This window comes from Streptomyces sp. NPDC107765 (assembly GCF_055657085.1).
In genome coordinates this window covers 56,300-168,455 of the sequence record NZ_JBVKBL010000016.1, presented here as the reverse complement: position 1 = coordinate 168,455, position 112,156 = coordinate 56,300, and the positions used below count along the sequence as shown (strand labels likewise).

Sequence of the window (112,156 nt, the reverse complement as noted above, 5' to 3'; positions counted from 1 at the left end):
GGTGCGCTGCTCCGCGAGGAACGCGTCGAGTTCGCCCGGCGTCATCATGATCCGGCGTCCGCGCCGCTGTGTGTCGGTCATCCGTCATCGCCTCCGCTGCGACTGCCCTGACGGGACCTGCCCGCCCGGGACGAGCTGACTGGGCGTCAGAAATCATCGACGCTCTTCCTGGCGGATGCAATGCCCGGTACCCTCGCCCGCCTCGAAGAGCCCCGGCAGCGAGGGGTGCCCGCCCGGGGAGTACGCCGTCAGGAACGCACCACCGGAACCTGGAGGACCTGCCATGCCCTCGGACGCCGTACGGCTCGGCGAGCAACTCGACCCGGCCTCGACGGTGCTGCTCACCGTCGAGTGCCAGCGGGGCGTGGTCGGCCCGGAGAGCGCGCTGCCCGAACTCGCCGACGCCGCCCGCACTTCAGGGGCGCTGGCGAACATCGCCCGCCTGGTGGCGGCCGCGCACGAGGCGGGTGTCCAGGTGATGCACGCGGTGGCCGAGCGGCGCCCCGACGGGCGCGGCGCCAGCCGTAACGCGCGCCTCTTCAGAGCCGCGGAGAAGCTGCCCGTCCAGCAGCTCGCCGGGTCCACCGCGGTACGCATCGCCGAACCCGTACCGGTCGGCGAGAAGGACCTCGTGGTGCGCAGGCTGCACGGCCTGTCGCCGGTCGCCGGCACCGAGGTGGACGCGCTGCTGCGCAACCTCGGCTGCCGGACGCTCGTGGTCACCGGGGTGTCGGCGAACGTGGCGATCCCCAATACGGTGTTCGACGCGGTCAACCTCGGCTACACGGCAGTGGTGCCCGCGGACGCCATCGCCGGGGTGCCTGCCGACTACACCCCGGCGATGATCCGCAACACGCTCGCCCTGGTCGCCACCGTCACCACTACGGAGGGCGTGCTGACCAGCTGGCGGCGACCGCGCCGCGCCCGCTGACGGGCCGGACCGACGGACGGGCCGGCCGACGCACGTCACAAGCGGCGGCGCGCCCTTCGGCGGCCCGTTGACGTGCCTCAGGCGAGCGTGACCGTACCGCCCTTGACGTTCACCTTGGCCGGGGGCAGGCCCTTGGTGGCGGGGCCGTGCTTCACGCTGCCATCGGTGATGTCGAACTTGCTGCCGTGGCACGGGCAGTTGATGGTGCCGCCGGAGACCTCGTTGACGACGCACCCCGCATGCGGGCAGACCGCGGAGAACGCCTTGATCTCGCCGCTCTGCGGCTGGGTGACCACGACCTTCTCCGCCTTGAAAATCTTGCCGCCGCCCTGGGGGATCTCCGCCGCCTTGGCGAGCTCCTTGCCGGCCGGACCGGCGCCAGCGCCGGCCTCGGAACCGCCCGCCCCCGTGGCGCCGTTGCCGTCCACCGCCTTGGAGCCGTCGCCGCCCGAGTCGGCCATATCGCTGCCGCAGGCCGCGAGCGCCGCCGTCAGGCCGGCCGCGCCGACCGCCGCAACCACGGTGCGCCGGGTCGTTCCGCAGCACGGCCGTGCCGGAACCGTTTCCTCCGTCCCCGTCGCCGCTGTCTCCGTCCGCCCCGTTGCTGCCTGTCGTGCCATGGTCTGCCTCCGGTTCCTGGTGGTGCCTTCGGTGCGCGATCTGGTCCATGGACGTTGCACAAGCTCCATACGGAGACCTCGGCGGCCGCGTTCAAAGCCGGGCAGGTTCTTGTCGGCGCGTCACACTCCGACGGCCGCAAGCGCGTCGCGCAGGAAGTCCCGCTGGAAGTGCAGCAGCTGCTCGTTGACCATGTCGTCGGCCGGTATGTGGGTGGCCCCCGGCAGCGGCAGCACGCTGTGCGGCCGGCCCGCCGCGAGCAGCTCCGCCGAGAAGCGCAGGGTGTGCGCGGCCGCCACGTTGTCGTCCGCGAGCCCGTGGACGAGCAGCAGCGGACGGGCCAGCAGATGGCCGTGCCCGGCCAGGGAGGAGCGCACATAGGCGTCCGGACGCTCCTCCGGGTGGCCCAGGAACCGCTCCTTCCAGTGGGTGTCGTACAGCCGCTGGTCGGTGGGCGGAGCTCCGGCCACCGCCGCGTGGAACACATCGGGGCGGTGCAGCACCGCGGCGGCCGCCAGGAACCCGCCGAACGACCAGCCGCGGATCGCCACCCGCGACAGGTCCAGGTCCGGATACCGCGCCGCGGCCGCCCGTACCGCGTCCACCTGGTCCTCCAGCGCCGGCCCGAGCTGGTCGCCGTGCACCGCCTTCTCCCACGCCGGCCCCCGGCCCGGCGTGCCCCGCCCGTCGGCCACCAAGACGGCGAAACCCTGCTCGGCGAACCACTGCGACACACAGGTGAACCACCCCCGGCCCCGTCCCACCACCTGGAGCCCCGGCCCGCCGTACGGATCGAGCAGCACCGGCAGCCGGGCCGAGCCCTCCCGGTGCCACGACGGCAGGTGGAGGGCGGCGCGCAACTCCCGTTCTCCCAGGGTGAGAAAGACCGGCCGGGGGGTGACCGCCGGGGTCTCGGCGAGCGAGGTGATGCCCGCCGCGGGTCGGCCGTCGCAGATCACGCGCACCTCGTTGCCGTGCGGGGTCTGCCCCTCGACAACCACGGTGCCGCCCCGCCCCGTGCCCGTGAAGCGGCCCGGCCCCCGGCTCAGCAGTCGGTTGCCGCGGCCCGGCTCATGGCTCCAGACATGGGTCTCCAGCGGGTCCTCGCTCGCCGTGAACAGCACCCGTTCCCCCTCGACCGCCAATACGGCGCGGAGTTGCAGTCCCTCCGGGGTGACCCGCCGGCCCCCGACGGCCAGATAGCGGGTGTCGCCGTCGTCCTCGGGGACCACCAGCGCGCCCGAGGCGGTACGGGCCGGAGTGCCCGGTATGAGCTCCACCCAGGCCGGATCGGTCCGCTCGTGCCGCACCTCGGTGGCCCCGGTCACCGGATCGACCGCGAGCAGCCGGACCGTGCGCTGATCACGGCTCTGCACGGCCAGGAACGGGCCGTGCGCGTCCCAGCCGGCCTCGGTGAGGTACTCGTACGCCGTGCGGTCCCAGGTGACCTCCAGGCGGCTGCCGTCCAGCGCGACGAGGTGGACCGTGACGTCCGCGTTGGCGGTGCCGGCGGACGGGTACCGGATCGCCCGCGGCGGCCTGGCCGGATCCGCGGGGTCGGCGAGGTAACGCCGCGCCACCCGGCTGGTGTCGACCCGTGCCACCAGGAGGCGGCGACTGTCCGGGGCCCACCAGTACCCGCGCAGCCGGCCCATGGATTCGGCCGCCACGTATTCGGCGAGCCCGTAGGAGACGTCGGGGCCCTCCGCACGGGCCAGCTGCCGGTCCTCCCCGCCCAGGGTGACGACGTGGAGGGAGCGGCCGCTCACATAGGCGATGGACCGCCCGTCGGGTGAAGGGCGGGGGTCCACCACCGGACCCGCCGCCGGGACGGGGAACGGCGCGCCCCCGTCCGTCCGCACCGCCCACAGCGCACCGGACAGCGCGAACGCCACCAGCCGCGCGGCGACGTCGGCCGCGTAGGAGACCACCCCGGCCGACCTCTCACGGGCGCGCTCCCGGCGCAGCCGCTCCTCCTCGGGGAGCGCTTCGGCCGCGTCCCCCACGAGGAGCGCCGGGTCGGCCAGCACCCGTTCCTCACCGTCCTCGTACTGCCACAGCAGGCCCACGGGGTCGGTGCCCGAACCGGTACGGACGAAGAGCACCCGGCGGCCGTCCGGGGAGACGGTGAAATGCCGGGGCACCCCGAGGGAGAAGCGGCGGGTGCGGGCGAACTGGCCTGGAAACGCAGTGGAGTTGACGGGATGTGCGGGGTCGGTGAGGGGTGCGGGGCCGGCGGTGCTGTGTTCCGAGGTGCTGTCGTCCATGGGACGGTCGTTCACGATGCTGTCCTCCAGTGTGTGCTGCACTCTCATCCCGGGGGTGCCGAGGGGGCGTTCCACAAGGCGTGCCACAAGGCATTCCCCAAGGCGTTCCACGGGCATTCCGCCGGGGCGCTCGCGCGGAGGGCTTTCTCCGGGGCTTTCTGCCGGAATCCGGGCAGCACGAAGCACCGGTACCGGACCGGGCGGAAAACGAATAACGGGTGACGGAACGCTGCCGTAGCCTGTGGGGATGTTGACCGAAGTCATGGCGACCCGCTATGTCACGCCGTTGCGTGAGGGCGGATCGCTCCCGGGAATCGTCGAGGCCGACGATCTCGGAACTTATATCATGAAGTTCACCGGTGCCGGGCAGGGACGCAAAACCCTCGTCGCCGAGGTGATCTGCGGGCAGTTGGGCCGCCGGCTCGGGCTGCGGGTGCCGGATCTGGTCCGCATGCAGCTCGACCCCGTCATCGGCCTCAGCGAGCCCGACCAGGAGGTCCAGGAACTGCTGAAGGCCAGCGGCGGGCTCAATCTCGGCATGGACTACCTCCCCGGATCGCTGGGATTCGATCCGCTCGCGTTCGAGGTGAGCGCGCGGGAGGCGGGCCGGGTGATCTGGTTCGACGCGCTGATCAACAATGTCGACCGGTCCTGGCGCAATCCCAACCTCCTGGTCTGGCACGGCGAGCTGTGGCTGATCGACCACGGCGCCGCGATGATCTGGCACCACAACTGGCCGACCGCCGAAAAGGCCGCGAGTCGGCCGTACAACGCCTCCGACCACGTGCTCGCCACGTTCGGTCCGGACCTCACGGCGGCGGCCGAGGAATTCGCGCCGCGGATCACCGAGGAACTGCTGACCGAGATCACGGCGGACGTGCCGGACGAATGGCTCGTCGACGAGCCCGGATTCGACTCCCCGGACGTCCTGCGCCAGGCGTATGTGACGACGCTGCTGGCGCGGGCCCGTACGATCAGTGAGCGGATCACCGTCGGGGAGCCCACCAAGGACAAGCCCTCGCAGGCGCCGGCATGGCTGGCCGGAAAGTTGCCTCGGAGGGCAGTGAAGTGACCGGTCTGCACAACGGACGCGACGTTTTCGAGTACGCCCTGCTGAAGGTCGTGCCCCGGGTGGAGCGCGGCGAGATGATCAATGCCGGTGTGGTGGTGTACTGCCGGGCCCGGCGCTTCGTCGAGGCCCGCACCCATCTGGACGAGGCCCGGCTGCTGGCGCTGGACCCGACGGTCGACGTCGAGGGGGTGCGCGCCGCGCTCGGCGCCGTGGAAGGGATCTGCGCGGGCGGCGAACGGGCCGGACAGGCCGCGGCGGACGACGCGGGGCGCCGGTTCCGCTGGCTGATCGCCCCGCGCAGCACCATCGTCCAGCCCGGCCCGGTGCACACCGGGCTGACCGCCGATCCCGCCACCGAGGTGGAGCGGCTGCTGGACCTGCTGGTCCGCTGAGCCGGTTCCGCTGACCCCGGGCCCTCCCGTGCTCCGGGCCCTCCCATACGCCCGGCCCTCCAACTGGACTCCGTAGGCACCTGTAGGCACCTGGATTCCGCCGTACCCGGATGCGTCCCCAAGGGGCGCCCGGCCCGCCTCCCGGGCCGGGCGTCCCTTTCATCCGTTTTCGTGCGTCCGTCCGGTTTCCGCTCCTCCGCCGGGGCGGTGCAGGTGAGCTCGGCAACGGCGCGGTGGTGGGGCGTTGACAGCGGGTGGCCGGGCTTCTAGCGTCAGCCCTGCTCAGGCTACTAAGCGGTTGCTCACCCACCCACGGGACCGGTGCGGCGGACCGCTTGTCGAGGTTTCGAGGTGAGGAGAACCCGCATGTCCACCACCGAGCAGCGCGTCGCCATCGTGACGGGCGCGGCCCGCGGTATCGGCGCGGCCACCGCCGTACGCCTGGCCGCCGAGGGCCGCGCCGTCGCCGTCCTCGACCTCGACGAGGCGGCCTGCAAGGACACCGTCGAGAAGATCACCGCGGCCGGCGGCAAGGCCGTCGCGATCGGCTGTGACGTCTCGGACGCCGAGCAGGTCGAGGCGGCGGTGACCCGGGTCGCCTCCGAGCTCGGCGCGCCGACCGTCCTCGTCAACAACGCCGGTGTGCTGCGCGACAACCTGCTGTTCAAGATGAGCGAGACCGACTGGGACACGGTCATGAACGTGCACCTCCGGGGCGCGTTCCTGATGTCCCGCGCCTGCCAGAAGCACATGGTGGACGCCAAGTTCGGCCGGATCGTGAACCTCTCCTCCAGTTCGGCGCTGGGCAACCGCGGACAGGTCAACTACTCGGCCGCCAAGGCCGGTCTGCAGGGCTTCACCAAGACCCTCGCCATCGAGCTCGGCAAGTTCGGCGTGACCGCCAACGCCGTCGCCCCCGGCTTCATCGTCACCGACATGACCGCCGCCACCGCCGAGCGCGTGGGCATGGGCTTCGAGGACTTCCAGGCCGCGGCCGCCACCCAGATTCCGGTCCAGCGCGTCGGCCGGCCCGAGGACATCGCCAACGCGATCGCCTTCTTCACCGGCGAAGCGGCGGGGTTCGTTTCCGGCCAGGTCCTGTACGTCGCCGGCGGCCCGCTCAACTGACCGCCCACCGACCACAGGAGGACAGGACATGACCGAGCAGGCAAGCGGGCTCCCGGAGCCCTCCGGCAAGGTGGCGCTGGTGACCGGCGCCAGCCGCGGGATCGGCTACGGCATCGCGGAGGCGCTGGTCGCCCGCGGTGACCGGGTCGTCATCACCGGGCGCAACGAGGACGCCCTCAAGGAGGCCGTCGAGAAGCTGGGCGCGGAACGGGTGCTCGGCGTCGCGGGGAAGGCGCACGACGAGGCCCACCAGGCCGTCGCCGTCGAGCGTGCGATGGAGACCTTCGGCCGGGTCGACTACCTCGTCAACAACGCCGGTACGAACCCGGTGTTCGGGCCCATCGCCGACCTCGACCTCGGTGTCGCCCGCAAGGTGTTCGAGACCAACGTCATCTCGGCGCTCGGCCTCGCGCAGCGCACTTGGCACGCGTGGCAGAAGGAGAACGGCGGTGCGATCGTCAACATCGCGTCGATCGCCGGGCTCAGCGCCTCGCCGTTCATCGGCGCGTACGGCATCAGCAAGGCCGCGATGATCAACCTGACGCAGCAACTGGCCCATGAGTTCGCGCCGTTGGTGCGGGTCAACTCCATCGCGCCGGCCGTGATCAAGACCAAGTTCGCGGCCGCGCTCTACGAGGACCGCGAGGAGGAGGCGGCGGCCGCCTACCCGATGGCGCGGCTCGGCGTCCCCGAGGACATCGGCGGGGCGGCGGCCTTCCTGCTGTCCGACGCGTCGGGCTGGATCACCGGCCAGACGCTGGTCGTGGACGGCGGGTTGTTCCTCAACGCGGGGGCGTGAGCGGCCGCGCGAGCGGCGCGAGCCCGGGGCGGTAGGTCTTGGGTGAGCTCGCGTGGGTGAGCCGGGGTCGGTGAGCTGGGGTCGGTGAAGCCCGCGTGGGTGAGTCGGCGTCGGTGAGGCCCGCGTCGGTGAGTCGGCCGGTGAGCCCGCGTGGGTGAGCCTGCGTGGGGGAGCCGGCGTGGGTGAGCCTTCCGCGGGTGGGCGCCTTGGCCGGCTTGTGGTGGTGTGCGCTCCAAGAGGCAGAGTCCGTGGTGCCGGTCCCCAAGGGGCCGGCACCACTTGCGTGAGCGGACCGTCGGGAGTCGTGCCGTGCACGACCGCATCCCCCCACCCCCGAACCCACCCCCCGCCCCCTCCCCCGAAGGGGGAGAGGGGGAGGGGGCGGGGGAAGCCGCGGATTGGGGGAGAGGGGAGGGGGCGGGTGTCCCGCCGGGCCCGGCGAGCCCCGGCGGACCCCGGGGGCATGGTTGCTGGAGCCAGCGGGGCATGGTGGGGCGTGGCTGCTGGACCCGGTGGGGGAGGCCCGGGGTCCGGTGGGGGAGACCCGGGGTCCCGGTGGGAGGCTCGGACTCGGCTGGGGAGGCCCGGGGCTTGGTGGGGAAAGGTTTCGGGTTCCGGTGCGAGAGAGGCTCGGGCCCGGCCGACGGGCCCTGAGGCACGGCCAGGGAGAGGGGGCCGGGCTCGGCGCGGCGGAGAGCCCCCGGCCCCGGAGGGGCGTGGTGAAGCCTCGGGATCTGGCGGAGGGGCGCTCGGCTTCGGCGAAGCGTGGTGGACCCTGCCGGGGCCTGGTAGGGCGTGGCGGGCGTGCTGGGCCTGGCGGAGCGTGGGGCCCGAGCGGGTGTGGTGAGGGCGCAGCACGGTCACGAGTCCTGCGGAGCGCTGGGGCTCGAGCAGGGTGTGGTGAGGGCCGCGGCAATGTCACCGAGCCCGGCGGAGCGGGGGGCTCAGACGGGGCGTGGTGGGGCCTGGTAGGCGCGTGACGGGCTTTACGGCTTTACGGGTGTTGCCCGGCCCCGGCGGGGCGCGGTGGGGCACAGCGAGGCGAGGTGAGGCACGGTGAGCTCCGGCGGAGCAGGGCGAGGGCCCGAGCCTGTCGCCGTGCCGTGAGCCTGCCCCCATGCCTGGCCCGTTCCCGTGCCTGAGCCCGTTCCCGTGCCTGAGCCCGTTCCCGTGCGTGGGCCCGTCCTCGTGCCGTGGGCCCGACCCTCCGCGGCGCAGGCTCGTGTCCGGTGCCGTGCCGCAGGGGCCTGCGGCACGGGTATCCGAGCCTGGTCCGCCCTGTCTCGTCCTGCCCGCAGCCCGCCGCCCCCAGCCCCCAGCCCCTCACCCTCCCCGGGAAGGAATGGCCCGTGGGCGGTGTTGTCAGTGGTCGCCGGTAGGTTTTGTGAGTGAGAACGCAACACACACCGGAGGTTGTTGACGTGGTGACCGACATGCTGCCCGAGTCCTGGCGCGGGGTACTCGGCGAGGAGTTGGCGAAGCCCTATTTCAAGGAGCTCACCGACTTCGTCGAGCAGGAGCGGGCCCAGGGCCCGGTCTATCCGCCCCGCGAGCAGGTTTTCGCGGCGCTGGAGGCGACGCCCTACGACCAGGTGAAGGTACTCATCCTCGGCCAGGACCCGTATCACGGCGCGGGCCAGGGCCACGGCCTGTGCTTCTCCGTGCAGCCCGGGGTCAAGACGCCGCCGTCGCTGCGGAACATCTACAAGGAGATGAAAGAGGAGCTGGGCCACCCCATTCCGGACAACGGCTATCTGATGCCGTGGGCCCAGCAGGGCGTACTGCTGCTGAACGCCGTCCTGACGGTCCGCGAGGCGGAGGCCAATTCGCACAAGGGCAAGGGATGGGAGAAGGTCACCGACGCGGTGATCCGCGCGGTGGCGGCCCGGCCCGATCCGGCGGTCTTCGTGCTGTGGGGGAATTACGCCAAGAAGAAGCTGCCGCTGATCGACCAGGACCGGCATGCCGTGGTGCAGGGCGCGCACCCCTCCCCGCTGTCGGCGAAGAAGTTCTTCGGCTCCCGCCCGTTCACCCAGATCAACACCGCGATCGCCGCGCACGGCCACGCCCCGATCGACTGGCGCATCCCGGACCTGGGCTGAGCAACCGGCCCGGGCGGTGGTCCACCGGCATAGGGCGGGCTGCACACGGCCGGAGCCTCGGACCGTAGCCTGCGCCAGTCCGGCCACCACCCCGGCCGGACCGTGGCCCGCCCGTACGGCCGCCACCCGGCGCGTCGCGCACACCGAGCGAAGCTCTCCGGTGGCGGTTAGCGTCGAGGAAACGTCAGCGGTGGTGAGTGGATACGGGGAGTGCACGGTGGTGGAGCAGCAGCTGGAGGCGATGCCTGAGGACGGGGTACTGACCCGGATCGGCCAGGCGATCATGCTGCATCGGGCCGGCGATCGCGAAGAGGCGCGTAACCGCCTCTCCGCGCTGTGGCACGAGATCGGGCCGCAGGGCGACGCCTTCCACCGTTGCGCCCTCGCGCACTACATGGCCGATACCCAGGACGACCCGCAGGATGAACTGGACTGGGACCTCCGGGCCCTGGAAGAGGCCGAGGGCTTCGTCACCGAGCGGCGCGACGGCACCGGCCTCGCCGCAGGTGAGCCCGGCGTGGCCGCCGTGCCGGGGGAGGATCCCGGCCCCCGTCACCACCCCCTCGTCGCGCTGCGGGCCTTCTTCCCCTCGTTGCATCTCAACATCGCGGCCGACTATGCGGCGCTCGACCGGCCGGCAGACGCCCGGGCCCAGCTGCTGCGGGCCCGGGCGTCGGTCAACGCGCTCGCCGACGGCGAATACCGCCAGGGGCTGCGGGACGCGATCGATCGCCTGGAGCTCCAGCTCGGCGGAGCCGCCGGCCGTACGCCCTACTAGCGTCCGCTGCCCCCCCGCAGCGTCCGATCGCGTGCGCGCTAGCGTCCGCCGGACCTCGAGCGTCCTACGTCGTCCTAGCGTCCAACGTTGTCCTGGCGTCCTGCGTCGTCCTAGCGTCCTACGTGGTCCTGGCGTCCTGCGTCGTCCTCGTGGCGCAGCATGCCGGTCAGGAGTTCCGCGCAGGAGGTGCGCAGCTCGGCGTGGGTGGGGGTGGTGGTGTGGAACTGGCCTGCGGTGCAGGAGAACAGCACGCCGTCGCACCAGGCCACCATCGAGAGAGCATGCCGTTCGGGCGCGGTGGAGCCGGCCGCCGCCAGCATCGCCACCATCGGCTCGCGGAAGGCTCGCCCCGCCCGGTCGTAGATCTCCCGCAGGGCGGGCCTGCGGGTGGCCTCCAGAGCGAGTTCGTAGCGGGCGAGGAGCAGCTGCCGGTGCCGTGAGAGGTAGCGGTGCAGTGCGAGTGCGAGGGCCTCCGCGACCGCCTCCTGGCTGGTGCCCCCCGCCGGAGTGCCGGCGGCCGCCGTCTCGGGGCCGGGGGTCTGCGCGGCGCCCTCCGGCATTTCCGCCGGGGTGAGCACCGCGGCCTCCCGTTCGGCCAGCCGCCGCACCGCCGTCTCCAGCAGGGCCTCCCGGGTCCGCGCGAGGTTCGAGGTCGAGCCCAGCGGCAGACCGGCCGCCTCGTCGACGGCCCGATGGGTCAGCCCCCGCATCCCGCGTTCGGCGAGCAGGCGAATTGCCGCATCCGCGATCAGCTGGGGGCGCCCCGAGGCGGGGGAGGAGGTAGGGGAGGGGGAGGAGGCCGCAGGCGAGCGGGTTGGGGTGGGGGCGGTCGGAGTCGGGCGGTGGCGGTCACGAGCGGTCATGGGAGGGAGCCTAGCGGGGCTACTACGGATGTAGTGACCGTCTTCGACTACGGGTGTAGTCTCCTGTCCCAGGCAACTACATTTGTAGTTGGCCTTTTGGGGTGGGCCGTCTGGCCGGTTGGCGTGGTCCGGGCCTCGGACGGGCTCCGAACGGATGGGGAGACGACATGAAGCAGCAGCGCACCGCGTTGGTGATCGGTGGTGGGATCGGGGGGCTCACCGCCGCGGTGGCCCTGGAGCGCCGCGGGTGGTCGGTCACCGTCGTCGAGCGGGCCGCCGCGCTGGAGCCGGTCGGGGCGGGCATTGCACTGGCGCCGAACGCCCAGCGCGCGCTGGACACGATCGAGGTGGGCGACGCGGTGCGGGCGATGGCCGACTGGCAGGGGGCCGGCGAGTTCCGGCTGCCCGGCGGACGTCGGCTGGCTCGTACGGACAACGCGGCCGCCGTCCGTCGCTTCGGTGGGCCGGTGGCGATCGTGCACCGCGCCGAACTGGTCGCCCTGCTGGCCGCCCGGCTCCCCGCGAGCGCGGTCCGCACAGGCGCCACGGCCACCCTCGTCGACCCGGGCGACGCCCGCCCGGGCGGCCGCCCGGCCCGGGTCCGCATCTCCGTACCTGACCGGGCCGGACCGGACCAGCCCATACCCCACCAGTCCATACCCCACCAGCCCATAACCGACCAGCCCATACCCGACCGCACCGGCCCCGACGGCCCCCGCGCCACCAACGACAAGCACAAGACCCACGTCAACGCCAGCCATCACCACGACGACACCCCCACCGCCACTCCCACCGCCACCCCCTCCACCACCACCCCCACCCACCTCTCCGTAGACCTGGTAGTCGCCGCCGACGGCATCCACTCCGCCGTCCGCCGCGCCGTCTTCCCCGGTCACCCCGCTCCCCGTTACGCCGGGTTCACCGCGTGGCGGTTCGTCGTCCCGGCGCCCGAGGGGGTGTGCCCGGTGGCGAACGAGACGTGGGGGCGCGGCAGCCTGTGGGGCACCGTGCCGCTGGCCGGTGGGCGGATCTACGCGTACGCCACCGCGGCCGTGCCCGCGGGGGGCCGGGCCGTCGACGACGAGCGGGCCGAACTCCTGCGACGGTTCGGGGCCTGGCATCAGCCCGTTCCGGCGCTGCTCGACGCCGTCGGCCCGGCCGAGGTGCTGCGGAACGACGTGTACACCGCGGCGGCCCCGCCGCCCGCCTTCCACCACGGGCGGGTCGCCCTGCTCGGTGATGCCGTCCATCCGATGACGCCCAATCTGGGGCAGGGCGCGTGCCAGGCCGTCGAGGACGCCGTCGTGTTGGCGCACGAGGCCGGGCCGGACGCCGATCTGGGGGCCGCGCTGGCCGCGTACACCCGGCAGCGGCTGCCGCGCACCATGGAGGTGGTGCGCCGTGCCGAGCGGATCGGCCGGCTCAGCACCTGGCGGTCCCGGCCCGCGTGTGCACTGCGCGCCGGGCTGATGGCCGCCACCGCCCGTCTGGCCCCCGATCTCGCGCTGCGCGCCCTCGACGGCATCGCCGACTGGCGGCCGCCGGCCGGCACGTATGCTGCCGGGGCGCGGGGCACCAGGACCGCGGCACGACGCGAGGAGCAAGAGTGAAGATCGGCTGCATCGGACTCGGCGACATAGCGCAGAAGGCGTACCTGCCCGTACTGGGCACCCTGCCGGGGACCGAACTCCATCTGCACACCCGCACCGCGGCGACCCTCCAACGGGTCGGTGCCGCCCACCGGCTGACCGGTGACCAGCTCCACGCGGATCTGGACTCGCTGCTCGCCGTCGGCCTGGACGCGGCGTTCGTGCACGCGGCCACCGCCGCCCACCCGGAGCTGGTCACCCGGCTCATCGAGGCCGGTGTGCCGACCTACGTCGACAAGCCGCTCTCCTACGAACTCGACGAGTCGCGGCGGATCGTGGCGCTGGCCGAGGACCGGGGCGTGGGCCTGACCGTCGGTTTCAACCGCCGGTTCGCGCCGGCCTACGCGCAGTGCCGCGAGCACGCCCGCGACCTGATCCTGATGCACAAGAACCGGGTCGGGCTGCCCGAGGACCCGCGCACGCTGGTGCTGGACGACTTCATCCACGTCGTCGACACCCTGCGGTTCCTGCTGCCGGGCGAGCCGGACCACATCGACGTCCGGGCCAGGATCCGGGACGGCCTCATGCACCACGTGGTGCTCCAGCTGTCCGGCGACGGGTTCACCGCCATCGGCACCATGAACCGCCTCAGCGGCTCCGCCGAGGAGGTCCTCGACGTCTCCGGGCAGGACACCCGGCGGCAGGTGGTGAACCTCGCCGAGGTCATCGACCACAAGGGGCAGCCGACGGTCCGGCGGCGCGGTGACTGGGTGCCGGTCGCCCGCCAGCGCGGTATCGAGCAGATCGTCCTGGCGTTCCTGGACGACGTACGGGCCGGCCGGCAGCCGTCCGCCCGCGACGCGCTGCGCACCCATGAGCTGTGCGAGCGCGTCATCACCGACGCGGTCGGGCAGTCCGCTCGCTGAGCCGGTCCGAGGGGGCTGTCCGGCCGTCGGCCCGGCGCGATCGGGCGGTCCGTTCGCCGGGCCGACGGGGCTTGAGCCTTTGCCCGCCGCTGTACGCACCGGCGAGCACCAGTGCGCCCACCGCCCCGTACGGCACCCAGTCGCCGAACCGGGTGTACGGGCTGGTGCCGGCGGCCAGCGGCAGGTCGTAGACGGCGGCCGCGCTGCGGTCGGTGCCGAGCGTGCTGCCGATCCGCTCGCCCCGGGGGCCGTACACCGCGCTGTCGCCGGTGAGCGTGGCGTGCACCATCGGCCGCCAGGTTTCCGCGGCCCGCAGGGCGCCCAGGGAGGCGTGCTGCAGCGGGGCCCAGCTGTCCTGGAAGGTGGACGTCGAGGACTGGGCGACGATCACCTGCGCACCGCCGCGCGCCAGGGCGCGGCTCAGGTCGGGGAAGGCGGTCTCGAAGCACACCAGCGGCCCGATCCGCAGCCCGCCGGCCGTGGCGACCGGCATCACCACCTGGTGGGTGCCGCGTATCCGGTCGGTGGTGGCCGCCTTGCCCACCTTGGTCGCCCAGCCCAGTACGGACCGGAACGGTATGTACTCCCCGAACGGGACCAGCCGTCTCTTGGCGTAGCGGTCGCCGGTCGGGCCGTGCGGGCCGATGAGTACCGCGCTCTTGTAGATGCCCGGCCGCCCGGCGCGCCGCGAGTCGGCGTTGACCAGCAGGTCGGCGCCGGTCTCCCGGGACACTGCGGCGAGCGTGGCGGCGAGCGCCGGGCGGTCCGCCGGGTCCTGATACATGCTGCTCTCGCCCCAGACGACCAGCCGCACCCCACGGCCGGCCAGCGACCGGGTGAGCGCCTCGCTGCGGGCCAGCCGCTGGGTCGGGGTACCGTCCGGGCCCGGCTGGACGACCGCGATCCGCACCGTGCCGGCCGGGCGGGGGGCCGGGGCCAGGAACCACGCGGCGCCGCCCGCCAGTGCGCACACCAGCAGGCCGGCGACCGCGGGCCGCCAGGTGGCGCGGCGGGCGATCAGTTCGGCCAGGGTGGTGTTCACCGCCACGATCAGGAAGCTCAGCAGCCAGACCCCGCCGATCGACGCCAGCCGCAGTGCCGGCGCGACCTGCCACTGGCTGGCGCCCAGCAGGCCCCAGGGGCCGCCCAAGTACTCCCAGGAACGGACGAGTTCCACCATCAGCCAGCCCGACGGCACCAGCACCAGCGCGGCCGCCGCTCTTCCGGCGCCGGGCGTGCCGCCCAGCAGGGCCCGTACCAGCAGCCCCCAGGGCGCCCAGAGCGCACCGAGCAGCAGGGCGAGGACGAGGATGAAGACGTGCAGGCTCGGCAGCAGCCAGTGGTGCACCGCCAGTATGAAACCGGTCCCGCCCAGCCAGCCGTCGAGTGCCGCCCGCCGGGGCGTCGGCGCGGTCCGCACCAGCAGCAGCCACGGCACCAGCGCGACGTACGCCAGCCACCACCACGACGGAGCGGGGAAGGCGAGCGCGGGCAGCGCCCCGGCGAGCGCGGCGGTCGCTCCCCGGCCCCAGGCGGAGCCGAGCCACCGCGTCCGGGGGCCGAGCGGTCTGTCCATACGGTCTCCACGGTCTGCCGGGTGCCGGTTCGTCCGTCCGGCCGGGCTCCCGGGACCGGCCGGACGCCCAGTGTGCGCGGACGGTGCGATCAAGGAAAGGGGGCCTCGCGGGGAGGAGCCGGACCCTCGCCGGGACGGCCGAGGCGCGCCCGGCCGCGGACCGCCCGGGTCAGTCGCCCGCCTGCCGCACCTCCCGCCATTTCTCCCGTACGACCACCGCGGTCAGCCGCCAGCCGTCCGGGGTGCGGCGGGCGGTGAAGTCGTAGCGGCCGGCGCAGGTGTAGTTGGGGGCGGTGGGCCCGCCGTCGTCGTCGGTCGCCGGACCGGCCAGCCGCATCGGATTGAGGTAGTCGGCCCGGATGCGCGCGGTGTCGCCCGGTGCGCCGTCCTGCGAGGCCAGCGTGACCCGGCGGTTGACGATCAGGTGCTGGCGGATCTCGAAGAGCCGGAGCATCTCGGCCAGCCAGGCGGCGACGTCCTCGGCGCTGCCCTCGATGCCGCCCGCCGAGCGGTAGTCGACCCGCGCGTCCGGGGCGAAGAGGGCCAGGTAGCCGGGCCAGTCGCCGTCGTCCACGGCGACCGCGTAGCCGGTGACCAGATCGTCCAGGGCGATCCGGTCCATGACGGTGGAGTGTTCCGCGCGCTGCGTCATCTCCTCAGTTTTCGGTACGCGGAAGGCCCCCGCCAAGAGGTGGGGGCCTTCGGTATGCCGCGTTCAGTTCACCAGGGCCGGGTCCACCAGCAGGTCGTCGCCGGAACCGGCCGGTGCGGCCCCGGCGTCCGGGCCCGACGGCGACGCTGCGGGCGAGGTGGCCGCCGCCTCGGTGAACTGCGTCCGGTACAGCTCCGCGTACCGCCCGTCGGCCGCCAGCAGCGTCTCGTGGGTTCCGCGTTCGACGATCCGGCCGCCCTCGACGACCAGGATCAGGTCGGCGGCGCGTACGGTCGACAGCCGGTGGGCGATGACCAGCGCGGTACGTCCCTCCAGGGCCTCGCCGAGGGCCTCCTGGACCGCCGCCTCGGAGGTGTTGTCCAGGTGGGCGGTGGCCTCGTCGAGGATCACCACCCGGGGGTGGGCGAGCAGCAGCCGGGCGATGGTCAGCCGCTGCCGTTCGCCGCCCGAGAGGCGGTAGCCGCGCTCGCCGACGACGGTGTCCAGACCGTCGGGGAGGCCGGCGATCAGCTCCTCCAGACGGGCCCGGCGCAGGGCGTCCCACAGCTCGTCCTCGGTCGCCTCCGGCTTGGCGAGCAGCAGGTTCTCGCGGATCGAGTCGTGGAAGAGGTGGCCGTCCTGGGTGACCATGCCGAGGGCCCCGCGCAGCGAGGCGGCGGTCAGATCGCGGACGTCCACCCCGGACAGCCGGACCGCGCCGGAGTCCGCGTCGTACAGCCGCGGCAGCAGCTGGGCGACGGTCGACTTGCCGGCGCCGGAGGAGCCGACCAGGGCGACCATCTGGCCGGGTTCGGCGCGGAAGGAGATGCCGTGCAGCACCTCTTCGCCGCCGCGGGTGTCGAGGGTGGCGACCTCCTCCAGCGAGGCCAGCGAGACCTTGTCGGCGGACGGGTAGCCGAAGCGTACGGAGTCGAACTCCACCGACACCGGCCCGTCGGGGACCTCGCGGGCGTCCGGCTTCTCGGTGATCAGCGGCTTCAGGTCGAGCACCTCGAAGACCCGCTCGAAGCTGACCAGGGCGCTCATCACCTCGATGTGGGCGCCGGACAGCGCGGTCAGCGGGGCGTAGAGGCGGGTGAGCAGCAGGGCGAGCGAGACGATCGCACCGGCCTCCAGCTGCCCGCGCAGCGCCAGGAAGCCGCCCAGGCCGTAGACGACGGCCAGCGCCAGGGCCGAGACCAGGGTCAGCGCGGTGACGAAGTACGTCTGGACCATGGCCGAGCGGACGCCGATGTCCCGGACCCGGCGGGCACGGACGGCGAACTCGGCGGACTCGCGGGCCGGGCGGCCCATCAGCTTGACGAGGGTGGCGCCCGGTGCGGAGAACCGTTCCGTCATCTGCGTGCCCATCGCCGCGTTGTGGTCGGCGCCCTCCCGGCGCAGTGCCGCCAGCCGGCGGCCGACCCGGCGGGCGGGCAGCACGAACACCGGCAGCAGCACCAGGGCGATCAGGGTGATCTGCCAGGAGAGGCTGAGCATCACGCCGAGGGTGAGCAGCAGCGTGACGATGTTGCTGACCACTCCGGAGAGGGTGTCGCTGAACGCCCGCTGGGCGCCGATCACGTCGTTGTTGAGCCGGCTGACCAGGGCGCCGGTCCGGGTCCGGGTGAAGAACGCGATCGGCATCCGCTGGACGTGGTCGTAGACGGTGGTCCGCAGGTCCAGGATCAGCCCCTCGCCGATGCTCGCCGACAGCCAGCGGGTCAGCAGTCCGAGGCCCGCCTCGGCGAGGGCGATCAGGGCGATCAGCCCGGACAGGCCGACCACCAGGGCGGACGAGTCACCGCCGACGATCGCGTCCACCACCCGGCCGGCGAGCAGCGGGGTGGCCACCGCGAGCATCGCGGTCACCGTGCTCAGCACCAGGAACCAGACCAGATGCCGCCGGTGCGGCCGGGCGAACGCCGCGATGCGGCGCAGTGTGCCGCGGGAGAAGCGGTGCCGGCCCTGCTGCGCGGTCATCGTGCTGTGCAGCGAGTGCCAGGCGGTGACTTCCATGTCCATGGTGGCCTCCTGTGTGCCGGGTCGTCACGGATCGCCGTGAGTGACCGGCGACATGAAAGGAACCTAGGACCTCAACCAATATTGAGGTCAACTGATTCCCGAAGGATCACCCGCCGGGCCCCGCGGGGAGCCGGTGGGCGGAAAAGAACGGGCGGCCCGGCCCGGGCCGTGGCTAAGGTGCCCCCGTGACGACGACTCAGCCGCGCCCCGACACCGGCCCGCCGGGCACCGACGCCGACGAGAAGGCCACCCTGCTCGCCTTCCTCGACTACGTCCGCGAGGCCGTGGCCGCCAAGGTGGAGGGTCTCGCGGGACCGGCGGCGCGCGCTCCCGGGGTGCCGTCCGGGACCAGTCTGCTCGGCCTGGTCAAGCATCTGACCGCCGCGGAGCACTACTGGTTCGTCTGGGCCTTCGAGGGCGCCGGGGACGCGCCGCCGGACCTCGGGATGACGGTCGGTGCCGAGGAGCGCGCGGAGGACGTTCTGGCCGGCTACCGCGCGGCCGTCCGACGGTCCAACGAGATCGCCAGGCGCTGCGACGACCTGGGCCGCGCCGGCGTCCGCCCGGCGGGGAAGGCCGGGGTGGTCCGGTCGCTGCGCTGGGTGCTGGTGCACATGATCGAGGAGACCGCGCGGCATGCCGGGCACGCCGACATCCTGCGGGAGCAGGCCGATGGGGCCGTCGGCAGGTGATGGCGTGCGGGGTGTGGATACCGTCCGCTGTGCGCCGAGGGGCGACTTTGAGACAACCTCGTGAGGCGGCGTACGCCGGGGAGTTGAGGCGGCGGGACGGCGGGTAAGCCGTAGACAACTCAAGCGCAACGACGCCCCGGAAACGGGCCGACCCCGCCCGGATCGCGCCGGGCGCCCCCCACCTCTCTTGTACGTCTCCGCCGTGGCGCCTGGCCGTTTCCGGTGCCGCGGCACGAAAGTGGGCCGGGCCGATGGACGAACGTCAGTACTACCCGAGAATTGCGGGACCCGGTCGCGCCGCCGACGGCGCGACCGTCTTCGAGCTCCACGGTGAGCTCGACATCCTCGCCGTGTCGGTGCTCTCCGGCCGGCTCGACGACGTCACCGGCGCACAGGGCGCCGATCTCGTGCTCGACCTGCGCGCGGTGACCTTCATCGACTGCGCCGGACTCTCGCTGCTCAGCCGCGCCCGCTACCGGACCGGGCAGCGGGGCGGCCGGCTGCGGCTGGCCGGTGTCACCGACGGCAGCAGCGTCGGGCGGCTGCTGCGGATGACCGGACTGACCGGCCACTTCGAGCTCGTGCCGGACGACGCCCCCGGCCCCGCCGGCGATGGCGCAGGGGCCGAGGGCGCGGACATCGCCGTGGCGTGACGCCCGGCCGGGCTCAGGCCGGCAGGGCCGCCTCGATCGCGGCGACCAGCTCGGGAGCCTCCGGCTCGGTACGCGGCCGGAAGCGGCCCGCGACCCGGCCCTCGGGGTCGATGAGGAACTTCTCGAAGTTCCACTGCACGTCGCCGGCGGTCCCCTCGGCGTCCGCGACGGCCGTGAGCTCGGCGTACAGCGGCTGCCGGGCGTCGCCGTTGACGTCGCCCTTCTCGAAGAGCGGGAAGCTGACGCCGTACGTCGTCGAGCAGAACGTGGCGATCTCCTCGGCGGTGCCGGGCTCCTGGCCCGCGAACTGGTTGCTGGGGAAGCCCAGCACGGAGAAGCCCCGGTCCGCATAGCGCTGCTGCAGCCGCTCCAGACCCTCGTACTGCGGGGTCAGCCCGCACTTGGACGCCACATTGACCACCAGCAGGGCCTTGCCCCGGTGGTCGGCGAGCGAGGCGGGCTCACCGGTCAGGGTGCGCAGCGGGATGTCGTACAGGCTCACGGTCATGCTCCTCTTCACGGGTACGCGGACGGGGACGGCCCTCGTCACTCCCAACGGCGCCGCCCGCCCTGATCTTCCCCGGATCGTCGGTCGGCCAGGAAACCGTAGGGCGCAGGGTGCCGGCCCGCCACTCCTTGAGCAGCTGGTCGAAGATGGGGGTGTCCTCCTCGGGCGGCCGGCGCGCCTGAGGGGCGGGCGGCGGCGGCAGCGACGGGGGCCGGTGCGGCAGCGAGATCCGCTGAAAAGGGTGCGAGGCGGGCTTCTTGACATCCATGCCCGGACTCAACCGGAAATCGGCGCCCGGGTTGCGGGACGCGGCCGGGGCGGCCCGCAGATGCCCCTGCGGTGGTGACGGGCAGAAGATACGTTCCCGGCGCGAAGGGGCCGGCGGACGTCCCGCCGGCCCCTTCGCTCACCTTGACACCACCGGCCGCAACACCAGGGGCGTATCCGGCGGATCTGCCCGGTTCAGGTCCGGCACAGCAGCGCCTCCAGGACCTCCGCGAGCGCCGCCTCGGGATCGGCCACCCGGCCCTCCGCCCGCCACGCCACATAACCGTCCGGCCGCACCAGCACCGCGCCCTCGGGCGTCGTGCCGTGCTTCTCGGCCCAGTCGGCGCCCTCCTCCGGGGCCAGGTCGTCGTCCGGTTCGGTGCCGATCAGGTAGCAGTTCAGCCGCACCCCGAAGCGCTGGACGGCGCCCTTGGCCGCGGTGCGCCACATGTCGCCGTCGGAGCCGGACAGCAGGGTGAACGCCGTCTCGTAGAGGTCGAGGGTGGAGCGGCGGCCCTCGGGGCCGGTCAGCCACATGTGCGGGGCGCGGGTGCCCGGTTCGCCGGTCATCCGCAACTGGTCCGGAACCACCGGGAGTTCGGGGTCGGCGCCGACGACCGCGCCGCGCGGGTAGCAGTAGCCGAGCGCGACGGTGAGCACCCCGCGCTGCCGGCCGCCGCCGGCCCCGGGCGCCGGTGCGTACCCGGGGTGGCTGTGCTCCGCGGAGCGGGCCGAGGCGCGGGCGCTGGTTTCCCGGGCCACCGGCAGCCGCTCCGCCTCGTACGTCGACAGCAGCTCCGGGCCCGCCGCGCCGTCCAGGACGGCGGCGATCTTCCAGGCCAGGTTGTGGGCGTCCTGGATGCCGGTGTTCGACCCGAACGCGCCGGTGGGCGACATCTCGTGGGCCGCGTCGCCGGCGAGGAAGACCCGGCCCTCGCCGTACCGCTCGGCGACCCGCTCGGCGGCGTGCCAGGGGGCCTTGCCGGTGATCTCCACCGCCATGTCCAGCGCACCCGTCGCCCGCCGGATGTGGTCGATGCACCGCTCGTCGGTGAAGTCCTCCAGGGTCTCGCCCCGGTCGGGGTGCCAGGGCGCGTGGAAGACCCAGTCCCGCTCGTTGTCCACCGGCAGCAGGGCGCCGTCGGCCTCCGGGTTGGTCAGGTAGCAGGCGATGAAGCGGCGGTCGCCCACCACCTCCGCCAGCTGGGGGGCCCGGAAGGTGATGCTCACGTTGTGGAACAGGTCGCCCGGGCCGCTCTGCCCGATGCCCAGCCGCTCGCGCACCGGGCTGCGGGGACCGTCGGCCGCGATGAGGTAGTCCGCGCGCACGGTGCGCCGCTCGCCGGTCTCCCGGCTCCTGAGTTCCGCGGTCACCCCGTCCGCGTCCTGTTCGAACGAGACCAGCTCGGTGGAGAAACGCAGGTCGCCGCCGTGCTCACGGGCACACCGCACCAGGACCGGTTCGAGGTCGTTCTGGCTGCACAGACACCAGCCGGCCGGGCTGATCCGGGCCAGCCCGCCGCCCGGGTCGATCTCCTTGAACAGCCACTCCTGTTCGTCGCCGGTCAGTGAAGGGGCCTGCAGGATCCCGTGGTTGCCGGCCAGCGTCGAGGCCGCCTCCCGGATCGGCCGCTCGGCGCCGGCCACCCGGAACAGCTCCATCGTGCGGACGTTGTTGCCGCGCCCGCGCGGGTGATGGGAAGTGGCGGCGTGCTTCTCGACCAACAGGTGCCGTACGCCCAGCCGTCCCAGGAACAGCGAGGCGGACAGGCCCACCAGGGACCCGCCCACGACCAGTACCGGGACCCGTTCTCGGGGGGTGGGATTCATGGCGTGCTCCAGCTCCAAGGCGCATTGAGGGCAGATGGAGCACGAATGCCCGGCCGCGGACCTGTTCGATCACGGTTCACCTGCATGGCTCACAGATCTCGCGCCGCCCGTACGTCCCGGCCACGATCGAATTCGGGACGCCCCCCGGACAACCGGGGCGGGCGGCCCACCATCCGGCTCAGTCCCCCGGATCGCACCGGAACTGACGACGCACCACAGGGGCCATCGGGCACCGAAGGAGATGCGTAGACGATGACAACGCTGTCGGAACGAATATCCCAGTCAGCCTTCGACGGCTCGCGGCTCAGGGTCGTACTGCTCCTGGACCTCCACGACGGAGCCCAGCAGCAGTTCCTGGAAGCCTACGAGCACCTGCGCAACCAGGTCGCGTCCGTTCCCGGGCACCTCACCGACCAGCTGTGCCAGTCCATCGAGAACCCCTCGCAGTGGCTGATCACCAGCGAATGGGAGAGCGCGCCCCCGTTCCTCGCCTGGGTCAACAGCGAGGAGCACGTCAAGATGGTCCAGCCGCTGCACGCCTGCGTCCGTGACACCCGCTCGCTGCGCTTCAGCGTCCTGCGCGAGACCTCCAACATCGCCGCCCGGGCCCCCGAGCCCCCCAAGGGCCGGCTCCAGGCCAACCCCCGCGTCGGCGACGGTGTGGTGCGGCACGCGCTGACCTTCACCGTCAAGCCCGGCAGCGAGGACAAGGTCGCCGAGATCCTGGCCGGCTACGACTCGCCGGAGGCCCGGGTCGACGACACCACCCGGCTGCGCCGCACCTCCCTGTTCATGCACGGCAACCGCGTCGTCCGCGCGGTCGAGGTGCAGGGCGACCTGGTGGCGGCGCTCCGCCACGTCTCCCAGCAGCCCGAGGTCCGGGCCGTCGAGGAGGCCATCAACCCCTACCTGGAGCAGGACCGCGATCTCAGCGACCCGAACTCCGCCCGGGTGTTCTTCACCCGCGCCGCCCTGCCCGCCGTGCACCACGTCGCCTCCGGCAGCGCGCGGCCCGAGGACGTACGGCGCCACGCGCTGTTCTACCCGGCCAAGGAAGGCTGCGGCATGGCGCTGGCCAGGATGCTGGCCCGCCAGGACGAGCTGGCCGCCGACGACCCGGACTGCCCCGTCGCCGGCAGCACCGTCTTCCAGCGCGACGACGTCGTCGTCCGGCTCGTCGACATGCGGATCCCGCTCGACCAGGACCCGCTGCTCTCGCTCGGCATCCGCGGCTCGCGCAAGACGGCCGTACTGCGCCGTCTGCTCGACACCGAAGTGGCCGGCGGTCTGTCCAACGACCGCGAGCTCGCGCGTTTCCTGGCGCGCTGCGACATGGCCCTGATCACCGACCGCCGGTCCGCGGGCGCCTGACCCGTCCGCCCGGAGCAGGTCCCATCCCAACCCACCGCCGGCTTCACTCCCCTGGAGGAATCAGCCATGACCACGCACCGCCCACGCATCGTGGACCTCAGCGAGACCCAGCCCAACCGCCGGCGCGGAGGTGATCTGCGCGCCATGCTGACGCCCAGCGCGGTGGGCGCCACGAGCGGCTTCATGGGCATGGCCCTCGTCCAGCCCGGCGAGCGCATCGGCGAGCACTACCACCCGTACTCCGAGGAGTTCGTGTACGTCGTCCAGGGCGCGCTCGAAGTGGACCTCGACGGGGAGCCCCATCCGCTGCGCCCGGACCAGGGGCTGCTGATCCCGCCCTACATGCGGCACCGGTTCCGCAACGTCGGGGACGTCGAGGCCCGGATGGTCTTCCACCTCGGCCCGCTGGCGCCCCGCCCCGAGCTGGGGCACGTCGACACCGAGGGCACCGAGGAGAGCAGCCCCGCCGCTCCGCCCGAACGCACGGAGCCGGTGTCATGACGCGCCGCGTGGCGGTCACCGGAGTCGGGATCGTCGCGCCCGGCGGGGTGGGAGTGCCCGCCTTCTGGGACCTGCTGTCCGCCGGCCGTACGGCGACCCGTGGCATCACCCTCTTCGACCCGGAGGGATTCCGCTCGCGCATCGCCGCCGAATGCGACTTCGACCCCGCGGCGCACGGCCTGAGCGCGGAGCAGGTCGCCCGCTCGGACCGCTACGTCCAGTTCGCCATGGTCGCCGCGGACGAGGCGCTGCGCGACGCCGGCCTGGACCCCGGACGGGAGGACCCCTGGCGCATCGGGGTCTCCCTGGGCACCGCGGTCGGCGGCACCACCCGCCTCGAACACGACTACGTCGCCGTCAGCGACCGCGGCAAGCGCTGGGACGTCGACCACCGGCCGGCCGGCCGCTACCTGGAGCGGGCCTTCTCGCCCAGTTCGCTGGCCTCCGCGGTGGCCGAACAGGTCGGCGCGCACGGCCCGGTGCAGACCGTCTCCACGGGCTGTACCTCCGGCCTCGACGCCATCGGCTACGCCTTCCACTCCATCGAGGAGGGCAAGGTCGACGTCTGCGTCGCCGGTGCGTCGGACTCGCCGATCTCCCCGATCACGGTGGCCTGCTTCGACGCGATCAAGGCGACCTCCGCCAACAACGACGACCCCGCCCACGCCTCCCGGCCGTTCGACGCCCACCGCGACGGATTCGTCATGGGTGAGGGCGGCGCCGTGCTCGTCCTGGAGGAGCTGGAGCACGCCCGGGCCCGCGGTGCGACCGTGCTCTGCGAGATCCGCGGCTACGCCACCTTCGGCAACGCCTACCACATGACCGGTCTGACCCAGGAGGGCCTGGAGATGGCCGAGGCGATCAACCGCGCGCTCGACCACGCCAGGATCGACGCCACCCAGGTCGACTACGTCAACGCGCACGGTTCGGGCACCCAGCAGAACGACCGGCACGAGACCGCCGCGGTCAAGCGGTCGCTGGGCGCACACGCCCACAAGGTGCCGATGAGCTCCATCAAATCCATGGTGGGCCACTCGCTGGGCGCGATCGGCGCCATCGAGATCGTCGCCTGCGTGCTGGCACTGACCCACCAGGTCGTGCCGCCGACGGCCAACTACGAGACTCCGGACCCGGAGTGCGACCTCGACTACGTGCCCAGGACGGCGCGGGAACTGCCGCTGCGTTCGGTGCTCTCGGTCGGCAGCGGCTTCGGCGGATTCCAGTCAGCGGTGGTACTGACCCGACAGGGCGGGAGGGCAGCATGAGCTCCGCGAAGGAACGACGCTCCGTCGTCACCGGTATGGGCGTCATCGCCCCCAACGGGGTGAGCACCGACGCCTTCTGGAAGGCGACCAAGGAAGGCATCAGCGTCCTCGACCGGGTGACCCGGGAGGGCTGCGAGCACCTTCCGCTCAAGGTCGCCGGTGAGGTGCGCGGTTTCGACCCGGCGGACCTGATCGAGGAGCGCTACCTCGTCCAGACCGACCGGTTCACCCACTTCGCCATGGCGGCGGCCAACCTCGCGCTGGACGACGCCCGCCTCGGCCGCGCCGACTACGCCGACTCGCCGTTCGCGGTCGGCGTCGTCACCGCCGCCGGGTCCGGCGGCGGCGAGTTCGGCCAGCGCGAGCTGCAACGGCTGTGGGGCCAGGGCTCCAAGTACGTCGGCCCCTACCAGTCGATCGCCTGGTTCTACGCCGCCAGCACCGGACAGATCTCCATCCGCGGCGGCTTCAAGGGCCCCTGCGGAGTCGTGGCCAGCGACGAGGCGGGCGGCCTGGACGCCCTGGCGCACGCCTGCCGCACCGTGCGGCGCGGCACCGACGCGGTCGTCGTGGGCGCCGCCGAGGCACCGCTGGCCCCCTACTCGGTCGTCTGCCAGCTCGGCTACGACGATCTGAGCACGCTCGACGACCCGGTCCGCGCCTACCGTCCGTTCACCGACGACGCCTGCGGATTCGTGCCAGCCGAAGGCGGCGCGATGCTGGTCGTCGAGGAGACGACGGCGGCCGAGCGCCGTGGCGCACCCGTCCGGGCCGAACTGTCCGGACACGCCGCGACCTTCACCGGCGCCTCCCGGTGGGAGGAGTCCCGGGCCGGACTCGCCCACGCCATCCGCGGCGCGCTGGAGGACGCGCGGTGCGCCCCGGACGAGATCGACGTGGTGTTCGCGGACGCCCTGGGCGTCCCCTCGGCCGACCGGGCCGAGGCGCTGGCCCTCGCGGACGCCCTGGGCCGGCAGGCCACCCAGGTCCCGGTGACCGCGCCCAAGACCGGCACCGGGCGGGCGTACTGCGGTGCCCCCGTCCTGGACATCGCGGCCGCGGTGCTCGCCATGGAACACGGTGTGGTGCCGCCCACCCCCAACGTCGTCGACGTGTGCCACGACCTTGACGTCGTGACCGGCCGGGCCCGCCCCGCCGAACTGCGGACGGCGCTGGTGCTGAGCCGGGGACTGATGGGCTCGAACGCGGCAATGGTGCTGCGGCAGGGCCCGCCGTCCCCCTCGTGAGAAGGAGAACCGCACATGACTGCTCAACTGACCCTCGACGAGCTGGCAGCGCTGATGAAGTCCGCCGCCGGCCTGACCGTCGACCCGAAGGACCTGGCGAACCGGGCCGACTCGACCTTCGCCGAGTTCGGCCTCGACTCGCTGGGCCTTCTGGGCATCGTGGGCGAGCTGGAGAACCGGCGCGGCCGGCCGATGCCGACCGACGCGGAGCGCTGCAAGACGCCGCGCGACTTCCTCGCCCTCGTCAACACCCCTGGCAAAGCCCCCCTGGAAGCCGACAAAGTGCCTACGACAGGAGCCTGACATGCCCGGCCACACCGAGAACGACATCACCATCGCCGCGCCCCTCGACCTCGTCTGGGACATCACCAACGACCTGGAGAACTGGCCGCAGCTGTTCAGCGAGTACGCCGCGGTCGAGGTGCTGTCCCGCGAGGGCGACAAGACCACCTTCCGGCTGACGATGCACCCGGACGACAACGGCACCGTCTGGAGCTGGGTCTCCGAGCGGGTCGTCGACCGCGCCCACCGCACCGTCCGTGCCCGCCGGGTGGAGACCGGCCCGTTCGCGCACATGGACATCCACTGGAAGTACTCCGAGATCCCCGGCGGCACCTCGATGCACTGGACCCAGGACTTCGCGATGAAGCCGGACGCCCCGATCGACGACAAGGGCATGACCGAGCTCATCAACCGCAACTCCCGGATCCAGATGGAGCTCATCCGGGACAAGATCGAGCAGCGGGACCGCGAGCTGCGGTCCGCCGCCGTCAGCTGACGGCCCGCCGGGCCGCGTCCGGACCGCCCTCGGGCGGCAACGAAGGGATCTTCCCGATGCATCACGCTCTGATCGTCGCCCGCATGAAACCCGGTTCGGCACCGGACATCGCGGAGGTCTTCCGCGAGTCCGACCGTACGGAACTGCCACACCTGGTCGGCGTCTCGCGGCGGACCCTGTTCCAGTTCGGTGAGGTCTACCTGCACCTCATCGAGTCCGACCGGCCGCCCGGCCCGGAGATCGCCAAGGTCACCGGGCACCCCGAGTTCCGTGCGGTGAGCGACAAGCTGTCCGCCTTCGTCAGCGCCTACGACCCCGAGACCTGGCGGAGCCCCAAGGACGCGATGGCCCAGCAGTTCTACCGCTGGGAGCGCGACGGCAGTCACTGACGCGCAGGCCGGGCCGGGGCGATCCCTCGGGCCCCGGCCGCCGCCCGGGAAACGGCACGGCCGCCCGGCGGGGAGCACTCTCCCCGCCGGGCGGCCGGCCGTTCCCGGGCGGTTCACGGCGGCTTGGTGCTCACGCCGGGACGGTGCACTCGAAGGCGTGCAGGTACGGGTTGACGACGAGGACGTCGTGCACCTCCAGACCGGCGTCCGAGAGCCGGCGGATCATGCTGTCCTTGGTGTGCTTGGCGCCGCCCACGTTCAGCAGGAGCAGCAGGTCCATGGCGGTGGTGAACTTCATCGACGGGCTGTCGTCGACGAGGTTCTCGATGACCACCACCCGGGCGCCGGGCCGGGCCGCCGCCTTGACGTTGTGCAGCGTCCGGCGGGTGGAGTCGTCGTCCCACTCCAGGATGTTCTTGATGATGTAGACGTCGGCCCGGACCGGGATGTCCTCCCGGCAGTCGCCGGGCACCACCTTCACCCGCGGGGCGAGCGGACCGCCCGCGCGCAGCCGGGGGTCCGGGTGCGCTACGACCGTGGGCAGGTCGAGCAGGGTGCCCTCCAGCGAGGGGTGCTTCTCCAGCAGGCTGGCGAGGACGTGGCCCTGTCCGCCGCCGATGTCCGCCACCGACTGCGCCTTCGACAGGTCCAGCAGCCGGGCGACGTCCTCGGCCGACTGCCTGCTGGAGGTGGTCATGGCCCGGTCGAAGACCTGGGCGGACTCCGTGGCGTCCTGGTGCAGGTACTCGAAGAAGCTCTTGCCGTACAGGTCGTCGAAGACGTCGCGACCGGAGCGCACCGCCTCGTCGAGCCGCGGCCACGCCTCCCAGGTCCACGGCTCGGTGCACCACAGGGAGATGTAGCGCAGGCTGTTCGGGGCGTCCTCGCGCAGCATCCGGGACATGTCGGTGTGGACGTACTTCCCGTCGTCGGTCTCGGCGAAGATCCCGTAGCAGGACAGGGCGCGCAACAGCCTTTCCATCGGCCGCGGTTCGGCCTTCACCTCGGCGGCGAGCTCCTCGGCGGAGGCCGGCCGGTCGCCGAGCGCGTCGGCGACGCCGAGCCGCGCCGCCGCCCGTACCGCGGCCGCGCACGCGGCTCCGAAGACGAGCTCCCGCAGCCGCATGGCCGACTGGGGCGAGGGACTTACGGTGGTCATTGGAGCCTCTATTCTCCCGTGGTAGGTGAGTGCACCCGTGGCACCGGGTGCGCCAGGTGGGCCGTCAGCACAGCCCGGCCGGCTTCGAGGTCCGGCAGACGTTGCGGACGAACCGGTTGCCCCGGCCCTTGGGGTCCCGGTCGGCCAGGTCGACCGGCTTGTTGCGCAGCACGATGTTGTCGACGACGGTGTTGTGCTCGTTGAGCGCGCCCACGAAGCTGTGGAAGAGCACCACGCCCCCGGAGAGCGGCGACGTGCCCCGGTTGTCGCGGACCAGGTTGTGCCGCACCAGCGCCCGCTCGGTGCCGGTGAGCACGATGCCCGAGCCCTGGAGGAACGGCAGCCGCTTGGTGGCGGCGCAGTGCTTGTTGTTCCGGGAGACGTCGTTGTCCCGTACGGTCAGCGCGCCCGCCCGGGGGCGGGACTCGTCGCCGACGATGAAGACCCCGGCGCAGTTCCCGGTGACGGTGTTGTGGCCGACCGTCAGGTTCCTGACCCGGCGGACGGTGATACCGATCCGGTTGTGGGACATCCGGTTCTGGGTGATCGACGCGCCCCGGGTGTCGGTCGCGCCGCCCTCCTCCTTGACGGTGTTCGCCAGGAAGATGCCGGAGTCGCCGTTGTCGGTGACGAAGTTGTCGCGGATCACGCCGCGGGTGGACTTCTCCTGCGCGATGCCCCAGACCCCGTTCTTCCGGGACGTCACCCCGTGCACGGTCATCCGGTCGGTGCCGGAGGCCCAGATGCCGTTCTGCTTGAAGCCGGTGACGGTCAACGCGCGGATGCTGACGTCCCGGAGCGGATGGTGCGGCGAGCCGAGCACGCAGATGCCGTTGCCCTCCTCGCCGCAGCGGTTCGCCGCCCGCTTCGCCGACGGGCGGATCACCGTCTTCTTGCCGGCCCCGACGAGACGCAGCCGCGATGTGGTGATCAGCACGCTCTCGCGGTAGACCCCGGGCCGCAGGACGACGGTGTCACCGGGCCGGGCCGCGTCCACCGCCTGCTGGATCGACTCGCCCGGGCGGACCACATGCCGTCCCGGGGCATCGGAGGGAGGGGCCGCGCCCAGTCCGCCGGCCATCACCGCGGCGACACAGCCCAGGAGTGTCATCTGTTGTAGCGCCATGAGGCGAAGCTATGGGCGATCAACCGCGCTCGCCATTCGTGCTGACCCGATGACGGCCGAGGGCGCGCCCGCCGGTCTCCGACACGCCGTCAAGTCCGCTGCCCCGCCGTCCCGTCCGGCCGCGCATCAGGGCCGGTCAGCGGGGTTCTCCGGGGGCTCGCCGCAGCTTCCTTCGCCGGTCGGCGGATCGACCGGCCGGCACTCACCTGACCGGGTATCGGACGCCGCGTCCGAGCGGTTCCCGGGGCCGGCGTCCGACGGGGGGTCGGCCGGCCCGTCCGGCCACACCTCGGTCAGGAACGCCGCGAGGCTGGACGGCAGGAACCACGGTCGGACGCGGAAGACGGTCATGGCAGACCAACGCGCGGGGCCCGGCCGACGACACCCGGCAAGGGGCCCCAGGCCCCCTTCATCACCCCAACGGCCCTCGGCGGCGGGGCCGGTGCGGCCGGTTCCGGCTCAGCGGGCGCGCCGGATCGCCGCCTCGACCCCGTCCAGGACGACCGCGAGTCCGCCCTCGAAGGTCGCCCGCGCCTCACGTTCCAGATACGGCACCGCGTCGTCCGCGACCGGGACCGCGCCCTCGGTCTCCAGCCGGACCAGCAGCGGGAAGCGCGCCGCGAAGTCGGGCACCACCTCCTCCAGCATCCCGGACCGCGCCAGCCACCAGTCCTCGTCGGACACCCCGGTCGAGGCCGCGGCCAGCCGGGCCTCGGCGACGGTCCGCGCGGCCCCGCGCACGACGTGCACCAGCGTCCCGACCACCCGCCGCAGCACCGCGGAGTCGAGGCCGGTGGCGTACAGCAGCGCCAGCAGCGTCTCCAGGGCGCGGTACTCGTGGGGGCCGAGCACCGGGCGGGCCTGGGAGACCTGGAGCACCCAGGGGTGGCGCAGGTAGAACTCCCAGGTGTCCTCGGCCCAGGACGTCACCGCGGCCCGCCAGCCCGCCGCCAGGTCGTAGTCGTGCGGCAGCTCGGCCAGCACCTGGTCGTACATCAGGTCCACCAGCTCGCTCTTGCCCGGGACGTAGGTGTACAGCGCCATGGCGGTGCGTCCCAGCCGCTCGCCGACCGCGCGCATGGACAGGGCCGCCATGCCCTCCGCGTCGGCGACCGCGATCCCGGCGCGGACGATCACCTCGACGCTCAGGGCCGGTTTGGGGCCCGGCCACTGCCGCGTCCGCGCCCCGCCGGGGCGCTCGTCGCGCCACAGCAGAGCCATCGACCGACGGGGATCGCCCTGGCCGGCGAATACCACCACTTGCCGTCTCCTTACGCCATAAAGTAACGTCACCCGGCGAACTCTTTACGGTGTAAGGATATCAGGAGGGGTGGCGGCTGACATGGGGGCCGAGCAGGTCGGAAAGCCGGAAAAGGAGACCGCGTACGCGGCGGACAGTCATGATGTGATCGAGGTGCGCGGCGCCCGGGAGAACAATCTCGCCGACATTTCCCTGGACATTCCCAAGCGCCGGCTCACGGTCTTCACCGGAGTCTCCGGATCCGGGAAGTCCTCCCTGGTCTTCGGCACCGTCGCGGCCGAGTCCCAGCGGCTCATCAACGAGACCTACACGGCCTTCGTGCAGTCCTTCATGCCGGCGCGCAGCCGGCCCGACGTGGACGCCCTGCGCAATCTGAGCGCGGCGATCGTCGTCGACCAGGAACGCATGGGCGCCAACGCGCGCTCCACGGTCGGCACCGCCACCGACGCCCACACCATGCTGCGGATCATCTACAGCCGCCTGGGCACCCCGCACGCCGGGACCTCCACCGCGTTCAGCTTCAACAGCGCCGAGGGCATGTGCCCCGGGTGCGAGGGGCTCGGCCGGGTCTCCACCATCGACCTCGACCAGCTCGTGGACACCTCGCGCTCCCTCAACGAGGGCGCGATCAACGCCCCCGGATTCACCGTGGGCTCGTGGTACTGGCAGACCCTCGCGCACTCCGGATTCTTCGACCCCGACGTGAAGCTCGCGGATTTCACCCCCGCGCAGTGGGACGACTTCCTGCACAAGCCCGCCACGAAAATCAAGCGCGGCACCTCGAACATCACCTATGAAGGACTGCTGACGCGGGTCCGGCGGACCTATCTCGCCAAGGACCGGGAATCCCTGCAACCGCACATCCGGGCCTTCGTCGACCGTGCGGTGACCTTCGCCGCCTGCGACGCCTGCGGCGGCGCCCGCCTCAACCCCGCGGCCCTCGCCTCCCGCATCGCCGGCCGCAACATCGCCGAATGCTCCGCCCTCCAGATCAGCGATCTGGTGGAGTTCGTCCGCGGCATCGACGACCCGTCGGTGGCCCCGCTGGTCGCCACCCTCCGCCACACCCTGGAATCCCTCGTCGAGATCGGCCTCGGCTATCTGAGCCTGGACCGGGAATCCGGCACCCTCTCCGGCGGCGAGGCCCAGCGGGTGAAGATGGTCCGCCACCTCGGCTCCAGCCTGACCGACGTCACCTACGTCTTCGACGAGCCCACCGTCGGCCTGCACCCGCACGACATCCAGCGGATGAACGACCTGCTGCTGCGGCTGCGCGACAAGGGCAACACCGTCCTCGTCGTCGAGCACAAACCCGAGACCATCGCCGTCGCCGACCACGTCGTCGACCTCGGCCCCGGCGCCGGACCGGCCGGCGGACGGATCTGCTACACCGGCGACGTCCGCGGCCTGCGGGCCTCCGGCACCCTCACCGGCCGCCATCTCGACCACCGCGCCGGGCTGCGCGAGCACCTCCGGCGGCCCACCGGCCACCTCGCCATCACCGGCGCGACCACCCACAACCTCAAGGACGTCAGCGTCGACCTGCCGCTCGGCGTGCTCACCGTCGTCACCGGCGTGGCCGGCTCGGGCAAGAGCTCACTTATCCACGGCTCACTGAGCGGCCGGGACGGCGTCATCACCGCCGACCAGTCCCCGATCCGCGGCTCCCGGCGCTCCAACCCGGCCACCTACACCGGACTGCTCGGCCCGGTGCGCACCGCCTTCGCCCGCGCCAACGGCGTCGGTCCCGGACTGTTCAGCGCCAACTCCGAAGGCGCCTGCCCCACCTGCAAGGGCATCGGACTGGTCTACACCGACCTGGCGATGATGGCCGGCGTGGCCTCCGTCTGCGAGGAGTGCGAGGGCCGGCGGTTCACGCCCGAGGTGCTCACCTACACCCTGCGCGGCAAGAACATCAGCGAGGTGCTCGCGATGTCGGTCGCCGAGGCCCGGGAGTTCTTCCCCTCCGGCCAGGCCCGCACCGTCCTCGACCGGCTCGCCGACGTGGGCCTGCCCTACCTCGGCCTCGGCCAGCCGCTCACCACCCTCTCCGGCGGCGAACGGCAGCGGCTCAAACTCGCCCTCCACATGGCCGAGAAGGGCGCCGTCTACCTCCTCGACGAACCCACCAGCGGACTGCACCCGGCCGACGTGGACCGGCTGCTGGGCCTGCTCGACCGGCTCGTCGACGACGGCAACACCGTCATCGTCATCGAACACCACCAGGCCGTCATGGCCCACGCCGACTGGATCGTCGACCTCGGCCCCGGCGCCGGCCACGACGGCGGCCGCATCGTCTTCGAAGGCACCCCCGCCGACCTCGTCGCCACCGCGGACACCCTGACGGCCCGCCACCTGCGGACCTACCTGGGCCGGCCCGCCGCGTGAGCCGGCGGACCGGCACGCCCCCGCGCGGGCCGGGGAGTTGAGCCGCGGCTCAGCCCGCACGCTCCGCCGCGCTGCGCTCCACGCAGAACTCGTTGCCCTCGATGTCGGCCATCGTCGCCCACCCCGTCCCGTCGGGCCGGCGGTGGTCGGCGACCAGGGTCGCGCCGAGCGCCAGCAGCCGTTCGACCTCCTCGTCGCGGCCGCGGTCCTGCGGCTGCAGATCCAGATGCAGCCGGTTCTTCCCGGCCTTGGCCTCGGGCACCGCGACGAACAGCAGCGCACCGGCCGCGGTGGTGACCGTGGCCTCCGGATCCCCCGGGAAGTCGTCCGCGGCCAGCGAACCGCCCAGCACCCCGGCCCAGAAGGTCGCCAGACGGTGGGCATCGGTGCAGTCGACGGTGACGTGCCGTATCAGTGAGGTCATGCGCGTCACTATCGGCAAAGGCCGCGGGCCTGTCCACCGGGATCGCGTGCCGGGCGTGCACCCGGTTTGTCCGGCCCACCCATTCAAATCGGGCACCCCCGTCGTCTACAGTTGCAGAAATCCGCAATTCAACAGATGACGCGACGGCCGTGCGGCCTGAACGCGGAGGACCATGCGTGGGCGGTTTCGCCGAGTCGGTACGGGCACACCAGACCCGCGGTGCGGGCCGGGCAGGGGCGCGGACATGAGCGGCGCCCGGTCACACCCCACCGGGACCGGGTGAGTGCGGATGTCCGGCGCAGCACGGCGCAAAGGACCGCCGCCCTGGCGGGCGGTCCGTTCCCGCACCTGCATACCGGTGCCCCCCGGCCCGGGTGCCGCCCGGCCCTGCCGCGGGCGCCCGCCGGCCCGGGGGCCGTTGCACCGACCCCGCGGCCACGGCCGCGGCTGCCCCGAGCCGACCGCCCGTCACCACGCCTCCCCGCGCTGCGGCGCGCTGCGCCCGCGCACCACCGCGCTCCGCCCGGGCCTCCAGCTGGCCCGGCTGCCCGGCGCCGTGCTGGTCACCCACCGGCCGCCGCGCGCCGGCCTGTTGCGCCGGATCCTGCTCTCCGTCCTCGTCACGAACCTGCTGCTGCTCTTCCTCGCACTGGTCGTCTACCTGGGACGGCACGCGGGCACGTAGCGGCGTCCGCCCGGGCCCGCCACAGCCACCTGACGTCCCGTCCGAACGACCACACCAGCAGCGCTAGCGCCCCGGCCACCGCAGCGCCGGCCACCGTCCGTGGCACGATCCCGGCACCGGCCACCACCAGCACCACGCCCTGCAGCGCCGCCACCGTCTTCCGGGCCATGCTGGGCGGCAGCGCACCGCGCAACCACGGCCGGACCCAGGACGCCGCGACGAACGCGTACCGCATCAGACCGATCGCCAGGACCCAGACGCCCAGCGGCATCGCGACGTACACGCACAGCACCAGGATCAGGAACGCGTCGACCTCCATGTCGAAGCGCGCCCCCAGCGGCGTCGCCGTGCCGGTGCGCCGGGCCACCCGGCCGTCCACGGCGTCCAGGATCAGCGCCACCGTGGCCAGCGCGGTCAGCACCGCGACCGGGGCCCGCCGGTCGAAGGAGTCCGCGACCAGCGCGGTCACCCCGCCCACCAGGATCGCCCGGGCCAGCGTGACGCGGTTCGCCGGCCCGAACGGACCGGTCCACGACCGGCGCAGCGCCAGCGTGAGCACCGCCCAGGTCACCACCGCGAACGCCGAGCCCGTCAGCCATCCCGCGGTGCCCAGCCCGACCACCCGGCACAGCACCTCCAGCACCAGCAGCTGCACGCCCATGCCCGCCGTGGTGTCCGGCCCCAAGGCTCTTGTGTCGAAGTGCTCTTGTACGGCCACCGTGCCTCCCTTGACCTGTGGCGGAGTCGGGGGGCGCCGCGTAGGGTGACGGCGTCCTTGATCCCCAGCATCGAGGACTCCTCGCCGTAGCGTCCAGGAGGATCCCGTTGCCGCGCGCCGCTTGTGCCTTTTGGACAACCGCCCCGGGACAGGGCGGGATCCGGCCGGCGGAGCTGTCCGGGCCCGGTCCCGACGAGGTGCTGGTGCGCACCCTGTGGTCCGGGGTGAGCCGCGGCACCGAGACCCTGGTCTTCCGCGGCCAGGTGTCCGAGAGCCAGCACACCACGATGCGGGCGCCCTACCAGGAGGGCGACTTCCCGGCACCGGTCAAATACGGCTACCTCAACGTCGGCGTCGTCGAGGAGGGACCGCCCGCACTGCGCGGCCGCACGGTCTTCTGCCTGTACCCGCACCAGACGCACTACGTCGTCCCGGCCCGCGCCGTCACCCCCGTACCGGACACCGTGCCCGCCGCCCGGGCCGTCCTCGCCGGCACCGTCGAGACCGCGGTCAACGCCCTCTGGGACGCCGGGCCGCTGATCGGCGACCGGATCGCGGTGATCGGCGGCGGCATGGTCGGATGCAGTGTGGCCGCCCTCCTCGCCCGCTACCCGGCGGTGCGGGTGCAGTTGGTCGACGCCGATCCCGGCCGCGCCGCCACCGCCGAGGCGCTCGGTGTGGACTTCGCGCTGCCCGCCGACGCCCGCGGCGACTGCGACCTCGTCGTGCACGCCAGCGCCACCGAGGAAGGACTGACCCGCGCCCTCGAACTGCTCGCGCCGGAAGGCACCGTCCTGGAGCTGAGCTGGTACGGCGACCGGCGGGTCAGCCTGCCCCTGGGCGAGGCCTTCCACTCCCGCCGGCTGGTCGTGCGCAGCAGCCAGGTCGGCACCGTCTCCCCGGCCCGGCGGGCCCGCCGCAGCTACGCCGACCGGATGGCGCTCGCCCTCGAACTCCTCGCCGATCCGGCCTTCGATGCGCTGATCACCGGGGAGTCCGCCTTCGAGGAGCTGCCGCAGGTGCTGCCCCGGCTCGCCTCCGGCGACCTCCCGGCGCTCTGCCACCGCATCCGGTACGCACCGCCGGACGGCCGGTAGGCACCGCGCCCCGGCCCCCGATCCGCCCCCCACGGCACCGTCACTGAGACCGACATCACACCGGAGGAACGGCCTTGTTCAGCATCACCGTCCGCGATCACCTGATGGTCGCGCACAGCTTCCGCGGTGCCGTGTTCGGCCCCGCGCAGCGGCTCCACGGCGCGACGTTCATCGTGGACGCCACCTTCCGCCGGCCCGAGCTCGACGCCGACAACATCGTCGTGGACATCGGCCTGGCCACCCAGGAACTCGCCGGGGTGGTCGGCGAGCTGAACTACCGCAACCTCGACGACGAGCCCGCCTTCGCCGGCACCAACACTTCGACGGAGGCGCTGGCCAAGGTCATCGCCGACCGGCTCGCGGATCGCGTGCAGGCCGGGAACCTCGGCGAGGGCGCCCGCGAACTGACCGGCATATCGGTCACCTTGCACGAATCGCACATCGCCTGGGCCAGCTACGAGCGCGCGCTGTGACCCGCGGCGGCGCCGCCCCGGCGGGGGAGCGGACGGTGCACGTCGTCCTGCCCGGCGGCGTCGACGACCCGGCGGCGCCCAGCGGCGGCAACACCTACGACCGCCGGGTGTGCCGGGGCCTTCCGGCGGCGGGGTGGCGCGTGCGCCCGCACGCCCTGCCCGGCGCCTGGCCGCGGCCGGCCGCCGCCGACCGCGCCGAGCTGGCCCGGCTGCTGGCGGAACTCCCCGACGGCGCAGTGGTCCTCCTCGACGGGCTGGTCGGCTGCGGCGTCCCCGAAGTCCTCCAGCCCGAGGCCGCCCGGCTGCGGCTCGCCGTCCTCGTCCATCTGCCGCTGGCCGACGAGACCGGGCTCGACCCCCGCGAGGCCGCCGACCTGGACGCCCGGGAACGCCGGGTCCTGCACGCCGCCGGCGCCGTCGTGGCCACCAGCGCCTGGGCCGCCGGCCGGCTCACCGCACACCACCGACTGCCGCCCGCCCGCGTCCACGTCGCCCGGCCCGGGACCGACCCCGCACCCCTCGCCCCCGGCACCGGGTCCGGCACCGCGCTGCTCTGCGTCGCCGCGCTCACCCCGCGCAAGGGACACCGCCGGCTGCTCGACGCCCTGGCCACCGTCACCGGCCCGCCCTGGCACTGCACCTTCGTCGGCGGTCCCGGCGGCGACTTGGGATACGCCACCCAACTACGGCAGCACGTGGACGAGTTGGGGCTCGGCGACCGGATCCGTTTCGCCGGGCCGCAAACCGGTGCCGGACTGGCCGCGCACTACGCCGCCGCCGACCTGCTGGTCCTCGCCTCGTACGCCGAGACCTACGGCATGGTGATCACCGAGGCGCTGGCGCGCGGAATTCCCGTCCTGGCCACGGCCGTCGACGGCGTACCGGAGGCCCTCGGACGGGCCCCCGACGGCACCCTGCCCGGCCTCCTTGTACCCGCCGGGGAACCCGCGGCGCTCACCGGCGCCCTCGGCGACTGGCTCGGGGACGGGGAGCTGCGCCGCCGGCTGCGGGAAGCCGCGCGCGGACGGCGTGCCATGCTGGAGGGGTGGGAGATGACGTCGCACAGCCTGGCCGAAGCGCTGGAACGGCTTCGGCACGAGCCCCGGAGCAGCCGTTGACCGCCGTCGGCAGCCCCCGATTCGCCCCGCGCTGGCTGGAGTTGCGCGAACGCGCCGACGCCGCCGCCCGGGCCCCCGAACTCCTCCGCCCGCTGCGCAGAGCGCTGGCCGGCCGGCCCGGCCCGCCCGGTCTGACCGTCCGCGACCTGGGCTGCGGCACCGGCTCCATGGCGCGCTGGCTCGCCGTCCGGCTGCCCGGCCCGCAGCGCTGGATCCTGCACGACCACGACCCGGTGCTGCTCGCCGAGGCCGGTGCCCGGATGCCCGCAACGGCCGCCGACGGCACGCCGGTCACCGCCACCACCGAGCGCGGTGACCTGACCGCCCTCACCGCCGCCGACCTCGCCGGGACCTCCCTGGTCACCGCGTCCGCCCTGCTCGATCTGCTCACCCGCGACGAGATCGAGGCGCTCGCGGCGGCCTGTGCCGCTGCCGGCTGCCCGGTCCTGCTGGCGCTCTCGGTCTCCGGGCGGGTGGAGCTGACCCCGCCCGATCCGCTCGACGCGGAGCTGGCCGCCGCCTTCAACGACCACCAGCGCCGTACCGAGGGGGACCGCGGGCTGCTCGGTCCGGACGCGGTCGCGGCGGCGGTCACGGCGTTCGAACGGCACGGCTGGACGGTGCGGTTGCGGTCCAGCCCCTGGCGGCTCGGCTGCGCGGAGTCCGCGCTGACCGCCGAATGGCTGCGCGGCTGGGTCGGCGCCGCACACGCCCAGCGGCCCACGCTGGCACCGGAGGCGGTGGCCTATCTGGGGCGCCGGCTGGAGGAGTGCGCGGCGGGCGAACTGGGCGTGACCGTGCACCACACCGACCTGCTGGCGCTGCCCGGTCCGCCGCCCGGGGACGGGGGATGAAACAGCGCGGCTGGGCGGTGCTGCGGCTGCTCGCGGGCGCGGGCATCCTGGCGGCCCTGGTGTGGCACCTGGGCTCCGGGGCCTTCCTGGAGGGCTTGCGCCGGATCGACGCCCCGGCGCTGCTCGCGGCCCTCGGCCTCGGCCTGCTGACCACGGTCGGCAGCGCCTGGCGCTGGTGCCTGGTGGCCCGCGGACTGGGCCTCCGGCTGCCGCTGGGCCGGGCGGTCGCCGACTACTACCGGGCGCTGTTCCTCAACGCGGCGCTGCCCGGCGGCGTCCTGGGCGACGTCCACCGCGCGGTGGGGCACGGCCGGGCCTCCGGCGACCTGGGACGCGGGGTCCGGGCGGTGGTCCTGGAACGCACCGCCGGCCAGCTGGTGCTGGTGCTCGCCGGGGCCGTGGTGCTGCTCGCCCGGCCGTCACCGGTCCTGGCGCCGGCCGTTCGCACGCTGGCCTCACCCGGCGCCGCCGTGACCGCCGCCGCGGTGGGCGCCGCGGCGCTCGTCCTCGCCCTGTGGCTGCGGCGCCGCCCCGGCGCATCACGCGTCCGGCGCGCGCTCGGCACCTTCCTGACCGAGGCGCGCCAGGGCCTCGCCGCCCCCGGCGTCCGCTCCGGCGTCGCCCTGTCCTCCGCGGTGGTCCTCGCGGGCTACCTCGCCACGTTCGTCCTGGCCGCCCGGGTCGCCGGCGTCACCGCACCGACCGCCGAGCTGGTGCCGCTGGTGGTCCTGGCCCTGCTCGCCATGGCGCTGCCGCTGAACGTCGGTGGCTGGGGCCCCCGTGAGGGCGTCGCCGCCTGGGCGTTCGGCGCCGCCGGGCTGGGCGCGGCGCAGGGTCTGGCCACCGCCGTCGTCTACGGCGTCCTCGCCTTCGCCGCGAGCCTGCCCGGCGTCGTGGTGCTGTGCGTCCGGTGGGGCGCCGGCCTCCGCGCCGGCCGTCCGCAGCTCCATCTCGAAGAGGGTGTCCTCCCCGAGCAGGCTGCGCCGCAGCGGCGGCCGGAGCGCCTCGCGCATCACCGTCGTCCCGGGGAACCGCAGGCCGGGCACGCCGTCCCCGATCAGTACCGGCGCGACGGTGAGGTACAGCCGGTCCAGCGCACCGGCCTGCACGAACCGCGACACGGTCACCCCGCCGCCCTCGATCAGCACCCGGCCCAGGCCGCGGCGCGCCAGGGCCGTGAGCAGCCGTGACGGGGCGAACGCCGCCGCATCGGGCAGCCGGAGCACCTCGACGCCCTCGCCCGTCACGTCCGGCGGCACCGCGGCGTCCGGCCCCACCACCCACAGCGTCGGCGCGGCCCGGTCCGTGAACACCCCGCTGCCGTGCGGCACCCGGCCGCGCGGATCGAGCACCACCCGCACCGGGTTGTCGCCGGGACAGGCCCGTACGGTCAGCCGGGGGTCGTCCGCCACGGCCGTTCCCGCGCCGACCAGCACGGCGTCGGCGAGCGCCCGCAGCCGGTGCAGATGGCGGCGGTCGGCCGTCCCGGTGACGTAGTCGGCATCGCCGGTGCGGGTCGCCACGAAGCCGTCCAGGCTCTGGCCCAACTGCCCGAACGCGACCCGTGGGCCGGCCAGGCAGAGCGGCAGATAGCGCGCGGCGAGCTCCGCGGCGCCGGCCGAGGCGGGCTCCTCCCAGCACGGCCGGCCGTCGCCGTCCCGCACCAGCCCGGCGGCCCGGGCCTGCCCTTCGTCACGGATCCGCCGCAGCCGCTGCCACGCCTCCGCGCTGCCCAGCACCTCAGTCATCGGCGTCCGCCCCGGCACCCAGCAGCGCGACGTACTCGGCGAACGCCTCGGTCAGCCCGGCCAGCAGCTCCCGGCCCTTGTGGGCGGAGGCGAGCGAGGGGCGGCCGACGACACCGGATGTGGTGTACGCCGACAGCCCCAGCGTCAGCAGGTGCCGGCGGTCGTCGGCCGGGCAATCCGCGGTGGCGTAGCCGTCCTTGACCAGTTCCGGGTGGGCGTGCAGCAGGATCGAGGTCTCCAGTTCGCCCGCGTGCATGTCGCTGTGCGCGGAGGTGCGTATCCCGGCCCGGTCGCGGGCCGCTTCCCAGTCGGCGGTGCCGGGGAACAGCGCCATCCGGATGCCGCGCCCGGCGGATTCCTGCACCACGTTGCGCAGCACGTAGTTCCCGCCGTGGCCGTTGACCAGGACCAGAGCCGTGATCCCGGACCGGAGCAGCGAGTCGGCGAGGTCCGTGACGACGGCGTGCAGCGTCCGTGCCGAGATGCTGACCGTCCCCGGCCAGGCGGCGTGCTCCTGCGAACAGGAGACGGTCAGCGGCGGCAGCAGCAGGACGTCATGGCCGGCGGCCACCTCCCGGGCGACGGTGCACGCGATGACCGTGTCGGTGGTCAACGGCAGGTGGGGACCGTGCTGTTCGAAGCTGCCGACGGGCAGCACGGCCAGCTGCGGCCGCCGCTGCCGGACGTCCTCGGTGGTGTCGGCCGGCAACAGCCCGGCGGACGTCGGCGGTTGCGGGGGAGCGGTCATCGGGATCGGTCCGCCTTTCGTCGGTCGGCTCGCCGGGAGCCGGTCGGGACGCGGGTGCCGCAGCATACTTGTCATGTTTCTGAGTGATCGCCGCCGGGTTCCGACCCCCGTGGGTACCATCGCGCCATGACGGACCCCGACGCCCTGTGCGGCCCCCGCCCCGGTCATGACCTCGCCGTCGCCCCCGACGCGGCCCGCCCCCTGCCCGGTGTGGCGCGGGCGGTGTCGGTCCGGCTGCCCACCGCCTACGGGGAGTTCCGGGCGGTCGGCTATCTCGACCGGCCCAGCGGGACCGAGCACGTGGCGCTGGTGTACGGCGAGGTCACCGGCGAACCGGTGCTGACCCGGGTGCATTCGGAATGCCTGACCGGGGATGCCTTCGCGTCCCGGCACTGCGAGTGCGGTGACCAGCTGTCCGCGGCGCTGCGGGCGATAGCGGCGGCCGGGCGCGGGGTGCTGGTCTACCTCCAGGGCCACGAGGGCCGGGGCATCGGCCTGCTGGCCAAGCTCCGCGCGATGCAGCTCCAGGAGGAGGGGCTGGACACCGTCGAGGCGAACGTCGCGCTCGGCCTCCCGGTCGACGCCCGGGAGTACCGCGCCGCCGCGCAGATCCTCGACGACCTCGGTGTCCGCGCGGTACGGCTGCTGTCCAACAACCCGCGCAAGCGCGCCGCGTTGGTGCGGCACGGCATCGCCGTCACCGAGCGGGTCCCGCTGCTGGCCGAGCCGCAGGCGGAGAACATCCGCTATCTCCGCACCAAGCGCGAGCGTCTCGACCACGACCTGCCGCACCTCGACGGCATCCCGGGCCAGCTCTGACATAGCGTCAGTTCCCTGCCGCCGGAACGGGCCGGGTGCAGCGCAGCAGGTCCGGGGCCCGCGAGGAGTGCTCGCGGGCCCCGGACCGGTGGTGCGGTGCAGGCGCCGGATCAGGAGGTGACGGACACCGCCGCGGCCCGCTCGGCGGCCGGCCGGACCGTGACGACGCGCTCCGCCAGCTGCCCGAAGACCAGCCCGAAGGCGGTCCACAGCACCAGCTGGACGGCGAGCGCCGACAGCCGGAACTGCCACAGCAGCGTGGCGGAGAAGCCCGCGGGCACCTCGTCGACGGCCGGCAGGAACGCGTAGGCGAGCCCGACGGCGACCGCGAACGCGGCGACGGCGACCACCGTCGCGTACCAGTTGCCCAGCTTCGGAGCCAGCCGCCGGCCGAGGAGCGTGGCGGCGACGGCCAGCAGGAGGCCGAGCAGCATCATCAGGAAATACAGGGCGGTGCGCCTGCCGATGGTGTCGGGGTCGCCGACCGACGGTGGGTTGGCCGGGTATTTCAGGAACGGCACGACATAGCCGGCCCCCAGTGCCGCCCCGGAGAGCAGCAGGGCGGTGGCGCGGGCACCGAACCGGCCGATCCGCCCCAGGGCGAAGCAGAAGGCCAGTGCGGCGATCCCGCCCAGCGCCACGCCGTAGACCAGGACGCCGGTGGCGAGCCCGGCCGTGGACTGCAGTCCGCGGCCGACCACCTCCATCTCGTGTTCGTGGCTGTGTGCCTCCTCGAAGGCGATGGCGGCGTCGATCCGCGGTTCGCCCAGCAGGTAGGCGACGAGGAGGGACAGCACGCCGGCGGCCAGGCCGGCGAGCATGCCGCGGACCAGCAGGGTCCTGACGGTGAGGGAGTTCATGGCTGCGGCCGTCCGTCAGTGGCAGGGGAAACCGAGGAGGTGGCGCCCGTCGTGCAGCCATTCATGGACGTCCGAACCGGACAGCAGCGAGGTGGCGCCCTGCTCCGCGCCGACGAAGTAGAGCAGGACCAGCAGCAGCACACCGGCGAACAGCGCCCAGGGGGCGATCGCCTTCAGCGGGAGCGGGGCGGGGGTGGTGGTGGCGCCGGTGGCCGGCGGTGCGATGGACGAAGCCATGGCATGACCTCCTGTTGGGGGGAACTCGCGTCCCCGGTGATGGGAGTGCAGAACGACATGCGGGTCTGGCTCGTCCGGTACCGGCCCCTGGCGGGCTGATAAAAAACCGGACATACAGTGGCGCGACCGCGCCGGGATCCCACCGGCTTCCGTCATGCCGTCGTCAAGCACCGGGAAACGTACCGCGATCCGGCCACCTGGCCAAGACCGTACGGGGGGCGGACGGATGCGGACCGGGGCGCATGCTTCGGGCAACTCCCGTGTACCACAGGCGAGTTGACGTCCCAGCGGCAAGAGAAGGAAGAGGGCATGACAACTCGGGTGATGCTGGTCTCGGCGACCGCGGGTGACGCCCAGCGCGAGGTGCGCTTCGACGACGACTCCCCGCCGCACGCGGCCGGACTGCGGCGGGTTCGGGCCGCCGCCGGGGCGCTGCCGACCGCCGACCGGGTCTTCGCCTCGCCCTCCGTGCGCTGCCGGCGCACCGCGGAGGCGCTCGGACTGCCGGCCCGGCCGGTGCCGGAGCTGGCGGGCTGTGCGATGGGGGAGTGGCGGGGGCGGACCCTGGCCGAGGTGGCCGAAACGGAACCGCTCGCGGTCTCCGCCTGGCTGGACGACCCGGACTTCGCCGGGCACGGCGGGGAGTCGCTGCGGCAGCTCTGCGACCGGGTCGCGGGCTGGCTGACCCGGATGGCGCTGGACGCCGGGCGGGTGCTGGCGGTCGTGGAACCGGACGTGGTGCGGGCCGCCGCGGTGTGTGCCCTGCGGGTGCCGGCGGACGCGTTCTGGCGGCTGGACGTGGCGCCGCTGACGGTGACGGAGCTGAGCGGGCGGGGCGGCCGCTGGAATCTGGGCCTGGGCCGGGCGCTGCACCACGGGGAAGCGGAAAGGTGACCGTACCCCTTCACAATTCACCTGCTGCTTCATCTACACATAAAGGCGACATAAGCGCAGAATGAAACCGTGGCCCGATGCCACGCGATAACGGCCAGGACGCGAGCGAAGGAGGCGAGTCGCATGGCCGACGTCTCACACCACAGGGGAGATCTCGCAGGTCACCCCGACGCTTCGGAGATGCAGGCCCGGTACGAGCGGGTGCTCGGCGGGCGTGACGTGGTTCTTGTCGATGGTCCGGTGTTCCTCGTCGGCCTGTACTGCGCCGTCTCGCCGTTCGTCGTCCACTACACGCTGGCGCAGCCCGCCCTGGCGACGCACAACCTGATCGTCGGGATCGCGATCGCCCTGCTGGCGGTCGGCTTCACCGTGACCCCGGCGCGGATGTACGGCATGAGCGGCGCGATGTGCGCGATCGGCGTGTGGATGATCATCGCGCCCTGGCTCGTGGGTCGCAGCCCGGACGCGGGCGTCATCTGGAACAACATCGTCATCGGTGCGCTGACGTTCCTGCTGGGCGCCTTGTGCGTCGCCGCGGCATCCAAGCGCCGCACCACCACCTGAAGGCGCTGCCCGCGGGGCCGCAATGAGTGACCGCCGGTCCGCCTGCCCTTCCCGGACAGGCCGGCCGGCGGCCGTATGCCGCCTCCGGCCCGGGCAGGACCGCCGTCGGCGCCGGGAAGGCCCCTATCGGCGCCGCCCGCCCGCCGAGAGGTGCCCGGCGAGACCCGCCAGGACCAGCCCGCCCGCCAGGAGGAGGGCGTGCGCCAGCAGGATCCCGGCGGCCAGGCTGCCGGCCGCGGCGGCGGACACCAGCAGGCCCAGGCCCCGGCGCCCGGGACGGCACCCGGAGAGGCGGCCGGCGGGCGGGGTGCGGGGGCGGGCGCACGGAACGGCACGGTGCCGGAACGACTCGGCGAGCTCGCCGAAGGCGCGGTCGTCGTACGGGGACAAAGGGCGTCCCTCCCCTTCCGGAAGAGCGCGGCGGGCCCCGCCCCGGCCGGCCGGATTGCCGTGCCCGGATACGACCCCACCTGCGTGGTTGTGCCCTGCCTGGCCCTGCCCGTAACGCCGTTGGCCGCGCCGGCGCTCCCCGGCCGCCGCGGAGGCAGGCATGCGCCACCCGGACAAAGCCGGTTAAATCGATCGTATGGGGCTGGGGCCTTGGGCCCGCCGCCGCCCCGGAGAGGGAGCGCCCCGTGACCGCTGCACCCGTCGATGACCACGAAGACTTCGCCGACGCCGACCGCGGCTTCATCGCCGAGCTCGACCCGCCGCGGATCACCACGGACGACGGCCGGCCGGTCTGGGACGCCACGGCCTACGGATTCCTGGCCCAGAACTGCCCCGACACCGCCCACGAGAGCCTCTGGCGGCAGGGCAGGCTGGTCAGCCGCCAGGGCCTCTACGAGGTCACCGACGGCATCTACCAGGCCCGCGGCCTGGACCTGGGCCACATGACGCTGGTCGAGGGCGACCACGGCGTCATCGTCGTCGACCCGCTGCTCTCCGCCGAGACCGCCGCCGCGGCCCTGGAGCTGTACCGCAAGTACCGCGGCGACCGGCCGGTCACCGGGCTGATCTACACCCACTCGCACACCGGCCACTTCGGCGGCGCCGGCGGGGTCGTCCCCGCCGGGCACGACCCCGTACCGGTCCTCGCCCCGGCCGGCTTCCTCACCCACGCCGTCGGCGAACAGCTCGACGCCGGCCCCGCGAGGTCCCGGCGCGCCGCCTTCACGTACGGCACCGCGCTCCCGAAGGGACCGGACGGCCAGATCGGCTGCGGGCTGGGCACCACCCGTTCCACCGGCACCCGCACCCTGATCCCGCCGACCGTGGACATCACCCGCACCGGCCAGGAGGAGATCCTCGACGGCGTCCACCTCGTCTTCCAGCTCACCCCGGACGCCGAGGCCCCCGCCGCGATGAACTTCGGCTTCCCCGCGCACCGGGCGCTCTGCCTGGCCGAGAACGCCACCCACACCCTGCACACCGTCCTGCCGCTGTCCGGCGGGGCGGTCCGCGACAGCCGGGCCTGGGCCCGCCACCTCGACGAGGCGCTCGCGCTCTTCGGCGACGGCACCGAGGTCGCCTTCGCCTCGCACCACTGGCCGACCTGGGGCAAGGACCGCATCCAAGCCCTCCTGGCCGGCCAGCGCGACCTGTACGCCTACCTCCACGACCAGACCCTGCGGCTGCTCAACGCCGGGTACACCGGCACCGAGATCGCCGAGCAGCTGCGGCTGCCGCCGGCCCTGGCGCGGGTGTGGTCCCACCACGGCTACTACGGCTCGGTCAGCGACCACGTCAAGGCGGTCGCCCAGCGCTACCTGGGCTGGTTCGACGGCAACCCCGCCCACCTGTGGGAGCACCCGCCGGCCGAACAGGCCCGGCGCTACGTCCACGCCCTCGGCGGCGTCGAGGCCACCGTGGACGCCGGCAAGGGCTACGCGGCCGACGGCGACCTGCGGTTCGCCGCGACCCTCCTCAACCACGCCGTCTTCGCCGACCCGCACAACGTGCGGGCCCGCCGCGCCCTCGCCGAGGTCTACGAACGCCTGGGCCACGGCGCGGAGAACGCCGTCTGGCGCAACGTCTACCTCACCGGCGCGGCCGAACTGCGCGGCGCCCCCGCCGCCCGGGACGACACCCAGGACGCCACCGCCGCCCCCGGCCTCGCCCGGGCGCTCACCGTCGACCAGCTCCTGGACTCGCTGGCCCTGCGCATCGACGGGCCGCGCGCCTGGTCCACCGCGCTCACCCTCGACCTCTACCTCCCCGACGAGGACCGCACCTGGCGGCTGACCCTCTCCCACGGCGCCCTCACCCACCGGGCTTCCCCCGGCGCCCCGGCCCCCTCCGCCGACGGCAGCCCCGACCTCACCCTCACCCTCACCAAGCCCCAGCTCCTCGACCTCCTCACCCCCCACGCCCCCACCGAACCCACCCGGCCCGTCGAACCCGGCCCCCTCCGCACCCTCCTCGCCCTCGCCACCAGCCCGGACCCGACGTTCCCGGTGGTCACGCCCTGACCCCCGCTCACCCGCTGCCGCCCCGGCGTCAACCCCGCGCCCCCCGGACCACCACGCCACCCCGCGCCACCCGGGGCGAAGCTGGGGCACACTGGCCCCGTGGCGAGCAGCATTCCCGAGGAGTCGACCAGTTTCGTCGGACGACGGAGCGAACTGGCGCGGATCGACCAGGAGTTGGCGGCACACCGGCTGGTCACCCTGACCGGGCCCGGTGGGGTGGGCAAGACCCGGATCGCCGTCAGGGCGGCCCGGGCGGCGGCACCGCGGTTCCCCGACGGGGTCGGCTGGGCCGACCTGTGGCCGTTACTGGGCGAGGGGCGGCTGCTGGCCACGGTCTGCGACGCCGTCGGGCTCGCCGACCACACCGCGCGCACCCCGGCCGCCGCGCTGTGCTCCTGGCTCACCGACAAACGCCTGCTGCTGGTGCTGGACTCCTGCGAACACCTCGTGCCCGCCTGCCGCGACCTGCTCGGCGACCTGCTGACGGCCGCGCCCGGCGTGACCGTACTCGTCACCAGCCGGCAGCCGCTCGGCCTCGACGGCGAACGCGTCACCGAGATCGGCCCGCTGCCCTGCACCGGCGACAACGACGCCCTGACCCTGCTCACCGACCGGGCCGGCACCGCCGCACCCGGCCTCGTCCTCACCGACCCCGCCCACGCCGCCACCGCCGACGGCATCTGCCGGCGGCTCGAAGGCATTCCGCTCGCCCTGGAGCTGGCCGGCGCGCAGATGGCCACCAGCTCCGTCGAACGGATCGCGGAGCGGCTGGCCACCCGCTTCGACACCCTCGACACCGGCGAAGGGCTGCCGCTGCCGCCCCGCCACCGCACCCTGCGCTGCACCATCGGCTGGAGCCACGAACTGTGCACCCCCCTGGAGCGGCTGCTGTGGGCCCGGCTCTCGGTCTTCCGCGGCACCTTCGACACGGAGTCGGCCGGCGCGGTGTGTACCGGCGGGCCGCTCACCGAGGCGGAGGTGCACACCGCCCTGACCGGACTGGCCGCCAAGTCCGTGCTCTCCCGCGAGGGCGGCCGCTTCCGCATGCTCGACACCCTGCGCGAGTACGGCCGGATGTGGCTCGGCGAGCTCGGTGAGGCGCCCGCCCTCGCCGACCGGCACGCCGCGCACTTCGTCGGCCACGGCCGCCGCGCCGAACGGGCCTGGCTGGGCCCCGGGCAGGTCGGCTGGTACCGCAGGATCGCCGACGCGCACGTCGACCTGTGCACCGCACTGGACCACCTGCTGGTCACCGCCCCCGAACGGGCCCAGGAACTCAGCGCCGCGGTCGGCTTCTTCTGGAGCTGCTGCGGCCATCTGCACGAGGCCCGCGACTACCTCTCCCGCGCCCTCGCCGCCGACGACCGGCCCAGCCGCGCCCGCACCCGGGCCCTGTGGGCGCTCGGCGTCGCGGTGCTCCTCCAGGGTGACCTGCCGCAGGCCGACGCCCTCGGGCTGGAGTGCGCGCGGGCCGCGCAGACCTCCGGCGACGCGGAGGCGGTGCTGGAGGCCGGCTACCTCATCGGCCTCACCCACCTGATGGCCGGCCGCCCGATGTCCGCCCACGCCGTCACCGCACAGGTCCTCGGCCCGCCGCCGGACGCCCCCTTCGACTCGCCGGGGCGGCTGCGCTGCCACCTGGTACGGATCTTCGCGCTCACCGGCATCGGCAAGCTCGCCGAGGCCCGCGCCGAGGCCACCGCACTGCGCCGCGGCTGCGTCGAACGCGGCGAGTACTGGACCCGCTCCTACACCGACTACCAGCTCTCCCTGATCTCGCTGTTCCAGGGCCGGCCCGAGGAATCGGCCGGCCACGCCCGGGCGATGCTCGCCGCCAAGCAGGGCATCGGCGACAAGTTCGGCATCGCCCTCGGCCTGGACCTGCTCGCCGCGGCGCTGGCCGCCCAGGGCGCCGGCGCCGCGGCCGCCCGGGTCTACGGCAGCGGCCAGGCCCTCTGGCGCACCGTCGGGCACCCCCAGCGCGGCACCCCGGAACTGCGCGCGGTCCGCGAGGAGTGCGAGCAGCGGGCCCGCGCGGCGATCGGCGACCGGGCCTACACGGAGGTCTTCCGGCAGGCCAGCGAGGAACGCCCGGGCACCTCCCTGCCCCGGATCCTGGCCGGCGAGCTGTGACCGCCGGGCCGCGCGGTCACGCGGGCGGCTCACCGGCCAGCGCGTACAGCGTCTCGTAGGCGGTGGTGATCATCCGGCAGCTACGGCCGCGCCGGGTGGCCAGCGCGACCAGACCGGTGTGCGTGGCCGGGTGGAACCCGAGGAACGCCTGCTGCCCGAAGGTCGCCCCGACGTGGAACAGCAACGGCCCGCGCGGCGCCGGGTGCTGGTACCACGTCAGGGTGTGGGTGTTGCGGCGCCGCCAGCCGCGCCGCAGCAGCGGCACCTGGACGTCGCGCAGCGGCCCGGCCAGCGGGGTGGCCTCCGGCGACAGGTGCGCCTCCAGATACCTGAGCAGGTCGCCGGGCGTGGCCCGGACCGACCCGGCGGCCATGAACGCGCCCATGTCGGCGCTGGCCACCGGCGTCACCCCGTTCGTCCGGTGCCCGACCGCGTCGGTGCCGGTGGCGCCGGGCGCCAGTGTCGTCCCGGACAGCCCCAGCGGGCCCAGCACCCGGCCGCCGAGCAGCGCCGGATAGTCCTGGCCCGCGGCGCGGGACATCGCCGGACCGAGCAGCGCCAGCCCGAAGTTCGAGTACCGCCAGCGGGTGCCCGGCCGGTTCCGGGGCCGGGTGCGGGCGAAGGTCCGCAGCAGCCGCTCGGTGTCGTAGCGGGCGTAGCCGTTGGCGTACGGGTGCAGCAGCGCACCCGCGACCAGGTCGGCGGGGATCCGCGGCAGCCCCGAGGTGTGGGTGGCCAGGTGCCACAGGGTGATCCGGCGGGAGTGCGGATACCGCAGCGGCAGGTCGGGCAGATGGCCGACCAGCGGATCGTCCAGCGAGAGGACCCCGGACCGGGCCAGATCGGCCAGCAGCAGCACGGTGAACGTCTTGGACAGCGAGCCGAGTTCGTAGCGCAGGGCCTGCCGCGGGGTGGGCGGAGCCAGCGCGGTGCCGCCGGTGACCACGGTCCGCACGCCCCGCCGGGTCACCGCCAGCACCACGTCCGGCGCGTCGATCCGGGTGACCGCGTCGGCGAGGCGGTCGGCCCGCGGGGTGGGGCCCGTCGCGCCCATCAGAGCCCGTCCATCAGACCGCGGACAGGGCCCGGGAGGTGGCCATCGCCGAGGCGAACGCGGCGACCAGGGTGGGGTGGTGCACCAGGTCGAAGACCCGCGCCGGATCGCCCTCGGGCATCCGGCCCTGGATCGGCATCGCGCCGCTGTCCGACTGCGCCGCGGCGTACCGCTCCCACAGCTCCGCGTCCAGCGCGGGCCGCGGCAGACAGGCGTCGACGACCAGCAACTCACCCAGCAGGTCCCAGTGTTCGAGGTCCGCCCAGTCCTCCGTCCAGGCCGGCAGGTACCGCGTGAGGTAGTCCGCGATGTCCGGCGGGATCCGCTCGGGCGCCTCGCCCCAGTTGGTGAGGTGGAAGACGGTGTGGGTGAGGTCGTAGGCGATGTGCAGCTGCACCGTCCACGGCTCGGCCAGCCGGCCCAGCCAGGTGCGCGCCACCGCCTCCCCGAAGTCGCTGCTGGGGGTGAGACCCAGCTTGCGCTCGGCGTTCAGCACCCCGAGGCGCCGGTTGGGCATCATCTCCAGCGCGTTCCAGGTGGCGGTCCGCCGGCACACCTGCACCGCCGCCTCCAGCCCCGGGTGCCGGTGCCCCAGCTCGTGGAAGGTCGCATAGACCTCCAGCGGGACGGGGGAGAGCGGCTCGTCGTGCTGGAGCCGGGCCAGCACGTTGCCGCCGTCCAGCAGCTCGCGCCAGGCGAAGTCCAGCAGCTGCCCGGCCCGGGCCTTCTGCCGGGAACCGGCCACGCCCTCCCGGAACAGCACCTGCATGTTGAGCGCCAGCTCACCGATGGGCTTGAGCCGTTCGACCACCGCACCGCCTGAGCGGAAGTCCTCGGGGGTCAGCCGGAAGTGCTCGCGGTGGTCGTCGAGCCAGGACAGGGCCCGGTCGCCGACACCGTGCAGCAGGGCGGGGGACGCGGCCGTCACGGTCACGGGGCACTCTCGCTTTCGCCGGGCGTCCGGCCGCCCACCAGCACCGGGTCCCCGCCGCGCGGGCCGGCCTCGGCCTCGTCGGCGGCGATCCGGGCCAGGGTGGCGGCGAACGCGGTCACCAGGGTGGAGTGGTAGCAGGCGGTGAACATCTCGTGCGGGTCGCCGGAGCCGGGCGCCGCGCCCTTCTCCGGCACGCTGCCGTCGGCCGCCTGCGCACCGGCCAGCCGCTGCCAGGCCACCGGATCGTACGGGGCCCGGGGCAGGCACGCGGTCACCGCCAGCAGCTCGCCGACCAGGTCCCACAGCTGCTCCTCCAGCCAGTTCTCCAGCCAGGAGGGCAGCCACAGCCGCAGATAGCCGGCGAGTTCGGGGGACAGCCGCTGCCGGTCGCGCCCCCAGTCGGTCAGGTGGAACACGTCGTGGGTGATGCCGTAGGCCGCCTTGCGGTCCAGCGCCCAGGGCTCGGGCAGCCGGCCGAGCCCGGTCAGCGCCAGCACCGAGGCGAAGTCGGCGTGCTGCCGCAGCCCGATCCGCCGCTCGGCGTTCAGCACCCCGAGCGTACGGGTGTGGTCCTCGCGCGCCACCCGCCAGCCGCGCAGCCGCGTGGTGGTCCGCACCAGCTCATCGGCCGCGGCATGGCGCAGCCCGGCGCGTGCGAACACCCCGTACAGCTCCACCGGGTAGGTGGCGAACGGCTCGCCGCGGATCAGTTCGGCGAAGAGTTCCCCGTCCCGGGTCTCGTTCCAGGCGAACGCGAACAGCCCGCGGGCCGTCCGGCGGATCTCCTCCCGCGGGTGCACCGCCCCGATCAGCTGGCTGAGTTCGGCCAGCTCGCCGAGCGGCTTGAGGGTCAGATTGGGGTCGGCGTCGGTCGTCACGTCGGGCGGCAGGCGGAAGAATCCGCGCGCCCCGTCCAGCCACCCGAGGCTCGCTGCGACCATGTGGTCCAGCAGCCCCGGGTCGCCGTGCCCGCCGGTCACCCGCCCCGCCCGTAGAACCGCCGGGCGGCCGCGATGTGCAGCGCGACCCGTGGATCGGCGCCGCCCATCTGGTGCACGAACGCCAGCCCGCTGTCCAGCCCGAGGGTCCCCGGCACGTCGGGCAGCCGGGCCAGCCAGCGGCCCAGGCCGGCCGCCTGCAGCCAGTCCCGGCGGCGGACCGCCCGGACGAAGCCCCGGGACAGGTCGTCCGTACGGGCGGCGAGCTGCTCGGCGAGGCCGGACGCCAGTCCCGGCAGGGCCAGCGCGGCCAGCTGGGACACCCGGTGCGACAGCTTCGGCCAGGGGGAGTCACCGACCCACGCGGTGCCGGCCTCCGGTGCCGGCGGCCACGGACGGCCGCTCCCGGGCAGGAACGCGTGCGCGGCCTCGACCAGGCCGCGGTAACTCCACAGCGACACCTCCGAGGCGCCGTCACCCGGCGGATAGGCCGTCAGGGCCTGCCGCACCACCGCTTCGTCGTCCCCGCCGGCCGGTGCCGCCCGGTGTTCCACGGCGTACGGCGCCAGCGCATCGGCGCCGAGCACCCGTACCGCGGCCGGGGTCAGCGCATCCTCGTGCCGCAGCATGCCGGACAACGCATAAGGGTCGCCCTCACCCCGCAGGGCGAGGGCGACCCCGGTTGCGGCATCGGCGATCACAGCGCTGAGCGGGACTGCTCCTTGCGTCTGTTCAGCCAACGCTTTCCCCTCAGCGGACGTCAGTCTTGGGCCGGGGGGTGGGCGGCGAGATCAGGAGCAGCGCGGCCAGCAGCAGCGCACCTCCGCACTCGCGGGTGTCGCGGAAGACGCCGTCGGCCTCGGCGGGTTCAAGCAGTCCCTCGACCTCGGCGGCCAGGGTGGCCGTCTCGACCGGCGCCGTGCGATCCGTAACCATGCGATCAACTCCTTTGACGAATGGGATACCAGATTCACATCGGGGTTTTTGGGACGCAACGGGAGAAAGTTCATCAACCGCCACAACCTGCGCTTCCTTGACGTCGGCTCAGAGGACGTTCCCCACCCCAAGGGGAGGGCACGTACGGCGAGTTGAGCCGTCCCGTGTGGGGTTCCGACGGCGGTGCACCCCGGGCCCGCCACGGGTGGTCCCCTCGCGCCGATGGCGGACTCCGCTGCTCCGTTCGGATGGCACGGGGCCCGGGAGGGAGGGCCCGGCGGCCGCCGTCGGCGCGGTGGCCGGGCTGCCCCGGAGTGCGACCGTGCCGGCGTACCGCATGGGCCGGGCGGCGGAGCTGCCGGGGGGAGTCCGGAGACCGTCCGGCGGGGCCGACGGTGGTCGGCGGCGGAGGAAGCGGGACGGCGGGGGGAGCCGCGTCATCGACGGGGTCGGTGCGGAACTCCTTCGCGCCTCGGCGAGCGAGGAGGGGCGGTCAGTTCGCGGCGAGCGCGATCTCGGTGGACTTGATCAGCGCGGTCACCTCGGAACCGGCCGCCAGGCCCAGGTCCTCGGCCGCGTCCCGGGTGATCGCCGCGGTCAGTTCGCCGCCCGCCATGGCGACCTTCACCCCGGCCATCGCGCCGCCGGCCGAGACGTCGGTGACCGTACCGGGCAGCCGGTTGCGGATGCTCAGCCCCTCGACCCCGCCGGTGGCCAGGGCGACCTCGGTGGACTTGATCAGCGCACGCACCGCCGTGCCCTCCGCGAGGCCCAGCTGTCCGACCGCCTCGCGGGTGACCGCGGCGGTGAGCTCCTGCCCGCCGTCCAGCCGGACCCTGACCAGGGCCATGACCTCGCCGGGGGAGACGGAGCGGACGGTCCCGGCCAACTGGTTACGGATGCTCAGACTCATGCCCACACCCTGCGCGCTGCCGTCCGGCCGCGCACCGCGAGGAACTTCGTCCCTTCCTCCAAGGCGGATGGCATTTGCTACGGAGATCCGTCCTGCGGATTGCACCTGCCAGGCTGGGCCGCCTATCTTGTCGCACATGCAGTCCTACACGATCGGCCAGGCGGCGCGGCTGCTGGGCGTCAGCCCGGACACCGCCCGCCGGTGGGCGGACGCCGGCAAGGTCGCGACCCATCGCGACGACAGCGGCCGCCGCCTCATCGACGGCCGGGATCTGGCCGCCTTCTCCATCGAGGTGGCGCAGACCGGCGCCGGTGAGGACGACGCCTCGTACACCTCCGCCCGCAACGCCTTCCCGGGCATCGTCACCGCCGTGAAGCTCGGCGATGTCGCCGCCCAGGTCGAGATCCAGGCCGGTCCGCACCGGCTGGTCTCCCTGCTGACCCGGGAAGCGGTGGAGGAACTGGGACTGGAGGTCGGCATGCAGGCCACCGCCCGCGTGAAATCCACCAGCGTGCACATCGACCGCTCCTGAAAGCCACCCGACCGCTCCCCGAAGCCCCGCGGTGGCGTCCGCCCGCACCACCGGGCCGGCTCCCCACCGTCCACCGCGGCAGCACCACAGCCGGACCGCGCCCCCGTCCCCTCCGGCCGGCTGCTCACCCCAGCGGCGTCGCCCTTCCCCCAGCTCTCGAACGTCCTTGAGCAGGGGAGGCCCCACCCGGCGCGGCTTTTCCCATCCGCTCGGACGACCCCCTCGTCCCGCGTCGCAAGGAGTCCCGCCCATGCCCCCGTTCCTCACCGGACGCCGTGCCGCCGCCGCGGTCGTGACCGCCGCCCTCCTCGTCCCGCTCGCCGCCTGCGGCAAGGACGACGCCAAGACCGACAAGGGCGCAGAGAAGTCCGGCGCCACCGCGCAGCTGACCGTGCTCGCCGCCTCCTCGCTCACCGACGTCTTCAAGAAGGCCGGCGCGGCGTACGAGAAGGACCACCCGGGCACGAAGGTGAACTTCTCCTTCGCCGGCTCCCAGGAACTCGCCGCCCAGGTCAAGCAGGGCGCCCCCGCCGACGCGCTGGTCACCGCCGACACCAGGACCATGGACGGGCTGAAGGCGGACGCCGGCACCCCGACCGTCATCGCCCACAACCGCCTGGTCATCGTCACCGGCGAGGGCAACCCCAAGAACGTCCGCACCCTCAAGGACCTCACCGACAGCAAGCTGAAGGTCGTGCTCGCCGCACCCGAGGTGCCGGTCGGCCGCTACGGCAAGCAGGTCCTGGACGCCCAGAAGCTCAAGGTCACGCCGGTCTCGCAGGAGCCCAACGTCCGCGCCGTCCTCAGCAAGGTCGAGATGGGCGAGGCGGACGCCGGCCTGGTCTACCGGACCGACGCCGCCACCGCGCCGAAGAAGGTCGACGCGGTCGACATCCCCGACAAGCAGAACGCCGTCGCCGCCTACCCGGCCGCGACCCTGAAGACCTCGAAGCACGCCGCCGCCGCGGCCGCCTTCGTGAAGTGGCTGAGCACCCCCGAGGCACAGAAGATCCTGCAGGACGCGGGCTTCCAGAAGCCGTAACGGGGCTGAAGCGCGCACGGGACTGCCCGGCTCGGGGGAGTGGACAGCCCCGTGCGCGCCACCGGGGCGGCCCGCCCCGGCCCGCCGGCACCGGCCGGCCCGACCCGCCCCGACCCCAGGACCGACCATGAGACGCTCCCGCACCCCGGCCCGGCCCGCGGCCGCCCGGCGCCGCACGCCCGGCGCCCGTACGCCCGCCGCGCTCGCCGTGCCCGCGCTGGTCGCCGTCGCGTTCCTGCTGATGCCGCTGCTCGGCATCCTCGCCCGCACCACCTGGAGCGACCTCGGCACCCATCTGACCAGCCCCGGTGTCACCGAGGCGCTCGGCCTCTCGCTGCTGGTCTCCTTCTGGGCGCTGGGCCTGTCGCTGCTGCTCGGTGTGCCGCTGGCCTGGCTGCTGGCCCGGGTCAGCTTCCCCGGCAAGGCGGTGGTCCGCTCGCTGGTGCTGCTGCCGATGGTGCTGCCGCCGACCGTCGGCGGTGTCGCCCTGCTGCTCGGCTTCGGCCGCCGCGGACTGCTCGGCCCCTGGCTGGAGGACACCTTCGGCATCGTCCTGCCGTTCCACACCTCGGGCGCGGTGGCCGCCGCCACCTTCGTCGCCATGCCGTTCCTCGTCATCAGCCTGGAGGGCACGCTCGCCGGCCTGCGCCCCAGCTACGAGGAGACCGCGGCCTCCCTCGGCGCGTCCCCGGTCCGGGTCTTCGCCACGGTCACCCTCCCCATGGTCGCCCCCGGCCTGGCCGCCGGCGCCGCGCTCACCTGGGCCCGCGCGCTCGGTGAATTCGGCGCCACGATCACCTTCGCCGGCAATCTGCCCGGCACCACCCAGACCCTCCCGCTCCAGGTCTACCTGCTGCTCCAGGACTCCCCGGAGGCCGCCACCTCGGTCTCCCTGCTGCTGCTCGTCATCGCCATGGCCGTGCTGATCTGCCTGCGCGGCCGCTGGACCGGCGCACTGCCCGCCGGCCGCGCACCGCGCACCGCGCCGGCCACGGACGGGACCGAGCCGTCCGGGACCGACGGCGGCGGCCGGCCGGCCGTGCCGGAGCGTCCGGAAACCACCGCCGCACCGCAGAGGGAACGCTGGCCGCTGCACGCCGAGGTCACCGGTTTCACCGAACTGACCCTGGACGCCGGGCCCGGCACCACCATCGCGGTCGTCGGCCCCAACGGCGCCGGCAAGACCACCCTGCTGCGCGCCCTGCTCGGTCTCACCCCGCGCGCCCACGCCGCCCTGCGCCTCGGCGACACCGACGTCACCGCCCTGCCCCCGCACCGCCGCGGCGTCGCCTGGGTCCCCCAGGACGGCGCGCTCTTCCCGCACCTGAACGCCCTGAGCAACACCGCCTACGGACTGCGGGCGCACGGCGTCCCGCGCGCCGGGGCCCGCCGCGCCGCCCAGGAGTGGCTCGACCGGCTCGGCGTCGGACACCTCGCCCACCGCCGGCCCGCCCAGCTCTCCGGCGGCCAGGCCCAACGCGTCGCGCTGGCCAGGGCACTGGCCGCCCGCCCCCGCCTGCTGCTGCTCGACGAACCGCTGGCGGCCCTCGACCAGACCACCCGCGCCCACGTCCGGCACGCGCTGCGCGGCCATCTCGCGGGTTTCGACGGGGTCTGCCTGATCGTCACCCACGACCCCGTCGAGGCGGTCTCGCTCGCCGACCGGGTCCTCGTCCTCGACGACGGGCGCGCCCTCCAGGACGCCCCGCCGGCCGAGGTCACCCGGCATCCCCGCTCGCCCTGGGTCGCCCGGATGCTGGGCCGCAACGCCTGGCCCGGCACCGCCACCGGCGACGGCCTCGCGCTCGCCGGCGGCGGGCACCTCGTCGTCGCCGACCGCCTCCCCGAGGGCGCCCCGGCGCTCGCGGTGATCGCCCCCGAGGCGGTCTCGGTGCACCTCGACAAGCCCGCCGGCAGCCCGCGCAACGTCTGGCCCGGCACCGTACGGGAGATCACCTCGGCGGGCAGCCGGCTGCGGATCCTGATCACCTCGCCGCACGCCCCCGACCTCGTCGCCGAGATCACCCCGTCCGCCGCCCTCGAACTCGGCCTGGCCGACGGGGTGCCGGTGTGGACCGGCATCAAGGCCACCGAGGTCTCGCTCGTGACGCTCTAGCGGACGACGGGGTCCCGCGGCCTCAGCGGTGTTCCGTGGCCGCCGGCTCCAGCACGAACACCGGGATCTCGCGGGCCGTCTTCTTCTGGTAGGCGTCGTAATCGGGGAACGCCTCGACCGCCCGCCCCCACCACACGGCCTTCTCCTCGCCGGTGACCTCACGGGCCGTCATGTCCCGGCGGACCGGGCCGTCCTGGAGCTCCACCCGGGGATCGGCGACCACGTTGTGGTACCAGAGGGGGTTCTTGGGCGCGCCGCCCAGGGAAGCCACCACGGCATACGTCCCCTCGTGCTCCACCCGCATCACCGGGGACTTGCGGAGCCGGCCGCTCCGGGCGCCCCGGGTGGTCAGGATCACGACCGGCAGCCCACGGATCGTCGTGCCCCGCGTCCCGCCGGAGCTCTCGTACTCCTCGACCTGCTCCCGCACCCACGGCGTCGGGCTCGGTTCGTACTCACCCTGAAGAGGCATCCGCCCGTCCTCTCTCCCTGTACGGCGCTCATGACACCGGCCGCGGCGCACCTCGGCCGCGGCCGCCCTGACCTTCGCTCAACAACCGCGGCGGACGCAATCATCCCGGCCGCCCCGTCGTGTCCCGCCCACGCTGTTTCTGCGGCGCCGCGCGCTTTGGGCGCCCCGCACGTACCCGTCTGTCCCGCCGTCGGGGTTGCTCGCCGTTGCGCGCTTTGCGGCGCCGCGTACGTTGTCGGCTGTCCCGCCGTGGGGCTTGCTCGCCGTTGCTCCCCCACTGCCTAAAGGGCGTGGGAGGTACCCCCAGCGGCGGGCGTTTGTGTGTCGGGTGCGGTGACAGCCCTCCAGACTTCGTCCTCCGGTCTGTCCCCTCCCGTGGGTGGGGGGTGAGGTGGTGGGGGCGGGCGTTGTCCCGGGAGTGCCTCACGTCGTGACCCTGGGAATACCGCCCCGTCCCGCCGGGTTGAGGCCCGCAAGGGGCGCGCGTACCCCCTACGGGATCTGTTCGACCGTCCCCTACGGGACCTCCCGACCTCCACCCCGACCGGCCTTCCCTTTCCCCACTAAGGGAGGGGCTGGAGCGGAGGACGAAGTCTGGAGGGCCGGCACCGCACCCGACATCCGCCAGCCCGCCGCTGGGGGTACCTCCCACGCCCTTCAGGCAGTGGGGGAGCCACGGTGAGTCGCCCCGCGGCGGGGCGGACGGGTACGTGCGGGGGCGCCGCAAAGCGTCGGACGGCGGGGCCCGGTTTCGCGCACCGTGCGGTGCGCGAAACCGGGCCCCCGAGGACTGCGGGACGTCAGGACACCAGCTCCACCGCCCGCCGGTTCCGGCGGTGCTGCTCGGCCCAGTTGGTGAGCGCCGCCTCACACGCGTGGTCGAGATGGCGCAGGCCGCCGAGGTCCAGCTCGACGTCCCGGTGGGCGGGCAGCGCGTCGAGCTGGTCCAGGATCTTGGGCAGCCGCAGGAACGTGGCGTTGCCGACGGCACGCACCAGCACCGGCTGCCCGGCGTCGTCCGGGGTGTGGATGTCCAGGTGGACGTGCGAGGTCTCCCAGGCCGTCTTCGCGATCGCCAGCACCAGACCGATCAGCACGCCCTCGAACATGTTGACCGTGACGATGGCCAGCGCGGTGACCAGCAGCACCACGGCCTCCCCGCGGTGCTCGCGCCACAGCGGCCGCCAGGACTTCCACGGCAGCAGCTTCCAGCCCGCGTGGATCAGTACGCCCGCCAGTGCCGCCACCGGGACGATGCCCAGCGCGGCCGGGAACGCCGCCGCGAACACCAGCAGCCACACGCCGTGCAGCACCCGCGACGCCTTGGTCCGGGCCCCGGCCTGCACATTGGCCGCGCTGCGCACGATGACCGCGGTCATCGGCAGCGCCCCGAGCAGACCGCACACCGTGTTACCGGCGCCCTGGGCCATCAGCTCCTTGTCGTAGTCGGTCTTGGGCCCGTCGTGCAGCCGGTCCACCGCCGCCGCGCTGAACAGCGATTCGGCCGAAGCGATCAGCGCGAAGGCGAGGACCGTGCCCAGCACACCGACATCGGTGAGCCGGCCCAGGTCCGCCATGCCCGGTGGCTGGATCGCGTCCAGCAGCCCGCTGACCCGGACCCGGGCGACCGGCAGGTCCAGCGCCCAGACCGCGGTGGTGGCGAGCGTCACCGCGACCAGCGGCGCCGGGAGCACCCGGGCACCGCGCCGCCAGCGCGGCCACAGGACCAGCACGGCGACGGTCCCGGCACCGACCGCGAGCGCGGACAGCGCGGTGCCCGAGCCGACCGTGGCGGCGGCCAGCGCCGGTACGCCGCCGATGTTGGCCAGTCCGCTGCCCGGCGCCTTGGCGTCCGTGAGGGCGTAGAGCTGACCGGCGATCAGCACCAGGCCGATGCCCGCCAGCATGCCCTGCACGACGGCGACCGAGATCGCCCGGAACCAGCGCCCCAACTTCAGGGCACCCATGGCCAGTTGGAGGACGCCGGCCGCCAGCACCAGGGCGCCCAGCGCCCCGAGGCCGTACTCCTTGACGGCCTCGAAGACCAGCACCGTCAGGCCCGCGGCCGGGCCGCTGACCTGCAGGCTGCTGCCGGGGAGGAGCCCGGTGAGCAGACCGCCGACGACGCCGGTGACCAGGCCGAGTTCGGCCGGTACGCCGGAGGCGACGGCCACCCCGACGCACAGCGGGACGGCCACCAGGAAGACCACCAGGGAGGCGGTGAAGTCGGCGCGGAAGGACCCCGCACGGGAGGAGAGCAGTTGCTTCATCGTCGTCACCCCCGCGCTCACAGCGGAAGGAACAGGTCGGAGGCAGGGTGGTGGGCCACGACCAGGCCGGTGTGCACTTCGTAGAACCAGCCGTGCAGGTTCACCTCGCCGGCCGCCAGCCGCTCCTGTACGCAGGGGTAGCCGCGCAGCCGGTCGAGCTGCTGGCGCACGTGCTGCTGCACGGCGGCGGCGACCGTCGGCTCGGGGTCCTCGGGCAGTTCGTCGGAGAGTGCCTGGGCCAGCCAGTCGCGTACGGCCGGCGCGCCGGTCAGGTCCTCGCCGCGGGCCTTGGCGCCGACCGCGCCGCAGTGCGAATGACCGCACACCACGATGTCGGCGACCCGCAGGACCCGCATCGCGTACTCGATGGTGGCGGCTTCCGCGCAGGCGGCCATGTCCGCGCGGTAGACGGGCACGGCGTTGCCGGCGGTGCGCAGTTCGAAGAGTTCGCCCGGGCGGGCGCCGGTGATCAGGGACGGTACGACCCGGGAGTCGGAGCAGGTGATGAAGAGGGCGAGGGGGGACTGGCCGGCCGCCAGCCGGCCGTAGGTCTCCTGCTCCTCCCTCCGCTCGGCGATACGGGCCGTCAGGCCCCGGGCATGCTGGATGAAGGTCTCCACGAGGAGGTCTCCTGCTGATGAGTGGTGCCACTGTGGGGTGGTGGCGGGAACGTGCGGACACGACTGGTGGAGCAAGCCACCACGGCCGCGCTCAGCAGCGGAAGACGCAGTGCAGGACGGGGAACGGGGCCGGTCTTGACGCGGCCCGGGTGGAGGTGCCCGCGGCCGGGCCGTCGGACCCGACGGCGGTCGGCAGCGCCGGGCCGTCGGGTCCGGACGGCGGCAGCGGACGGCCGGCGTGCCGCGGCACGCCGACGGAGGTGCGCGCGGTCCCCCGGGGGGCGCCGCGCTCGGCGTCCCGTTTGGTCTTCTCCTCGGTGGAGTCGGAACCGGGCTTGACGGCGGGCTGGGCGCCCGCGGGCTTGGCGGCGGGGGCGGCGAACGTGGCGGTCGCACCGGCGCCGGCAGCCGCCGCACCCAGCAGGAACGCCAGCACCACGGCGACGGCGAGCAGCGGGACCCGGAACAGGCCGCGCACGGGTATGCCGGATGTGCCGCGGTCCTTCCGCATCCTCGCCCCCCGTCGCAGGTCCATACGCCTACAGCCTTCCCTCACAGTGCAGCATCCAGGTTTCCGGCACGAAAACGAGAAATGACGCCATGTTTCAAGATTTCCCCCCATGCACTCGCTCATCATCCCCCGCGCGTAAGGGAGTTCACGACCGCTCCGTTTCCGTAGCGGCGGCCGCCGGTGCCGCGCGGACGGTGCGCGGCACCCGCGCCGACCAGCCCACGGCGGGCACGACCGCCAGCGCCAGCACCCCGCCGGCCAGCGCCAGGACCGGGTAACCGCCCGCCGCCACGACCAGCCCCGACGACAGCCCGCCAGCCGCACCTGCGCCCGCGATGCCGACGTCGACCAGGCCCTGGACCGCGGCCCGCCGCTCGGGCGGCAGGGCGTCGGTGACCAGGGCCGTGCCGCTGACCAGCCCGGCGTTCCAGCCGAGGCCCAGCAGCACCAGAGCGGTGGCGAGCAGCGGCACCGCATGCGGCGGCGCCGTCGCGGCGAGCACACCGGCCGCCAGCAGCAGCGGGCCCGACGCGGCGGCGATCCACCGCCGGCCGTACCGGTCGACGAGCAGTCCGGTGAGCGGCGAGGGCAGGAACATGGCCGCCACGTGCAGCGCGATGACCAGTCCGGCGGCCTGCGGGTCCGACCCGTGCGCCAGCATGTGGACCGGCGTCATCGTCATCACCGCGATCATCACGAGCTGGGTGAGGACCATGACCGCGGTGCCGGCCACCAGGCCGCGCCGCTGGGCGTCGCCCGCCGGGTGGCCGCGCGCCGGGCCGGCGGCCGGTGCGGCCTCCGCCCGCTCCGGCGCGGCGGCCAGGCTCGCGGCCAGCCGGAGCGGGTCGGGCCGCAGCAGCACGGCCAGCACCAGGGCCGCCGCGGCGAACGCCACGCAGGCCAGCAGGAACGGTCCGGCCAGCCGGGGGATGCCCCAGGACCGCGCGAGGTCACCGGTCCACGTCACCAGGTTGGGCCCGGCCACCGCGCCGAGCGTGGTGGCGAACAGCACCGTGCTCACCGCCCGCCCGCGCCGCGCGGGGGAGGCCAGGTCGGCGCCCGCGTAACGCGCCATCAGGTTGGTCGCGGTACCGGCCCCGTAGACCAGCAGGGACCCGCACAGCAGCACGGGACTCCCGGCGGCGGCCGCCGCGACCACCCCGAGGCTGCCCAGCGCCCCGGCGCCGTAGCCGAGGGCGAGCCCGGGGCGCCGGCCCCAGCGGCGGCACAGCCGGCCGATCACGGCCGCGCCGCCCGCGGCCCCAGCGGTGAAGAGCGCACTGGGCACGCCCGCCAGCCCGGTCGAGCCGAACATCTCCTCGGCGAGGAGCGCCCCGACGGTGATGCCCGCGGCGAGCCCGGCCCCGCTGAGGACCTGGGCCACCACCAGGACGGCCAGGACGCGCCGTTGTTCCGGCCTTTCGTGCATGACCTGCCGTCCCCCTATACCGGTGCCGGCGGCTTCAGCGCCGCGATGTCCGCGAGCGTCATCCCCAGCTGCTCGTGGAGGAAGCGCACGATCGTCCAGTGCGGCAGCGCCCCCTCGTCGAACGGCCCGAACTCCGCGCAGTACAACGGGATCCAGCGCAGCGCCTCTTCGAGGACCTGCTCGCGGCCCGGCTCCTGCTGGTAGTCCTCGTAGGCGATGCTGCGGTGCTCGATGAAGTACCGCCCGGGCAGCCGCTGCTCGCACAGGGCACGGTATTCCCGGGTCTGCAGGATGAGGTAGTGCCAGATCTCGTCGATGTCCTGCTCGACCGGGAGGAAGAGTCCGCCGAGCCGGTCGCGGTACCGCGAGACGAGGAACAGGTAGCGCAGGGCTTCCGTGACCTGCCGCGCCACGAACTCCCGCGGCGCCTCGCTGCGGGCGGCGAAATGGTCGGTGACCTCGGTGTGCAGCGCCTCCCCGAGCAGTTCCCGGAGGGCGTCGGCGGATATCGGCGGGCGGCTGGTCATGGGTCTCCTGTGCGGGTGCGGACGGGCGGGCGGGAGGGGGTGCGCCTCAGTCGGCGTCGACGAGCCAGGCGTACTTCCCGGACGTGCCGATGGGGATGTGGGAGTGGTGCACCAGCCGGCAGCGCCGGCCGGTGAGCTCGCCGACGGCGTCCTCCAGCGCGGCGGACCCGTCGGCCCCGAGGGGGGTGCCGTGGAAGGTGGTGTACGCCAGCAGCGCCTCGCCGGGGCCGGTCAGCTGCAGTTGGTGGACGAACACGTCCGGGGCCAGCTCACCGAGGCACCGGTCGAGGTCGCCCTGGGCCACCGGCCCGTTCCGCGTCGGCAGCAACTCCTTCCGGCGGCCGCAGAATTGGGCGATCCGGTCCGGGTCCGGTGTGCCGTCCAGGGTGCGTACGCAGTCGCCCGAGCGGTAGCGGATCAGCGGCATGAAGGGATTGCGCACGCTGGAGACGACGAGTTCGTGGATCGTGCTTCCCGGGGCGACCAGGTGGAGCTCCACGCTCATCCCGTCGAGGTACGGCCGGTACCTGCCGCGCCGGTCGCTGAAGTAGAGGTAGCCCAGCTCGGTGCTGCCGAAGAGGTCGATGACCGGGCAGTCGAAGTGCTGTGCCAGGAAGCGCCGGACGTTGACCGGGGTGTACTCGTAGGCGTGGATGATGCTGGCGGGCGGCGGGAAGTCGTCCCACAGCCCCCACTCCCCGACCTTCCGCAGCAGATGCGCCAGGTGGTAGCCGGAGCAGTCGAGGTGGTACCGGCCCTGCGGATGCGCCTGCCGGGCCGCCTCGATCTCCCCGAGCATCCGCACCACCTCGGCGCGCTCCCACCGCGCGGGGTCGAGGCGCAGGTTGAGGTAGCAGGTGCGGTCGTCCAGCCACCGCTCCTCGAAGGAGGGCACCGGCGCCGGCGGGACGCCGCGCCGGGCCGCGCCGACCCGGGCCACGTGCTCGGTCGCCAGCACGGTGGTGAGCGAGACCCGCCGGCAGCCCGACTTCCAGGTCCCGGCGATGTCCGGATGCTCGCTCCACAGCCGGTAGTAGGAGTGCAGCAGGAAGTACGGGGGCCGGATCAGCTGCATCCGGGCGTGGTTGGTGCCCGTGGAGAGCACGTACTCCGCCTCACCGGCCTCCAGGGCCGCGGCCAGCCGGGGGGTCATCCAGTTCTCGGGGAAGCCGCGGGCGATGTCCGGTTTGTCGAGGACCGGGAAATAGCCCTTCGCCAGCGATGCGCGGTAGAGCGGTATGTCGCGGAGCTGCTCGATGACCTCGGCGGTCGGCTGACCATCCATGGAACCCTCGTCATGGCTCGGAGAGGAACGGGGAGTGCCCCGGGGGCGGGGGCGGCGCCCGGGGGCGGGCCGGCGGCGGGGGGAAGTGCCGCCGCCGTCTCCCGCCCCAGGGCGCCGGGGAGTGCCGGGACGGGTCAGGAGATACAGCCGGCCTTCGGCGCGGCGCTGATGCAGCCGGCCTTGGGTGCGGCGCTGATGCAGCCCTCCTTCGCCGCCTGCGAGGCGGAGTTGGCGGCGAGCCAGCTGCGCCACACGTCGTCCTGGGCCATCTTCTTGATGAGCTGCTCCATGGGAACCTCCGTGAGAGTGCGGAAGACGGTCCGGCAACGGCGCTGACCTGCGCCGATGCCGCACACCGAAAGTAAAAGGCTGGCCAAGCACATGTCAATGAAAGGCAATGACGGGTCGGTGCGAAGCGGCCGTGGCGCGCCAACTTTGGCGGGATACCGTCCAGCTGACCGCCGGACCGGAACTACCTGACGGGCAGTCAGTCCGAGCATCATCAGTCCCGATCGCCCGGCCACCTTCCCGGCCCGTACGGACCGGGGGCCCGGCCGGCGCCTTGCGCCATCCGGCCGTCGCCGTTCGGGGGACCTGCCGGGCGGGCGCGCGGTCCGCGGCCGTGCCCGGGGAACGCTCACCACCGGCCACCCCGGCCCACCGCACACCGGTTGCCGCACCAGGGGAGTGAAGCTGTGCACATCCTGCTCATCGCCGGCGCCTTCAACAGCCTGACCCAGCGCGTCCATGCCGAACTCGGCGACCGCGGCCACCGGGTGGGCGTGGAACTGGTGACTCCGCGGACCCCGCTGCTCGACGTCGTACGCCGCCACGCCCCCGACCTGATCGTGGCGCCCCTGCTCACCACGGCCGTCCCCCGGGAGGTGTGGTCGGCCCACACCTGTCTGATCGTGCACCCCGGCCCGGTCGGCGACCGCGGCCCGTCCTCCCTGGACTGGGCGGTGCACCTGGGCGCGGACGCCTGGGGCGTGACCGTCCTGCAGGCCAACGACGAGATGGACGCCGGCGACATCTGGGCCTCGGCGAGCTGCCCGGTCCCCGAGGTGGGCAAGAGCGACCTGTACCGCAACGAGATCGCCGACGCGGCCGTCGAGGCGGTGCTCACCGCCGTCGAGCGCGTCGCCTCCGGCACCCACCGCCCGCAGCCCCAGGCCACCCTGCCCGAAAGCGCGCGCACCGGCCGTCCCCGGCCGCCGTTCCGCCAGGACCTGCGCCGGATCGACTGGCGGTCCGACCCCACCGCCACCGTCGTGCGCAAGCTCCGCGCCGCCGACTCCCGGCCCGGCGTACGGGACGAACTCCTCGGATCCACCTGGATGTTGCACGGCGGCCACCCCGAGGACACCTTGCGCGGGCGGCCGGGTGAACTTCTCGCCACCCGGGCCGGCGCGATCTGCCGGGCGACGGCCGACGGCGCGGTGTGGATCCCCGAACTCAGGGCACCGCGCCGGCCGGGGGAGCCCGGCACCGTCAAGCTCCCCGCCACCCTCGCCCTCGGCGACCGCCTGCCGCCGCTCCCCGAGGTCCCGGCCCCGCTCGACCCGGGCGACGCGCCCCGTACCTGGAGCGACATCCGCTACCGCGAGGAGGGCCCGGCCGGCTTCCTGGACTTCTCCTTCCCGGGCGGGGCGATGAGCACCGACCACTGCCGGCGGCTGCTCGCCGCCTACCGCCACGCCTGCACCCGGCCCACCTCCGTGCTGGTCCTCGGTGGCCGCCGGGACTTCTTCTCCAACGGCATCCACCTGGGCGTGATCGAGGCCGCGGCCGACCCCGCCGAGGAGTCCTGGGCCAACATCCACGCCATGGACGACCTCGTGGAGGCCGTGCTGACCACCACCGACCGGCTGGTGGTCGCCGCGCTCGGCGGCAATGCCGCGGCCGGCGGGGTGATGCTGGCGCTCGCCGCCGACGAGGTGTGGTGCCGCTCGGCCGCGGTGCTCAACCCGCACTACCGGCTGATGGGCCTCTACGGCTCGGAGTACTGGACCTACACCCTCCCCCGCCGGGCCGGGTGCGAGGCGGCCGAACGGCTCACCACGCGCGCCCTGCCGGTCACCGCCGCGACCGGGCAGCGGCTCGGCCTGGTGGACCGGATCGTCGACTGCGCCGCGCAGGACTTCACGGCCCGGACCACCGAACTGGCGCGGCGGCTGGCGGCCTCGGCCGCGGTCCAGTCGCGGATCGCCGCCAAGAAGGACGTCCGGGAACGGGACGAGGCGAAGCGGCCGCTCGCCGCCTACCGGGAGCACGAACTCGCCCGTATGCACCGGATCTTCTTCGACCCGGACCAGCCGTACCACGCCCTGCGCCGGGCCTTCGTCCGCAAGGAGCCTGCGGACGGCACCCCCGCGCATCTCAACCCCGCGGCTTCCGCGGGAGTTTGAGGTGCGGCGCAGGGGGTGCCGGCCGTCGTCAGGGAGCGGGCTGGTACTTGTAGCCGATGCCGAAGACCGTGCGGATCGAATCGCGCAGGCCCGGCCCGAGGCGGCGGCGCAGCCGGGCGATGTGCACGTCGACGGTACGGGTGCTCGACTGACAGCTCGGCCAGACCGCGGCCATCAGCTGCTCTCTGGTGAAGGCCCGCTGGGGATGCCGGACGAGGTGCGCGAGCAGGTCGAATTCGAGCTTGGGCAGGCCGAGTTGGCGGCCCTTGATGAAGACCGTGCGGGCCGCGTTGTCGATCTGGATCGGCTCCGGGCGGGGAGCCGGCCCGGCCGCCGGCTCGTCGGGACGGGGCGGGTTCTCACCCGGCGGGGCCAGGATGATGTGCACCTCGTCCGAGGGCAGCCGGTGCACCGAGACGGGCTCCAGCGCGTGCAGGGTCAGTTGCCAGGTGCCGTCGGGGAGCCGGTCGACCGCCAGGGGTGGCCCTTCGCCGGGCCCGGCCGTCACCGGGCGGCCGAAATCGGCGTCCGGTCGCATCGCAAGCGGGGTCGTCGAGGAGTTCATAAACATGATCTGGGCCCATTCCTCTTGCAAAGCAGGCGTGTACGGACAGACATGGCGGTGCTCGACGTTCGAAGGGTGCTGAAGTGCTGTGCAGCCATCGCGACGTTGATCCGGTGGTGGGGCGTGGTGGCGAACGGACACGTGGGAGGCGGCTGCGCCCAACGGGGGCAATCGCTCCGTCCGTGCCACGAGAACGTTCGCGCCCATGCCCGTACTCGGCCATGGCGTGGTGCGTGACCACGGCCTCCGGTCGGGACGAACGCTACATGTGATCGCGCGCTTCCGGAAAGTAGCTTCCGCTAATTTCGGTTGCTCTTGGGTCGAATCCATGCTTGCGGTGCGCCAACTCCCTTGGCGAAAGCGTGGGTTGTGACCGGCCCGGGATGCCGTCCCGTTCGGCGAAGGTGCCGAAAATATGCCGGAAGCTGAGAGGGCGTCATCAGCGTGGGAGTCGTTTGCGCCTGGAAGGGCGCCGCGAAGACGCCCGGAGCGGTGACCGTGCCGCGCTCGCGCCGGCTTCTCGGCCCGGGAGCGCACCCCGTCCGGCATGGCCGGAAATCGCGGGCGAACTGACCGAGAGGCGGGGGTTGTCGGTGCGCAGGTGGGTCCGGTCCGCCGGATCGGCGGTCCCCGCGGGCTCCTGAACGGGGAGTGGGGCGCGAACGGAGGGGTAGGGCGTCGACGGCCTCCGCTTGTGGAGGGCGGGTGAACGCCTGAATATGCCAATTCAATGCGCTGCGGCCGGGTGGCGGTCAAAGTGAAGCGGAGTCGGGGAAGTTGGCCGGAAAATGGTTTCCTCTTCAATCTCTTTCTTGGTGGCCAGAGCAAAAGGGTGCGGAACCAGATATTCCAGGCGACTGTTTTCCTGGTGAGTTGATGATGAGTAGGGTGTGGCCCGCTGCTGCTCGACCGGTGGCAGGGCCAGCTGAATTCGGCGCGGCTGGAATGCGGTGTGGCGGATGACGCCTTCGTGACCGGGAGGGGACCATGGCGGCCGGCTCTTTCGAGGGGCAGTACGTGTGGAGTCCGGCGGCCGACGACCGGGCGCTGGCCCGGGCATGCATGGACGTCACCGCCGGGCGGTACCTGAGCGCCCACGACGTCCTCAAGGAGACCCGCGACGATTTCGAGGTCCGCGCTCACCGCTCGCTCGTCCTGGCCTCCGTCGCCGCCGACTCGGACCTCGCCGAACGCTGGCTGGCCGAGGAGCCCGGCCCGGAGGCCGCCCTGCTCTGGGCCCGGGTGGCCATGCTCCGGGCGCTGCGCATGGCCGACGCCGGCGCCGGCGACCGGCGGCAGGGCGCGCTGGCGCGGATCGCCCGGACGGCGTGCGACCGGGCCGCGAAACTGCTGCCCGAGGACCCCACCCCCTGGGTCGCCCAGCTGGCGCTGACCCGCCTCGACCGCCCGCTGGACCCCGCGCCGCAAGGACTGCTGACCGCGCCGGCCGGCCCCTGGTACCTCTTCGCCCACATCCTCCGGCTCGACCCCTGGCACCGCGAGGCCCACCACCGCTTCCTGTCCTTCTTCTTCCCCCGGTACGGCGGTTCGTCCAGCGCGAGCTGGGACGTGGCCGCGTTCCTCAGCCAGCGGGCGCCGGTCACCTCGGCACTGCGGCTGCTGCCGCTGGTGGCCCTGGTCGAGGACTACAACCCCGCGGCGCCGCTCGCCGACCACACCTGGGAACAGCCCCAGTGGGCCACCGCGGCGCTGAGCATCTACCGCAACTGGCTGCCGCAGGTGCCCGGCTACCGTTTCACGCCGGTACTCGACCTGGCCTACCTGGCGCACGCGTTGTACATGGCGAAACACGAATTCGAGGCGCGCGAGGTCCTCACGGCGATGGGGCCGTACGCCTCCCGCATGCCCTGGAGCGCATTCGGCGATCCGGCGGAGCAATTGTCGAAGGCCAGACGTTCCTGCGGTCTCCCGGTACCGCACGACACCTGACGCAGAAAATTCCCCCCAGAAAGGTTGCGGTTGTGTCCGAGCGCACGTCAATAACCCGCTCGAAATCCCCCCGCCCGGTCGATCCGGCCACCCTCGACGACGACGCCACACTGCATGCCATGGGCTATCCGCGGAAACTCACCCGGAGATTCCGTGCGTTCGACAATTTCGCCATCTCGTTCACCATCATCAACATCATCTCCGGGATCTTCTCGTCCTTCGGATTCGGCATGAACGCGGGCGGGCCGCGGATCCTCATCTTCGGCTGGATCGGTGTGTCGGTCATGGTGCTGTTCGTCGGCGCCGCGATGGCCGAGATCGCCTCCGCCTACCCGACCAGCGGCGCGCTCTACTTCTCGGCCGGCAAGCTGGCCAAGCGGCACCAGGGTGCCTGGTCCTGGTACACCGGCTGGCTGAACTTCGTCGGCCAGGTCGGCGGCACCGCCGCCACCAACTTCGCGGCCGCCACCTTCATCCAGGCGTTCCTCGCGATGCAGTGGCCGTCCTACACGCCGACGCCGCAGCAGACCGTGCTCATCACCGCCGCCATCCTGCTCGTCCAGGCGCTCGCGAACACGTATACCGTCCGGCTCGTTGCCCTGGTGAACCGGATTTCCGTCTGGTGGCTGCTGGTCGGCATGGTGGTGATCGTCGGTGCGCTCACCTTTGTTCCGGACCAGCACCAATCGCCCGCGTTCGCCACCCACTTCGTCAACAACACCGGCTTCACCAACGCGATGTACGGCGGAATGCTGGGACTGCTCGTCACCAGCTGGACCTTCACCGGGTTCGACGGCAGTTTCCACATGTCCGAAGAAACCGTGAAGGCGACGGTCAACGCGCCCCGCGGCATCATGCGGTCCATCACCTACTCCGCGATCACCGGGCTGATCCTCATGCTCGCGCTGGTCTATGCGATTCGCGACTACGGCCACGCGGCGGGCGCCGAGGCGCCACCGGTGCAGATTCTCGTCGACGCGCTCGGCCAAAGCACCGCAAAATTCCTGCTGTTGATCGTCATCGGCGCGATGCTGTTCTGCGGTCTCGCCAACATGACCAGCAACACCCGGCAGATCTTCGCGTTCTCCCGGGACGGGGCGATGCCCGGCTCCCGCTGGTGGCATTCGGTGTCCGCCCGCACCCGGACGCCCGTCAAGGCGGTCTGGCTCGCGGCGGCCTGCCCGCTGGTGCTGGTGGTGCCCGGCTGGTGGTCGCACACCGCCTTCACCGCGGTGGTCAGCGTCAACGTCGTCGGGCTCTTCCTCGCCTACGCCGTGCCGATCTTCCTGCGGCTGCGGCTCGACGACTTCCAGGCCGGGCCGTGGCACCTGGGCCGTTACGGCAGGCCGGTCGCGGCGATCGCGGTGATCTGGATCCTGATCAGCAACGTGCTGTTCATGCTGCCGCAGGCGTCCCCGATCACCCCCGACTCCTTCAACTACGCGCCGATCGCCCTGGCCGTGGTGCTCGTCATCGCCACCGTCTGGTGGTTCGCCACCGCCCGCCGGCGCTTCCAGGGCCCGGTCAGCTACGGCCGCCCGGACGAGGTCGCCGCGATGGACCTCATCTAGGACACCGGGGACCCCGGTTCCCCTGTCCCCGACTCCCGCTGCCCCCACCGGAAGGGACCCGATCATCCGTCATGCCCGCCACCGATGAACTCACCGTCACCACCGCCACGCCGGACGACTGGCAGCAGGTGGTGCGGTGGGCCGCCGACGAGGAGTGGAACCCCGGCCGCGACGACACCGCGTGCTTCCACCCCACCGACCCGGACGGCTTCTTCCTGGGCCGCCGCGGCACCCGGCCGGTCTCCGCGGTCTCCGTCGTCAACTACTCCGCGTCCTACGCCTTCCTCGGGTACTACCTCGTCCACCCCGACCTCCGCGGACAGGGGCTGGGCCTGGCGACCTGGCGCGCCGCCGTCCCGCACGCCGGGGCCCGGACCGTCGGCCTCGACGCCGTCCCGGCCCAGCAGGCCACCTACCGGCGCGCCGGATTCACCCCCGCCTACGAGACCGTCCGCTACGGCGGGCGGCCCGACCGCAACGGCACCCCACCGCCCGAGGCCGTCCCCGTCACCCGCTCCCACCTCGACGCGGTCGCCGCCCACGACCGGCGCTGCTTCCCCGCCGACCGGCGCCGCTTCGTCACCCGCTGGCTGACCGCCCCCGGCCACACCGCCCGGGTGTATCTGCGCGACGGTGAGATCGCCGGCTACGGGGTGCTGCGCCCGGCCCGCACCGGTCACCGCATCGGCCCGCTCTTCGCCGACACCGACCGGGTCGCCGAGGCGCTCTTCGACGCCCTGGTGGCCACCCTCGCCCCCACCGACGAGGTCTTCCTCGACATCCCCGGGCCCCGGGGCGGCGCCCACGCCCTGGCCACCGGCCGCGGCCTGACCCCCCGCTCCCACACCGTCCGCATGTACACCGGCCCGGTCCCCCCGACGGACGAGCACCGCACGTACGGCGTAACGAGCCTCGAACTGGGCTGACCGGCCACCGGGCGTCCCCTGGGCCGAGCCCCCGGTGACCGGGCGGCCCAGGGACGCCCGGACGGTTCAGGCGCCCACGGTGCCGTCGATGCCCTCGCGGAGGAGGTCCGCGTGGCCGTTGTGGCGGGCGTATTCGTGGATGAGGTGGAGCATGACCAGGCGGAGCGAGACATGTTCGCCCCAGCGGGGCTGGTAGCCCGTGACGTCGAGGGACGGGGCCTGCTGCTCGATGCGGCGGGCGTGCGCCACCTCCTCCTGCCAGGCGGCGAACGCCTCGGCGCCGGTGGAGCCGTCCGGGTCGTAGGCCGCCTGGTAGTCGCCCTCGGCGGACCAGACGAGCGGGATGTCCTCGCCGTTGATCACCCGGCGGAACCACGTGCGCTCCACCTCGGCCATATGGCGTACCAGGCCGAGCAGGGTGAGCGTGGAGGGCGGCATCGAGCGGCGGCGCAGGTCCTCGTCGGACAGGCCCTCGGCCTTCATGGCGAGGGTGGCGCGGTGGAAGTCGAGGAAGGTGCGCAGGGTCTCCCGTTCGCCGGCGCGTACGGGCGGGGAGATGCGTTCGGTGGTCATGCCGGTCCTTCGGGAGGCGTCGGAGGGGGAGGCGGCCGGGGCATCGGGGCGGCGGAGCGGGAAAGTAGCGGACCGTCCCGGTCTGGGGGACGATCTTCGTGAGTGCTCCGTAGCGCGCCGGGGAGGCGGCCGATGGGATCTTCCCGAGTGGTGCGGGCCGCCGCAAGCCTTTTTCTGGTGCTCGCCGCCGCCGCGGGCTGCGCCCAGGACGGCAGGACGTCCGCCCCGCCGCCGGGCCCGCGGGGTCCCGGGCCCTGGCACCGGGTCTTCGCCGACGACTTCAGCGGCGACCGGCTCAACACGGCCAAGTGGACCACGTGTTACGACTGGAACCGGGGCGGGTGCACCAACCGCGGCAACGACGAGCTGGAGTGGTACCGGCCCGGGCAGGTCTCGGTCGGCGGCGGCCGGCTCACCCTGACCGCCCGGCGGCGGACGACCCGGGGGACGGACGGCCGCGACTACCCCTGGACCTCCGGCATGGTCTCCACCGGCCGCAGCTCCTGGAACGCCCGCCCGCGCGCCGTCTTCACCTACGGCTACTTCGAGGCCTCGGTGCGCATCCCCGAGCAGGACGGGATGCTGCCGGCCTTCTGGCTGATGCCGGCCTCGCGGTTCACGCCCCCCGAGATCGACATCGCCGAGGTGCTGGAGATGCCCCGGTGGATCGACATGACGGTGCACTGGCGGGGCCCGGACGGCGGGGAACGGGCGACCGCGGGGAGTTTCGGGCCGGTGGACTTCCCGGCCGGTCACCACGTGTTCGCGCTGAACTGGGAACGTGACGCGCTCAGCTGGTACATCGACGGCGAGCTCAGGTTCCGGGTGACCGATCCCGCGAAGATCCCGCATGTGCCGATGGAGCTGCTCTTCACCCTCGCCGTCGGGTACCCCGAGCTTCCGCCGCCGGACGTGCACCGGGCCCGGATGTCGGTGGACTGGGTGCGGGTCTGGCAGCACTGAACCGGTGGCGGCACGGGCCCGGAACCACGGCACCTGCCGGGCGGGCCCGTGCGCTTCGGACGGACTCAGGTGGCGAGGTGGAAACCGGCGCCGACGCCGCCGTGGGTGTTCATCTCGTCGAGGATGCTCAGGATCGGCGAACTGTGCTGGGCGCCCCAGGCGTTGCCGACCAGCGTCCCGCCGTCGACGACCGGGGAACCGGAGTCACCGCCGTCGGTCCAGATGAGGTGGGTGAACCACATGTCGTGGGTGCCCAGCTTGATGCCGCAGGTCAGGCCGGTGCGGTGGCCCTCCTTGCACATCCGGGTGCCGTTCGCGGGCGGGGCGCCGAGGGACGTGATGGTGACGCCGCCGACCGTGCTGGTCGGCGCGACCCGGCTCTCGTCCAGCTTGATCACCGCGTAGTCCAGGCCCTTGGGGCCGGAGTTGAGCAGGTTGTTGGGGGTGCTGACGTAGGTCACCGTGCCGATGACGCCGGTGTCCAGGTCGGGGCGGCTGTCGGTGAGCGGCGCGGGGGAGAAGGCCGTCCCGGCGGGCGAGCGGTCCCGGTAGACCTTCTCGCCGACCAGCTTGTTGCCCGCCTCGTCGATGAAGCAGTGGGCGTTGGTCAGCGCCACCAGGTTGCCGGCCGCGTCCCGGCCGACCGCGGTGAGCGTGCAGACGTAGAAGCCGGTGGGCTCCTGCGGGGTCGGCTGCAGCCGGAAGATGATCCCGGTGCCGCCCCCGACGGCCGTACGGGTGTCCGCGCTCGCGGACGGGGCGGTGACGAGGGACAGGGTGGCCAGGAGGAGGGCGAGGCCGAGGGCGCGTAACGCGCGTAAGTGACGTGACATGAAAACACTTCCCGTGCGGGGCCTGACGGCCGGGCGACGATGTCGGCTCCAGCCAACCGCCGAACGCGCTCCGCGGGGAGGCAATCATCCACTGTGGACTAGGTGAGGTGCGTCACCCGATCGGGTGTGTCATGCCGTTTCCCCTCGCAGGGTGCCGGATTCCGACGGCCCGCCGACCGGACGGCCGAGCAGGGCACGGGTGCGGCGGTACAGGCGCCAGCCCGTCGTGCGGAAGGACTCCCCGGCGGGATTCACCGGCGCGCCGCCGCCGTGCACCCACTGGGTGAACAGCTCCGGCCGGGTGTCCGCCCGGACCATCAGGCGGGGGATGCGCATCGGGTCGCGGTCGGCCGTGGCGAGGGCGTTGCGCACCGCGCAGGACGAGGTCCAGCCGGCCTCCCGTACCGTGCGGCGGACCGCGCTGCTGGAGTAGCCGTGCGGATAGGCGAAGGCGTAGACGGGGTGGCTGAGCGCGTCCTCCAGCCGCCGCTTGCAGTCGACGACCTCGTGCCAGACGCGCTGCGCGGGCACCGCGTCGAGCTGGGGGTGGGTGACGGTGTGGCCGCCGATCTCGATGCCGAGCGCGTCCAGGGTGGCGATCTGGCGCCAGCTCAGCATGGCGGCGGGCGGCAGCAGACTGCCCTCCGGGGCGCCGCCGGGCGGATGCACGGCACCGGTGGTGATGAACACCGTGGCGGGCAGGGCGCGTTCGGTGAGCAGGGGTGCCACCGACCAGTAGAAGTCCGCGAAGCCGTCGTCGAAGGTCAGTACCGCGCAGCGGGCGGGCAGCGCGGGCCCGCCGCGGATCGCCGCGACCAGCCGGCGCAGCGGGATCACGGTGAGCCCGGCGTCCGCGATGCGGTCGAGCTGTTCGGTGAAGGCCCGTGGGGTGACCGTGTACGGCGCGATCCAGGGCGGCGGATCGCTGGTGACCGAGTGGTAGAGGAAGACGGGCACGGCGCTCATGACCGGTGTCCTTTCAGACCCCCGTGCGGATCCGGAAGTGCTCTCAGGAGCCTCCTGGGGTGCGTTCCGGCAGGATGCGGTAGATGACCGCGTCGGCGGTGCGGTGGATGACGGGGTAGTCGGAGCGGTGCGCCAGTGCGCTCCGCAGATGGTCGAGGGTGCCCGGCGGCAGCGCTCCGGTGGCGGTGACCTGGGCCTCCTGGGCCCGGTTGAGGATCAGGTAGACCGGGCGCGGCGGCCCCGATCCGGTCAGCACGTGCAGCTCGGCCGCGGGATCGCGGCGCACCTGCCACTGGTCGCCGGGCGCCGCCTCGGACAGCCAGAGCCGGTCGTGGTACTCGTAATCGTGATAGGCGTACGGGAAGTTGTCCGAGGCGCCGACGATCAGGGAGCCCTCCGGGGCGTGCGTGGCGAGCCACTCGGCGGCCGAGGTCTCCGAGGTGGTGAAGTAGTTGACGTTCTCCTTGCCGAAGTACGCCAGGGAGAGCGCGCCGAACAGCGCCACCAGCACCACCGGCACCGCCGCGGCCCGGATCCGCCGCAGCGCGCGGCGCAGGCCGCGGCCGCGGGACGGGCTCAGCAGCGGGGGCAGCAGCAGCGCCGCGGCGCCGAACGCGGTCGCGGGCAGCGCGAACAGATAGACCCGGAAGATCATCTCGCCGCCGTAGCTGTTGGCCACGGCCCAGGGCAGCGGGGCCACCGCGAGCCACGGCAGGGCGGTGCGCCGCAGGGAGGGCCGCACCAGCACCGCCAGCGCGGCGAACAGGAAGACCACCGCCGACAGGATCCGGTCGGCCCAGGCGACCATCACCTGTCCGCTGGTGGCCCCGGAGAGGCCGAGCAGCCCGGACCCGGCGTTCGACTCGGGCGTGGTCAGGCCGGAGATCAGGTCGTTGAGGTTCGCCTCCAGGAACGGCCGGGCCGCGGTCATGTCCCAGGCCGTCGTCAGCGCCAGCGCGACCAGCGCGACCGGCAGCACCACCCGGCGGTTGCGGCGGGGCAGGGACAACAGGAGCAGCGAGCCGACCAGCATCACCGGGGTGAGCGGATGCGACACGACGATCGTGACGATCGCGAGCAGCACCAGCACCGCCCAGCCGAGCGGTGGCCGGCCCGGTCGGGCTCGGCCGGGCCGCGGGAGGCGGTGGACGACGGCCGCGATGACGCAGACGTACAGCAGGAAGGCGAACGCCTGCGGCGAGAAGTAGTCCTGGCCGACCCACGAGCAGCCGAAGAAGAGGAAGACACCGCCCCAGACCAGCCGCCGGCTGCGGGTGAAGGAGCGGTACAGCGCCAGCAGCGGGATCACCAGCGCCACGTTGATCAGCAGCGGGAACCAACTGGCGTAGGTACCGGGCGACTTGAGGCCGATGTGGCTGACAAAGAGGTCGTTGGCCCAGAAGAAGCCGGGCCAGTGGGCGTAGATGGACAGCCGGCCGGCCGCCGTGGGCAGGGTGCCGGTGTCCAGCAGGACGTCGGTGACCGCGACGTGCTTCCAGGCCCAGGAGTAGCGCAGTTCGGGGTAGAGCACGAGCGGGGTGGCGTGCAGGAAGATGATCAGCGCCAGCACGTAGCCGGCGTGGTGCGGGGCGCGGGTGCGCCGGTCGGACAGCGCGGCGCAGAAGCCGAGGCCGAGCAGTACCAGCCCGGTCCAGTAGGTGACCGGCAGGACCTGCACCAGGCCCAGGTCGCTCATCGCGCCGAGGTCCACCCCGCGCAGGGAGAACAGCCACAGCAGCAGCGCGGCGGGCAGCGCGAGCAGCGCCAGGGCGCGCAGGGCGGCCTGGGCGCGGGTGCGTTCCACGGGGCGGCGCAGCCGGCCGACGGCGTAGCCGAGGACCGTGGCGGTCACCCCGGCCGCCAGTGCCGGCACCGTGCGCGGCGGTGCCCCGCCGCCCGGCCGCAGCCCGTCGGCGACCGCGGCCGGGAGGGTGTGGCGCAGGTAGGTGCGTTCGCTGGCCAGCGCCGGGCCGGCACCGGCGTGCCGGGCGACGGCCGCCTTCGACAGCCCCTCCGCGTAGCAACGGGCCCGGAAGTACGCGCGGGTGGTGCGGGCGGCGGGTACGTGGTGGCGGACCGCGGCGGCCGGCTCGTACAGCAGCTTCCCGTCGGGGTTGCGGGCCGCGACCCGCAGGCACAGTTCGGTCTCCTCGCAGCCCAGCGGGCGGGTGCCGATCCGGCCCAGGTCGGTGCGGAAGCCGCCGGCGGCCACTATCTCGGCGCGCCGGAAGGACATGTTGGCGCCGATGAAGTTCCGTACCGGGGAGCGGCGTTCGGGCAGCCCCTGGTAGGAGCAGCCGACCACCCAGTCGAACTCGCGGGGGAACCAGGCGGGCCGGCCGGTCTCCCACAGGGGGCGGACCAGCCCGCCGACGCCGAGCACCCGGGGGTCGTGGTAGGCGGCGAGCAGCCGCGCGGTCCACTCCGGGTCGGCCGCCGCGTCGTCGTCGAGGAAGGCCACGATGTCGCCGTGCGCGGCCGAAACCCCGGTGTTGCGGCCACCGGAGAGCCCCTGTGCCTCGGCGTTGGGCAGCACCCGTACGCCGGGCAGGGCGGGTCCGGCCCGCCGGGCCAGCTCGGGGCAGTGGTCGACGACCAGCAGGATCTCGTCGGCCGGGTGGTGCTGGAGCTGCACCGAGCGGACCGCGTCCAGCAGTTGCTCCCAGCGGCGCAGGGTGTAGGCGCAGATGACGACGGACAGGCTCGGTCCGGTGCGGGCCGCCTCGGCGGTCCGCACCCCGCCCGCGGGCACGGTCGCCGGCGCGTTGCCGCACAGCGTGCCGAGCACGAAGCGGACCGCCTGCAGCAGACCGGAGACGACCAGGCGGAATCCGAGCGCGATCATCGCGGGCTCCTCGCGGGGGACGGCAGCCAGCGCGGCAGCGTGATCAGCAGCGGCAGGGCGAGCGCGCATTCGGCCAGCAGCCAGGCGGCGCCGACCCCCGTGATGCCGAAGGGCGGGATCAGCCGGACGGTCAGGCCCAGCACCAGGGCGCACAGCGCCGCCTGGAGGGCGACGGCCCAGGCCAGCCGGCGGCGGGCGCGCGCCACGTCGATGGCCACGTTGAGCAGCAGGTTGGGCAGGGCGGACAGGGCCAGCAGCCGCAGCACACCGGTGGCCTGGCCGGCGTACTCGGCACCGAACACCGACAGCAGCCAGGGCGCGACGACGACGAGGACGACCACCGCGGCGGCCAGCGGCAGGCCGGTGTGCCGCAGCACCCGGCGGCCCAGCTCGCTGATCCGGGCGGGGTCGTGCGCGGCCTCGACCAGCAGCGAACTGCCCATGTTGTAGGTCGCCAGGTAGAGGGTGTACGCGATCACCCAGGACAGGGAGAAGTAGGCGTTCCGGGCGCCGCCCAGGGTGTCCAGCACGATCAGCGGCACGATGTTGTAGGCGGACAGCCTGAAGAGGGCGCCGCCGTAGTCGGTGGCGGCGTAGCCGAGCAGCCGGGGCGGCATCCGCCCGTCGGCGTGCGCCCGTTCGTGGGCCGGCACCGCCCGCCGCAGCAGCACGTAGTTGGCGACCAGGAGCGAGACGGCCAGTGCCCCGGCCCACGACAGCAGGATGCCGGAGCTCACCGCCCAGCCCGCGGCCAGCGTCAGCAGCAGGACCTTGACCACCGCGAACACCGCGTTCTCGCCGAGCACCCAGTGGGCCCGGCGGACGCCGGTCAGCGCCCCGTCCTGCACGATGAACAGCGCATAGCCCATCGTCCCCGCCACGAAGAACGGGGCGATCAGCGGGCCGCGCAGGAAGCCCAGTCCGGGGGCGAGCAGCGGCACCAGGAGGAGGAAGACGCCGGCCAGCAGCCCGGCGCACAGGCCGGCCGCGGCGTAGCTGCGCAGCAGCAGCCGCCGGGTGTGCCGGCCGGCCGACGGGACGAACCGCACCAGCACGTCGGAGAGGTTGAGCTGCCCGAAGCCGGCGAGCAGGGTCACCGCGGAGATCACGGCGTACGAGCGGCCGACGGTCTCCGGGCGGTACCAGGACGTGGCGAGCACCCAGTAGAACGCGCCGACTGCGGCCGTCATCAGCGAACTGGCCACCAGAACATGGCCGTTGCGCAGCAGCGGCTCGTAGTGCAGCGCGGAGCCGACCCGCCGGCGCAGCACGACCAGGTAGGGCGCGGCGGGCATGTCCGCGACGCCCGGGGGAGCGGTGTGCGGGGTCATGACGGTCCCGTTCGGGCGGTCGCGGCGCGGTGGGTGGCGCGGACGCTGCGCAGATAGCCGAGCGGTCCGTAGAGCATGCCGCGCAGCTCCAGCAGGGCCAGCCGGGGCGGCCAGGCGCCGGTCGGTGCCGAGCAGTCCCGGGCCCGGCCGACGGCGAGCCGGATGCCGCCCGGCAGCCGGCGCAGCAGGGCGGGCAGCGCCCCGGGGCGGTGCCGCAGCGCGGCGGCCAGGAAGGCGCCGAACCCGGCGCCGTAGCCGAACGCCTGGGCCGGCAGGGCGTTTGCCGCACGGCGGTGCCGGTGCCAGATGACGGCGTCCGGCTGATAGACGATGCGGTGCCCGGCGGCCAGGACGAGGAAGAAGGCCAGCAGGTCGTCGCCGCCGTGCGCCGGGGTGCCGGTACCGGTCGACGGGTCGAAGCCGCCCAGCTCCCGCAGCACGTCGGTGCGGAAGGCCATGTTGGCGCCGGAACCGAACTGCCCGGCGGTGAACGGGAAGAGCGGATCGGCGGGCGGGTCGGCCAGCGACCAGCTGCGCGGGGCGAATCCCTTGCCGAAGCCGCCGTGGAACTCCAGCGCGGACTGCGCCGCGGTCGCCAGTTCGGCGGGCACGATCAGCCCGGTGACGCAGCCGACCGGTGCCCCGCCGTCGCGGGCCCCGCCGTCGTCGAAGGCGCGCTCCAGGGCGTCCAGCCAGCCGGGGTCGGCCAGGGTGTCGTCGTCGGTGAAGGCGCAGATCCGGCCGCGGGCGGCCCGCAGTCCGCAGTTGTGCGCCCGGGCCAGGCCCGCCATGGATTCCCTCACATACCTGACCCGGGACGGATAGCGGTCACGCACCAGCCGCTCGGCGGCGTCGTCGCGCGGCGCGTTGTCGACCACCACGATCTCGTACGAGGGGTGCCGGCTGCGCAGCAGCGAGTCCAGGCACTGGCGCAGCATCCCGGGACGGTTGTGGGTGGCGACGATGACGGTGACCTCGGGGGGTGCGGCCGCTCCCGGGGCCCGGACCGGACGACCGGGGCCGGTCCGGGGTGCCTCCGGGGCGGCGGTGGTGGTCAGTTGGCGATGCGCGGCTTCGGCCAGCGCGTGGTACAGGCCGGTGGTGTCCCCGAGCACACCGTGGGCGCTGACCATGCCGAGCGGGTGTCCTTGCAGCCGCACCAACGCCAACACGCGTCCACCCGGGGCGGCGGCCGGTGCGCCGCCGGGTGAGCGCAGCTCACCGGGCGCCGCCAGGTCCAGCTCGACGACATGAGCGGGGGTGTAGAGCGAATCGCGGGCGGCGAGACCAGGGCAGGCCGCTGCGGTGCGCGGACCGAGGCCGTTCATCGCTTCCCCGCCCCCAGGGGCGCTGAGCGCCGGCCACCGGGGCGTTCGGCGAGCAGCGTCCGCAGCACCCGGCGGCCGTCGGAGACCGCGTGCAGATGCGAGCGCCCGCTGCGGCGGGGAAGTTCCAGGCTGGGCACTTCGGCGATGCGAAGTCCCAGCCGCAGTGCGTGGGCGATCAGTTCCGCCTCGATCTCGAACCCGGGCGCCTGCGGGTGCAGGTCGTCGAGGAAGGTGCGGCGGAAGGCGCAGAAGCCGTAGCACAGATCGGTCAGGGTGGCGTGGTAGACCCGGTTGACGACGGTGAGCAGCGCGCGGTTGCCCAGCGAGCGCACCGGCGTCAGGTCGAGCGAGCCGCCGCCGGCGATGAAGCGGGAGCCCTTGACGAAGTCGAAGCCGTTGTCGAGGAAGTGCACGAAGTGCGGGATCTCGCCGGGCCACATGCTGCCGTCGGCGTCCATCATGACGATGTACTCGCAGGTCGCGGCCAGGAAGCCGGTGCGCAGTGCGTCACCCTTGCCGTACCCGGTCTGCTGGACCACGTGGACGGACGGCAGGCAGTGCGCGGCCATCCGCACGGTCGCGTCGTCGGACGCGCCGTCGACCAGGATCACCTCGTCGACGGAGGGCGGGATCTGGTTGAACACCCACGGGACGTTGCGGGCCTCGTTGTGCGCCGGGATCACCAGGCTGACGGTGTGTGAGATCGGCGGGAGGTCGCTGTCGCGCCGCATCGGGAGCGGACTGGTGATGCGGTCGCTGGAGCGGCGCAGCGGACGCCCGCCGTCGACGGTGCGCTGGATCGTGCCCGAGGGCAGGGTGGTACTCATGAGCGTGCCTCACGAAGCGGCAACGGACGCCCGGGCCGGAAAGCGGCAGGACGTACCGGGAAATGGGGGGCGTACACCGGCGGCGCGGCCGCCGGGGCCTGTTCGAGAAGGCGCGGTACACCCGCGAACCGAAGGAGAACGAGCTGCGGGGACGCGACGCAGGAGGGCCTCGCGGAGGAACTCGGTCGCTGTGCCCGGGCGATGAGGCGCCGGTCGTTCTCGGACGCTGGAAGCGTCGACCACCACAACTGGCGAATGTGCTGTCCGTCGGGGCTTGTGGGGCGGTGCCCGCGCTGCCAACGGATGCCAGGGCCCCATCATGGGCAGGTCCTCGGCACCGCGTCAAGGGGATATGTCCAAAATGCCGGAGAAATTATCTTCGGGGGTTTACCGGGCCGTTCAGCCCTCCCCGTCGGCGCGGGTACCGCCCGCGGCGTCGACGATCCGCCGGGTGATCTCCCCGGGCCGCACCGGACGGCCGTAGTACCAGCCCTGCGCGCAGTCGCAGCCGATCGACCGCAACCGCTGGGCGTCCGCGGCCGTCTCCACGCCCTCCGCCGTCACCGACAGCCCCAGCGAGTGCGCCAGCGACACCATGCCCCCGATGATCCGCCAGCCCACCGGATCCTCCCCGGACGCGTGCAGTTCGGACACGAACGACCCGTCGATCTTCAGCCCGGAGACCGGCAGGTCCCGCAGGTACGCCAGGTTCGACCAGCCGGTGCCGAAGTCGTCCACGGTCAGCGACACCCCCATGCCGACCAGCTCGTGCAGTGCCTGCAGCGCCGGGTCCCGCGGGCCGAGCATCGCGCTCTCGGTGATCTCCAGCTGCAGCCGGCCCGGATCAAGATCGCTCGACCGCAGGATCCGGTCGATGTCCGCGATCAGCCCGGCGTTACGGGCCTGCCGCACCGCCAGATTGACGTTCATCCGCGGCGCCGCGTCACCGAACCGCGCCGCCCAGCGCGCCGCCTGCTCACAGGCGTGCAGCAGCACCCAGCGGCCCAGCGGGATGATCAGCCCGCTGTCCTCGGCCGTCGTGATGAACTCGTCCGGGGCCAGCACCCCCAGCTCCGGATGGCGCCAGCGCACCAGCGCCTCCACCGCCACCATCGACCCGTCGTCCAGCGCGCACAGCGGCTGGTAGTCGAGGAAGAACTCCCCGCGGTCCAGCGCCATCGGAATCCGCACCGACATCGCGTACTGACTCACCGCCACCGCGTTGCGCTGCGGATCGAACAGCGTCCAGCGGCCGCGGCCCTCCTTCTTCGCCCGGTACAGCGTCAGATCCACGCTGCGCATCGCGGCGCTCGCCGTCGTCGCGGCGACCGGCTGCTCCACCACCCCCATGCTGGCCCTGATCACCAGCTGCTGATCGCCGATCAGGAAGGGCGGCGCCAGCGACCCCAGCACCCGCTGGGCCACCGCGATGCCCTCCTGCGGCCCCTGGCTGCCCTCCATCAGGACGGCGAACTCGTCCCCGCCCAGCCGCGCCACCAGGTGACCCAGCGGCGCCACCCCGGAGTGCAGCCGGTCCGCGACCGCCCCCAGCAGCTGGTCGCCCGCCTCATGACCCAGGCTGTCGTTGATGTTCTTGAAGCCGTCCAGGTCCAGCGAGCACAGCCCGAACCGCGCCCCCGGCCCCGGATCGTCGAACAGCGCGTCCAGCCGCTCGAAGAACGCCGTCCGGTTCGGCAGCCCGGTCAGCGGATCGTGCGTGGCCTGATGGCGCAGCCGTTCCTGCAGCCGGTGCTGGTCGGTGATGTCCTCCAGCATCGCCACCTGGTAACGGGGCGTGCCCTGTTCGTCGCGGATCAGCGAGACCGTCAGATGCGTCCAGAGCACCTCGCCGTCCCGCCGGTAGTACGGCTTGTCGCACTGGAAGTTCTCCCGCCGGCCCTCGACCAGCTCGTGGTACGTCTCCCAGACCTCGGCCGAGTCGTCGGGGTGCACCAGCGACTCGACGTTGAGCCCGCGCATGTCCTCGGCGGTGGCCGCGAACATCTCCTGCAGCGCGCCGTTCACCGCGATGAGCTTCCCGTCCAGGTCCGCGAAGCCGATGCCGATCGCCGCGCGCTCGAACATCGCCCGGAACCGGGTCTCCGATGCGTACAGCGCCCGCTCCGCGTCCCGCCGCGCCAGGTCCACCGCTCGCCGGATCGCCTCCTGCTCACGCAGCGTCCGGTCCCGCAGCGCCGCCGACCAGCCTGCCGCGAACGCCCCGGTCAGCGCGGGCTCCCGGCCGTCCGGCGCCGGCCACTCCTGGAGCAGCTCGACGGCGCGGGCGAGCACCACCGGATCGGTGAACTGGGCCTCGACCAGCAGCGCCCCGGCCCGCTCGGCCGGCCCCGGATCGAACGGCTCCTCCCCGTGGGCCCGGCTGAGCAGCTCGGCCGTGCGGTACACCAGCGGGCCCAGGACCCCCGGGCTCACCGCCGCGCCGTGGCCCTGCCGCAACAGCCGGGACCAGGAGTCGCGGAAGCGGACCGCGGCGGCGTCCATGCGCCCCCCGGCCGGGTAACTCACGGCTTCAGCCCCACTCCCGCCAGACCGCTGAACAGCTCCGGATGCGGTCCCACCGACGCAGGATCCTGCGGACGCCACTCGGGCAGGTAGACCACCCCCGGCTCCAGCAGCCGCAATCCGTCGAACAGCGCCACGATCTGCTCCCGCGTACGCATGGTCAGCGGCGCCGACGCGCGTGCGTAGAGGTCCTCGTGCTTCTCCACCAGATCGGGCCGGCCCTCCCGCGACCCGTGCGACAGCGCCAGCGCACTGCCCGGCGGCAGTGCGGCGGTCAGCTCCCGGACGATCCGCGCCGGGTCCTCCTCGTCCGTCACGAAGTGCAGCACCGCCAGCAGCAGCGCCGCCACCGGCTCGCGCGGACGCAGCAGTTCCGCCACCGCGGGCCGCCCCAGCAGCCCCGCGGGATCCCGCATGTCGGCCTCGGCCACCGCACACAGCGGGTCATCGGCCACCAGCAGTCTGCTGTGCTGCACGGCCACCGGATCGATGTCCACGTACACCACCCGCGCCTTCGGCTGCACCACCCGCGCCACCTCGTGGACCGGGCCGAACGTGGGGAGCCCGGAGCCGATGTCCAGGAAGCGGGTGATGCCCTCCCCGGCGAGGAACTGCACGGCCCGCCGCATGAAGGCCCGGTTCGCGCGCATGATCAGCGGCAGGTCCGGCCACATCTCGACGGCCTCCCGGGCCAGCTCCCGGTCCGCCGCGAAGTTGTGCGAACCGCCCAGGTAGCAGTCGTAGACCCGGGCGACGTTCGGAACGTCCTGGTCGGCGCCCTCGGGCACCCACCGCCGCCGCGTCATCGAGCGTGCCTCCTCCCCACGCGAGAGGGATCCCACGCTGCAGAAAAAAGCCTCCTACGATCTCATATCTGCCGCAAGCGGGCCAGTCGGGCACCGTGCGGTGTACGCCGCACGGCCGGCCCGCGCGCCCCGCCGCCGTCGCGCGCAGAATGGAATCCTCCGAGGGGACGCCATGCCCGGACGCATCGAGGACTACGCCCTGCTGGGCGACCTGCAGACGGCCGCCCTGGTCGGACGGGACGGCTCGATCGACTGGATGTGCCTGCCCCGCTTCGACTCGCCCAGCTGCTTCGCGGCCCTCCTCGGCGACGAGCGGCAGGGCCACTGGCGGATCGCCCCGGTGTCCGGCGGACCGTGCGACGGCCGCGCCTACCGCGGCGACACCCTGGTCCTGGAGAGCACCTGGGAGCGCCCGGAGGGCGCGGTCCGGGTCGTCGACTTCATGCCGCAGCGCGACCAGTCACCGAGACTGGTCCGACTCGTCGAGGGCCTGCGCGGCAGCGTCGACATGCGCGGCGACCTGCGACTCCGCTTCAACTACGGCCGGATCGCGCCCTGGGTGCGGCGCACCGAGCACCACCGCATCGCGGTCGCCGGCCCGGACTCCGCCTGGCTGCGGCTCGCCCCCGGCGTGCACACCTACGGCCATCACACCAGCACCCGCTCGGAGTTCACCGTACGGGCCGGCGACCGGGTGCCGTTCGTCCTGACCTGGCAGCCTTCCCACCTGCCCAACGCGCACCGGATCGACCCGGACCGGGCCCTGCGGGAGACCACCGACGCCTGGCGGCGCTGGACGGCCGGCTGCCGCTACGAAGGCGCCTGGCGCGAGGCCGTCCTGCGCTCCCTGATCACCCTCAAGGCGCTCGCCTACCGGCCGACCGGCGGGATCGTCGCCGCCGCCACCGCCTCCCTGCCCGAACACCTCGGCGGCGTACGCAACTGGGACTACCGCTTCTGCTGGCTGCGCGACTCCAGCATGACGCTGTCCGCCCTGCTGCGCGGCGGCTTCCGCGAGGAGGCGGCCGCCTGGCGGCAGTGGCTGGTACGGGCCATCGCCGGCGACCCGCGGGACCTGCAGAGCGTCTACGGCGTCGCCGGTGAACGGCGGCTGCCCGAGACCGCCGCCGACTGGCTGCCCGGCTACGAGCACTCCGCCCCGGTCCGCTTCGGCAACGCCGCCGTCGACCAGCTCCAGCTCGACATCTACGGCGAGGTCGTCGACACCCTCTACCTCGCGCTGCGGGCCGGCATCCCGATGGAACGCCATGTCTGGGGCCTGCTGCGGACGTTGATGTCCTTCATCGAGGCGCACTGGCAGGACCCCGACGAGGGCCTGTGGGAGGGCCGCGGCGGCCGCCGGCACTGGGTGCACTCCAAGGTCATGTCCTGGGTCGCCGCGGACCGGGCGGTCCGGATGGCGCACCTGACCGGCCTCCCGGCCCCCGTCGACCGCTGGCGGGCGATGCGCGACGCGGTGCACGCCGACGTCTGCGCGCACGGTTACGACCGGGAACGCGGGGTGTTCGTCCAGCACTACGGCAGCCGGGAACTGGACGCGGCCACCTTGTTCATCGTCAAGACCGGCTTCCTGCCGCCCGACGACCCCCGGGTCGTGCGCACCGTCGACGCGGTGCGCGACGGACTCGACCACGCCGGCTTCCACCGCCGCTACGCCGGACGGACCGAGGTCGACGGACTGCCCGGCACCGAAGGCGCCTTCCTCGCCTGCTCGTTGTGGCTCGCCGACGCGCTGGCTGCGACCGGCCGCCCGGACGCCGCCCGGGAACTCTTCGCCCGGGTGCTGTCGGCGGCCAACGACGTCGGACTGCTCTCCGAGGAATGGGACCCCGCGCAACGCCGCCAACTGGGCAACACCCCGCAGGCGTTCACCCATGTCGCGCTGGTGAACACCGCGTTCCTGCTCTCCGAGGACGCCGCCGTCGCCGCATGACCCGCCCCGCGACCGGTCAACCGGCCCCGGCTGCCCGCACGTTCAGCCGCGCAGGGCCCCGTAACGCCGCAGCGCACCCCGCACCCGGGACCGCAGCCACGGCCGGGCGGTGATGAAGTCCCGCGCCGTGCGCTCGGCCGCGTCGTGCAGCAGGGCGCCGCCCGCCACCAGCGTCGGCCGCCACAACAGGCCCTGCGGCAGGGTGCGTTCCTCGGTGGTGAACGCCTGCTTGTACTCCGAGTCACCGGTGCCCAGGTCGACGGTGGTCACCCCCAGTTCCGCCGCGGTCGCGATCACCCGGCCGAGCAGCACCGTCCCCGGCGAATGCGCCGCGTACCGGTGGTCGAAGGCCGTGACGCAGCAGGTCAGCACGGTCGCCGAACGCAGCGTGAGCTGCATCGCCGCCGGCTCGTCGCCGAGATACAGCACGGACAGCGCGCCCGTGCACGTCGGCGTGCGCAGCCCCGCCAGGACCCGCGCCAGCTCCGTACCGCGCTCCGCGGCCAGCGGATCGGACCAGCCGCTCGCCCGGTACTGCGCCGACTTCCAGCGCAGCATCGTCCCCAGCAGCCGCGGATCGCGCTCGTCGAAGACGTACCGCACCGGCACCTCGCCGCGCGCCAGCCGGTTCTCGTGCTTGCGCAGGGTCTTCGCCGAAGCGGGCGAACGCCGCCGGACGGCCGTGCGGTGGGCCTCGTGGCCCTCGCTCAGATCGGCCAGCGGACTGGGCACCCGGCCCAGCAGCCGGACCCCGGGCGGCACCGCGGTACCCGCCCCGCCGAGCGGCGGACCGGCCGGCTCGGCCTGCACGAACCGCCACACCGCCAGCCCGCAGGCGGCCAGCACGGCACGGTAGTCGGGCCGCGGCAGCCCGGGCTCGCAGAGCAGCCCGCCCACGTCCGTGAAGCCCTTGCCGATGACCTCGCCGACGCCGTGCCCGCGCTCCTCGAAGCCCAGCCAGCCGCACCGCCCGTCGCTCTCCAGCACCGCCACCCGGGCGGCCGGCCGGACCCCGCCGACCGCCCGCGCGAAGTCCGGGGACAGCAGCGGATGAGCCGGACGGCCGGGCGCGGACAGCGCCCGCGCCCAGCGCTCGGCCCGGACACCGCCGAGCGCACCGGCCGCCAGGATCTCGATGTCCATCCCTGCGCCTCCGAAATCCCGCGCCACAGCCGCCGGCGCGGGGCCGTCGGGGAGATCCGGAAGAAGAACCTCAGGAGCGTCCCCCGGAGCGCACGGCCGTCACGGCAGATACCGCTCGATGACGCCCGGCCCCTCCTCGTCCATCAGCCGCCTGGCCCATGCCAGGCTCGACGGGGTCGGCTCGCGCCCGGACGCCCGTACCAGGTCCTCCGGGTCGTAGGGCCGCTCGCTGCCGGTGTACAGCTCCGCCGGCCGGTGCTCGGCCGGCTGCTCCTTGCCGTTGGTCGTCACAGGTCCTCCTTCGTCCGCGCCCGCCGGGTCGCCGGGACCTCGCTTGGTTCCATGATGGGGCGGACGCCGAACACCCGCACGACGGCGCCGGGCCGCGGCCCCCGCGCCCGCTCAGGCCACCGGCCGCGGCGCCCCCGGATACCGCGCCGGGAACGCCTGCTCGGTCCAGATGGTCTTGCCGTACGGCGTGTACCGGGTGCCCCAGCGCTGCACCAGCTGCGCGACGATGAACAGCCCCCGCCCGCCCTCGTCCTCAGTGGCCGCGTGGCGCAGGTGCGGCGAGGTGTGCCCGGTGTCGGACACCTCGGTCAGCAGCGTCAGATCGCGCAGCAGCCGCAGGTGCAGCGGCCCCGAGGCGTGCCGCACCGCATTGGTGACCAGCTCGCTGACCGCCAGCTCGGTCGCGTAACTCAGCTCCTCCAGGCCCCACTCCCGCAGCTGCGCGGTCGCCAGCTCCCGGGCCGCGCCCACCGCCGCCGGCTCCGCCGGCAGCTCCCAGGCCGCCACCTGCCGCGCGTCCAGCTCGCGGGTGCGCACCAGCAGCAGCGCCGAGTCGTCGGCGGCCGGCCCGTCCGGCAGCAGCTCGGCCATCGCCCGGTCGCACAGCTCCTCCAGCGGCCGGTGGTGCTCGCCCAGCACGCGGCCCAGGACCTCCAGCCCCTCGTCGACGTCCCGGTGCGCCGACTCCACCAGCCCGTCCGTGAACAGCGCGACCAGACTGCCCGGCGGCAGTTCGAGATCCAGCGACTCGAACGGCAGCCCGCCCAGGCCCAGCGGCGGACCGGCCGGCAGCTCGGGGAAGAACATCGTGCCCGACGGGTCGACCACGGCCGGCGGCAGATGACCGGCCCGGGCCATGGTGCAGCGCCGCGACACCGGGTCGTAGACCGCGTAGAGGCAGGTCACGCCGGTGGCCACGTCGTCCGGGCCGGTGTGCGTGCCCACCTGGCCCGCCTCGTCCTCCGCGGGCTGCCCCACCAGGTCGTCCAGCCGGCTCAGCAACTCGTCGGGTGACAGGTCCAGCTGGGCCAGCGCGCGGACCGTCGTCCGCAGCCGCCCCATGGTCGCCGCCGCCTCCAGCCCGTGGCCCACCACGTCCCCCACCACCAGCCCGACCCGGGTCCCGGACAGCCCGATCACGTCGAACCAGTCGCCGCCCACCCCGGCCCGGTCGTCACTGGGCAGATAGCGGTACGCCACGTCGACCGCGGACTGCTCCGGCACGTGCTGCGGCAGCAGGTTGCGCTGCAGGGCCAGCGCGGCGGTGTGCTCCCGGGTGAAGCGGCGGGCGTTGTCCAGGCACACCGCCGTCCGGGTGACCAGCTCGTCGGCGAGCTCGATCTCGCCCTTGTCGAACACCGACGGCTGCGCACCCCGCGTGAAGGTGACCAGCCCCATCGGGGCGCCACCCGCCCGCAGCGGCACGACCATGGAGTTCTCCGCCCGCACCCGCCCCCCGGAGGACAGACTGCGGTACGGCAGCGACCCCGGCGGATACTCGATGCCGTACGGGCGGTGCGGCACGGCGTCCGGCGGGTCACCGGCGCTGCGCGTGGCCACCCGCACCAGCGGCGGCACCGTACCGTCCCCCGGCGCCGGCTCCTCGCCCTCCAGCACCGGGCGCACCAGGTCCACGCTGACCGTCCGCGCGAAGTCCGGCACCGCGACCTCGGTGATCTCCCGGGCCGTGACCGTCATGTCGAGCGTCGTCCCGATCCGGATGCCGGCCGCCACCAGCAGGTTCAGCCGGCGCTGCGCCTGGTAGCGGTCGGTGATGTCGAAGGCGTCCTCGCACACCCCGAGGACCTGCCCGTGGGCGTCGTGCAGCCGGTAGTAGGAGCACGACCAGACGTGCTCCGGGCCCGGCTCGGACGGCTGCTGGCCGACGAAGTGCAGGTCGAGGACCGGCTCACCGGTCTCCAGGACCTGCTGCATCACCGCGTCGAGCGTGCGCGGGTACCCCTCCGTCATGAACTCGCCGTCCGGGTACAGCGCCTCGGCCCGGGTACCGAGGAACTCCCGCAGCGGCAGCCCGATCTCCCGCACGAACGCGGCGTTCCCCCAGGTCACCCGCAGATCGGTGTCGTAGATGCCCAGCCCCACCGGCGACTGGGTGGCCAGTCCGTGCAGCATCGCCTGCCGGGACTCCCACTCCTGCTGCGCGTCCAGGGCGGTCGCCACCAGGATGCGGGCCGGCGCGTCCGGCGCGGACCCGCCGGGCGCGGTCTCCAGCGCACAGGTGGTGACCGCCACCCGCAGCAGCCGGCCGTCCCGGTGCCGTGCCGTCCCCGGGCGGCCGCTGCTCAGCGAGGTTTCCGCCGACTGCCCGGACCATGCGCCACCGGCCGCCTCGGCGGCCGGGAAGAACGTCTCGCAGGGGCGCCCGATGACGTCCTCCGGCCGGTGGCCGAGCAGCCGCTGGGCCGCCGGACTCCACCCGATGACCAGGTCCCGGGCGTCGAGCACCGCTGTGGCCGCCCTGGTGACGTCGAGGGGACCACGGAAGTCGGCGATCTCCGCCGCGTTCCATGCGTTCATGGCATCAACCCAGCCCGGTTCCGTACCTACAGCATCGAGCCTGATCAAGACCGGCACAACTGCGCTGCCCCGCGCGGGGCGCCCCGGTGCGGCCCCGCTGCGTCGCTGGCACAGTGGGAGGGGGTTCCCAGGGGGTGCGAAGCGACAGGAGGCAGATGTCATGTCGGCCCACGGCCCCACGACCCCGGTGCGCGGGGCTCCGTGCTGGGTGAGCCTGATGGCCCGCGACCTGGAAACGGCGCAGGAGTTCTACTCCGCCGTGCTGGGCTGGCGGTTCCGCCCGGCCAGCCTCGGCCAGGAGTTCTCCGTCGCGATGGCCGACGGGCAGCCGGTGGCCGGCATGGGCGCCCTGGCCCAGAGCTTCCAGGTCGCGGTGGCCTGGACGTCGTACTTCGCGGTGGCGGACGCCGACGTGACCGCCGACCGGATCCGCGAGCGCGGCGCGACCGTCGCGGTCGGCCCGCTCAAGCTCGGCCCCGGGCGGGCCGCGCTGGCCGCCGACCGGGACGGCGCCACCTTCGGCTTCTGGGAGGGCCAGACGCTCGCCTGGTCGGTCGGGCACGGCCGCGCCCCCGCCTGCCTGGAACTGCGCACCCGCGACGCCTTCGAGGCCGCCATCTTCTACGCCGAGGTCTTCGAATGGGCCTCCGGCCGGCCCGGCGGCTGCGACGTCACCTACGAACACGACCAGGTCATCGTGCACGACGGCACCCACACCGTCGCCACCCTGCGCGGCGGCGGGGTGGAGGCCGCCCCGGACCCGCGGGTGCGGCCGCGCTGGCACGTGCACTTCCCGGTCGACGACATCGAGAAGGTGACCGCCGCCGCGGTCGCCGCCGGCGGGACCGTCACCCCGGTGACCGCGACCGCCGACGGCAACGGCAGCCAGGCCGTCGTCCGCGACCCCGACGGCGGCCTGTTCACCGTCACCTCGTCCGAAGCCCCCTGACCCCCGCCGGACCGCGCCCGCGGGCGGCCGGCCGGTGCCTCAGCCCTGCTCCGGTTCCAGCGCGGGACACCACGCCGCCTGCTTCCGCCCGCCGACCCGGCCGCAGAACCCCGCCTGGACGGGCCGCCCGCTCTTGTCGATGCGCTGCACCGACAGCAGCTTGTCCAGCGGGACCTGGCGGTCCACCTCACCGCCGAAGCTGATGATCCCGCTCGCCCCGTCGAGCGCCTCGTCCCCGTGCACCCCGCTGATCGCATGCCACACCGCTGGCGGCGTCAGCGGCATCTGCGCGGCCTCCTCCCGCAGCTGCTTGACCGCGTTGACGTACAGTTTCACCGCGTCGAACCCGAGCGCCGCGTGCCCGTCGAGCGAGGAGTTGGGGACCTTCGCGCACTCCTCGGGGAACAGCCGGCTCAGCTCCGCGTACAGCTCGCTGGTGCCGTCGCAGTGCGCCGATCCGAGCGTGAAGTCCAGGAAGTCGTACGGGATCCCCGGATAGTGCCCCCGGCGGTCCGCGTCCGCCGCCAGCCGGGCCACGTCGTCACCGCCGATCAGCACCGGCGGAGCGGAGTTGCAGGACTCGTTGATCCCGCCGAGCAGCGACTCGAAGTCCTCCGAACGCCCCGCGAAGAACACCACCCCCGGGTACGAACAGCTCCGCTGCCCCACCGTGCCGGGGCCCGGGGCGTCCGACGAGGGCTCCTGACCCGGCGGCGGGGGCGGCGTGAACGATGTCCGCTCCACCGCGAACCCCCGCGTCCGGAAACGCCGTTCGACGTCGTCGCTGAGCGTCCGGCTGTAGGTGTCGCTGGGATCGGCGGACGCGATGATCCGCACCCGCCGGGCCGGTTTGCCCGCACCGGTCCGTACCACGTGGTCGGCGTAGGCCGCGGCGACCTCCGCCTCCCGGCTGTTCTGCGGCGACACCTGGAAGTACATCGGGGACTGGCGCACCAGCGAGTCCGCGGACAGCGTCGTCGCCACCATCGGCAGCCCCACCGCGGTCAGTTTCCGGATCGTCCGGTTGGTCGCCTCCCGGCTCTGGTCGAGCCCGGTGACCCCCACCAGGGACGGGTCCTGCTGCTTGAGGCGGTCCAGGATCTCCACCACCCGCGGGCCGAACCGCATCCCCGACCCGGCGTTCGCGGGGAAGATCCGCAGGATCGGCTCGGTGGCCCCGCTGCTGCGCAGCTGCCGGGACTGCGCGCTCACCGCCCCCTGCAACGCCTCGCGCCCGTAGGCGAGTTGACCGGTGAGCTTGCCCGAGACGCTGAGCAGTGCGGACAGATGCACCAGGGTGACGAACGGCCGCTCCGGGGACGCCGCGTGCGCCTGCTCGGCGAGGGCATTCTGGTCGTAGATCTTCTGCAGGGTCCGGTCCAGCGACGGATCGGGGGAGTGGAAGGTGAAACCGTGCCGGGCCACCCCGATGCACTCGCCGGTCTCCGCGGTGCGCAGGGTCTCCGCGTCGGCGTTGAACCGGCCGAGCCCGCAGTGCGCCTGCCGGTACCGGCGCTCCGCGCCCAGCACCACACCGCCCGCGCCCAGGAGGGCGACGGTGAGCGCGCAGACCGCCACGACGGACACCGTCCGGCGCGCCCACAACGGCGGTTCGGGGATCCGCAGCCGGGCGTCCTGCGCCACCTCCAGCCGCCGGGTCAGCTCGTAGCTCTCCTCGGACGGCGGCATCAGCCGCGGCACGCTGACCGGCAGGTACCAGGGGGCGCGGTTGCGGGCCCGGCCCTGGTGCAGGAAGGTGTCCCGCCAGCCGCCGTAGAGCCGGTCGGTCAGCTCCCACAGCTCGCTGCGGCCCCAGTCCGCCCGGGCCCGGCTGCCCTCGGCCGGCGGCTCGGCACCGCAGGCGATGATCAGCAGCGGGTCGAAGGCGCCGGTCTCGTTGCGGACGTCGATGACGGCCTGGAGCAGCGCATGACCGCAGGTGTCCGGGCCCAACCCGTCGAGCAGCGCGACGCAGTACGCGGTGCGCCGGGCCGTACGGGGCCGCCACGGACGGCGGCGGAAGGCGACCCGCAGATCCTCCAGGAACGCGTTGACCATCAGCTTGCGCAACTGCTCCGGATCCTCGACCTGGTTGTGCGGTGCGGTCAGCCGCTCGGCGAAGCCGATGAAGGTGCCCGGATCGCGCGGGGCCAGGTAGGGCTGGTTGAGCAGCCAGCGGTACTCCCGGCCCAGTCCGCGGCGGACCCGGAACCAGGCGAGCGGGAAGACGTGCACCGCGAACAGCCACACCCACCAGGGCACGTTGCCGTCGACCGCCAGCTCGGTCTCCGGGGAGCGCAGCAGCCCGAACATCCGCCGGCGCCGGAACTCCCGCTCCCGCAGCCCCTGCAAGAGGGTGTGGTCGGTGCCCTCCATGTCGCCCAGGTCGTCCGGGCGGTTGCCGGTGCCCACCTGGGTCAGCCAGTTGACGAGGCCGAACCGGCGGAAGCGGACCCGGCCGTCGCTGCCGTTGACGCTTCGGGCGAAGCCCTGCGCCAGCCGTTCCAGGGTCCGCCGCACCGCCTCGACGGACTCCGGATCGGACCGCGGCGCGCCGGCCGCGAGGTCGTACAGCACGTGCGGCACCCGGCGCGGATCGGCGTGGCTGAGGAAGTAGCCGATGCCCTTGGCGAGTGCGCTGTGGTCCGGGCCGGCCACCAGGCAGAGCACCGGAAGGCCCTCCCGGCCCTGCGCCACGCCGCGGTGCCGCACCGGTTCCGGACACTCCCGCCGGCGTGGCCTGCGGGTCAGGTCGGCGATCAGACGGAGCAGATGGCCTGCTCCGCGGAAGACGGGGATCTGGGAATCGAGTTCGTTCGACGCCATGGTGCCCCTGAGGACGGGTCGGAGTAGGGCCGGTATTCTGACACCGCGTCCCAGGCGGTCGCTATGGTTCCGCCGCACTCCGGCACCCCGTGGCCACCAACGTCCCCGCCCGCCCTGGGGAGGGGGCGGGCGGGGCGTCATCTGCGCCGTCACTGTGGGTTGTTGCCGTCAGTTGTTGATGTCGGACGGTGTTGCCGGATGTCGTTGTCGGACGTCCTGGCCGGACGTCGTGGTCAGTTCAGCGAATCGGTCAGTGAGTCACCCCCGGCACTCTGATTACTGCCGGCACCCTGGTCGGCACCCGCACTCTGGTCACCACCGGCGCCCTGGTCGCCACCCGCACTCTGGGCCCCGCCGGCGCCCTGAGCGCCCCCGGCACCCTGATCGCCACCGGCGCTCTGGTCACCACCGGCCCCCTGGTCGCCACCCGCGCCGCCCGCGCCGCCGGCGGCACCTCCGCTGCCGTCGCCTCCGCCCGCGCCGATCTCCGCGCCGGTGGCCTTGAGCGCGTCGGTGACCGGCTGGAAGAAGGTCTCGCCGCCCTGGGTGCAGTCGCCGCTGCCGCCCGAGGTCAGTCCGACGGCGGCGTTACCGGCGAACATCGAGCCGCCGCTGTCGCCCGGCTCGGCGCAGACGTCCGTCTGTATGAGGCCGTTGACGATGTCGCCGTTGCCGTAGTTGACCGTGGCGTCCAGCCCGGTGACGGTGCCGTCGTGCACCCCGGTGGTGGAGCCCGAGCGCTGCACCTTCATGCCGACGGCGGCCTCCGCGGCCTTGGTGATCTGCTGGGTGGAGCCGTTGCCCAGATCCACCGCGCTCTGCGGCTGGGCGCTCTTGTCGTCGTAGGTGACGATCGCGAAGTCGGTCTTGGGGAACTGCGAGTCCTGCACGCTGCCGAGCGGCTGGCTGCCGCCCTGGTCCGCGGACCAGGTGGGGGAGTCGTTACCGCAGTGGCCCGCCGTCAGGAAGGCGGGCGCGCCCTTCACCGTGACGTTGAACCCCAGCGAACAGCGGGCGTTGCCGCCGAAGATGGCACTGCCCCCGATCGGGCCCGCGGCCGAACCGCCGCCCTGCTGACCGCCGTTGCCCTGTCCGCCGTCGCCCTGCCCACCGCCCTGTCCGCCGTTGCCCTGTCCGCCGTTGCCCTGGCCGCCGCTCTGCTGACCGCCGTTCGCCTGGCCCCCGTTCGCCTGACCGCCGTTGGCTCCCTGGCCCCCGTTCTGCCCGTCGCCGGCCGGAGGGGTCCCCGGGTCCTCGCCCGTCCCCCCGCCGTCGAACCGCCGGAACTCGCCCTGCGACCGCTTGACGGTGACCATGCCCGCGCCCATCCCGCGGGTGGCCTTCGCGAGCGTGGCCATCTTCGCGCCGGTGACCGTCTTGTCGGCGACCACCACGATCTTGTTGGTCCGCGGGTCGATCGACCAGGCGGTGCCGGGGACCGAGGCGGTCTCGCGCAGCGTCTTCGTCCCCGCCTTCAGCGCGGTCATGCTGTTGTGCACGACCCTGGCGACCGCGCCCTTGGCCTGCACCCGCTCGGCGGCGTCCTGCGACAGCACGTTCATCACCAGGTGGCCGTTGGCGCCGTCCAGGTACCAGCCGGCGTTGTCGCCGCCGAGGTCCGCCTTCAGGGCCGTCGCCAGCTGCGTCGCCGCGGAGGCGCTGAAGGTGCGCGGGGCCGGCGGCCGGTCCGTGCTCGCGTTGGCGTTGGGCAGCAGGATCGCCGCGCCCATGACGGCGGCCGCGGCGGCGCCGATGACGACGCCGGTCCGCTTGTTCACATGTCGGTGGCTCACTTCACTGACCTCCAGGGCCGCACAGGAACGGAGCACACGGAGCGCCGTGGTGCGGCGCGGCGCGCCCCGTGTGTGGTTGCATCCAGTCCTACGGAGTCCGGCGCGCCCCCGACTCGGGCCCGCTCAACCTGTGATGAATTCCGCCGGCCGCCTCCCCGGCCCCCCTACACTCCCGCGCCCGGCCCGCGCGGGGCCGGCGGGGCATGACCGGCGGGGCGTGACCGAATCCGTGCCCTCGGCGCCCCGGCTCTGCTTGGCTGGTGCCCTCGGCGATCACCACGACCGGGCGATCGCCACGACCACGGGAGGTCCACGGCATGGCACTCACCCACTGGGGGTTCATCTACACGGCGGCCGGCAGCGCGGCCGGCGGCGAGGTCAACGTCGTGGACACCGGCGCCTGCCGCAGCGTGTTCGTCGGGGTGACCAAGCCCGAGGAGGGCGTCGAGGCCGCCCGCAAGCTGGTGGCCGACGGGGTCCAGCTGATCGAGCTGTGCGGCGGTTTCGGGCCGGTCTGGGCCGGCCGGATCATCGACGCGATCGACGGCGCGGTCCCGGTCGGCACGGTCGGGTACGGGCCCGAGGCGGTCGACCAGGTCCACGCGATCTTCTCCTGACCCGGGCTGCGGCCCGCCCGCCCCGCCGCGGCCCGCGGCGGGGCGTGAAGATCAGCTGTCACCGCGCTTAAGAAAACCTCGATGGACCCGGCGCCCGTCGTACGGAAGATTTTCCGGCGGAGATCGGGTGGCCGGAACATGACTGCCCCCGACACGTCATGCACTCTTACGTACGGGAGCCGTCGCGGTGAAGGCACTGGTCAAGCAGAAGGCGGAGCCGGGGCTCTGGCTCACGGAGGTGCCGGAACCGGCCATCGGCCCGGGCGATGTCCTGATCAAGGTGCTCCGCACCGGCATCTGCGGCACCGACCTGCACATCCGCGCCTGGGACGGCTGGGCGCAGCAGGCGCTCGCCACCCCGCTGACGATCGGCCACGAATTCGTCGGCGAGGTGGTCGCCACCGGCCGCGACGTGGCCGACATCGCGGCCGGCGACCTGGTCAGCGGCGAGGGCCATCTGGTCTGCGGCAAGTGCCGCAACTGCCTCGCCGGGCGCCGCCACCTGTGCCGTGCCACGGTCGGGCTCGGCGTCGGCCGGGACGGCGCCTTCGCCGAGTACGTCGCACTGCCCGCGACGAACGTGTGGGTGCACCGCGTCCCGGTGGACCTCGACATCGCCGCGGTCTTCGACCCGTTCGGCAACGCCGTGCACACCGCGCTGTCGTTCCCGCTGGTCGGCGAGGACGTCCTGATCACCGGCGCGGGGCCGATCGGCCTGATGGCGGCGGCGGTGGCCCGGCACGCGGGCGCCCGCAACGTCATGATCACCGATGTCAGCGAGGAACGCCTGGCCCTGGCCCGCAAGATCGGCGTCAGCCTGGCGCTCAACGTCGCCGAGGCGGACATCGCCGACGGGCAGCGCGCGCTCGGTCTGCGCGAGGGCTTCGACATCGGGCTGGAGATGTCCGGCCGGCCCGAGGCGGTGCGCGACATGATCGCCAACATGACGCACGGCGGCCGGATCGCCATGCTCGGCCTGCCCGCCCAGGACTTCGCCGTCGACTGGTCGCGGATCGTCACCTCCATGATCACGATCAAGGGCATCTACGGCCGGGAGATGTTCGAGACCTGGTACGCGATGTCCGTCCTGCTCGAAGGCGGACTGGACCTCGCCCCCGTGATCACCGGCCGGTACGCGTACACCGACTTCGAGGCCGCCTTCGACGACGCCGCGAGCGGCCGCAGCGGCAAGATCATCCTGGACTGGACCGCCTGATCACGGCCGGACCGCGCCCGCCCCGCCCCGTCACCACCCCCACCCTCCTGGAGAACCCCTGATGTTCCACTCCGTACGCGACGAACTGCGCGGCACCCTCGACGAGATCGTCGCCGCCGGCCTGCACAAGCCCGAGCGGGTCATCGGCACGCCCCAGTCGGCGACCGTCGGCGTCACCGCCGGAGGCAACCCCGGCGAGGTCCTCAACTTCTGCGCCAACAACTACCTCGGTCTCGCCGACCACCCCGAGGTCGTCGCGGCCGCCCACCAGGCGCTGGACCGCTGGGGCTACGGCATGGCGTCGGTCCGCTTCATCTGCGGCACGCAGGAGGTGCACAAGGAGCTGGAGGCGCGGCTGTCCGCCTTCCTCGGCCAGGAGGACACCATCCTGTACTCCTCCTGCTTCGACGCCAACGGCGGCGTCTTCGAGACCCTGCTCGGCCCGGACGACGCGGTCATCTCCGACGCCCTCAACCACGCCTCCATCATCGACGGCATCCGGCTGTGCAAGGCCCGCCGCTTCCGCTACGCCAACCGTGATCTGGCCGACCTGGAACGGCAGTTGAAGGAGGCCACCGAGGGCGGCGCGGGCCGCAAGCTGATCGTCACCGACGGCGTGTTCTCCATGGACGGCTATGTGGCGCCGCTGCGCGAGATCTGCGACCTGGCCGACGCCTACGACGCGATGGTGATGGTCGACGACTCGCACGCGGTCGGCTTCGTCGGCGCCGGCGGCCGCGGCACCCCCGAACTCCACGGGGTCATGGACCGCGTCGACATCATCACCGGCACCCTCGGCAAGGCGCTGGGCGGCGCCTCCGGAGGCTATGTCGCGGCCCGCGCGGAGATCGTCGCCCTGCTGCGCCAGCGCTCGCGGCCGTACCTCTTCTCCAACTCGCTCGCCCCGGTGATCGCCGCGGCCTCGCTCACGGTGCTCGACCTGCTGGAGTCGGCCGGTGACCTGCGCGAGCGGCTGCACGCCAACACCGCGCTGTTCCGCTCCCGGATGACCGAGGAGGGCTTCGACGTCCTCCCCGGCGACCACGCCATCGCCCCCGTCATGATCGGCGACGCGGCCCGGGCGGCCCGGCTGGCGGAGCTGTTGCTGGAGCGCGGGGTGTACGTGATCGGCTTCTCGTACCCGGTCGTGCCGCAGGGCCAGGCCCGGATCCGCGTCCAGCTGTCCGCCGCGCACTCCACCGAGGACGTCAACCGTGCGGTGGACGCATTCGTAGCGGCGCGAGCCGCGCTGGACGCCGAGGCGGCGGCCGCCACCGGGGAGTGACCCGGGCCGGTCCCCCGGCATCCTGGGACACTGGGAACATGATCGAAGCACGCCGGCTGCACATCCTCCGTGCGGTGGCCGACCACCGCACGGTCACCGCCGCGGCCGCCGCGCTCTACCTCACGCCCTCGGCGGTGTCCCAGCAACTGGCCGCGCTGGAGCAGGAGACCGGCCACCGCCTGGTCGAGCGCAGCGCCCGCGGCGTCCGGCTGACCCCCGCGGGCGACATCCTGCTCAGCCACGCCAACGCCGTCCTCGCCCAGCTGGAGCGCGCCGAGTCCGAACTCGCCGCGTACGGCTCGGGCGAGGCCGGCACGGTCACCGTCGCGTCCTTCGCCACCGGCATCGGCCTGGTCGTCGCGCCCGCGCTGACCGCGCTGGCCGGCTGCGCACCGGGCATACGGGTCCGCGTCCAGGACGCCGAGGGCGACGCCAGCCTGCGGATGGTCCTCGACCGGCAGGTCGACGTCGCGGTGGCCGTCGAATACCGCGGCGCCCCCCGCGCGGACGATCCCCGGCTCACCCGGGTCCCGCTCTACGCCGAACCCTTCGACGCGGTCCTCCCGCCCGGCCACCGCCTCGCCGAGGCCGACCGGGTCGCCGTCGCCGACCTCGCCGGCGACCGGTGGATCGGCCCCTACCCCGGCAACCCCTGCCATGACGTGGTCGTCCTGGCCTGCGAGTACGCCGGTTTCCAGCCCCGGCTGGAACACTCCTCCGACGACTTCCGGGCGGTGGTCGCGCTCGCCTCGGCCGCGGCCGGGGTGGCGCTCGTGCCCCGCTCGGCGCTGCGCGACATGGACCTGACCGGCGTCGTCGTCCGCCCCCTCGACGATGTCGCGCCCACCCGCCGGGTCTTCGCCGCGGTACGCCGCGGGGCCGAGGACCACCCCCTGTTCCGCCCCGTCCTGACCGCGCTCCAGGAGGCGGCGGCCGCGCAGGGCTGACCGGCGTTCGGGTGCTTCGGGCTGCCACGGACGGCGTCCTTCCGGGCCGCCCGGCCCGGCCGTGGCAGGCTCGTCCCGCTGCGGCGAGGAGGCGAGGCGATGTCGGTCGGCCCCACCGGCCAGAGCGGTTCCACCGGCCCTGGCGCCCCCACCGGCCCGGACGGCACACCGCCGGCCGCCGCGCCCCCCGACCCCTACGCACCGGTGCGCACCCGCGGCTATCCGAAGCTGCTGCTGACCGCGGCGGTGATCGGGTTCCCGGTCTGCCTGGTCGCGTTCGGCTTCCTCGCCGTCGTCCACGCCCTGGAACCGCTGCTCTACGACGATCTGCCGCGGGCGCTGGGCTTCGCCGGCACGCCGCTGTGGTGGCCGCTGCCGCTGCTCGCCGTCGCCGGGCTGGTGACGGGGCTGGCCGTCCGCCACCTGCCCGGCAACGGCGGCCACGAACCGGCCGACGGACTGGCGCTCGGCGGCCCGCCCGCGCTGTCCGCACTGCCCGGCGTCGCGCTCGCCGCCCTGGCCTCGCTCGCCTTCGGCGCGGTGCTCGGCCCGGAGGCACCGCTGATCGCCCTGGGCGGCGGGCTGGCCGCGGGCGCCGTCCGGCTGACCGGGCGGCCGGCGGACACCGGGAGGGTGACCGCGGTGGGCGCGGCCGGCAGCTTCGCCGCGATCAGCGCGCTGCTCGGTTCCCCGCTGCTGGGCGCGTTCCTGCTGATGGAGGTCTCCGGGCTGGCCGGGCCGGCCGGCCCGGCCCTGGGCGTGATGCTGGTGCCCGGCCTGCTCGCGTCGGGCATCGGGGCGCTGGTCTTCACCGGCCTGGGGGACTGGACCGGGCTCGGCACGTACTCCCTCGCGCTGCACGACGTCCCCCGGGCCGCCGGGCCCACCGCCTCGGAGTTCGGCTGGGCCCTGGTCCTCGGCGTGGCCGCGGCGTTCGCCGGCACCGGTGTCCGGCGGCTGGCGCAGTGGCTCAAGGAGCGGGTGGCCCGCCACCGGGTGCCGGCCACGGTGCTGATGGGACTGGTGGTGGGCGCGCTGGCGGTGGGCTTCTCCGCCGCCACCGGCAAGCCCGCCCGAGAGCTGCTCTTCTCCGGCCAGTCGGCGCTGGGGACGCTGTTCCACGACAGCGCCGGATACTCGATGGCGGCGCTGCTGCTGCTCCTCGTGGGCAAGGGCCTGGCGTACTGCGTGTCGCTGAGCGCCTTCCGGGGCGGGCCGATCTTCCCGGCGCTGTTCCTGGGCGCGGCCGGCGGGGTGGTGCTGTCGCACCTGCCGGGCCTGTCGCTCACCCCGGCGTTCGCGATGGGCGTCGGGGCGCTGGCGGTGGCCGTGCTCCGGCTCCCGATGACGTCGGTGCTGATGGCGACGCTGCTGATGGGCCGCAGCGGCCTCACCGTGATGCCGCTGGTGATCGTCGCCGTCGTGGTCGGTTACGTGGTGACGCTGCGGCTCACCCCGGCCCCCGCCGCGCCCGGCCGCACCGCCCCGGCGCCGTCGGCGGCCTGAGGGGCGGGTCGTTCAGCGCGGGGTGCGTCCGGTGGCCGTCCAGGTGGCCAACTGGCGCTCCGTCCAGGTGTTGATGACCCGGTCCGCCGGTACGCCGCACTCCTCGGCGCGGGCGCAGCCGTAGATCTGCCAGTCCAGCTGGCCCGGGGCGTGCGCGTCGGTGTCGATGGAGAACAGCGTCCCGGCCGCAACTGCTCGGCGCAGCAGCCGGCGCGGCGGATCCAGGCGCTCGGGGCGGCAGTTGATCTCCACCGCGGTGCGGTGTTCGGCGCAGGCCGCGAAGACCTCGTCGGCGTCGAACTCCGACTCCGGGCGGCCCCGCCCGGTCACCAGCCGTCCGGTGCAGTGCCCGAGGACGTCCACCAGGGGATTGCGTACCGCGGCCACCATCCGCCGGGTCATCGGCGCCCGGTCCATCCGGAGCTTGGAGTGCACCGAGGCCACCACCACGTCGAGCCGCTCCAGCAGCTCCGGTTCCTGGTCCAGGGAGCCGTCGTCGAGGATGTCGCACTCGATCCCGGTCAGCAGCCGGAACGGCGCCAGCTGCGCGTTCACCTCCGCCACCAGCTCCAGCTGCTCCCGCAGCCGTTGGGGGGACAGCCCGCGGGCGACGGTGAGCCGGGGGGAGTGGTCGGTCAGCACGCACCACTCGTGCCCCAGGTCGCGGGCGGCCCGGGCCATCACGTCCACCGGGCTGCCGCCGTCCGACCAGTCGGAGTGCAGATGGCAGTCGCCGCGCAGGGCCCGCCGGAGCCGCTGCCCCTGGTCCCCCTCGACCAGCGGCGCGCCGGCCTCGTCCTCCAGATGCGCCAGATAGGTGGGCCGCACGCCCGCCAGTGCCTCTTCGACCACCCGGGTGGTCTTGGGCCCCAGCCCCTTGAGGCGGACCAGCGTGCCCTGCCGCGCCCGCTCGCGCAGTTCGTCGTCCGACAGCGCGCCGAGGGCGGCCGCCGCCCCGCGGAACGCCTGCACCCGGTAGGTCGCCGCGCCCTGCCGTTCCAGCAGGAACGCGATCCGCTCCAGCGCGTCGACGGGCTCCACGTACGGCTCCTTCCGGGTGCGCCGGTCCCCGCGGGTCCCTTTCACCGTGCCGCAACCGGACACCGGCTGCCACCGGGCCCGCCGGCCGGGCCGCCGCCCGGTACGGCGGTAAATCGCCCATTCCCGCCGAGTCGTCATGGCGTGCCGTTATGCGGTTATGTCCGTTCTCGGGGTGGTCGATCCGATTCCATGGGAATGCTGTACGGATAGTGCCGAAGAATCCGTGCAAGGTGTTCAACGGGCTCGATACCACCCCCGTAACTCCGGGTAAATCGGGCGCCGTTAAAGCTTGCGCAACATTCGGTGGAGGGCTCCTCGGGTGCTTGCCGGAGTTCTGCGGGCACCCGCCGAGCGGTGCCGTAAAAACTGTGTGTCTCCAAGGAATCTGCACACCGCTTGCGCAGCCGGCACACCCCCTCCCGTCGTCCTCCCCGGCGCTGACCTGCGCGTAAGCGGTTTGATGGGGGAATGTCCCGTTCGCCTGACGGGTCGTCGACAGGCTGCGGGAACGCAAACCGAAGAGGTTGTGAAGAAGCTGCCACTAATTCATGGACATGCGTCCACGTCAGGTAATTGAGAGGTTCGAAGCGGTCCGGATCGGCCGTAGTCCGATTAGCAGCACAACCCGCCTGCATGCTTTGATCCTTCGCACTGCGGAAGTCGCACAGAGGTTCTCGATTTCGAGGGCCCGGCGACCGCTGCCGCGGCCGGACCGCCCTGCGGACGGCTCGGTCGCAGCTATTTGAGATATGCATTCGAAAGGAATCATCATGCGCGAGATTCAGACCCAGGAAATCGCCGACAGCGAGCTCGACAACGTGGCCGGTGGCCTCGTCGGCAGCCTGGCCGGCACCGCCACCTCCACCGTTGACGGCGCCACCGGCCTCAACGTCGGCGGCACCCTGGGCACCGTCACCGGCACCGTCGAGGGTCTGACCGGCGTCAACACCGGCCAGGTCACGGGCCTCGTCGCCGGTCTCTGAGGACCGAACGGCAGGTCGGCGTCCCCTCCTTGCCGACATGCCGGCCGGATGCCCCGGAACCGCCAGGCCTTCGCCGGGTTCCGGGGCACCCGGCTGCCGAGCCCCGGACCGGACACCGTACGCTCGGCCCCACCGCGGCGGCCCCGACGGGCGCCGTGTCCGTTACGTCCTGGCAGTCCTTTGCAGTTGAGGGAAGAGTGTCGTGCAGTTCCGCCAACAGGCCCTTTCCAAGCTGCAGTCGCCCGAGGAAATCGATCTGCCGGTGCGCTTCGCCCGGCCACAAGGACTGCTCGTCCTGATCGTCACGGTCCTCTGCCTGCTCGCCGCCGCCGTATGGGCGGTGACCGGCACCGTCTCCTCCACCCTCACCGCACCCGGCATCCTCACCCACGGCCAGGGCGCTTACGTCCTGCAGAGCCCCGTGGCGGGACAGGTCACCGCCGTACTCGCCCAAGAAGGCCGCCAGGTGGCCGCGGGCGCCCCGGTCCTCAAGGTCCGCACCGCCCGGGGCACCGCCGTCGTCCGCGCGATCGCCGCCGGCCGGCTGACCTCGATGGTCGCCACCATCGGCTCGGTCGTCACCACGGGCGCGGACGTCGCCTCCGTCGAACGCGTGGCACACGCCGGGGACCCCCTGACGGCGACGCTCTACGTACCCGCCGAGAACGGCGCCTCCGTCCCCGTCGGCGCCTCCGTCGACCTCACCGTCCAGTCCGTGCCGAACCAGCAGTACGGCGTGCTGCGCGGCCGGGTCAAAGCCGTCGGCCGGACCGCCCAGACCCGCCAGCAGATCGGCGCCTACCTGGGCAGCAGCCAGCTCGGCGAGCAGTTCTCCAAAGCCGGCCCGCCGGTCGCCGTCCTGGTCCAGCTCGACCGCGCGCCCCGGAACAGGTCCGGCTACGCCTGGTCCACCTCCGACGGCCCGCCCTACACCGTCGACTCCATGACGCTGGCCAGCGGCGCCGTCCACCTCGCCGCGCAGCACCCGATCGATTGGCTGCTGCCGTGACCGCATCCCAGGACTCCGCACCCCCGCAGGACCGGCTGCCGCCGCCCGGCCGCGGCCGGCACCGCCCCGAGCCCGCCCCCGGCGCCCGCCGCCGCCGCGCCGCCCCGCCCCCGCCGCCCAAGAAGGTCAAGGCCGTCCGCACCCCCACCGTCCTCCAGATGGAGGCCGTGGAATGCGGCGCCGCCTCCCTGGCGATGGTGCTCGCCCACTACGGACGACACGTCCCCCTGGAGGAGCTGCGGATCGCCTGCGGCGTCTCCCGCGACGGCTCCCGCGCCAGCAACCTGCTCAAGGCCGCCCGCAGTTACGGCCTTACGGCCAAGGGCATGCAGATGGAAACCGCCGCGCTCGCCGAGGTCCAGGCCCCGGCCATCCTCTTCTGGGAGTTCAACCACTACGTCGTCTACGACGGCATGGGCCGCCGGATGGGCCGCCGCGGCGTGCACATCAACGACCCCGACAAGGGCCGCCGCTTCGTGCCCACGGAGGACTTCGACACCAGCTTCACCGGCGTCGCCCTGGTCTTCGAACCGTCCGAATCCTTCCGCAAGGGCGGCCGCAAGCCCGGCGTCCTCGGCGCCGTGCCCGCCCGGATGCGCGGCACCACCGGCACCCTGCTCGCCGCCCTCCTCGCCAGCCTGCTGCTGGTCGCGGTCGGCGCCGCGGTGCCCGCGCTCAGCCGCACGTACATCGACATGTTCCTGATCGGCAACCAGACCTCGCTGCTGGGGCCGCTCTTCGCGTCGATGGCCGCGATGGTCGCGCTCACCGCCGTCCTCACCGGACTGCAACAGGCCAACCTGCTGCGCGGCCGGATCATCTCCTCCACCCTCACCAGCGCCCGCTTCCTGCGCCATCTGCTCCGGCTCCCGGTCACCTTCTTCGCCCAGCGCAGCCCGGCCGACCTGGTCCAGCGCCTGCAGTCCAACGACGCGGTCGCCGAAACCCTCGCCCGGGACCTCGCCGCCGCCGGCGTGGACGGCATCGTCGTCGTCCTCTACGCCCTGCTGCTGTGGACCTACGACCCCCAGCTCACCGTCATCGGCGTCGGCATCGCCCTGCTCAACGTCGTCGCCATGCGGATCGTGATCCGGCTGCGCGCCACCCACACCGCCAAACTCCGCGCCGACACCGCCCGGCTCACCAACACCGCCTACACCGGCCTGCAGCTCATCGAGACCATGAAGGCCACCGGCGGGGAGAACGGCTACTTCCGCCGCTGGGCCGGCCAGCACGCCGCCACCCTGGAGGAACAGCAGCGGCTCGGCGTCCCCAGCGCCTGGCTGGCCGTCGTCGCGCCCACCCTCGCCACCCTCAACAGCGCCCTGATCCTCTGGATCGGCGGACTGCGGGCCGTCGAGGGCCACATCTCCATCGGCCTGCTGGTCGCCTTCCAGGCACTGGTCACCCGCTTCACCGCGCCCATCACCCGGCTCAACGGCGTCGCCGGCCGCATCCAGGACTTCGCCGCCGACGTGGCCCGCCTCAAGGACGTCGAGTCCTTCCCCGCCGACAGCCTCTACACCCGGCCCGGCCCGGACGGCGACACCCGCCGGCTCAAGGGCCACGTGACGCTGGAGAACATCACCTTCGGCTACAGCCCCCTGGACAAACCGCTGCTCACCGGCTTCTCCCTGGCCGTCGGCCCGGGCCGCCAGGTCGCCCTGGTCGGCGGCTCCGGCAGCGGCAAGTCCACCGTCTCGCGGCTGATATCCGGCCTCTACAGCCCCTGGGAAGGCACCATCCGCATCGACGGACAGCGCCTGGAGGACCTCTCCCGCAGCGCGCTCGCCGGCTCCGTCTCCTTCGTCGACCAGGACATCTTCCTCTTCGAGGGAACGGTCCGGGACAACGTGGCGCTGTGGGACCCCTCCATCCCCGACGACGCCGTCATCACCGCCCTCAAGGACGCCGCCCTCTACGACGACGTCATCGCCCGCCGCCCGGACGGCATCCACAGCCGGGTCGAGCAGGACGGCCGCAACTTCTCCGGCGGCCAGCGGCAGCGCCTGGAGATCGCCCGCGCCCTGGTCCGGCGCCCCAGCATCCTCGTCCTCGACGAGGTCACCAGCGCCCTCGACGCGCAGACCGAACAGATCATCATGGACAACCTGCGGCGGCGCGGCTGCGCCTGCGTCGTCATCGCCCACCGGCTCAGCACCGTCCGCGACAGCGACGAGATCGTCGTCCTCGACCACGGCGTGGTCGTCGAACGCGGCCGGCACGAGGACCTGGTCGCCGCCGGAGGCGCGTACGCCGAGCTGGTCAAGGAGCACTGAGGTGTCAGCCCTGCCCCCGTTCCCGCACGCGGGACCCGGCGAGACCGACGCGGTGACGCAGGCCCTGGGCGGCCTGGGCACGCACGTCGACTGCACCGGTCTGCGCAGCGTCCCCCTCGAAGGGCCGCACGTGCTGTGGCTGGTCACCGCCGGCGCGCTCGACCTGTTCGCGGTCGACGCCGCGGCGGAGGGCCACTGGCACTTCCTCGGGCGCCTCGAACCCGGCGCCCTGCTCCTCGGCCCGGTCGACGGCCCCCAGCACACCCTGCTCGGCCGCCCCTCGCAGGACTGCGCGGTGCGCCGGATCCCGCTGCGCGAGCTGCCCCGCTGGGACTACGGCGGGTACGGCGAGCAGACCGACACCGGCGCCCAGCCCCTGTACGGCGCGCCCGGTGGCTACGGCCACCCCGCGGCGTACGGCCCGCTGGAGCACGCCTTCGCGCTGGGCACCGCCCGCAGCCTGGGCGTGCTCTTCGAGGCCCCGCTGGACGGCCGGCCCGGCGACGAGGCGGTGGCCGACGACGACGTCCTCTGGATGCCGGTCCCGCCCGGCAGCGTCCAGTACGGCGCCTCCTACAGCGCGGAGGCCGCCGCCGACCTGCTCGTCGACCCCGAACTGTGGCAGCGGATGGTCAACCAGCAGTACCGGCTGCTGTCCGCCGTCGACCGCTGGATCGAGCAGCTGGAGCGCGCCCACGAGGACCGTACGGCGGCCGGCATCAAGGCCGGGGAGGCCGTCCGCGAACGCGCCGACCAGGCGCTGCTGGCCTCCATCGGCCGCCAGGACCGCGCCGGCCGGGGCGGCGCCGGGACGGACCGGGCCGGCGACGACACCACCTTCGCGGTCTGCCGCACGGTCGCCGAGGCCGCCGGGATCACCCTCACCGAACCCCCCAGGGGCGGCGCCGTCAACGACCGCATCAGCCCCGTCGAACGGATCGCGGTCAGCTCCCGGGTCCGCACCCGCGCGGTCCGGCTCACCGGCACCTGGTGGCGGACCGACACCGGCCCGCTGGTCGGCCACCGCGCCAAGTCCGGCGCCCCCGTGGCGCTGCTGTGGCGCCGCGGACGCTACGAGGCGGTCAACCCCGTCTCCGGCCTGCGGATGCGGATCGGCAAGGACAACGCCGACGAGTTCGAGGCCCGCGCCGTGATGTTCTACCGCCCGCTGCCCGAGCGGCCGATGACCATGTGGCGGCTGATGCGCTTCAGCCTGCGCGGCACCCGCACCGACGTCCGCAACCTGGCCCTCAGCGGACTGGTGACGGTCGCCCTCGGCGCCCTCGTCCCGATCGCGACCGGCAAGGTCCTCGGGGTGTACGTCCCCGCCGCCGACAAGGGCCTGATCGTGCAGGTGGCGCTGGCCGTCATCATCAGCAGCGTGGTCTCCGCCGCCTTCATGCTGCTGCAGAGCCTCACCGTGCTGCGCCTGGAGGGCCGCATCGAGAGCGCGCTGCAACCGGCCGTCTGGGACCGGCTGCTGCGGCTGCCGACCAAGTTCTTCACCGAACGCTCCACCGGCGAACTGGCCAGCGCCGCGATGGGCATCAGCGCCATCCGCCGGGTGCTGTCCGGCATCGGCCCGGTGGCCGTGCAGTCCACCACCATCGGCGCGATGAACCTCGTCCTGCTCCTCGTCTACAGCGTGCCGCTGGCGCTCGCCGCGCTCGGCATGCTGCTCGTCATCGGAGCGGTGTTCCTCACCATGGGGCTGTGGGAGCTGCGCTGGCAACGGCGGCTGATCAAGCTGTCCAACAAGCTCAACAACCAGGCGTTCCAGACCCTGCGCGGACTGCCCAAGCTGCGGGTCGCCGCGGCCGAGAGCTTCGCCTACGCCGCCTGGGCCCGGGAGTTCGCCCGGTCCCGGGAGCTCCAGCAGAAGGCCGGCCGGATCAAGAACCTCACCACCGTCCTCAACGCCGTCTACCTGCCGCTGTGCTCGCTGACCCTGTTCATGCTGCTGGCCGGCCCGGCCCGCGGCACCATGTCGGCCGGCTCGTTCCTCACCTTCAACACCTCGGTCACCATGCTGCTGACCTCGGTCACCCAGATCACCGGCGCCTTCGTCTCGGCCGCCGCCGCCCTGCCGATGTTCGAAGAGATCAGGCCGGTGCTGGACGAGGCACCCGAGGTACGCGGCGCCAGCGCCCAGCCCGGCACCCTCACCGGCGCCCTCGAGGCCAAGAAGCTCTCCTTCCGCTACACCGACGACGGCCCGCTGGTCCTCGACGACATCTCCTTCCAGGTCCGCCCCGGCGAATTCGTCGCCGTCGTCGGCCCCAGCGGCTGCGGCAAGTCCACCCTGCTGCGGCTGCTGATCGGCTTCGACAGACCCACCTCCGGCAGCGTCCTCTACGACGGCCAGGACCTCGGCGCCCTGGACCAGGCCGCGGTCCGCCGCCAGTGCGGCGTCGTCCTGCAGAACGCCCAGCCGCTCACCGGCTCCATCCTCGACTGCATCTGCGGCGCCGAGTCCTTCACCCAGGAGGAGGCCTGGGCGGCCGCCGAGATGGCGGGCCTGGCCGAGGACATCAAGCGGATGCCGATGGGTCTGCACACCATGATCTCCGGCGGCGGCGCGATATCCGGCGGACAGCGGCAGCGCCTGATGATCGCCCAGGCCCTGGTCCGGCGGCCGCGGATCCTCTTCTTCGACGAGGCCACCAGCGCCCTGGACAACGAGACCCAGCGCATCGTCATCGACAGCACCCGCAAGCTCAGCGCCAGCCGCCTGGTGATCGCTCACCGGCTCTCCACCGTCATGGACGCCGACCGGGTGATCGTCATGGCGGACGGCCGGATCGTCGAGCAGGGCGCCCCGGCCGAACTCCTCGCCGACACCGGCGGCCATCTGCACGACCTGGTGCGCCGCCAGCTGACCTGACCCGACCCGGGACCGCACCGCCCGTCCGGGAACGGCCGCACCGCCGGACGAGCCGTTCCCGCTCTCCCCGCCGTCCACCGCATATCGTGCCAGGCACCGGACGGAGGATGAGATGGCCACGGCGCGCAACCTGTTCGACGCGATGCCCCCCGAGCAGCGGCGGATGCTGACCGAGCTCGCCCGCGAGGTGGCGCTGCCGCGCGCCACCCGGCTCTTCGAGGAGGGCCGGCGGGCGGACCGGTTCTGGATCGTCCGCAGCGGCCAGGTCGCGCTCGACCAGCACGTCCCCGGCCGCCAGCCGGCCGTCGTGGAAACCCTCGGCAGGGACGAACTGCTCGGCTGGTCCTGGCTGTTCCCGCCCTACCTGTGGCACCTCGGGGCGCGGACCGTCGGCCCGGTGGAGGCGGTCGAGTTCGACGCCCGGGCGGTCCGCGAGCTGTGCGACCGCGACCCGGTCCTCGGCCGCGCGGTGTACCGCTACGTCGCCGAGACCCTCTCCCGCCGGCTGCACGGCACCCGCACCCGGCTGCTCGACCTCTACGGCCCCCAGGGCAGCGGCTTCGACGACTGACCGGGCCGGGCCGCGCCCCAAGCACCCACCCGGCCCACGCGAAAAGCACCCCGCGCCCGGAACCGCACCCCGAAACCGGCCGACTACCTGTGCCGGGCCGTGTCCACGGCCCCCCGGCCGGGCGGACCGGCCGCGGAAGCGTAGGGGAGAAGCACCATGCGTCCTGGGAAGTTGTGCGGTCTGGCCGTGGTGGTGGCACTGACCGCCACCGCGTGCGCCGGCGGGGGAGCGGACACCGGCCCGGACACCGCCGGCCGCGGCGGCGCCGGATTCCCGGTGCGGATCGCCGACTGCAAGGGCACCAGGACCACCTTCACCGCTCCGCCGCGCAGAATCGTCACCAGCAACGCCGCCGCCCTGGAGATGCTGCTCCGGCTGGGCGCCGGCGACCGCGTCATCGGCACCGGCTTCCCCCCGGGCAAGGGCACCCTGCCCGCGGACCTCGACGCCCGCGCCCGCAAGGTGCCCGTCCTCGGCAAGCACCTCATCCCCAAGGAGAAACTGCTCGGCTCGGGAGCCGACCTCTACATCGACACCTTCGCCTCGATGGGCCACATGGGCGGCGCCGGTGACGCACCCACCGACGACGAGTTCGCGGCGGCCGGCATCAAGCACCTCTACCTCGCCTCCACCGCCTGCGCTCCCCTGGCGAAGCAGCCGCAGCGGGACCTGTCCGGGGTGGAGGGCGACATCCGGCGGCTCGGCGCGGTCACCGGTACGGCCGACCGGGCCCGGCAGCTCGTCGCGGGCATGCGCGCCAAGGTCGCCGCCGTGCACAAGGCCGTCGGCACCGTCCCCGAGCGGCAGCGGCCGACGTACTTCTTCTTCGACTACGACGCCGGCACCAAACAGCCCCTCGCGGTCTGCCGCAAGCAGGTCGCCCACGCCGTCCTCACCCAGGCCGGCGCACGCAACGTCTTCGCCGGCTGCGACGGCGACTTCCGGCCCGTCTCCTGGGAGGACGTGGTCGCCAAGGACCCGGACTGGATCCAGCTCGGGGTGCGCAACCGGGGCGACGCCGCGGCCACCGCCCGCGCCTTCGACGACGCGGCGGCGTTCCTGAAGAGCTTCCCCGCCACCAAGGGACTGACCGCGGTCAGGAAGGGGCACTTCCTGCGGATCGGTTCGGAGCGCACCACGATCGCCGGGGTCGGCACCGCCGACACGGTCGAGGAGATCGCGCACACGCTCTACCCGGAACGCTTCGAGGGGGCCCGCCGGTGACACCCGTCCTCGCCGACGCCCCCGGCCGGACGGAAGCGGACGACCGTGGCGCGCGCCGGACCCCGCGCGCCGGGCTGCTCGCCCTCCTCCTGGGCGCCGCGCTGCTGGCG

At 73.5% G+C, this 112,156-nt stretch carries 100 protein-coding genes and 1 pseudogene (2 of these 101 cut by a window edge); 52 read left to right on the top strand and 49 right to left on the bottom strand.

Going from position 1 to position 112,156, the window contains the following annotated elements:
• Window positions 1-81, bottom strand: partial view of a pyridoxamine 5'-phosphate oxidase family protein gene (locus tag ACZ7MX_RS32115; RefSeq protein WP_472137193.1) — the start only. It extends 384 nt beyond the left edge of the window; the window shows 81 of its 465 coding nt (coding positions 1-81); the start codon lies at window positions 79-81; the stop codon falls past the left edge of the window.
• A 202-nt stretch (window positions 82-283) separates the two neighbouring features.
• Here ACZ7MX_RS32115 and ACZ7MX_RS32110 point away from each other — a divergent pair, with 202 nt between their 5' ends.
• Window positions 284-931: a cysteine hydrolase family protein gene (locus ACZ7MX_RS32110; RefSeq protein ID WP_472137191.1), complete on the top strand. Its 648-nt coding sequence runs from the start codon at window positions 284-286 to the stop codon at window positions 929-931.
• A gap of 77 nt (window positions 932-1,008) precedes the next feature.
• On the opposite strand, the gene ACZ7MX_RS32105 is transcribed toward ACZ7MX_RS32110, so the two are convergent.
• Complete coding sequence (locus ACZ7MX_RS32105; RefSeq protein ID WP_472137189.1) at window positions 1,009-1,551, bottom strand: Rieske (2Fe-2S) protein; 543 nt, start codon at window positions 1,549-1,551, stop codon at window positions 1,009-1,011.
• Window positions 1,552-1,671: 120 nt separating this feature from the next.
• Window positions 1,672-3,816: a S9 family peptidase gene (locus ACZ7MX_RS32100; RefSeq protein ID WP_472137255.1), complete on the bottom strand. Its 2,145-nt coding sequence runs from the start codon at window positions 3,814-3,816 to the stop codon at window positions 1,672-1,674.
• A gap of 247 nt (window positions 3,817-4,063) precedes the next feature.
• Between ACZ7MX_RS32100 and ACZ7MX_RS32095 the strand changes: the two genes are divergently transcribed.
• From ACZ7MX_RS32095 to ACZ7MX_RS32070, 6 genes are all read left to right on the top strand, one after another.
• A complete protein-coding gene (locus ACZ7MX_RS32095) occupies window positions 4,064-4,888 on the top strand; it encodes a HipA family kinase (protein ID WP_472137187.1) in 825 nt (274 codons plus the stop codon).
• The gene (locus ACZ7MX_RS32090) at window positions 4,885-5,280 is read left to right on the top strand and encodes a DUF3037 domain-containing protein (RefSeq protein ID WP_472137185.1); all 396 of its coding nucleotides are present in this window, start codon (window positions 4,885-4,887) and stop codon (window positions 5,278-5,280) included. Before ACZ7MX_RS32095 ends, ACZ7MX_RS32090 begins: the two co-directional genes overlap by 4 nt.
• A gap of 366 nt (window positions 5,281-5,646) precedes the next feature.
• Window positions 5,647-6,408: a 3-oxoacyl-ACP reductase FabG gene (gene fabG / locus ACZ7MX_RS32085; protein WP_362142830.1), complete on the top strand. Its 762-nt coding sequence runs from the start codon at window positions 5,647-5,649 to the stop codon at window positions 6,406-6,408.
• Between the two features lie 28 nt (window positions 6,409-6,436).
• Window positions 6,437-7,207, top strand: coding sequence for an SDR family oxidoreductase (locus ACZ7MX_RS32080; protein ID WP_472137183.1), 771 nt, complete (start codon window positions 6,437-6,439; stop codon window positions 7,205-7,207).
• Window positions 7,208-8,640: 1,433 nt separating this feature from the next.
• On the top strand, window positions 8,641-9,309 hold the full coding sequence (locus tag ACZ7MX_RS32075; RefSeq protein ID WP_472137254.1) for a uracil-DNA glycosylase: 669 nt from the start codon (window positions 8,641-8,643) through the stop codon (window positions 9,307-9,309).
• A 241-nt stretch (window positions 9,310-9,550) separates the two neighbouring features.
• Window positions 9,551-10,087 (top strand): hypothetical protein, encoded by a 537-nt coding sequence (locus ACZ7MX_RS32070; RefSeq protein WP_472137252.1) that lies wholly within the window; start codon window positions 9,551-9,553, stop codon window positions 10,085-10,087.
• 110 nt (window positions 10,088-10,197) lie between these two features.
• Here the strand turns inward: ACZ7MX_RS32070 and ACZ7MX_RS32065 are convergent, their stop codons facing one another.
• Complete coding sequence (locus ACZ7MX_RS32065) at window positions 10,198-10,950, bottom strand: TetR/AcrR family transcriptional regulator (protein ID WP_472137181.1); 753 nt, start codon at window positions 10,948-10,950, stop codon at window positions 10,198-10,200.
• A 167-nt stretch (window positions 10,951-11,117) separates the two neighbouring features.
• Between ACZ7MX_RS32065 and ACZ7MX_RS32060 the strand changes: the two genes are divergently transcribed.
• Window positions 11,118-12,560 carry an FAD-dependent monooxygenase gene (locus ACZ7MX_RS32060; protein WP_472137179.1) on the top strand — a complete coding sequence of 481 codons (1,443 nt, stop codon included), beginning with the start codon at window positions 11,118-11,120 and terminating at the stop codon, window positions 12,558-12,560.
• Window positions 12,557-13,465: a Gfo/Idh/MocA family protein gene (locus tag ACZ7MX_RS32055; protein WP_472137177.1), complete on the top strand. Its 909-nt coding sequence runs from the start codon at window positions 12,557-12,559 to the stop codon at window positions 13,463-13,465. The genes ACZ7MX_RS32060 and ACZ7MX_RS32055 overlap by 4 nt, the downstream gene beginning before the upstream one ends.
• On the opposite strand, the gene lnt is transcribed toward ACZ7MX_RS32055, so the two are convergent.
• The 3 genes from lnt to ACZ7MX_RS32040 all read right to left on the bottom strand — a co-directional run bounded on the left by lnt (window position 13,434) and on the right by ACZ7MX_RS32040 (window position 17,718).
• Window positions 13,434-15,041, bottom strand: coding sequence for an apolipoprotein N-acyltransferase (lnt, locus tag ACZ7MX_RS32050; protein ID WP_472137175.1), 1,608 nt, complete (start codon window positions 15,039-15,041; stop codon window positions 13,434-13,436). The two genes, ACZ7MX_RS32055 and lnt, sit on opposite strands and share 32 nt — an antisense overlap.
• A 169-nt stretch (window positions 15,042-15,210) precedes the next feature.
• On the bottom strand, window positions 15,211-15,693 hold the full coding sequence (locus ACZ7MX_RS32045) for a nuclear transport factor 2 family protein (protein WP_472137174.1): 483 nt from the start codon (window positions 15,691-15,693) through the stop codon (window positions 15,211-15,213).
• 63 nt (window positions 15,694-15,756) lie between these two features.
• On the bottom strand, window positions 15,757-17,718 hold the full coding sequence (locus ACZ7MX_RS32040; protein WP_472137172.1) for an ABC transporter ATP-binding protein: 1,962 nt from the start codon (window positions 17,716-17,718) through the stop codon (window positions 15,757-15,759).
• A 185-nt stretch (window positions 17,719-17,903) separates the two neighbouring features.
• Here ACZ7MX_RS32040 and ACZ7MX_RS32035 point away from each other — a divergent pair, with 185 nt between their 5' ends.
• Together ACZ7MX_RS32035 and ACZ7MX_RS32030 are read left to right on the top strand one after the other, a co-directional pair.
• On the top strand, window positions 17,904-18,410 hold the full coding sequence (locus ACZ7MX_RS32035; protein WP_472137170.1) for a DinB family protein: 507 nt from the start codon (window positions 17,904-17,906) through the stop codon (window positions 18,408-18,410).
• 251 nt (window positions 18,411-18,661) lie between these two features.
• Window positions 18,662-19,063: an STAS domain-containing protein gene (locus tag ACZ7MX_RS32030; RefSeq protein WP_472137168.1), complete on the top strand. Its 402-nt coding sequence runs from the start codon at window positions 18,662-18,664 to the stop codon at window positions 19,061-19,063.
• A 13-nt stretch (window positions 19,064-19,076) separates the two neighbouring features.
• Here ACZ7MX_RS32030 and ACZ7MX_RS32025 read toward each other — a convergent pair whose 3' ends face one another.
• Complete coding sequence (locus ACZ7MX_RS32025) at window positions 19,077-19,565, bottom strand: glutathione peroxidase (RefSeq protein ID WP_472137251.1); 489 nt, start codon at window positions 19,563-19,565, stop codon at window positions 19,077-19,079.
• 468 nt (window positions 19,566-20,033) lie between these two features.
• A complete protein-coding gene (locus ACZ7MX_RS32020) occupies window positions 20,034-21,668 on the bottom strand; it encodes an FAD-dependent oxidoreductase (protein ID WP_472137166.1) in 1,635 nt (544 codons plus the stop codon).
• Between the two features lie 252 nt (window positions 21,669-21,920).
• Between ACZ7MX_RS32020 and ACZ7MX_RS32015 the strand changes: the two genes are divergently transcribed.
• The 7 genes from ACZ7MX_RS32015 (at window position 21,921) to ACZ7MX_RS31985 (ending at window position 27,219) form a co-directional block, all read left to right on the top strand.
• Window positions 21,921-23,039, top strand: coding sequence for a TcmI family type II polyketide cyclase (locus tag ACZ7MX_RS32015; protein WP_362142852.1), 1,119 nt, complete (start codon window positions 21,921-21,923; stop codon window positions 23,037-23,039).
• Window positions 23,040-23,105: 66 nt separating this feature from the next.
• Window positions 23,106-23,540 carry a cupin domain-containing protein gene (locus ACZ7MX_RS32010; RefSeq protein ID WP_030811872.1) on the top strand — a complete coding sequence of 145 codons (435 nt, stop codon included), beginning with the start codon at window positions 23,106-23,108 and terminating at the stop codon, window positions 23,538-23,540.
• Window positions 23,537-24,805 carry a beta-ketoacyl-[acyl-carrier-protein] synthase family protein gene (locus ACZ7MX_RS32005; RefSeq protein ID WP_472137164.1) on the top strand — a complete coding sequence of 423 codons (1,269 nt, stop codon included), beginning with the start codon at window positions 23,537-23,539 and terminating at the stop codon, window positions 24,803-24,805. Before ACZ7MX_RS32010 ends, ACZ7MX_RS32005 begins: the two co-directional genes overlap by 4 nt.
• Window positions 24,802-26,052: a ketosynthase chain-length factor gene (locus ACZ7MX_RS32000; protein ID WP_472137162.1), complete on the top strand. Its 1,251-nt coding sequence runs from the start codon at window positions 24,802-24,804 to the stop codon at window positions 26,050-26,052. Before ACZ7MX_RS32005 ends, ACZ7MX_RS32000 begins: the two co-directional genes overlap by 4 nt.
• 15 nt (window positions 26,053-26,067) lie before the next feature.
• Window positions 26,068-26,355, top strand: coding sequence for an acyl carrier protein (locus ACZ7MX_RS31995; RefSeq protein ID WP_030811866.1), 288 nt, complete (start codon window positions 26,068-26,070; stop codon window positions 26,353-26,355).
• Between the two features lies 1 nt (window position 26,356).
• Window positions 26,357-26,830 carry an SRPBCC family protein gene (locus tag ACZ7MX_RS31990; RefSeq protein ID WP_472137159.1) on the top strand — a complete coding sequence of 158 codons (474 nt, stop codon included), beginning with the start codon at window positions 26,357-26,359 and terminating at the stop codon, window positions 26,828-26,830.
• Between the two features lie 56 nt (window positions 26,831-26,886).
• Window positions 26,887-27,219 (top strand): TcmI family type II polyketide cyclase, encoded by a 333-nt coding sequence (locus ACZ7MX_RS31985; RefSeq protein ID WP_472137157.1) that lies wholly within the window; start codon window positions 26,887-26,889, stop codon window positions 27,217-27,219.
• Between the two features lie 130 nt (window positions 27,220-27,349).
• Here ACZ7MX_RS31985 and ACZ7MX_RS31980 read toward each other — a convergent pair whose 3' ends face one another.
• The 3 genes from ACZ7MX_RS31980 to ACZ7MX_RS31970 form a co-directional block, all read right to left on the bottom strand.
• Window positions 27,350-28,378, bottom strand: coding sequence for a methyltransferase (locus ACZ7MX_RS31980; protein WP_472137155.1), 1,029 nt, complete (start codon window positions 28,376-28,378; stop codon window positions 27,350-27,352).
• 64 nt (window positions 28,379-28,442) lie between these two features.
• Window positions 28,443-29,504, bottom strand: a complete 1,062-nt coding sequence (locus tag ACZ7MX_RS31975) for a right-handed parallel beta-helix repeat-containing protein (protein ID WP_472137154.1) — start codon at window positions 29,502-29,504, stop codon at window positions 28,443-28,445.
• A gap of 459 nt (window positions 29,505-29,963) precedes the next feature.
• Window positions 29,964-30,764 (bottom strand): TetR/AcrR family transcriptional regulator, encoded by an 801-nt coding sequence (locus ACZ7MX_RS31970; RefSeq protein ID WP_472137152.1) that lies wholly within the window; start codon window positions 30,762-30,764, stop codon window positions 29,964-29,966.
• Window positions 30,765-30,846: 82 nt separating this feature from the next.
• Between ACZ7MX_RS31970 and ACZ7MX_RS31965 the strand changes: the two genes are divergently transcribed.
• Window positions 30,847-33,153 (top strand): ATP-binding cassette domain-containing protein, encoded by a 2,307-nt coding sequence (locus ACZ7MX_RS31965; protein WP_472137249.1) that lies wholly within the window; start codon window positions 30,847-30,849, stop codon window positions 33,151-33,153.
• A gap of 49 nt (window positions 33,154-33,202) precedes the next feature.
• Here ACZ7MX_RS31965 and ACZ7MX_RS31960 read toward each other — a convergent pair whose 3' ends face one another.
• Window positions 33,203-33,577, bottom strand: coding sequence for a VOC family protein (locus ACZ7MX_RS31960; protein ID WP_472137150.1), 375 nt, complete (start codon window positions 33,575-33,577; stop codon window positions 33,203-33,205).
• A 418-nt stretch (window positions 33,578-33,995) separates the two neighbouring features.
• On the opposite strand from ACZ7MX_RS31960, the gene ACZ7MX_RS31955 reads away from it, so the two are divergent.
• Window positions 33,996-34,262 (top strand): hypothetical protein, encoded by a 267-nt coding sequence (locus ACZ7MX_RS31955; protein ID WP_472137149.1) that lies wholly within the window; start codon window positions 33,996-33,998, stop codon window positions 34,260-34,262.
• Here ACZ7MX_RS31955 and ACZ7MX_RS31950 read toward each other — a convergent pair.
• Window positions 34,198-34,980 carry a CDP-alcohol phosphatidyltransferase family protein gene (locus ACZ7MX_RS31950; RefSeq protein WP_472137147.1) on the bottom strand — a complete coding sequence of 261 codons (783 nt, stop codon included), beginning with the start codon at window positions 34,978-34,980 and terminating at the stop codon, window positions 34,198-34,200. The genes ACZ7MX_RS31955 and ACZ7MX_RS31950 overlap by 65 nt on opposite strands.
• A 107-nt stretch (window positions 34,981-35,087) precedes the next feature.
• Between ACZ7MX_RS31950 and ACZ7MX_RS31945 the strand changes: the two genes are divergently transcribed.
• From ACZ7MX_RS31945 to ACZ7MX_RS31925, 5 genes are all read left to right on the top strand, one after another.
• The gene (locus tag ACZ7MX_RS31945; RefSeq protein ID WP_472137145.1) at window positions 35,088-36,077 is read left to right on the top strand and encodes a zinc-dependent alcohol dehydrogenase; all 990 of its coding nucleotides are present in this window, start codon (window positions 35,088-35,090) and stop codon (window positions 36,075-36,077) included.
• 74 nt (window positions 36,078-36,151) lie between these two features.
• Window positions 36,152-36,550, top strand: coding sequence for a 6-pyruvoyl trahydropterin synthase family protein (locus ACZ7MX_RS31940; RefSeq protein ID WP_261952909.1), 399 nt, complete (start codon window positions 36,152-36,154; stop codon window positions 36,548-36,550).
• Window positions 36,547-37,668, top strand: a complete 1,122-nt coding sequence (locus tag ACZ7MX_RS31935; RefSeq protein ID WP_472137144.1) for a glycosyltransferase family 4 protein — start codon at window positions 36,547-36,549, stop codon at window positions 37,666-37,668. The genes ACZ7MX_RS31940 and ACZ7MX_RS31935 overlap by 4 nt, the downstream gene beginning before the upstream one ends.
• Window positions 37,665-38,522 (top strand): methyltransferase domain-containing protein, encoded by an 858-nt coding sequence (locus ACZ7MX_RS31930; RefSeq protein ID WP_472137142.1) that lies wholly within the window; start codon window positions 37,665-37,667, stop codon window positions 38,520-38,522. The genes ACZ7MX_RS31935 and ACZ7MX_RS31930 overlap by 4 nt, the downstream gene beginning before the upstream one ends.
• Entirely contained in the window at window positions 38,519-39,712 is a 1,194-nt protein-coding gene (locus ACZ7MX_RS31925; protein WP_472137139.1) for a lysylphosphatidylglycerol synthase transmembrane domain-containing protein, read from the top strand. Before ACZ7MX_RS31930 ends, ACZ7MX_RS31925 begins: the two co-directional genes overlap by 4 nt.
• On the opposite strand, the pseudogene ACZ7MX_RS31920 reads toward ACZ7MX_RS31925, so the two are convergent.
• Window positions 39,626-40,270, bottom strand: a pseudogene (locus ACZ7MX_RS31920) (RibD family protein); the annotation flags it as partial. The gene ACZ7MX_RS31925 and the pseudogene ACZ7MX_RS31920 overlap by 87 nt on opposite strands.
• Complete coding sequence (locus ACZ7MX_RS31915) at window positions 40,263-41,018, bottom strand: creatininase family protein (protein ID WP_472137137.1); 756 nt, start codon at window positions 41,016-41,018, stop codon at window positions 40,263-40,265. The gene ACZ7MX_RS31915 and the pseudogene ACZ7MX_RS31920, both read right to left, overlap by 8 nt.
• Window positions 41,019-41,144: 126 nt before the next feature.
• Here ACZ7MX_RS31915 and ribA point away from each other — a divergent pair, with 126 nt between their 5' ends.
• Window positions 41,145-41,837, top strand: coding sequence for a GTP cyclohydrolase II (gene ribA, locus ACZ7MX_RS31910; RefSeq protein WP_472137136.1), 693 nt, complete (start codon window positions 41,145-41,147; stop codon window positions 41,835-41,837).
• 110 nt (window positions 41,838-41,947) lie between these two features.
• Here the strand turns inward: ribA and ACZ7MX_RS31905 are convergent, their stop codons facing one another.
• Both ACZ7MX_RS31905 and ACZ7MX_RS31900 read right to left on the bottom strand, forming a co-directional pair.
• Window positions 41,948-42,697: a CbtA family protein gene (locus tag ACZ7MX_RS31905; RefSeq protein WP_472137134.1), complete on the bottom strand. Its 750-nt coding sequence runs from the start codon at window positions 42,695-42,697 to the stop codon at window positions 41,948-41,950.
• Between the two features lie 15 nt (window positions 42,698-42,712).
• The gene (locus tag ACZ7MX_RS31900) at window positions 42,713-42,934 is read right to left on the bottom strand and encodes a CbtB domain-containing protein (RefSeq protein WP_472137132.1); all 222 of its coding nucleotides are present in this window, start codon (window positions 42,932-42,934) and stop codon (window positions 42,713-42,715) included.
• 309 nt (window positions 42,935-43,243) lie between these two features.
• On the opposite strand from ACZ7MX_RS31900, the gene ACZ7MX_RS31895 reads away from it, so the two are divergent.
• Both ACZ7MX_RS31895 and ACZ7MX_RS31890 read left to right on the top strand, forming a co-directional pair.
• Window positions 43,244-43,828, top strand: coding sequence for a histidine phosphatase family protein (locus tag ACZ7MX_RS31895; RefSeq protein WP_472137130.1), 585 nt, complete (start codon window positions 43,244-43,246; stop codon window positions 43,826-43,828).
• Window positions 43,829-43,951: 123 nt separating this feature from the next.
• Entirely contained in the window at window positions 43,952-44,392 is a 441-nt protein-coding gene (locus ACZ7MX_RS31890) for an SPW repeat protein (RefSeq protein ID WP_472137128.1), read from the top strand.
• A gap of 123 nt (window positions 44,393-44,515) precedes the next feature.
• Here the strand turns inward: ACZ7MX_RS31890 and ACZ7MX_RS31885 are convergent, their stop codons facing one another.
• On the bottom strand, window positions 44,516-44,782 hold the full coding sequence (locus ACZ7MX_RS31885) for a hypothetical protein (protein ID WP_472137126.1): 267 nt from the start codon (window positions 44,780-44,782) through the stop codon (window positions 44,516-44,518).
• A gap of 245 nt (window positions 44,783-45,027) precedes the next feature.
• Here ACZ7MX_RS31885 and ACZ7MX_RS31880 point away from each other — a divergent pair, with 245 nt between their 5' ends.
• A complete protein-coding gene (locus tag ACZ7MX_RS31880; protein ID WP_472137124.1) occupies window positions 45,028-46,863 on the top strand; it encodes an alkyl/aryl-sulfatase in 1,836 nt (611 codons plus the stop codon).
• Between the two features lie 99 nt (window positions 46,864-46,962).
• A complete protein-coding gene (locus tag ACZ7MX_RS31875; protein ID WP_472137122.1) occupies window positions 46,963-48,996 on the top strand; it encodes an ATP-binding protein in 2,034 nt (677 codons plus the stop codon).
• Between the two features lie 16 nt (window positions 48,997-49,012).
• Here ACZ7MX_RS31875 and ACZ7MX_RS31870 read toward each other — a convergent pair whose 3' ends face one another.
• From ACZ7MX_RS31870 to ACZ7MX_RS31845, 6 genes are all read right to left on the bottom strand, one after another.
• Window positions 49,013-50,050 (bottom strand): serine hydrolase domain-containing protein, encoded by a 1,038-nt coding sequence (locus ACZ7MX_RS31870; RefSeq protein WP_472137121.1) that lies wholly within the window; start codon window positions 50,048-50,050, stop codon window positions 49,013-49,015.
• Between the two features lie 13 nt (window positions 50,051-50,063).
• Complete coding sequence (locus ACZ7MX_RS31865; RefSeq protein WP_472137119.1) at window positions 50,064-50,984, bottom strand: DUF6895 family protein; 921 nt, start codon at window positions 50,982-50,984, stop codon at window positions 50,064-50,066.
• A complete protein-coding gene (locus ACZ7MX_RS31860; RefSeq protein WP_472137117.1) occupies window positions 50,981-51,964 on the bottom strand; it encodes a DUF6895 family protein in 984 nt (327 codons plus the stop codon). Before ACZ7MX_RS31860 ends, ACZ7MX_RS31865 begins: the two co-directional genes overlap by 4 nt.
• Window positions 51,961-52,662 (bottom strand): hypothetical protein, encoded by a 702-nt coding sequence (locus ACZ7MX_RS31855; RefSeq protein WP_472137115.1) that lies wholly within the window; start codon window positions 52,660-52,662, stop codon window positions 51,961-51,963. Before ACZ7MX_RS31855 ends, ACZ7MX_RS31860 begins: the two co-directional genes overlap by 4 nt.
• A 10-nt stretch (window positions 52,663-52,672) precedes the next feature.
• A complete protein-coding gene (locus ACZ7MX_RS31850; RefSeq protein WP_030411128.1) occupies window positions 52,673-52,858 on the bottom strand; it encodes a hypothetical protein in 186 nt (61 codons plus the stop codon).
• 493 nt (window positions 52,859-53,351) lie between these two features.
• Complete coding sequence (locus ACZ7MX_RS31845; protein WP_472137113.1) at window positions 53,352-53,771, bottom strand: TOBE domain-containing protein; 420 nt, start codon at window positions 53,769-53,771, stop codon at window positions 53,352-53,354.
• A 136-nt stretch (window positions 53,772-53,907) separates the two neighbouring features.
• Here ACZ7MX_RS31845 and ACZ7MX_RS31840 point away from each other — a divergent pair, with 136 nt between their 5' ends.
• The 3 genes from ACZ7MX_RS31840 (at window position 53,908) to ACZ7MX_RS31830 (ending at window position 57,461) form a co-directional block, all read left to right on the top strand.
• Window positions 53,908-54,303 (top strand): TOBE domain-containing protein, encoded by a 396-nt coding sequence (locus ACZ7MX_RS31840; RefSeq protein ID WP_472137111.1) that lies wholly within the window; start codon window positions 53,908-53,910, stop codon window positions 54,301-54,303.
• A 250-nt stretch (window positions 54,304-54,553) separates the two neighbouring features.
• Entirely contained in the window at window positions 54,554-55,345 is a 792-nt protein-coding gene (gene modA, locus ACZ7MX_RS31835) for a molybdate ABC transporter substrate-binding protein (protein ID WP_472137109.1), read from the top strand.
• A 127-nt stretch (window positions 55,346-55,472) separates the two neighbouring features.
• Window positions 55,473-57,461 (top strand): ABC transporter permease, encoded by a 1,989-nt coding sequence (locus tag ACZ7MX_RS31830; RefSeq protein WP_472137107.1) that lies wholly within the window; start codon window positions 55,473-55,475, stop codon window positions 57,459-57,461.
• 22 nt (window positions 57,462-57,483) lie between these two features.
• On the opposite strand, the gene ACZ7MX_RS31825 is transcribed toward ACZ7MX_RS31830, so the two are convergent.
• The 8 genes from ACZ7MX_RS31825 to ACZ7MX_RS31790 form a co-directional block, all read right to left on the bottom strand.
• Window positions 57,484-57,933 carry a nitroreductase family deazaflavin-dependent oxidoreductase gene (locus tag ACZ7MX_RS31825; protein WP_472137105.1) on the bottom strand — a complete coding sequence of 150 codons (450 nt, stop codon included), beginning with the start codon at window positions 57,931-57,933 and terminating at the stop codon, window positions 57,484-57,486.
• A gap of 800 nt (window positions 57,934-58,733) precedes the next feature.
• Complete coding sequence (locus ACZ7MX_RS31820) at window positions 58,734-60,203, bottom strand: SulP family inorganic anion transporter (protein ID WP_472137102.1); 1,470 nt, start codon at window positions 60,201-60,203, stop codon at window positions 58,734-58,736.
• 17 nt (window positions 60,204-60,220) lie between these two features.
• Window positions 60,221-60,823: a carbonic anhydrase gene (locus ACZ7MX_RS31815; protein WP_472137100.1), complete on the bottom strand. Its 603-nt coding sequence runs from the start codon at window positions 60,821-60,823 to the stop codon at window positions 60,221-60,223.
• A 91-nt stretch (window positions 60,824-60,914) separates the two neighbouring features.
• Complete coding sequence (locus ACZ7MX_RS31810; protein ID WP_472137098.1) at window positions 60,915-61,334, bottom strand: hypothetical protein; 420 nt, start codon at window positions 61,332-61,334, stop codon at window positions 60,915-60,917.
• Between the two features lie 145 nt (window positions 61,335-61,479).
• Window positions 61,480-62,763 carry an MFS transporter gene (locus tag ACZ7MX_RS31805; RefSeq protein ID WP_472137096.1) on the bottom strand — a complete coding sequence of 428 codons (1,284 nt, stop codon included), beginning with the start codon at window positions 62,761-62,763 and terminating at the stop codon, window positions 61,480-61,482.
• A gap of 14 nt (window positions 62,764-62,777) precedes the next feature.
• Entirely contained in the window at window positions 62,778-63,290 is a 513-nt protein-coding gene (locus ACZ7MX_RS31800; protein WP_472137094.1) for a glycine-rich domain-containing protein, read from the bottom strand.
• A 46-nt stretch (window positions 63,291-63,336) separates the two neighbouring features.
• Window positions 63,337-64,575 (bottom strand): hypothetical protein, encoded by a 1,239-nt coding sequence (locus tag ACZ7MX_RS31795; RefSeq protein ID WP_472137093.1) that lies wholly within the window; start codon window positions 64,573-64,575, stop codon window positions 63,337-63,339.
• A 134-nt stretch (window positions 64,576-64,709) separates the two neighbouring features.
• Window positions 64,710-64,865 (bottom strand): hypothetical protein, encoded by a 156-nt coding sequence (locus tag ACZ7MX_RS31790; RefSeq protein WP_199816252.1) that lies wholly within the window; start codon window positions 64,863-64,865, stop codon window positions 64,710-64,712.
• A gap of 405 nt (window positions 64,866-65,270) precedes the next feature.
• On the opposite strand from ACZ7MX_RS31790, the gene ACZ7MX_RS31785 reads away from it, so the two are divergent.
• Window positions 65,271-66,983, top strand: a complete 1,713-nt coding sequence (locus tag ACZ7MX_RS31785) for a hydrogenase maturation protein (RefSeq protein ID WP_472137091.1) — start codon at window positions 65,271-65,273, stop codon at window positions 66,981-66,983.
• 28 nt (window positions 66,984-67,011) lie between these two features.
• Here the strand turns inward: ACZ7MX_RS31785 and ACZ7MX_RS31780 are convergent, their stop codons facing one another.
• Window positions 67,012-67,548 (bottom strand): winged helix-turn-helix domain-containing protein, encoded by a 537-nt coding sequence (locus tag ACZ7MX_RS31780; protein WP_472137089.1) that lies wholly within the window; start codon window positions 67,546-67,548, stop codon window positions 67,012-67,014.
• A 987-nt stretch (window positions 67,549-68,535) separates the two neighbouring features.
• On the opposite strand from ACZ7MX_RS31780, the gene ACZ7MX_RS31775 reads away from it, so the two are divergent.
• The 3 genes from ACZ7MX_RS31775 (at window position 68,536) to ACZ7MX_RS31765 (ending at window position 71,995) form a co-directional block, all read left to right on the top strand.
• Window positions 68,536-69,498 carry a hypothetical protein gene (locus tag ACZ7MX_RS31775; protein WP_472137087.1) on the top strand — a complete coding sequence of 321 codons (963 nt, stop codon included), beginning with the start codon at window positions 68,536-68,538 and terminating at the stop codon, window positions 69,496-69,498.
• A 119-nt stretch (window positions 69,499-69,617) separates the two neighbouring features.
• Window positions 69,618-71,069, top strand: a complete 1,452-nt coding sequence (locus ACZ7MX_RS31770) for an amino acid permease (protein ID WP_472137247.1) — start codon at window positions 69,618-69,620, stop codon at window positions 71,067-71,069.
• Between the two features lie 71 nt (window positions 71,070-71,140).
• Window positions 71,141-71,995 (top strand): GNAT family N-acetyltransferase, encoded by an 855-nt coding sequence (locus ACZ7MX_RS31765; RefSeq protein ID WP_472137085.1) that lies wholly within the window; start codon window positions 71,141-71,143, stop codon window positions 71,993-71,995.
• A 66-nt stretch (window positions 71,996-72,061) separates the two neighbouring features.
• Here the strand turns inward: ACZ7MX_RS31765 and ACZ7MX_RS31760 are convergent, their stop codons facing one another.
• On the bottom strand, window positions 72,062-72,568 hold the full coding sequence (locus ACZ7MX_RS31760) for a DinB family protein (RefSeq protein WP_472137083.1): 507 nt from the start codon (window positions 72,566-72,568) through the stop codon (window positions 72,062-72,064).
• A gap of 132 nt (window positions 72,569-72,700) precedes the next feature.
• On the opposite strand from ACZ7MX_RS31760, the gene ACZ7MX_RS31755 reads away from it, so the two are divergent.
• Window positions 72,701-73,531 (top strand): glycoside hydrolase family 16 protein, encoded by an 831-nt coding sequence (locus ACZ7MX_RS31755; protein WP_472137081.1) that lies wholly within the window; start codon window positions 72,701-72,703, stop codon window positions 73,529-73,531.
• A gap of 65 nt (window positions 73,532-73,596) precedes the next feature.
• Here the strand turns inward: ACZ7MX_RS31755 and ACZ7MX_RS31750 are convergent, their stop codons facing one another.
• The 8 genes from ACZ7MX_RS31750 to ACZ7MX_RS31715 all read right to left on the bottom strand — a co-directional run bounded on the left by ACZ7MX_RS31750 (window position 73,597) and on the right by ACZ7MX_RS31715 (window position 84,990).
• Complete coding sequence (locus ACZ7MX_RS31750; RefSeq protein ID WP_472137079.1) at window positions 73,597-74,364, bottom strand: trypsin-like peptidase domain-containing protein; 768 nt, start codon at window positions 74,362-74,364, stop codon at window positions 73,597-73,599.
• Window positions 74,365-74,493: 129 nt separating this feature from the next.
• Window positions 74,494-75,330 carry a polysaccharide deacetylase family protein gene (locus tag ACZ7MX_RS31745; RefSeq protein WP_472137077.1) on the bottom strand — a complete coding sequence of 279 codons (837 nt, stop codon included), beginning with the start codon at window positions 75,328-75,330 and terminating at the stop codon, window positions 74,494-74,496.
• A 43-nt stretch (window positions 75,331-75,373) separates the two neighbouring features.
• Window positions 75,374-78,175 carry a glycosyltransferase family 2 protein gene (locus ACZ7MX_RS31740; protein WP_472137075.1) on the bottom strand — a complete coding sequence of 934 codons (2,802 nt, stop codon included), beginning with the start codon at window positions 78,173-78,175 and terminating at the stop codon, window positions 75,374-75,376.
• On the bottom strand, window positions 78,172-79,506 hold the full coding sequence (locus ACZ7MX_RS31735; RefSeq protein ID WP_472137073.1) for a lipopolysaccharide biosynthesis protein: 1,335 nt from the start codon (window positions 79,504-79,506) through the stop codon (window positions 78,172-78,174). Before ACZ7MX_RS31735 ends, ACZ7MX_RS31740 begins: the two co-directional genes overlap by 4 nt.
• Window positions 79,503-80,834, bottom strand: coding sequence for a glycosyltransferase family 2 protein (locus ACZ7MX_RS31730; RefSeq protein ID WP_472137071.1), 1,332 nt, complete (start codon window positions 80,832-80,834; stop codon window positions 79,503-79,505). Before ACZ7MX_RS31730 ends, ACZ7MX_RS31735 begins: the two co-directional genes overlap by 4 nt.
• Window positions 80,831-81,661 carry a glycosyltransferase family 2 protein gene (locus ACZ7MX_RS31725; RefSeq protein WP_472137069.1) on the bottom strand — a complete coding sequence of 277 codons (831 nt, stop codon included), beginning with the start codon at window positions 81,659-81,661 and terminating at the stop codon, window positions 80,831-80,833. The genes ACZ7MX_RS31730 and ACZ7MX_RS31725 overlap by 4 nt, the downstream gene beginning before the upstream one ends.
• A 399-nt stretch (window positions 81,662-82,060) precedes the next feature.
• Window positions 82,061-84,163 (bottom strand): putative bifunctional diguanylate cyclase/phosphodiesterase, encoded by a 2,103-nt coding sequence (locus ACZ7MX_RS31720; RefSeq protein ID WP_472137067.1) that lies wholly within the window; start codon window positions 84,161-84,163, stop codon window positions 82,061-82,063.
• A 20-nt stretch (window positions 84,164-84,183) separates the two neighbouring features.
• Window positions 84,184-84,990 (bottom strand): SAM-dependent methyltransferase, encoded by an 807-nt coding sequence (locus ACZ7MX_RS31715; protein WP_472137066.1) that lies wholly within the window; start codon window positions 84,988-84,990, stop codon window positions 84,184-84,186.
• 172 nt (window positions 84,991-85,162) lie between these two features.
• Between ACZ7MX_RS31715 and ACZ7MX_RS31710 the strand changes: the two genes are divergently transcribed.
• A complete protein-coding gene (locus tag ACZ7MX_RS31710; RefSeq protein ID WP_472137064.1) occupies window positions 85,163-86,944 on the top strand; it encodes a glycoside hydrolase family 15 protein in 1,782 nt (593 codons plus the stop codon).
• A 42-nt stretch (window positions 86,945-86,986) separates the two neighbouring features.
• Here ACZ7MX_RS31710 and ACZ7MX_RS31705 read toward each other — a convergent pair whose 3' ends face one another.
• From ACZ7MX_RS31705 to ACZ7MX_RS31695, 3 genes are all read right to left on the bottom strand, one after another.
• Window positions 86,987-88,087, bottom strand: a complete 1,101-nt coding sequence (locus tag ACZ7MX_RS31705) for a GNAT family N-acetyltransferase (RefSeq protein ID WP_472137062.1) — start codon at window positions 88,085-88,087, stop codon at window positions 86,987-86,989.
• Between the two features lie 99 nt (window positions 88,088-88,186).
• On the bottom strand, window positions 88,187-88,378 hold the full coding sequence (locus ACZ7MX_RS31700; protein ID WP_030411097.1) for a hypothetical protein: 192 nt from the start codon (window positions 88,376-88,378) through the stop codon (window positions 88,187-88,189).
• Window positions 88,379-88,489: 111 nt separating this feature from the next.
• The gene (locus ACZ7MX_RS31695; protein WP_472137060.1) at window positions 88,490-90,916 is read right to left on the bottom strand and encodes a SpoIIE family protein phosphatase; all 2,427 of its coding nucleotides are present in this window, start codon (window positions 90,914-90,916) and stop codon (window positions 88,490-88,492) included.
• A 160-nt stretch (window positions 90,917-91,076) separates the two neighbouring features.
• Between ACZ7MX_RS31695 and ACZ7MX_RS31690 the strand changes: the two genes are divergently transcribed.
• A complete protein-coding gene (locus ACZ7MX_RS31690) occupies window positions 91,077-91,865 on the top strand; it encodes a VOC family protein (protein ID WP_472137058.1) in 789 nt (262 codons plus the stop codon).
• A 39-nt stretch (window positions 91,866-91,904) separates the two neighbouring features.
• On the opposite strand, the gene ACZ7MX_RS31685 is transcribed toward ACZ7MX_RS31690, so the two are convergent.
• The gene (locus ACZ7MX_RS31685) at window positions 91,905-94,691 is read right to left on the bottom strand and encodes a type 1 periplasmic-binding domain-containing protein (RefSeq protein WP_472137056.1); all 2,787 of its coding nucleotides are present in this window, start codon (window positions 94,689-94,691) and stop codon (window positions 91,905-91,907) included.
• A gap of 233 nt (window positions 94,692-94,924) precedes the next feature.
• Complete coding sequence (locus ACZ7MX_RS31680; RefSeq protein ID WP_472137245.1) at window positions 94,925-96,421, bottom strand: S1 family peptidase; 1,497 nt, start codon at window positions 96,419-96,421, stop codon at window positions 94,925-94,927.
• Window positions 96,422-96,801: 380 nt separating this feature from the next.
• Here ACZ7MX_RS31680 and ACZ7MX_RS31675 point away from each other — a divergent pair, with 380 nt between their 5' ends.
• The 5 genes from ACZ7MX_RS31675 to ACZ7MX_RS31655 all read left to right on the top strand — a co-directional run bounded on the left by ACZ7MX_RS31675 (window position 96,802) and on the right by ACZ7MX_RS31655 (window position 102,055).
• The gene (locus ACZ7MX_RS31675) at window positions 96,802-97,101 is read left to right on the top strand and encodes a DUF6506 family protein (protein ID WP_201802655.1); all 300 of its coding nucleotides are present in this window, start codon (window positions 96,802-96,804) and stop codon (window positions 97,099-97,101) included.
• Between the two features lie 187 nt (window positions 97,102-97,288).
• A complete protein-coding gene (tdh, locus tag ACZ7MX_RS31670) occupies window positions 97,289-98,317 on the top strand; it encodes an L-threonine 3-dehydrogenase (protein ID WP_472137054.1) in 1,029 nt (342 codons plus the stop codon).
• A 61-nt stretch (window positions 98,318-98,378) separates the two neighbouring features.
• Window positions 98,379-99,602: a glycine C-acetyltransferase gene (locus tag ACZ7MX_RS31665; protein ID WP_472137052.1), complete on the top strand. Its 1,224-nt coding sequence runs from the start codon at window positions 98,379-98,381 to the stop codon at window positions 99,600-99,602.
• A 38-nt stretch (window positions 99,603-99,640) separates the two neighbouring features.
• On the top strand, window positions 99,641-100,549 hold the full coding sequence (locus ACZ7MX_RS31660; RefSeq protein ID WP_472137050.1) for a LysR family transcriptional regulator: 909 nt from the start codon (window positions 99,641-99,643) through the stop codon (window positions 100,547-100,549).
• A gap of 99 nt (window positions 100,550-100,648) precedes the next feature.
• Entirely contained in the window at window positions 100,649-102,055 is a 1,407-nt protein-coding gene (locus ACZ7MX_RS31655; protein ID WP_472137048.1) for a chloride channel protein, read from the top strand.
• A gap of 12 nt (window positions 102,056-102,067) precedes the next feature.
• Here the strand turns inward: ACZ7MX_RS31655 and ACZ7MX_RS31650 are convergent, their stop codons facing one another.
• On the bottom strand, window positions 102,068-103,096 hold the full coding sequence (locus ACZ7MX_RS31650; RefSeq protein ID WP_472137046.1) for a PHP domain-containing protein: 1,029 nt from the start codon (window positions 103,094-103,096) through the stop codon (window positions 102,068-102,070).
• 770 nt (window positions 103,097-103,866) lie between these two features.
• On the opposite strand from ACZ7MX_RS31650, the gene ACZ7MX_RS31645 reads away from it, so the two are divergent.
• The 7 genes from ACZ7MX_RS31645 to ACZ7MX_RS31615 form a co-directional block, all read left to right on the top strand.
• The gene (locus ACZ7MX_RS31645) at window positions 103,867-104,079 is read left to right on the top strand and encodes a hypothetical protein (RefSeq protein WP_030800074.1); all 213 of its coding nucleotides are present in this window, start codon (window positions 103,867-103,869) and stop codon (window positions 104,077-104,079) included.
• A gap of 202 nt (window positions 104,080-104,281) precedes the next feature.
• Window positions 104,282-105,088, top strand: coding sequence for a hypothetical protein (locus ACZ7MX_RS31640; RefSeq protein ID WP_472137045.1), 807 nt, complete (start codon window positions 104,282-104,284; stop codon window positions 105,086-105,088).
• Window positions 105,085-107,367, top strand: coding sequence for an NHLP family bacteriocin export ABC transporter peptidase/permease/ATPase subunit (locus ACZ7MX_RS31635; RefSeq protein ID WP_472137043.1), 2,283 nt, complete (start codon window positions 105,085-105,087; stop codon window positions 107,365-107,367). The genes ACZ7MX_RS31640 and ACZ7MX_RS31635 overlap by 4 nt, the downstream gene beginning before the upstream one ends.
• A gap of 1 nt (window position 107,368) precedes the next feature.
• The gene (locus ACZ7MX_RS31630; protein ID WP_472137042.1) at window positions 107,369-110,251 is read left to right on the top strand and encodes an NHLP bacteriocin export ABC transporter permease/ATPase subunit; all 2,883 of its coding nucleotides are present in this window, start codon (window positions 107,369-107,371) and stop codon (window positions 110,249-110,251) included.
• Window positions 110,252-110,363: 112 nt separating this feature from the next.
• Window positions 110,364-110,822, top strand: a complete 459-nt coding sequence (locus tag ACZ7MX_RS31625) for a cyclic nucleotide-binding domain-containing protein (protein ID WP_472137040.1) — start codon at window positions 110,364-110,366, stop codon at window positions 110,820-110,822.
• Window positions 110,823-110,978: 156 nt separating this feature from the next.
• Window positions 110,979-112,046 carry an ABC transporter substrate-binding protein gene (locus ACZ7MX_RS31620; protein ID WP_472137038.1) on the top strand — a complete coding sequence of 356 codons (1,068 nt, stop codon included), beginning with the start codon at window positions 110,979-110,981 and terminating at the stop codon, window positions 112,044-112,046.
• Window positions 112,043-112,156: the 5' end (the start) of a FecCD family ABC transporter permease gene (locus tag ACZ7MX_RS31615; protein WP_472137036.1), read on the top strand. The gene runs 972 nt beyond the window's last position; 114 of the gene's 1,086 nt are visible here — the first part of the coding sequence; the start codon lies at window positions 112,043-112,045; the stop codon falls past the right edge of the window. Before ACZ7MX_RS31620 ends, ACZ7MX_RS31615 begins: the two co-directional genes overlap by 4 nt.

Bases quoted from the DNA above. Each gene is read 5' to 3' on its own strand.
- ACZ7MX_RS32110 (WP_472137191.1), top strand. From the start codon at position 284: ATGCCCTCGGACGCCGTACGGCTCGGCGAGCAACTCGACCCGGCCTCG.
- ACZ7MX_RS32105 (WP_472137189.1), bottom strand. From the start codon at position 1,551: ATGGCACGACAGGCAGCAACGGGGCGGACGGAGACAGCGGCGACGGGG.
- ACZ7MX_RS32100 (WP_472137255.1), bottom strand. From the start codon at position 3,816: ATGGACGACAGCACCTCGGAACACAGCACCGCCGGCCCCGCACCCCTC.
- ACZ7MX_RS32095 (WP_472137187.1), top strand. From the start codon at position 4,064: ATGTTGACCGAAGTCATGGCGACCCGCTATGTCACGCCGTTGCGTGAG.
- fabG (WP_362142830.1), top strand. From the start codon at position 5,647: ATGTCCACCACCGAGCAGCGCGTCGCCATCGTGACGGGCGCGGCCCGC.
- ACZ7MX_RS32080 (WP_472137183.1), top strand. From the start codon at position 6,437: ATGACCGAGCAGGCAAGCGGGCTCCCGGAGCCCTCCGGCAAGGTGGCG.
- ACZ7MX_RS32075 (WP_472137254.1), top strand. From the start codon at position 8,641: ATGCTGCCCGAGTCCTGGCGCGGGGTACTCGGCGAGGAGTTGGCGAAG.
- ACZ7MX_RS32070 (WP_472137252.1), top strand. From the start codon at position 9,551: ATGCCTGAGGACGGGGTACTGACCCGGATCGGCCAGGCGATCATGCTG.
- ACZ7MX_RS32065 (WP_472137181.1), bottom strand. From the start codon at position 10,950: ATGACCGCTCGTGACCGCCACCGCCCGACTCCGACCGCCCCCACCCCA.
- ACZ7MX_RS32060 (WP_472137179.1), top strand. From the start codon at position 11,118: ATGAAGCAGCAGCGCACCGCGTTGGTGATCGGTGGTGGGATCGGGGGG.
- lnt (WP_472137175.1), bottom strand. From the start codon at position 15,041: ATGGACAGACCGCTCGGCCCCCGGACGCGGTGGCTCGGCTCCGCCTGG.
- ACZ7MX_RS32045 (WP_472137174.1), bottom strand. From the start codon at position 15,693: ATGACGCAGCGCGCGGAACACTCCACCGTCATGGACCGGATCGCCCTG.
- ACZ7MX_RS32040 (WP_472137172.1), bottom strand. From the start codon at position 17,718: ATGGACATGGAAGTCACCGCCTGGCACTCGCTGCACAGCACGATGACC.
- ACZ7MX_RS32030 (WP_472137168.1), top strand. From the start codon at position 18,662: ATGGACGAACGTCAGTACTACCCGAGAATTGCGGGACCCGGTCGCGCC.
- ACZ7MX_RS32020 (WP_472137166.1), bottom strand. From the start codon at position 21,668: ATGAATCCCACCCCCCGAGAACGGGTCCCGGTACTGGTCGTGGGCGGG.
- ACZ7MX_RS32015 (WP_362142852.1), top strand. From the start codon at position 21,921: ATGACAACGCTGTCGGAACGAATATCCCAGTCAGCCTTCGACGGCTCG.
- ACZ7MX_RS32010 (WP_030811872.1), top strand. From the start codon at position 23,106: ATGACCACGCACCGCCCACGCATCGTGGACCTCAGCGAGACCCAGCCC.
- ACZ7MX_RS32005 (WP_472137164.1), top strand. From the start codon at position 23,537: ATGACGCGCCGCGTGGCGGTCACCGGAGTCGGGATCGTCGCGCCCGGC.
- ACZ7MX_RS32000 (WP_472137162.1), top strand. From the start codon at position 24,802: ATGAGCTCCGCGAAGGAACGACGCTCCGTCGTCACCGGTATGGGCGTC.
- ACZ7MX_RS31995 (WP_030811866.1), top strand. From the start codon at position 26,068: ATGACTGCTCAACTGACCCTCGACGAGCTGGCAGCGCTGATGAAGTCC.
- ACZ7MX_RS31990 (WP_472137159.1), top strand. From the start codon at position 26,357: ATGCCCGGCCACACCGAGAACGACATCACCATCGCCGCGCCCCTCGAC.
- ACZ7MX_RS31985 (WP_472137157.1), top strand. From the start codon at position 26,887: ATGCATCACGCTCTGATCGTCGCCCGCATGAAACCCGGTTCGGCACCG.
- ACZ7MX_RS31980 (WP_472137155.1), bottom strand. From the start codon at position 28,378: ATGACCACCGTAAGTCCCTCGCCCCAGTCGGCCATGCGGCTGCGGGAG.
- ACZ7MX_RS31975 (WP_472137154.1), bottom strand. From the start codon at position 29,504: ATGGCGCTACAACAGATGACACTCCTGGGCTGTGTCGCCGCGGTGATG.
- ACZ7MX_RS31965 (WP_472137249.1), top strand. From the start codon at position 30,847: ATGGGGGCCGAGCAGGTCGGAAAGCCGGAAAAGGAGACCGCGTACGCG.
- ACZ7MX_RS31960 (WP_472137150.1), bottom strand. From the start codon at position 33,577: ATGACCTCACTGATACGGCACGTCACCGTCGACTGCACCGATGCCCAC.
- ACZ7MX_RS31925 (WP_472137139.1), top strand. From the start codon at position 38,519: ATGAAACAGCGCGGCTGGGCGGTGCTGCGGCTGCTCGCGGGCGCGGGC.
- ACZ7MX_RS31915 (WP_472137137.1), bottom strand. From the start codon at position 41,018: ATGACCGCTCCCCCGCAACCGCCGACGTCCGCCGGGCTGTTGCCGGCC.
- ribA (WP_472137136.1), top strand. From the start codon at position 41,145: ATGACGGACCCCGACGCCCTGTGCGGCCCCCGCCCCGGTCATGACCTC.
- ACZ7MX_RS31905 (WP_472137134.1), bottom strand. From the start codon at position 42,697: ATGAACTCCCTCACCGTCAGGACCCTGCTGGTCCGCGGCATGCTCGCC.
- ACZ7MX_RS31900 (WP_472137132.1), bottom strand. From the start codon at position 42,934: ATGGCTTCGTCCATCGCACCGCCGGCCACCGGCGCCACCACCACCCCC.
- ACZ7MX_RS31895 (WP_472137130.1), top strand. From the start codon at position 43,244: ATGACAACTCGGGTGATGCTGGTCTCGGCGACCGCGGGTGACGCCCAG.
- ACZ7MX_RS31890 (WP_472137128.1), top strand. From the start codon at position 43,952: ATGGCCGACGTCTCACACCACAGGGGAGATCTCGCAGGTCACCCCGAC.
- ACZ7MX_RS31870 (WP_472137121.1), bottom strand. From the start codon at position 50,050: ATGGGCGCGACGGGCCCCACCCCGCGGGCCGACCGCCTCGCCGACGCG.
- ACZ7MX_RS31850 (WP_030411128.1), bottom strand. From the start codon at position 52,858: ATGGTTACGGATCGCACGGCGCCGGTCGAGACGGCCACCCTGGCCGCC.
- ACZ7MX_RS31845 (WP_472137113.1), bottom strand. From the start codon at position 53,771: ATGAGTCTGAGCATCCGTAACCAGTTGGCCGGGACCGTCCGCTCCGTC.
- ACZ7MX_RS31840 (WP_472137111.1), top strand. From the start codon at position 53,908: ATGCAGTCCTACACGATCGGCCAGGCGGCGCGGCTGCTGGGCGTCAGC.
- modA (WP_472137109.1), top strand. From the start codon at position 54,554: ATGCCCCCGTTCCTCACCGGACGCCGTGCCGCCGCCGCGGTCGTGACC.
- ACZ7MX_RS31830 (WP_472137107.1), top strand. From the start codon at position 55,473: ATGAGACGCTCCCGCACCCCGGCCCGGCCCGCGGCCGCCCGGCGCCGC.
- ACZ7MX_RS31825 (WP_472137105.1), bottom strand. From the start codon at position 57,933: ATGCCTCTTCAGGGTGAGTACGAACCGAGCCCGACGCCGTGGGTGCGG.
- ACZ7MX_RS31820 (WP_472137102.1), bottom strand. From the start codon at position 60,203: ATGAAGCAACTGCTCTCCTCCCGTGCGGGGTCCTTCCGCGCCGACTTC.
- ACZ7MX_RS31810 (WP_472137098.1), bottom strand. From the start codon at position 61,334: ATGCGGAAGGACCGCGGCACATCCGGCATACCCGTGCGCGGCCTGTTC.
- ACZ7MX_RS31805 (WP_472137096.1), bottom strand. From the start codon at position 62,763: ATGCACGAAAGGCCGGAACAACGGCGCGTCCTGGCCGTCCTGGTGGTG.
- ACZ7MX_RS31800 (WP_472137094.1), bottom strand. From the start codon at position 63,290: ATGACCAGCCGCCCGCCGATATCCGCCGACGCCCTCCGGGAACTGCTC.
- ACZ7MX_RS31795 (WP_472137093.1), bottom strand. From the start codon at position 64,575: ATGGATGGTCAGCCGACCGCCGAGGTCATCGAGCAGCTCCGCGACATA.
- ACZ7MX_RS31790 (WP_199816252.1), bottom strand. From the start codon at position 64,865: ATGGAGCAGCTCATCAAGAAGATGGCCCAGGACGACGTGTGGCGCAGC.
- ACZ7MX_RS31780 (WP_472137089.1), bottom strand. From the start codon at position 67,548: ATGAACTCCTCGACGACCCCGCTTGCGATGCGACCGGACGCCGATTTC.
- ACZ7MX_RS31775 (WP_472137087.1), top strand. From the start codon at position 68,536: ATGGCGGCCGGCTCTTTCGAGGGGCAGTACGTGTGGAGTCCGGCGGCC.
- ACZ7MX_RS31770 (WP_472137247.1), top strand. From the start codon at position 69,618: ATGGGCTATCCGCGGAAACTCACCCGGAGATTCCGTGCGTTCGACAAT.
- ACZ7MX_RS31765 (WP_472137085.1), top strand. From the start codon at position 71,141: ATGCCCGCCACCGATGAACTCACCGTCACCACCGCCACGCCGGACGAC.
- ACZ7MX_RS31760 (WP_472137083.1), bottom strand. From the start codon at position 72,568: ATGACCACCGAACGCATCTCCCCGCCCGTACGCGCCGGCGAACGGGAG.
- ACZ7MX_RS31755 (WP_472137081.1), top strand. From the start codon at position 72,701: ATGGGATCTTCCCGAGTGGTGCGGGCCGCCGCAAGCCTTTTTCTGGTG.
- ACZ7MX_RS31750 (WP_472137079.1), bottom strand. From the start codon at position 74,364: ATGTCACGTCACTTACGCGCGTTACGCGCCCTCGGCCTCGCCCTCCTC.
- ACZ7MX_RS31745 (WP_472137077.1), bottom strand. From the start codon at position 75,330: ATGAGCGCCGTGCCCGTCTTCCTCTACCACTCGGTCACCAGCGATCCG.
- ACZ7MX_RS31740 (WP_472137075.1), bottom strand. From the start codon at position 78,175: ATGATCGCGCTCGGATTCCGCCTGGTCGTCTCCGGTCTGCTGCAGGCG.
- ACZ7MX_RS31735 (WP_472137073.1), bottom strand. From the start codon at position 79,506: ATGACCCCGCACACCGCTCCCCCGGGCGTCGCGGACATGCCCGCCGCG.
- ACZ7MX_RS31730 (WP_472137071.1), bottom strand. From the start codon at position 80,834: ATGAACGGCCTCGGTCCGCGCACCGCAGCGGCCTGCCCTGGTCTCGCC.
- ACZ7MX_RS31725 (WP_472137069.1), bottom strand. From the start codon at position 81,661: ATGAGTACCACCCTGCCCTCGGGCACGATCCAGCGCACCGTCGACGGC.
- ACZ7MX_RS31720 (WP_472137067.1), bottom strand. From the start codon at position 84,163: ATGGACGCCGCCGCGGTCCGCTTCCGCGACTCCTGGTCCCGGCTGTTG.
- ACZ7MX_RS31715 (WP_472137066.1), bottom strand. From the start codon at position 84,990: ATGACGCGGCGGCGGTGGGTGCCCGAGGGCGCCGACCAGGACGTTCCG.
- ACZ7MX_RS31710 (WP_472137064.1), top strand. From the start codon at position 85,163: ATGCCCGGACGCATCGAGGACTACGCCCTGCTGGGCGACCTGCAGACG.
- ACZ7MX_RS31705 (WP_472137062.1), bottom strand. From the start codon at position 88,087: ATGGACATCGAGATCCTGGCGGCCGGTGCGCTCGGCGGTGTCCGGGCC.
- ACZ7MX_RS31695 (WP_472137060.1), bottom strand. From the start codon at position 90,916: ATGAACGCATGGAACGCGGCGGAGATCGCCGACTTCCGTGGTCCCCTC.
- ACZ7MX_RS31690 (WP_472137058.1), top strand. From the start codon at position 91,077: ATGTCGGCCCACGGCCCCACGACCCCGGTGCGCGGGGCTCCGTGCTGG.
- ACZ7MX_RS31685 (WP_472137056.1), bottom strand. From the start codon at position 94,691: ATGGCGTCGAACGAACTCGATTCCCAGATCCCCGTCTTCCGCGGAGCA.
- ACZ7MX_RS31680 (WP_472137245.1), bottom strand. From the start codon at position 96,421: ATGGGCGCGGCGATCCTGCTGCCCAACGCCAACGCGAGCACGGACCGG.
- ACZ7MX_RS31675 (WP_201802655.1), top strand. From the start codon at position 96,802: ATGGCACTCACCCACTGGGGGTTCATCTACACGGCGGCCGGCAGCGCG.
- ACZ7MX_RS31665 (WP_472137052.1), top strand. From the start codon at position 98,379: ATGTTCCACTCCGTACGCGACGAACTGCGCGGCACCCTCGACGAGATC.
- ACZ7MX_RS31660 (WP_472137050.1), top strand. From the start codon at position 99,641: ATGATCGAAGCACGCCGGCTGCACATCCTCCGTGCGGTGGCCGACCAC.
- ACZ7MX_RS31655 (WP_472137048.1), top strand. From the start codon at position 100,649: ATGTCGGTCGGCCCCACCGGCCAGAGCGGTTCCACCGGCCCTGGCGCC.
- ACZ7MX_RS31645 (WP_030800074.1), top strand. From the start codon at position 103,867: ATGCGCGAGATTCAGACCCAGGAAATCGCCGACAGCGAGCTCGACAAC.
- ACZ7MX_RS31625 (WP_472137040.1), top strand. From the start codon at position 110,364: ATGGCCACGGCGCGCAACCTGTTCGACGCGATGCCCCCCGAGCAGCGG.
- ACZ7MX_RS31620 (WP_472137038.1), top strand. From the start codon at position 110,979: ATGCGTCCTGGGAAGTTGTGCGGTCTGGCCGTGGTGGTGGCACTGACC.